Source organism: Pseudomonas sp. MF6755 (genome assembly GCF_016405635.1).
GTDB lineage: Bacteria > Pseudomonadota > Gammaproteobacteria > Pseudomonadales > Pseudomonadaceae > Aquipseudomonas > Aquipseudomonas haemolytica.
The window spans coordinates 228,258-342,275 of record NZ_JAEKDA010000004.1 but is presented as its reverse complement, the minus strand read 5'-3'; the positions used below and the strand labels follow the sequence as shown (position 1 = coordinate 342,275).

The window sequence follows — 114,018 nt, the reverse complement described above, 5'->3', positions numbered from 1 at the left end:
CAACTGGGTCTTGCCGTTTTTCGCCAGGTAGTCGCCCAGCACGTTTTCCAGGCTGCCCGGGGCGAACGCCGACGGGGCCGGGATGTTGGCGGCGTATTGGGTGAGCATGACGAACTCGACTTTCGGCTGGCGCGCGCGTTCGAAGTCTTTGAAACCGTCATCGACGAACACGTGGCTCAGCTCGCGGGCACGGTCGGCACGGAAGTTCATGAACACCACGGCGTCGCCGTCTTCGACCTTGACCGGCTCGCCGATGGTGGTGGCCTTGACGAACTCATCGCTTTCGCCACGGGCGTAGGCTGCTTCCAGGCCTTCCTGGGCGGTGGCGGCATTGAATTCGGCCTGGCCGTCGACGATCAGGTTGTAGGCCTGGGACACGCGGTCCCAACGGTTGTCGCGGTCCATGGCGAAGTAGCGGCCTACCAGGCTGGCGATGCGGCCTTTGCCGAGGGCGGCGAAAGTGGTGTCGAGCAGTTCGATGGACGATTGCGCGCTTTTCGGCGGGGTATCACGGCCGTCGAGGAAGGCATGCAGGTAGATCTTGTCGGCGCCGCGCTTGAAGGCCAGTTCGGCCATGGCCACCAGGTGGTCCTGATGACTGTGTACGCCACCGTCCGACAGCAGGCCCATGAAGTGCACGGCTTTGCCGGCCGCGACTGCTTTATCCACCGCCGCGCAAATAGTCGGGTTCTCGAAGAACTCGCCGTCGCGGATCGATTTGGTCACGCGTGTGAAGTCTTGGTATACCACTCGTCCGGCGCCGAGGTTCATGTGGCCGACTTCCGAGTTGCCCATCTGGCCGTCCGGCAGGCCCACGTCCATGCCTGAACCGGAGATCAAACCGTTGGGAACGGTGGCGGCCAGGCGGTCCAGCACTGGCTTGTTGGCCGAGTACACGGCGTTGTCGTGGTGGCTTTCACTGTGTCCGAAGCCATCGAGAATTATCAGGACCAAAGGTTTAGGCGTAGTAGTCATAGATCCTCTCGCGGCGGTAATAAAGGAAGACAATTGAAAAGGGAGTGGCAGTTTAAAGCGAAGTTCCAACCACGTCACCGCTTTACGGGGGTTGGCCCCCCCTGGCGGCTGTGTATACTTACCGCCATTTTAACGCCCTGGAACCTCCTTGATGGTTGATCACCTGATTGCATTTGCCACTGCCCACTACCTGCTTGTGGGTGCCTTCGTCATCCTGCTGGCGCTGCTGATCGCTCATGAACTGAGCCGCGGTGGTCGCAGCCTGAGCACGTCGGAGCTGACCGCGCTGGTCAACAAGGATGAGGCCGTTGTCGTCGATATTCGCCCGGTCAAGGATTATGCCGCCGGCCATATCGTTGGCGCCCTGAACATTCCCCAGGACAAGCTGATCGCGCGCTTGGCCGAGCTGGAAAAATACAAGGCCAAGACCATCATCCTGGTCGACGCCCAAGGCCAGCACTCCGGTACCCACGCCCGCGAGATGCTCAAGACCGGCTTCACCGCCGCCAAGCTGTCGGGTGGTATCAGCAGCTGGCGTGGCGATAACCTGCCGCTGGTGAAGTGATATGAGCCAGGTTGTCGTTTACTCCAGCGATTATTGCCCTTTTTGCATCCGAGCCAAGCAGTTGCTCCAGAGCAAGAAGGTGGCCTTCGAAGAAATCAAGGTCGATGGCAAGCCCCAGGTGCGCGCCGAAATGGCCAAGAAGGCTGGCCGCACGTCGGTCCCGCAGATCTGGATCGGCGCCAAGCACATCGGTGGTTGCGATGACCTGTTCGCCCTTGAGCGCGCCGGTAAACTCGACGCGCTGCTGCTCGTCTGACTCCTAAACCCTTAAAGACCCCAAGATAAAGAAGGATCTGCGATGACTGACCAACAGAACACCGAAGCAGCTCAAGACCAAGGCCCACAATTCTCGCTGCAGCGCATCTACGTGCGTGACCTGTCGTTCGAAGCGCCGAAAAGCCCGGCTATCTTCCGCCAGGAGTGGACCCCAAGCGTTGCGCTGGACCTGAACACCCGTCAAAAAGCCCTGGAAGGTGACTTCCACGAAGTCGTGCTGACCCTGTCGGTCACCGTCAAGAATGGCGACGAAGTGGCCTTCATCGCAGAAGTGCAGCAGGCTGGCATCTTCCTGATCCAGGGCCTGGACGAAGCGTCCATGAGCCACACCCTGGGCGCGTTCTGCCCGAACATCCTGTTCCCGTATGCCCGTGAGACCCTGGACAGCCTGGTCACCCGTGGCTCGTTCCCGGCGCTGATGCTGGCACCGGTGAACTTCGATGCCCTGTACGCTCAAGAGCTGCAGCGCATGCAACAGGAAGGCGCACCGACGGTTCAATAAGTCGACGCAATAAAAAATGTGGGAGGGGGCTTGCCCCCGATAGCGGTGGACCAGTCACATAAGTGTTGACTGACACTCCGCCATCGGGAGCAAACCCCCTCCCACATTTGTTTTGCGTGTTACTTGAAGCCGAGTTGGCGCCAGCCTTCATAGACGGCAACGGCTACGGTGTTCGACAGGTTCAGGCTGCGACAACCCTCGCGCATCGGCAGGCGCAGGCGATGGCCTTCCGGGAGCGCATCGAGCACTTCGGCCGGCAGGCCACGGCTTTCCGGGCCGAACAGGAAGGCATCGCCTTCGGCAAAGCTGGCATCATGAAACGGCCGCGAGCCCTTGGTGGTGAACGCAAACAAGCGTGGGTGCCCCAGGCTTTCCAGGCAGCTTGCGAGGTCTGAGTGGCGCTTGAGGGTGGCGTACTCGTGGTAGTCCAGCCCGGCGCGGCGCAGGCGCTTGTCGTCCATGTCGAACCCCAATGGCTCGATCAAATGCAGGTGGCAGCCACTGTTGGCGCACAGCCTGATAACGTTGCCGGTATTCGGCGGAATTTCTGGTTGAAAAAGGATGACGTGAAACATGCACGGCTCCGAAGGCAAAGATGCGCTGCATTCTACCCTCGAAGAGGATCCCAGGCCGAAGCTATTGCCGAGGGTTTTGGGTTCGTTGGCGATTGTCGGCTTGATGGTCGGCTTGATGATTGGTCGCCTGACCACCCCGGACCCGGTCGAACTGCTGGAGGTAATGCCTGCGGTCGACGGTGTGGTGGTGTGGTTCAACAGCGAGCCCAAGCTGCACGGCGAGCATATCGACGGCACCGTGGCGCTGTTGTTCGACGCGTTGGGCAAGCCGGCGAGTGGGCAGCTCAAGGTCAATGACAAGGATGTGAACTGGCGGGTACGAAAAACCGATGGGGGCTTGCTGCTGAACCTGGTGGCTGCGCGGCCGTTGCGCGGCGAGTGGGGCGGGGAAAAGGTCGAGGGCCGCTGGCGGCTGGAGGTCCATCTCCAAGAGCAATAAAAGAGGGAGTTCCCGGCCTGCCTGTACCAGGGCTCCCAAAAGCGTGAAGCCCAGGGGCTTCGTATAAAAGAGGGGATTCTCGGCCTGCCTGTACCAAGGTCCCCGAAACTGGGTAGTACCAGGGTTATTGCAGGGCGCGTGCCAGAGTCGTCGAGTTGTGCCAAATAATTTTTTCAGAAAGCGCAAAGCCCCGGGTTACGGGGCTTTGGTGTTTTCGGTGTGCAAGGTTTTCTGAGCTGTTCGGTTGTTTCAGCGTTGAAAGGCTTGCCCGATGCCGGTTCATGGTGCATCGAAGCGGTGCACAATCCTGGAGCCTTGTAGAGATCCAAATGTGGGAGGGGGCTTGCTCCCGATAGCAGTGGGTCAGTCATAACATCTGTAACTGATACACCGCCATCGGGAGCAAGCCCCCTCCCACATTAGATGTTCAGTGGATCAGGGATGTGTGATCAGCCCTCATCACCCTCTTCATCATCCCCGCCATCCACCTTCATCCCCAACTCCTTGATCTTGCGCGTCAGGGTATTGCGCCCCCAACCCAGCAACACCGCGGCATCGCGGCGGCGGCCGGCGGTGTGCTTCAAGGCTGTCTCGATCATGATCCGCTCGAACGTCGGCACGGCGCTGTCCAGCAGGTTGGACTGGCCGCGTGCCAGGGCCTGGTCGGCCCATTGGCGCAGGGCCTGTTCCCAGTTGGTCACCGGTGCCGAGTCTTGCGGCAGGCTCAGCAGCTCCGGCGGCAGGTCGCTGATATGCACTTCGCGCCCGGACGCCATCACGGTGATCCAGCGGCAAGTGTTCTCCAACTGACGCACGTTGCCGGGCCATGGCAGGTTCTTCAGGTATTCCTCGGTCTCGCTTTTCAGCAGTTTCGGCTCTACGGCCAGCTCCAGGGCTGCGCGGCTGAGGAAGTGGCGGGCGAGAGTCGGAATGTCTTCGCGACGGTCCGACATGCGCGGGATATGAATGCGGATCACGTTAAGGCGATGGAACAAGTCCTCACGGAATTTGCCCGCGTGCACCAGGGTTTCGAGGTTCTGGTGCGTCGCCGCGATGATGCGCACATCGACTTTGACCGGCGTGTGCCCGCCAACGCGATAAAACTCACCGTCCGCCAGCACCCGCAGCAAGCGGGTTTGGGTATCGGCCGGCATATCGCCGATTTCATCGAGGAACAGTGTGCCGCCGTCCGCCTGTTCAAAACGCCCGCGCCGCAGGTTGGCGGCGCCGGTAAACGCGCCTTTCTCGTGGCCGAACAGCTCGGACTCCATCAAGTCCTTCGGAATCGCCGCCATGTTCAGCGCGATGAACGGCGAGGCCGCCCGAGGGCTGTGGCGGTGCAGTGCATGAGCCACCAGCTCTTTGCCGGTGCCCGATTCGCCGTTGATCAGCACGGTGATGTTGGAGTGGCTCAAGCGCCCGATGGCGCGGAACACTTCCTGCATCGCCGGCGCTTCACCGATGATTTCCGGGGTGCGGGTCAGGGCAGGCGGGGCTTCCTGGTTTTGCTGTTCCTGGGCATGCTGGTTGGCACGCTTGACCAGCGCCACGGCTTCGTCCACGTCGAACGGCTTGGGCAGGTATTCAAAAGCGCCACCCTGGTAGGACGCGACAGCGCTGTCCAGGTCCGAGTGCGCGGTCATGATGATCACCGGCAAGCGCGGGTGCTGCTCGCGGATGCGTGCAAGCAAGTCCAGGCCACTGGCGCCGGGCATGCGGATGTCGGAGATGATCACGTCGGGCTGCTGGCGCGCCAAGCGGCTCATCACGCCGTCGGCGCTGTCGAAGCTTTGAGTGGTCATGCCTTCCTGTTGCAAGGCTTTCTCCAGGACCCAGCGGATAGAACGGTCGTCATCGACGATCCACACAGTTTCACTACGGCTCATGTCGATGGGGCTCCTTGTTCCAGAGGCAGAAAGATCGAGAAGGTGGTGTGGCCAGGATGGCTTTCACATTCGATCAAGCCCTGGTGCTGGCTGATGATGTTCTGGGTAATGGCCAGGCCCAGCCCGGTACCGTCCGGGCGGCCGCTGACCATGGGAAAGAAGATGGTTTCCTGTAGTTCCGCCGGAATGCCCGGGCCGTTGTCGATGATCTCGACCTTGGTCACCAGGCGATGGCGCACATGGCCGATGGTGAACTGGCGCAGGGCGCGGGTACGCAGGCTGATGCGGCCCAGGCGCAGCTCGTTCTGGCTGCTGATGGCCTGCATGGCGTTGCGCACGATATTGAGCACCGCCTGGATCATCTGCTCGCGGTCGATCAATACGTCGGGAATGCTTGGGTCGTAGTCACGTACCAGGGTGATGCAGCCCTGGCTTTCGGCCTCGACCAACTGGCACACGCGCTCGAGCACTTCGTGCACGTTAGTCATCGCCAGGGACGGCAGCTTGTTGGAGCCGAGCATACGGTCCACCAGGTTACGCAAGCGGTCGGCCTCTTCGATGATGACGTTGGTGTAGTCCTTGAGGTGCTCCTCCGGCAACTCGCGGGCCAGCAACTGCGCGGCGCCGCGAATTCCACCCAGCGGGTTCTTGATCTCATGGGCCAGGCCACGCACCAGCATCTTGCTGGTCTCTTGCTTGGACAGTTGCGCTTCTTCCTTGGTGATGCGCAGCAAGCGGTCACGCGGATGCACTTCGAGCAACAGCAGGGTGGCGCCGTTGCTCAGGATCGGGGTCACGGCGTAGTCGACCGTCAGGGTCTGGCCGGTGAGGGCGGTCAGCATCGCCTCGCGCTTGGTGAACGGGTGTGCTTGCTCCACTGCCTGGCGCAATGAGCTCAAGGCTTCGGCCGACTCGGTGAACAACTCGCTGATGAACTGCCCATGGCTGCGCTGGCCGCTGATGGCCAGGAGCATCTCCGCCGCCGGGTTCATGTACTCAAGGCGCAAGTCGGCATTAAGCAGGATGGTCGCGGTGGTCAGGTTGTCGAGTAACAAACGGTGCAGTGCATCGCTGATGGTCATCGGGACCTCTTTTGGAGCAAGGCGCGGGCTTGAGGCACACGCTGATACAAGGAAAATGCAAAAACCAAACCAAAGCTCCGAAAAGAAGCGTTCAACCTATGAAATGGGGGGTTGAGGCGCGAAACTGTGGCGTTCTGCCAGCTTCATCGGGAAGATTCGAACCAAAATGGGCTGCGCCTGCGGGGAGGGTGCAACCTATCGCACCAATATAGTGCGGTTTTGTGAAGGTTGCTCAGGAGGCTGCCAGAGATGGCCCTGAATGCATACAGTCCAAATGTGGGAGGGGGCTTGCTCCCGATAGCAGGGTGTCAGTCAGCATATTCATCAACTGAACCACCTCTATCGGGAGCAAGCCCCCTCCCACATTTAAATCGGATTTTCAGGTCTAGCCTTTGTAGATACACAGCTCGGCTGTGGCGCGGATCATGGCGAGTTGGCGGGTGGAGTCATTGAGCGGCTCATGGATGGCGGCGGCCAGCCACTGCGGGCACTGCGGGTCGCTGCGCTGCGGGGTGAAATCGGCCAATTGTTCAAGCAGGCGTTTTTGCAGTTGATCCAGTTGCGGGCGAATCTGCTTGATCAGGTCCGGGCGCGGCTCGTCAGGTGCCTTGCCCTGGAACTGCCAGTCGGACAAGTGGGTGTATTGCACCAGTTTGTTCGCCTCGATCTGCGCTGAGAAAAACTGCTCGGCGGCGGCAGGCTCCAGCTTGTACTCCGGCGCCTGGGCGATGACACTGGCGAGCACTTCTTGCTCGCGTTTCTTATCTTCTACGGGCTTTTTGCTGTCCCATTTGCTCAAGGCCACCTGGTCGGCAATGGTCAGGCGTTCGGCGATGCTGTTGAGCAGTGGCTCAAGGGCTGGTGGGGCGGCGCAAGCACCGGCGCTGACGAACAGCAGGGCGAACGCAAGTCGACGTTTCAATGGTGATCTCCTCGTGGGGGGGGCTTGCTGATGTGAGGTAGCGTAATCCCCAGGCAAAAAAAAGACCTCCCGGGGGAGGTCTTTTTCGTCACGCCACGTTGAGTAGCGCTACCGGATCAGCAGCTGTAGTACAGCTCGTATTCCAGTGGGTGTACGAAGGTGCGCACCTTGATTTCTTCTTCGCTTTTCAGCTCGATGTAGGCATCGATGAAGTCGTCGCTGAATACGCCGCCTTTGGTCAGGAACGCACGGCCCTTGTCCAGTTCTTCCAGGGCCTCTTTCAGGCTGCCGCACACTTGTGGGATCTCTTTGGCCTCTTCAGGCGGCAGGTCGTACAAGTTTTTGTCGGCGGCATCGCCTGGGTGGATCTTGTTCTGGATACCGTCCAGGCCAGCCATGACCAGGGCAGCGAAGGCCAGGTACGGGTTGGCCGCTGGATCCGGGAAGCGGGCTTCGATACGGCGAGCGCGAGGGCTGGACACGTAAGGAATACGGATCGAGGCGGAACGGTTGCGAGCCGAGTAGGCCAGCATTACCGGTGCTTCGAAACCTGGCACCAGACGCTTGTAGGAGTTGGTCGACGGGTTGGTGAAGCCGTTCAGGGCCTTACCGTGCTTGATGATACCGCCGATGAAGTACAGGGCAGTGTCGGACAGGCCGGCATAACCTTCGCCAGCGAAGGTGTTCTTGCCTTCTTTGGCGATGGACAGGTGAACGTGCATACCCGAACCGTTATCGCCATACAGCGGCTTAGGCATGAAGGTAGCGGTACGGCCGTAGGCATCAGCCACGTTGTGTACGCAGTACTTCAGGGTTTGTACTTCGTCAGCCTTGGCTACCAGGGTGTTGAACTTCACACCGATTTCGTTCTGGCCGGCAGTGGCCACTTCGTGGTGGTGAACTTCGATGACCAGGCCCATCTCTTCCATGGCGTTGCACATGGAGGTACGGATTTCGTGGTCATGGTCGAACGGCGGAACTGGGAAGTAGCCACCCTTGATACCTGGGCGGTGGCCTTTGTTGCCGCCTTCGATGTCCTGGTCGGACATCCAGGAACCCTGTTCGGAGAAGATCTTGAACATGGAGCCGGAGATGTCGGACTTGAACTTGACCGAATCAAAGATGAAGAATTCTGGCTCCGGGCCTACGAATACGGTGTCACCGATACCGGTGGACTTCAGGTATTCCTCGGCACGCTTGGCGATCGCACGTGGGTCGCGGTCGTAGCCTTGCATGGTCGAAGGCTCGATCACGTCGCAGACGATGATCAGGGTTGGGTCTTCGGTGAACGGGTCGAGCACGGCAGTGCTGTCGTCCGGCATCAGGATCATGTCGGAGGCTTCGATGCCTTTCCAGCCAGCGATGGAGGAGCCGTCGAACATTTTGCCTTCTTCGAAGAAAGCATCATCCAGCGCGTCGCGAGCCGGCATGGTCACGTGGTGCTGAGTGCCTTTTGTGTCCGTGAAGCGCAGATCAATCCATTTAACGTCATGATCTTTGATGAGTTGAACCGACTTCGACATGGTGTCCTCCGGGTGGCTTCGGGCTGGGTAGTGGAGTAGCCCTTAGAATGTGGGTGATGCCGGCGCGGATACTCCGCCATGGCAACCTGCCTCACAAGAGAGCAAATTGCATGCCAGTGCGCCAACATGGCCGTTTTGCCTCAAAATAGCCCCTATAACGGTGCAATTCGTTGAAACGGTATAAATAGCGCACTGCAATGTAGCGTTTATTTGTGTAAATGACCCGTTTTGGTGCGTTGCGTGTGCAATGCATATTAACTGGTTAAACCTTGAGCGATTTCCGCTATAATCCGCGCCCCCCTTTTTCAGCAGGCCCGGCGCGCGCTGTTTCCATGAAATTAATCGTTAAAGTCTTCCCCGAGATCACCATCAAAAGCCGACCGGTACGGACGCGTTTCATCCGTCAATTGGCCAAGAACATCCGCGCCGTGCTCCGTGACCTGGACCCGGCTGTGGTGGTGAACGGCGTGTGGGACAATCTCGAGCTGGAAACCCGCATTACCGACGCCAAAGCCTTGAAAGACATGACCGAGCGCCTGAGTTGCATGCCAGGCATCGCGCATTTCCTGCAGGTGGATGAGTACCCGCTGGGCGACTTCGACGACATCACCGAGAAGTGCAAGCAGCACTACGGCAGCTCGCTGGAAGGCAAGATTTTTTCGGTGCGCTGCAAGCGTGCCGGCAAGCATTCGTTCAGCTCCATGGACGTAGAAAAATACGTCGGCAGCAAGCTGCGTCGCGAGTGCGGCGCCGCTGGAATTTCCCTCAAAGCGCCGCAAATTGAAGTGCGCATGGAAATTCGCGACCAACGGTTGTTTGTGATCCACAGCCAGCACAACAGCATCGGCGGCTACCCATTGGGTGCCCTCGAACAGACCCTGGTATTGATGTCCGGCGGTTTCGATTCCACGGTGGCGGCCTACCAGATCATGCGCCGCGGCCTGATGAGCCACTTCTGCTTCTTCAACCTGGGCGGGCGTGCACACGAATTGGGCGTGATGGAAGTCGCGCATTACATCTGGAAGAAGTACGGCAGCTCCCAGCGCGTGCTATTTGTAAGCGTGCCGTTCGAGGAAGTGCTGGGAGAAATTCTCGGCAAAGTCGATAACGGTCATATGGGCGTCGTATTGAAGCGTATGATGTTGCGCGCTGCGTCCCGAATCGCCGATCAGTTGCAGATTGACGCGCTGGTGACCGGTGAAGCGATTTCCCAGGTGTCCAGCCAGACGCTGCCGAACCTGTCGCTGATCGACTGCGTGACCGAGAAGCTGGTGCTGCGCCCGCTGATCGCCAGCCACAAGCAGGACATCATCGACCTGGCCGAAGAAATCGGCACGGCGGACTTTGCCAAGCACATGCCTGAATATTGCGGGGTCATTTCGGTGAACCCCAAGACCCACGCCAAGCGCAATCGCGTGGAGTACGAAGAACAACAGTTCGACATGGCGATTCTGGAGCGTGCGCTCGAGAACGCCAAAATGGTCCCGATCGATCGCGTAATCGACGAATTGGGCCAAGACGTGAAAATCGAAGAAGTCAGCGAAGCCCTGGCCGGCCAGATCGTTGTCGACATCCGTCACCCGGATGCTGCTGAAGATGAGCCGCTGGAAATCGCTGGCATCGACGTGCAAACGCTGCCGTTCTATGCACTGAACGCGCGTTTCAAGGAACTGGATAACAGCCGTCAGTACCTGCTGTATTGCGACAAAGGCGTGATGAGTCGCCTGCATGCCCACCATTTGCTCAGTGAGGGGCATGCCAATGTGCGCGTTTATCGACCGAGCTAAGAGCCCGGGGCTGTTTGCCTGTGGCCTGCGTCACCGGCCCCCCGACTCTGCCGTCAAGCTGTAACGGCAAGGCCTGACTCTACTGTTAATCGCTGCCACGACCTGTCAGCACACCGAATCCTCTGATCGAGATACACAAGTGATCGAAAATCTACGTAACATCGCCATCATTGCTCACGTTGACCATGGTAAAACCACCCTGGTAGACAAACTCCTGCGTCAATCCGGCACCCTGGAGCGCAACGAGCTCAACGACGAGCGCGTGATGGACTCCAACGACCAGGAAAAAGAGCGCGGTATTACCATCCTGGCAAAAAACACCGCTATCAACTGGAACGGCTACCACATCAACATCGTGGATACCCCGGGCCACGCCGACTTCGGCGGCGAAGTAGAACGCGTAATGTCGATGGTTGACTCCGTTCTGCTGCTGGTTGACGCTCAAGACGGCCCTATGCCGCAAACCCGTTTCGTGACCAAGAAGGCTTTCGAAGCCGGCCTGCGTCCGATCGTGTGCATCAACAAGGTTGACCGTCCAGGCGCGCGTCCGGACTGGGTTCTGGACCAGATCTTCGACCTGTTCGACAACCTGGGTGCCACCGAAGAACAGCTGGACTTCCAAGTCATCTACGCTTCGGCCCTGAACGGTATTGCCGGTCTGGAACACACCGCAATGGCGGAAGACATGACCCCGCTGTACCAGGCGATCGTTGACCACGTTCCGCCGCCGAAGGTTGACCGTGACGGCCCGTTCCAGATGCAAATCTCGGCACTGGACTACAACAGCTTCCTGGGTGTTATCGGCGTTGGCCGTATCGCTCGTGGTAGCGTCAAGCCGAACACCCCGGTTGTGGCTATCGGTGCCGACGGCAAGAAGCGTAACGGTCGTATCCTGAAGCTGATGGGTCACCACGGTCTGCACCGTATCGACGTTGAAGAAGCTTTCGCAGGCGACATCGTGTGCGTGAGCGGTATGGACTCGCTGTTCATCTCCGACACCCTGTGCCAGCCGGACACTGTCGAGGCGATGAAGCCCCTGACCGTTGACGAGCCAACCGTTTCCATGACCTTCCAGGTAAACGACTCGCCGTTCTGCGGTAAAGAAGGCAAGTTCGTGACCTCCCGTAACATCAAGGAGCGTCTGGACAAGGAGCTGCTGTACAACGTTGCTCTGCGCGTTGAAGAAGGCGACTCGGCTGACAAGTTCAAGGTCTCCGGCCGTGGTGAGCTGCACCTCTCGGTACTGATCGAAACCATGCGTCGCGAAGGCTTCGAAATGGGTGTTGGTCGTCCGGAAGTGATCATCCGTCAGGTTGACGGCGTGAAGCAGGAACCGTTCGAAAACGTCACCATCGACACCCCTGAAGAATCCCAGGGCAAGGTCATGGAAGAGATGGGCCTGCGTAAGGGCGACCTGACCAACATGGTGCCGGATGGCAAAGGCCGTGTACGTCTGGAATACAACATCCCTGCGCGTGGTCTGATCGGTTTCCGTAACCAGTTCCTGACCCTGACCAACGGTGCTGGCATCCTGACCTCGATCTTCGATCGCTACGACACCATGAAGTCCGGCGACATGTCCGGCCGTCAGAACGGTGTTCTGGTATCGGTAGAAACCGGCAAGGCGCTGACCTACTCCCTGGAAACCCTCCAGGCGCGTGGCAAGCTGTTCGTTGAACACGGTCAAGAGATCTACAACGGCCAGATCGTTGGTCTGAACAGCCGTGACAACGACATGGGCGTCAACCCAACCAAAGGCAAGAAGCTCGACAACATGCGTGCTTCGGGCAAAGACGAAACCATCGCTCTGGTCCCACCTGTTCGCTTCACCCTGGAACAGGCCCTGGAATTCATCCAGGACGACGAGCTGTGCGAAGTCACGCCTAAGTCGATCCGCCTGCGTAAGAAGATCCTGGACGAAGGCGAGCGTACCCGCGCTGCCAAGAAAGCCAAGAACTGAGTTAACTCAGGCTGAATGAAAAACGCCCCCGGTCGAAAGGCCGGGGGCGTTTTTTTATGTCTGCAGGTTTTGTGGTGGCTGTACCGGCCTCATCGGGAGCAAGCCCCACAAAACCCGGATCAGAACTTATCCAGGGTCTTGAAGTTGGTTTCGCGCACCACTTCCTTGGGCTTATACGCACAATAGCCCGGCCGCGGCCCGATTTTCGGATGATTGCGGCAAGTATCCGGACGCTTGTCATAAATAGTGCAGAAGCGCGTCTTACGATCCAGGTACAGGCAGTCGTTGTTGCTCATGCGCTGCAGGGTAAAAATCTCGGATTTATTGTTGTAGCGCTCGACGATGCCTTCCTTCTGCAAGCGCTTGGCGATGTTCTTCGGTGGGTCGCCACGCTCGAACTCATCGACGATACCAATGCGGATCAGGTCCTTGATCTTCACCTCAACCGGCAGGGTGCAACAGCTGGACACACAGCCGCCGCACATGTGGGCGGAATATTTCTGCCAGGTCTCTAGACGGTCGAGTTCCGCGGCGGCGATCAGTTGAGGCTTCATCAAGGTTCCAAGGTGGGGCTGTATCCGGGCGCGGGATCATACCGGGATTGGTGGTTTTTTGAACAATATTTTGCAGGTTTCAGCTCAAAGGTTTCGATGACGCCTGATCGGGCACGACCCCTGCATCAAATTCAGCCAATGGTGAATGAGTTGAAAAACTGCCGAACCAGCACGTCCACCGTCTGTCAGACCGACTAGGCTCTAGCAACTCCTTCAATCTCGCCCGAGGTCGCACCGATGTCTCAGGAACCGCTTGCACGAGAAGCAGAGGTAGCCGCATTCCGCGATGCTGTCTTGACCAAACTTACCTACGCGGTGGGCAAGGACCCGGATCACGCCTTCGACCACGACTGGTTCGAAGCCATTGCCCTGGCCGCTCGCGACCAGATGGTCGATCACTGGATGGACCATACGCGGCGTATTTATCGCAAAGGCCAGAAGCGCGTTTATTACCTCTCGCTGGAATTTCTCATCGGCCGCTTGCTCTACGACAGCCTGAGCAATCTCGGCGTGCTGGAAATCGCGCGCGAAGCCTTGTCTGAACTGGGCGTCGACCTGGAACGCATCCGCCTGCTGGAGCCCGATGCGGCGCTCGGCAACGGTGGCCTGGGCCGCTTGGCAGCGTGCTTCATGGAAAGCATGTCGACCCTGGGCATTGCCGGCCACGGCTATGGTATCCGCTATGAACACGGCTTGTTCCGCCAGGCCATCGTCGACGGCTGGCAGCAGGAGCAGACCGAACGCTGGCTGGATTTCGGTAACCCGTGGGAATTCGAACGCGCTGAAGTGATTTACCCGATTGGCTTTGGCGGCAGCGTCGAAACCCTCGCGGACGCCTCCGGCAAGATGATCCAGGTGTGGTCGCCCAGCGAAACCGTACGCGCAGTCGCCTATGACACACCGGTAGTCGGCTGGCGCGGCGCCAGCGTCAACACCCTGCGCCTGTGGCGTGCACGGGCCGTGGAAGACTTGCACCTGGAGCGTTTCAACGCCGGTGACCACCTGGGTGCCGTCGCCGAAGTGGCCCGCGCCGAAAGCATCTCCCGAGTGCTGTACCCGGCCGACAGCACCGAAGCGGGGCAGGAACTGCGCCTGCGCCAGGAATATTTCTTCGTCTCCGCTTCGCTGCAGGATTTGCTGCGCCGCCATAAGAACATGCACGGTTCGGTGCTGAGCCTGGGCGAACACGCCGCCATTCAGCTCAACGACACCCACCCGTCCATCGCCGTGGCCGAGTTGATGCGCCAACTGGTGGACCTGCATGACATTCCGTGGGAAGCCGCATGGGACGTCACCGTCGAAACCCTCTCGTACACCAACCACACCTTGCTGCCCGAGGCGCTGGAGACCTGGCCGGTCGGCCTGATGGAACGCATGCTGCCCCGGCACATGCAGATCATCTACCTGATCAACGCCCAACACATCGACTCGCTACGCGCCAAGGGCATCCACGATTTTGACGTACTGCGCGCCGTATCACTGATCGAAGAAGACAACGGCCGCCGCGTGCGCATGGGCAACCTGGCATTCCTCGGCTCCCATAGCGTCAACGGCGTATCGGGTTTGCACACCCAGCTGATGCGCAGCACGGTGTTCTCCGAATTGCACAAGCTCTACCCCGAGCGCATCAACAACAAAACCAACGGCATCACCTTTCGCCGCTGGTTGTACCAGGCCAACCCCAAGTTGACCGAGATGCTGGTGGAAGCCTTGGGCGCGGAGATTCTCGACCAGCCCGAGCAGCGTCTGATCGAGCTGGAACCGTTTGCCGAGAAACCGGCCTTCCGTAAAGCCTTCGCTGAACAGCGCCTGCACAGTAAGCGTGCATTGGCCGAGATCATTCATGAGCGCCTGGGCATCGCGGTCAACCCGGCGGCGATGTTCGATGTGCAGGTCAAGCGCATCCACGAATACAAACGCCAACTGCTCAACCTGCTGCACACCGTGGCGCTGTACCAGGCGATCCGTGCCGAACCCGAAACCGACTGGGTGCCACGGGTGAAGATATTCGCCGGCAAGGCCGCGGCCAGTTATCACCAGGCCAAGCTGATCATCAAGCTGACCAACGACATCGCCCGCACCGTCAACAATGACCCGACCGTACGCGGCTTGCTCAAAGTGGTGTTCCTGCCCAACTACAACGTCAGCCTGGCGGAGAGCATCATTCCAGCGGCGGATTTGTCGGAACAGATTTCCACCGCCGGCTTCGAAGCGTCGGGTACCAGCAACATGAAGTTCGGGCTCAACGGCGCGCTGACCATCGGCACCATGGACGGCGCTAACGTGGAGATGCACGAGCGTGTGGGCGCCGAGCACATGTTTATCTTCGGCCTCAGTGCCCAGCAGGTGGAAGCGCGCAAGCACGCCGGCGAATTCAACGCCGGGCCGGACATCGCCGCGTCGCATCGATTGAACGATGTGCTGCAAGCGATTCGCGGCGGGGTGTTCTCGCCGGATGATCCGGGGCGTTACGTGGGCCTGATCGATGGGCTGATCGATTACGATCGCTTCCTGGTGTGCGCCGACTTTGATTCCTACTGGGACGCCCAGGCACGGGTCGAGGCGCATTGGCACGATTCCAAGGAGTGGTGGCGTTCGGCGGTGCTCAATACGGCGCGCATGGGCTGGTTCAGTTCGGACCGGACCATCCGCGAATACGCCACCGAGATCTGGAAAGCCCTCGACTAAACACCGCTGATGCAAAAATGTGGGAGCAGGCTCGCTCCCACGACGCCGAGCGTGCCGGCAAGTCGTGAACTCTATTGGAGTTAAATCCTCTGATTAGAGGAAATACGCCCCGACTCGCGTTAAACTGCGCGGGTTTTTAGCCCCCCATTCTCCGGAGCCTTCCATGTCCCGCGTTACCCTGAGTCGCTATTTGATCGAGCAGACCCGCAGCAACAACACGCCTGCTGATCTGCGCTTCCTTATCGAAGTGGTGGCGCGTGCTTGCAAGGAAATCAGCCACGCCGTGTCCAAAGGCGCCCTGGGTGGCGTGTTGGGCAGCATGGGCACTGAAAACGTCCAAGGCGAAGTGCAGAAGAAGCTCGACGTAATCTCCAACGAAATCCTGCTCGAAGCCAACGAATGGGGCGGCCACCTGGCCGGCATGGCGTCCGAAGAAATGGACAATGCCTACCAGATCCCGGGCAAATACCCGAAAGGCGCGTACCTGCTGGTATTCGACCCACTGGACGGTTCGTCCAACATCGACATCAACGCACCGGTCGGCACCATCTTTTCGGTACTGCGCTGCCCGAGCGAATACCTGAGCCAGAACGAAGCCTTGAACGAAAAGGCTTTCCTGCAGCCAGGCACTGAGCAGGTTGCGGCCGGCTACGCGATCTACGGCCCACAGACCATGCTGGTGCTGACCCTGGGCGACGGCGTCAAGGGCTTCACCCTGGACCGCGAAATGGGCAGTTTTGTGCTGACGCACGAAGATATTTCGATTCCTGCTTCTACCCAGGAATTCGCGATCAACATGTCCAACCAGCGTCACTGGGAAGAGCCGGTGAAACGTTACGTCAACGAACTGATGGAAGGCGAAGAAGGCCCGTTGAAGAAGAACTTCAACATGCGCTGGGTCGCTGCGATGGTTGCCGACGTACACCGTATCCTGACCCGTGGTGGTCTGTTTATGTACCCACGTGACAGCCGCGAGCCGTCCAAGCCGGGCAAGCTGCGCCTGATGTACGAAGCCAACCCGATGTCGTTCCTGGTCGAGCAGGCGGGCGGCGCGTCCACCGACGGCCACCAGCGCATCCTCGATATCCAGCCAGAAGGCCTGCACCAGCGCGTGGCGGTGTTCCTGGGTTCGAAGGAAGAAGTTGAGCGTGTGACCGGTTACCACAAGAAGTAAGCCCCTGTGGTGAGAGAGCATTCATGACGTGATGTTTTGAATGACAAGAAGCCCCGAAACGTTTCAGCGTTTTCGGGGCTTTTTTGTTTTCGCTCGTCGGGAACCAGACACCTCTTTTCCCTTCTAAGCTTCTGGCAGATACCCCAGCTGCTTTGTCTCTCCAGGAGCTTTTCCATGTCTTTACGCCGTCTCGCCCTGCTGGCTTTTTGTGTGCTGTTAGCCGCTTGCAGCAAGGTCAATCAAGAAAACTACCAGAAACTGTCGGCTGGCATGGCCAAGGCCGAGGTGGAGTCGTTGCTGGGTAAGCCGACCGATTGTTCCGGTGCGCTGGGTATGTCCAGCTGCACGTGGGGCGATAAAAACAGCTTTATCAGCGTGCAGTACGCCGGTGACAAAGTTCTGATGTTTTCCGGGCAAGGCCTGAAGTAAACCGGGGCGCGAGCCTGCGGGAGAAGAAGAATGATGCGTTTTGTTTTGTTCCTTTGCGCCAGCCTGTTTTTGGCGGGCTGCGCCAGCCATTCTGGCGATGATCTGCAACCCAAGACTGCCAGCAACGTCAACCTCAAGCGTTACCAGGGCACCTGGTATGAGTTGGCCCGATTGCCGATGTACTTCCAGCGCAACTGTGCGCAATCCGAAGCCCGTTATACCTTGCTGCCGGATGGTGATATGTCGGTGTTCAATCGCTGCCTGACACCTGAATGGAAGTGGCAAGAGGCTAAAGGCACGGCCACGCCGCAAGTGCCCGGCAAGACCGACAAGCTGTGGGTGGAATTCAATAACTGGTTTACGTCACTGCTGCCGGGCGTCGCCAAGGGCGATTACTGGGTGCTGTATGTGAGCGATGACTACAAGACTGCCATCGTCGGCAGCCCGAGCCGCCGCTATATGTGGATCTTGTCGCGCACGCCGACGGTGAGTGCCGATACCCGTGAAGACCTGCTCAGCAGGGCGCGGCAGCAGGGGTATGACACCACGCGGTTGATCTGGCGTACGTCGGACAAGCAGATGGCGAAGACTTCGCAGTAATTAAATGTGGGAGGGGGCTTGCTCCCGATAGCGGTGTGTCAGTATCAGATGTACTGGCTGACACACTGCAATCGGGAGCAAGCCCCCTCCCACATTGGTTATATGTTGCCTGTCAGCTCAACAAATCCCTCAGGACTTGGGTGAATGCCCGGCTGCTTTCCTCTTCACCGGCATGTCGCCCATCGCGCACCACCCACTTGCCGTTGACCAGCACATCGCGCACCTGTCGATCACCACCGGCGAACAGCCAGCGATTGAGAATCCCATCCTCATGGGCGGTCGCCAGGTACGGGTCATTACCGTCGAGCACAATCCAGTCCGCGCGCTTACCTGCTTCCAAGCGACCAATTGGCTGGCCCAGCGCTTGGGCGCCACCGTCCAGCGCGGCATCGAACAGCGTGCGGCCAACCATCGGCTGATCACTGCGATACAGGCGATTACGCCGTTGGTCGCGCAGGCGCTGGCCGTATTCCAACCAACGTAATTCCTCTACCACGCTCAGTGACACATGGCTGTCGGAACCGATACCCAAACGCCCACCCTGGGCGAGGAAATCCACCGCCGGGAAAATCCCATCGCCCAGGTTGGCCTCGGTGGTCAGGCACAAGCCGGCAATCGCGCGGCTTTTGGCCATGCGTGTCACTTCATCAGGGTCGGCATGGGTGGCGTGCACCAGGCACCAGCGCTCATCCACCTCGACATTGTCATACAACCATTGCAGCGGGCGTTTACCGCTCCAGGCCAGGCAGTCGTCGACTTCTTTCTGTTGTTCAGCGATGTGGATATGCACCGGGCAAGTCTTGTCACTGGCCGCCAGAACGTCCTGGATTTGCTGGGGTGTGACGGCGCGCAGTGAGTGGAAGCACAGGCCCAGTTGCTGCGCAGGTTGTGCCGCCAGGATTGGTTGCAAGCGGGCTTGCAGGTCGAGGTAATTCTCGGTGCTGTTGATAAAGCGTCGTTGCCCTTCATTCGGCGCCTGGCCGCCAAACCCGGAGTGGGTATACAGCACCGGCACCAATGTCAGGCCGATCCCGCTGCTGGCGGCCGCCAGGCTGATCTGGCGCGACAGCTCCGTACGGTCGGCATAGGGCTGGCCGCTGACATCGTGGTGCACGTAATGAAATTCGGCCACCGAGGTGTAGCCGGCCTTGAGCATTTCGATATACAGCTGGCGGGCGATGACCTGCAATTGATCGGGGCTGATCTTGCCGACCATGCGGTACATCAGGTCACGCCAAGTCCAGAAACTGTCATTGGGGTTGCCGGCCACTTCGGCCAGGCCCGCCATGGCGCGCTGGAACGCATGGGAGTGCAGGTTCGGCATGCCCGCCAATACCGGGCCTCTCAGTCGTTCGGCGCCGTCTGCACTGGCATTGGGCTCAACGTGGGTCAGCAGGCCATCGGCGCTGACTTCAAGACGTACATCGTTGGCCCATCCATTAGGCAGCAGCGCGCGTTCGGCAAAGAAAGCGGACATGATCAAGGCACCCCGGTCGTGTGTTTATTTGTATATACATATACAGACGTTTGCCTGCTCGGTAAACTCCGGCAATCTATGCATCTTTTCTCCTTGCAAGGATTCCCTGTGCCGACTCCGCCCGCCAAGTCTTCGCTGGCTGCCCACATGGACGAAAGTCCGGCGCCCTTGTATGCCCGCGTCAAACAAATGATCAGCCAGCAGATCCTCAACGGCAACTGGCCGCCGCATTACCGCGTGCCGTCGGAAAGCGAACTGGTCAGCCAGTTGGGTTTCAGCCGCATGACCATCAATCGCGCCCTGCGTGAGCTCACCGCCGAAGGGTTGCTGGTGCGCATGCAGGGCGTCGGCACCTTCGTAGCGGAGCCCAAGAGCCAGTCAGCGCTGTTTGAAGTACACAACATTGCCGATGAGATTGCCTCCCGCGGGCATCGGCATACTTGCCAGGTCATTACCCTGGGCGAAGAGGCCGCCGGTTCCGAGCGTGCCGTCGCCTTGGAAATGCGCGAAGGCGGGCGGGTGTTCCATTCGTTGATCGTGCATTACGAAAACGACATTCCCGTGCAAATCGAAGACCGTTTCGTCAACGCCCTGGTTGCGCCCGAATACCTGCAGCAGGATTTCACCCAGCAAACCCCTTATGCCTATTTGAACCAGGTCGCGCCGCTGACTGAGGGCGAACATGTGGTTGAAGCCATCCTTGCCGACGCCGCCGAGTGCAAGCTTTTGCAAATCGAGCCGGGCGAGCCATGCCTGTTGATCCGCCGCCGCACCTGGTCGGGTCGCCAGCCGGTGACCGCCGCGCGGTTGATCCACCCCGGTTCCCGTCACAGCCTCGAAGGACGTTTCAGTAAATGAGTAAAGTGATCGTGCGGCGCGCCACCGACTACGTGCGCATGCCGTGGAAAAACGGCGGCGGCAGTACCGAAGAAATTGCCCGTGACGCGGGCGCTGGCCTGGATGGTTTTGGCTGGCGCCTGTCGATCGCCGATATCGCTGAGTCGGGTGGTTTTTCCACCTTCGCTGGCTACCAGCGCGTGATCACGGTAATCAAGGGCGCGGGCATGGTATTGACCGTGGATGGTGAGGAGCAGCGCGGCTTGTTACCGCTGCAGCCGTTCGCGTTCCAGGGCGAAAGCCAGGTGTCATGCCGTTTGATCACGGGGCCGATCCGCGATTTCAACCTGATTTATTCGCCTGAGCGTTACCAGGCGCGTCTGCAGTGGATTGATGGTGTGCAACGTTTTTTCAGCACGGCGCAGACGGTGTTGGTGTTCAGCGTGGCGGATGAAGTGAAGGTGCTGGGCGAAAAACTCGGCCATCACGATTGCCTGCAAGTGGACGGTAACACTGGCTTGCTGGATATCTCGGTCACTGGTCGTTGCTGCATTATCGAACTGACCGCACGCGGTTAAAAAATGTGGGAGGGGGCTTGCTCCCGATAGCAGTGGGTCAGTCATTTATAGGTAACTGATACACCGCTATCGGGAGCAAGCCCCCTCCCTCAGTTGTTTTTGTATGACCCATAGATCTGTTTCCAACCCGCGCACCAATTTGTTACCGAATGCCCCAGCGTGACGCAAAGTTTCGCTGCCGTGACAAATCCTCCTCGCCGCAAAACGTCTCCTTAAGAAATTTCATATAGCCCTGAGGCCTTGATTTCAAAGGCTCGCACGTACTTCGCAAAAAAATCCAAACCGCCTCCGCATAAAGTTGGCCGCTCGATTGCATATGCTTGTACATACAAGTAAAGATGTGTGCGTAAGACTCTCCTTCGCACCATCCATGTTCGCGCATCATGCCGAGGAGTCCAGCAGTGACCGATTTTTCGAAAGCCAGGCCTACAAAATACCGTGACGTCGAAATCCGCGCCGCCCGCGGTAACACACTGACCGCCAAAAGCTGGCTGACTGAAGCGCCGTTGCGCATGCTGATGAACAACCTCGACCCGCAAGTGGCCGAGAACCCGAAAGAACTGGTGGTGTACGGCGGTATTGGCCGTGCGGCGCGCAACTGGGAGTGCTACGACCAGATCGTCGAGAGCCTCACTCACCTGAACGACGACGAAACCCTGCTGGTGCAATCGGGCAAACCGGTCGGCGTGTTCAAGACCCACAGCAACGCCCCACGCGTACTGATCGCCAACTCCAACCTGGTGCCGCACTGGGCCAGTTGGGAGCATTTCAACGAACTGGATGCCAAGGGCCTGGCCATGTACGGCCAGATGACCGCCGGCAGCTGGATCTACATTGGCAGCCAGGGCATCGTCCAGGGCACCTATGAAACCTTCGTCGAAGCCGGTCGCCAGCATTACAACAGCGACCTGACCGGCCGCTGGGTGCTCACTGCCGGCCTCGGCGGCATGGGCGGCGCCCAGCCGCTGGCGGCAACCCTGGCTGGCGCCTGCTCGCTGAACATCGAATGCCAGCAGGTCAGCATCGATTTCCGCCTGAACAGCCGCTATGTCGACGAGCAAGCCACCGACCTCGACGACGCGTTGGCACGCATCGCCAAGTACACCAAGGAAGGCAAGGCTATCTCCATCGCCCTGCTGGGTAACGCAGCAGAAATCCTGCCGGAACTGGTCAAGCGTGGCGTACGCCCGGACATGGTCACCGACCAGACCAGCGCCCACGACCCACTCAACGGCTACCTGCCAGCCGGCTGGACCTGGGACGAATACCGCGCCCGCGCCAAGACCGAGCCCGCCGCCGTGATCAAGGCCGCCAAACAGTCGATGGCCGTGCACGTCAAAGCCATGCTGGAATTCCAGAAACAAGGCATCCCGACCTTCGACTACGGCAACAACATCCGCCAGATGGCCCAGGAAGAAGGCGTGGAAAACGCCTTCGACTTCCCGGGCTTCGTACCGGCCTACATCCGCCCGCTGTTCTGCCGAGGCATCGGCCCGTTCCGTTGGGCGGCGCTGTCCGGCGACCCGCAGGACATCTACAAGACCGACGCCAAAGTCAAAGAGCTGATCCCGGACGACGCCCACCTGCACAACTGGCTGGACATGGCCCGCGAGCGCATCAGCTTCCAGGGCCTGCCGGCACGTATCTGCTGGGTTGGCCTGGGCCAGCGCGCCAAGCTCGGCCTGGCCTTCAACGAAATGGTGCGCAGCGGCGAGTTGTCCGCGCCGGTCGTGATCGGCCGTGACCACCTGGACTCCGGATCGGTCGCCAGCCCGAACCGCGAAACCGAAGCCATGCAGGACGGTTCCGACGCCGTGTCCGACTGGCCGCTGCTCAACGCCTTGCTCAACACCGCCAGCGGCGCGACCTGGGTTTCGCTGCACCACGGTGGCGGCGTGGGTATGGGCTTCTCCCAACACTCCGGCATGGTGATCGTCTGCGACGGCACCGACGAAGCGGCTGAGCGCATTGCCCGCGTACTGCATAACGACCCGGCCACCGGGGTGATGCGTCATGCCGACGCGGGTTACCAGATCGCCATCGATTGCGCCAAGGAGCAGGGCCTCAACCTTCCGATGATCAAGTAACCCATGTGGGAGGCGGCGTACCTAAGACAATCCATCAGAGGTTGAACACCATGGCTGCACATGACACCACTGCGTTGATCGAAAGGCGTTCGATCGACTACATCCCGGAAGCGGAAAGACATGGTCGTCTATTTAGCCAGTTCACCCTGTGGATGGGCGCCAACCTGCAAATCACCGCGATTGTCACCGGCGCCCTGGCCGTGGTGCTGGGCGGTGATGTGTTCTGGTCGTTGATCGGGCTGCTGGTCGGTCAACTGATCGGCGGCGGCGTCATGGCGTTGCATGCAGCGCAAGGCCCCAAGCTTGGCCTGCCGCAGATGATTTCCAGCCGGGTTCAGTTCGGTGTGTATGGCGCGGCCATCCCGATCGTTCTGGTCTGCTTGATGTACCTTGGTTTCACCGCAACCGGCACCGTACTTTCGGGTCAGGCGCTGGGCCAGTTGTTTGGGGTCAGCGACAGCGTCGGCATCCTGATCTTCGCCAGTGTCATCGTGCTGGTCACCGTGTTGGGCTACCGGGTGATCCATTTCATCGGCCGTGTCGCCAGCGTCATTGGCGTGATTGCCTTTGTCTACCTGTTCAGTCGCCTGATGAGTCAGACCGATGTTGGCGCACTCCTGCAGATCCGCCACTTCAGCTGGAGCAGTTTTCTGCTGGCCGTGTCGCTCGCGGCATCCTGGCAGATCGCCTTCGGCCCTTATGTGGCGGACTATTCACGTTACCTGCCGAGCAGTACGTCGTCGGTGAAAACCTTTCTCGCTGCCGGCGCAGGTTCGGTCGTCGGTGCACAGGTGGCGATGGTCCTTGGCGTGTTTGCCGCGGCCATGTCCAACGGGCAGTTCGCCGGTCACGAAGTGGCCTACATCGTTGGCTTGAGCGGTACGGGAGCCACGGCTGCGTTGCTGTACTTCAGCATCGCGTTCGGCAAGGTCACCATCTCTACGCTGAATTCCTACGGCAGTTTCATGTGCATTGCGACCATCGTCAGCGGCTTTCGTGGTCGCCTGGAGGTCACGCGTCTGCAGCGCCTGTTGTTCGTGCTGGCCATCGTCGGTACGGCAACATTGATCGCGTTGCTCGGCCAGCACTCGTTCCTCGGTGCGTTCAAGTCGTTCATCCTGTTCCTGCTGGCGTTCTTTACGCCCTGGAGTGCGATCAACCTGGTGGATTACTACTGCATCACCCGCGAGCGCTATGACGTGCCGGCACTGGCCGACCCGAACGGTCGCTACGGGCGCTGGAACCTGCTGGGTATCAGCGTGTATGTCTTCGGCGTGCTGGTGCAGTTGCCGTTCATCTCCACCAAGTTCTACACCGGCCCTTTGGTGGCCGCGATGGGCGACGTGGACATTTCCTGGATCATCGGCCTGGTACTGCCGGCGGCCCTGTATTACGTGTGTGCGAAAAAATGGCACGGCACGGTACCCGATCACCTGATCCTGCCAACAGAGCAGGGCGCTTTACCCATAACAACCGGGCTGGCTGCACAAGCCTGATGGGACGTGGACAGGGCAGGATGCCTACTGACTGCCGTAATCCATTTCATGATTGGGAGCGTCACAACAATGACTATGAATAAGACCTTGCTCGCCACCTTGTTCTCTGCGGGCTTGCTGGCAAGTGCCGGCGCCCAGGCGGCCGGTTGGTGCGAGTCCGGTAAACCGGTGAAATTTGCCGGCCTGAATTGGGAAAGCGGCATGTTGCTCACCGACATCCTGCAAACCGTGCTGGAAAAAGGCTACGACTGCAAAACCGACAGCCTGCCGGGCAATTCCATCACCATGGAAAACGCCCTGGGCAGTAACGACATCCAAGTATTCGCCGAAGAGTGGGTAGGCCGCAGCGAAGTCTGGAACAAGGCCGAGAAGGCCGGCAAAGTCGTCGGTGTCGGTGCCCCGGTCGTCGGTGCGGTCGAAGGCTGGTACGTGCCACGTTATGTGATCGAAGGCGACGCCAAGCGCAAGCTGGAAGCCAAGGCCCCGGACCTGAAAAACATCGCCGACCTGGCCAAATACGCCTCGGTGTTCAAGGACCAGGAAGAGCCCTCCAAGGGCCGGTTCTACAACTGCCCGGCCGGCTGGACCTGCGAGCTGGACAACAGCGAAATGCTCAAGAGCTACGGCCTGGAAAGTACCTACACCAACTTCCGCCCAGGCACCGGCCCGGCGCTGGATGCGGCGGTGCTGTCGAGCTACAAGCGCGGCGAGCCGATCCTGTTCTACTACTGGTCGCCGACGCCGCTGATGGGCCAGGTCGACCTGGTCAAGCTGGACGAGAAACCGGGTGTGGACAAGAGCGTCAGCATCAAGGTCGGCGTGTCCAAGACTTTCCATGAGCAAGCCCCGGAATTGGTGGCCGTGCTGGAAAAGGTCAACCTGCCCATCGACCTGCTCAACCAGAACCTCGCTCGCATGGCCAAGGAGCGAATCGAGTCGCCAAAACTGGCGAAAATTTTCCTCAAGGAACATCCTGAAGTCTGGCACGCCTGGGTGAGCGACGACGCAGCCAAGAAAATCGACGCGGCCTTGTAGGTCAAGTGTGCACGGCTACCCTCAGGGGCGGCCGGGCGGCTGGCCACAACCCACTGGATCGAGAGCACGATATGTTTCCTGAGAGTTTTACGTTTTCCATCGCCGACTGGGTCAACGGTTGGGTGGACTCGCTGGTCACCAACTACGGCGATGTGTTCCGGCACATCTCCGACACCCTGTTGTGGGCCATCGTCAACCTGGAAGGGTTGCTGCGCATGGCGCCGTGGTGGCTGATGCTGGCCATCGTCGGCGGCGTTGCCTGGCACGCCACGCGCAAGCTGGTGACCACGGCGGTGATCGTCGGTTTGCTGTTCCTGGTGGGCGCGGTTGGCCTGTGGGACAAGCTGATGCAGACCCTGGCACTGATGATGGTCGCCACGGTGATCTCCGTGCTGATCGGCATTCCGCTGGGCATTCTGTCGGCCCGCAGCAATCGCCTGCGTTCGGTACTGATGCCGCTGCTGGACATCATGCAAACCATGCCTAGCTTCGTGTACCTGATCCCGGTGCTGATGCTGTTTGGCCTGGGCAAGGTCCCGGCGATTTTCGCCACGGTGATCTACGCTGCGCCACCGCTGATTCGCCTGACGGACCTGGGCATTCGCCAGGTCGATGGCGAAGTCATGGAAGCCATCAACGCCTTTGGCGCCAACCGCTGGCAGCAGCTGTTCGGCGTGCAATTGCCGCTGGCACTGCCGAGCATCATGGCCGGTATCAACCAGACCACCATGATGGCGCTGTCGATGGTGGTGATCGCCTCGATGATCGGTGCCCGTGGCTTGGGTGAAGACGTGCTTGTCGGCATCCAGACCCTCAACGTCGGTCGTGGCCTTGAAGCAGGGCTGGCGATTGTGATTCTGGCAGTGGTCATCGACCGCATTACCCAGGCCTATGGTCGTCCACGGCATGAGGCGAGCAAATGACTACTGTCAGCAAAATCGAAGTCAAGAACGTCTTCAAGATATTCGGCACGCGCTCCAAGGATGCGCTGGCGATGGTCGGCCAGGGCAAGACCAAGGACCAGGTTCTCGCCGAGACCGGCTGCGTGGTCGGTGTGAACGACCTTTCGCTGAGCATCGGCACTGGTGAGATCTTCGTGATCATGGGCCTGTCGGGTTCCGGCAAGTCCACCCTGGTGCGCCACTTCAATCGCCTGATCGATCCCACCAGCGGCGCTATCCTGGTGGACGGCGAAGACATCCTGCAACTGGACATGGAAGCCCTGCGCCAATTCCGCCGGCACAAGATCAGCATGGTGTTCCAGAGCTTCGGCCTGTTGCCCCACAAGAGCGTGCTCGACAACGTTGCCTATGGCCTGAAAGTGCGTGGCGAAACCAAGCAGGTGTGTGCCGAGCGCGCCCTGCACTGGATCGAAACCGTGGGCCTGAAGGGCTACGAAAACAAATACCCGCACCAGCTTTCCGGCGGCATGCGCCAGCGCGTGGGCCTGGCTCGCGCCTTGGCCGCCGACACCGACATCATCCTGATGGACGAAGCCTTCAGCGCCCTCGACCCGCTGATCCGCGCCGAGATGCAAGACCAGTTGCTCGAGCTGCAAAAGACCCTGCACAAGACCATCGTGTTTATCACCCACGACCTCGACGAGGCCGTGCGCATTGGCAACCGCATTGCGATCCTCAAGGACGGCAAGCTGATCCAGGTCGGCACGCCGCGGGAGATCTTGCATTCGCCGGCGGATGAGTATGTGGATCGGTTTGTTCAGCGGCGGGCGGCGGTGGTCTGAGCCGGGGTTTGTGGTGAGTTGGCTGGCCTCTTCGCGAGCAAGCCCGCTCCCACCTTGGAATGCATTTCAAATGTGGGAGCGGGCTTGCTCGCGAAGAGGCCGGTAAGGCTGCACAAGAATTGAAGAAGGTATGAAGATGCCCCAGGCAACAACAAAAATAATCATCGCCGACAGCCCGATGCGCTGGCAGGACGTGACCGCCGTGGCCCGCCATGGCGCAGTGCTCGAACTCTCGGGCCAGGCCTGGGCGCGTATCGACAATGCCCAGGCCATCGTGCAACGCATCGTTGCCAGCGGCGAGCGTGCCTATGGCGTCAACACCGGCCTGGGCGCGTTGTGCAATGTGTCGCTCAAGGGCGAGCAACTCAGCCAGCTGTCGCGCAATACACTGCTGAGCCACGCGTGTGGCGTCGGCCCGGTGCTCAGCGACGAGCAGACCCGCGCGATCATCTGCGCGGCGATCATCAACTACAGCCACGGCAAGTCCGGCCTGCATCCGCAGGTGGTGCACTCGCTGCTGGCGCTGCTCAATCACGGCATCACCCCACACGTGCCGTCCCAGGGCTCGGTAGGCTACCTGACCCACATGGCCCATATCGGCGTGGCCTTGCTCGGCGTCGGCAATGTGAGCTACCGCGGTCAGATCGTGACGGCGCTAGAAGCATTACAAGCAGAAGGCTTGCAACCCGTGGTGCTCGGTGCCAAGGACGGCCTGTGCCTGGTCAACGGCACACCGTGCATGACCGGCCTGAGCTGCCTGGCCCTGGCCGATGCTCACCATCTGCTGCAATGGGCCGACGTGATCGGCGCCATGAGTTTCGAAGCCCAGCGTGGCCAGATCGACGCTTTTGACCAAGAAATCATCGCCCTCAAACCGCACCCGGGCATGCAGCAAGTCGGCATCAACTTGCGTGCCCTGCTCGACGGCAGCGAAGTGATCGCCAGCAGCAAAGGCATTCGTACCCAGGACGCCCTGAGCATTCGCTCGATCCCGCAGATCCACGGCGCGGCGCGTGACCAAGTGGAACACGCCACGCGCCAGATCGAGACCGAACTCAACAGCGCCACGGACAACCCACTGGTGCTTGGCACGCCGGACAACTACCGCGTGGTATCCCAGGCCAACCCCCACGGCCAGTCCGTGGCGTTGGCGGCGGACATGCTGGCGATTGCCATGGCCGAAATCGGCTCGGTGGCCGAGCGCCGCCTGGACCGCCTGATCAACCCGCACGTCAGCGGCTTGCCGGCCTTCCTGGTGAGTAACCCCGGGGTCAACTCCGGGATGATGATCGTGCAGTACGTCGCGGCGTCCTTGTGCGGGCAGAACCGTCAGTTGGCGCAACCTGCGGTGCTCGACAACTTCGTCACCTCCGGCTTGCAGGAAGACCACTTGAGCATGGGCACCAACGCCGCGCTCAAGCTGCACCAGGTGCTGACCAACATTACCCAGATTCTCGCCATCGAATACCTGCTGGCGGCCCAGGCGTTCGAGTTCCTCAAAGGCCAGCGCTTCGGCGCGGGCACCGAGAGTGCCTGGCGCCTGCTGCGTGAGCAGGTTGCGCCGTATGAACAGGATCGCTGGCTGGCCCCGGACATCGCCAGTGCCGCCGCGCTGCTTGAAGACCCCACTTTGCTGCACCACGTATTACCCCAATTGCACTGACTACTTATTCAAAAAACAATTCAAAGGAGCATGAATGTGACTGCGCTAAATCTGATTCCAGGCCAACTGAGCCTTGCCCAACTGCGTGCCATCTACCAGCAGCCGGTAACCCTCAGCCTGGATGACAGCGCCTCGGCCCAGATCGAAGCCAGCGTCGCCTGTGTGGAGCAGATTCTCGCCGAGAACCGCACCGCCTACGGCATCAACACTGGTTTTGGCCTGCTCGCTTCGACCCGCATCGCCAGCGAAGACCTGGAGAACCTCCAACGCTCGCTGGTGCTGTCCCATGCCGCTGGCGTGGGTGAGCCGATCAGCGATGCGCTGGTGCGGCTGGTCATGGTGCTCAAGGTCAACAGCCTGAGCCGTGGGTTTTCCGGGATTCGTCGCCAGGTGATCGACGCGCTGATCGCGCTGATCAACGCCGAGGTGTACCCGCACATTCCACTGAAAGGTTCGGTTGGTGCATCCGGTGACCTGGCGCCATTGGCGCATATGTCCCTGGTGCTGCTCGGCGAAGGCAAGGCGCGCTACAAGGGCGAATGGCTTGAAGCCACCGAAGCGCTGAAAGTCGCCGGCCTTACGCCGCTGACCCTGGCTGCCAAAGAAGGCCTGGCCCTGCTCAACGGTACTCAGGTATCCACTGCTTACGCGTTGCGCGGCCTGTTCGAAGGTGAAGACCTGTTCGCCGGCGCGCTTACCTGTGGCGGCCTCACCGTGGAAGCGGTACTGGGTTCGCGCTCGCCGTTCGATGCGCGTATTCATGCCGCTCGTGGCCAGCGTGGGCAGATCGACTCGGCTGCGGCCTATCGCGACCTGCTGGGCGAAAGCAGCCAGGTCTCGCAGTCGCACCAGAACTGCGACAAGGTGCAAGACCCGTACTCCCTGCGTTGCCAGCCACAGGTCATGGGCGCGTGCCTGACCCAGTTCCGCCAGGCTGCCGAAGTACTGGTGGTCGAAGCCAACGCGGTGTCGGATAACCCGCTGGTATTTGCCGCCGAAGGCGACGTTATTTCCGGCGGTAACTTCCACGCCGAACCGGTGGCCATGGCTGCCGACAACATGGCCCTGGCCATCGCTGAAATCGGTTCTCTGAGCGAGCGCCGCATCTCGCTGATGATGGACAAGCACATGTCGCAACTGCCGCCGTTCCTGGTGGGCAATGGCGGGGTGAACTCCGGCTTCATGATCGCCCAGGTGACGGCTGCCGCGCTCGCCAGTGAAAACAAGGCACTGGCCCATCCCCATAGCGTCGACAGCCTGCCGACCTCGGCAAACCAGGAGGACCACGTCTCCATGGCCCCGGCTGCGGGCAAGCGTCTGTGGGAAATGGCCGAGAACACCCGTGGCATCCTCGCGGTGGAATGGCTCGCAGCCTGCCAGGGCCTGGACCTGCGCGACGGCCTGAAAACCTCGCCAAAACTGGAAAAAGCCCGCGGCATTCTGCGCGACAAAGTGGCGTTCTATGACAAGGACCGCTTCTTCGCCCCGGACATCAACGCCGCCAGCGAACTGCTCGCCACCCGTTGCCTGAATGAGCTGGTGCCGGCCAAGTTGCTGCCAAGCCTCTAACACGCCGCTGCCTTCACTGTAGGAGCGAGCTTGCTCGCGAAAATCGCCAACGATTACGCGGTAAACCTGACATCCATCAGCGCTCTCAGGTTTTTCGCGAGCAAGCTCGCTCCTACAGGTGAGGTCGCGTTTTTCTCGGACAAGAATAATTAGGGAAGAGAAATGCACCAGCAAGAAAAAGGTTTGAAACGCGGGCTCAACGCCCGCCATATTCGTTTCATGGCGCTGGGTTCCGCAATCGGCACCGGGCTGTTCTATGGCTCCGCCTCCGCCATCCAGATGGCCGGCCCCGCCGTGCTGCTGGCCTACCTGATCGGCGGCGCCGCGGTGTTCATGGTGATGCGCGCCCTCGGTGAGATGGCCGTGCACAATCCGGTATCCGGCTCCTTCGGCCATTACGCCAGCACCTACCTGGGGCCCATGGCCGGGTTTATCCTCGGTTGGACCTACGCGTTTGAAATGATCATCGTCTGCCTGGCCGACGTCACCGCCTTCGGCATCTACATGGGCTTCTGGTTTCCCGAAGTCGCACGCTGGGTCTGGGTGCTGGGCATCGTGTTTCTGATCGGCGGCCTGAACCTGTGCAACGTCAAAGTGTTTGGCGAAATGGAGTTCTGGCTGTCGCTGCTCAAGGTCGGCGCCATCGTGGCGATGATCCTCGGCGGCTTCGGCATCATGCTGTTTGGCATTCACTCGGCTGGCGAAACCCAGGCCAGTGGCCTGAGCAACCTGTGGGCCCACGGCGGCTTTATGCCCAACGGCATCGGCGGGCTGATCGCCTCGTTTGCGGTGGTGATGTTCGCCTTCGGCGGTATCGAAATCATCGGCATTACTGCCGGTGAAGCCAAGGACCCGCAACGGGTGATCCCCAAGGCGATCAATGCAGTGCCACTGCGTATCCTGTTGTTCTACGTGCTGACCCTGTTCGTGTTGATGGCGATCTACCCATGGCCGCAGATCGGTAGCCAGGGCAGCCCGTTCGTGCAGATCTTCAGCAACCTGGGGATAGGCTCGGCGGCGACCATCCTCAATATCGTGGTGATCTCGGCGGCCGTGTCGGCGATCAACAGCGACATCTTTGGCGCCGGCCGCATGATGTACGGCCTGGCCCAACAAGGTCAGGCGCCCAAGGGCTTTGCCCAACTGTCCAGGCAGGGCGTGCCGTGGATGACCGTGGTGGTGATGGGCGCCGCCTTGCTCGGCGGTGTGGTGCTCAACTACCTGATCCCGGAAAACGTATTCCTGCTGATCGCCTCGATTGCCACCTTCGCCACTGTGTGGGTGTGGTTGATGATTCTGTTCACCCAGGTCGCCATGCGTCGCTCGATGACCAAGGAGCAGGTCGCCGAGCTGAAATTCCCGGTGCCGTTCTGGCCCTATGCGCCGGCAGCGGCCATTGTGTTCATGCTGTTCGTATTTGGCGTGCTCGGGTACTTCCCGGACACCCAGGCGGCCTTGATGGTCGGTGCCGTGTGGATCGTGCTGCTGATCGTCGCCTACTTGCTGTGGGTCAAGCCCGCCGCCGGGCAAACGGCCAAGGTCCATTACGACCCGGCTTTGTCTCATCGATAACTTAGGGAGGCGTTGATGAAAACGCTTTGGCAACACTGCCACGTCGCAACCATGGCCCAGGGCAAATACTCGATCATCGAGGATGCCGCCATGGTGACTGCCGGCTCGCTCATCGAGTGGATCGGCCCACAGGCCCAGGCCCCCACGGCGGATTACGCCCAGGTGCATGACCTGCAAGGCGCGTGGGTCACCCCCGGGCTGATCGACTGTCACACCCACACGGTGTTTGGCGGCAATCGCAGCAGCGAATTCGAGCAGCGCCTCGAGGGCGTCAGCTACGCCGAAATCGCGGCCAAGGGCGGCGGTATTGCCAGCACCGTGCGTGCCACCCGCGCCGCCACGGAAGATGAACTGTTTGCCAGCGCCGAAAAGCGCTTGCGCAGTTTGCTGCGTGACGGCGTGACCACGGTGGAGATCAAGTCCGGCTACGGCCTGGACCTGGCCAACGAACGCAAGATGTTGCGCGTGGCCCGGCGCTTGGGTGAAGCGCTACCGGTCAGCGTGCGCGCCACGTGCCTGGCCGCCCACGCGTTGCCACCGGAGTACAAGGACCGCGCCGACGACTACATCGAGCACATCTGCAGCCAGATGCTGCCGGCCCTGGCCGCAGAAGGCTTGGTGGATGCGGTGGACGCGTTCTGCGAATACCTGGCGTTTTCCCCGGAGCAGGTCGAGCGCGTGTTTAAAGTCGCCCAGCAACTGGGCCTGCCGGTGAAGCTGCACGCCGAGCAACTCTCGTCGCTTCACGGCTCGAGCCTGGCGGCGCGTTACCACGCGTTGTCGGCGGACCACCTGGAGTTCATGACCGAAGACGACGCCATCGCCATGGCCGCTGCCGGCACCGTGGCGGTCTTGCTGCCGGGGGCTTTCTACTTCCTGCGTGAAACCCAATTGCCGCCGATGGAGGCCTTGCGTAAACACGGCGTGAAGATCGCTATTGCCAGCGACCTCAACCCCGGTACCTCGCCGGCGCTTTCCGTTCGGTTAATGCTGAACATGGCGTGCACATTGTTTCGCATGACTCCGGAAGAAGCCCTGGCCGGCGCCACGCAGCATGCGGCCACCGCGTTGGGCATGGGCGACACCCATGGTTCGCTGGAGGCGGGCAAGGTCGCTGACTTTGTCGCTTGGCAGATTGATCGCCCGGCCGACTTGGCTTACTGGCTCGGTGGCGAGTTGGAAAAACGCGTCGTGCGCCACGGCGTCGATGTCACTGTTTAAGGAGCGCTTTTGTGGATAAGGTTCTGAACTTCAAACAAGGCCGTGTGCCGCTGCTGATCAGCATGCCCCATGCCGGCGTGCGCCTGACGCCTGCGGTAGAGGCCGGGTTGATCCCCGAGGCGCAAAGCTTGCCCGACACCGACTGGCATATTCCTGCGTTGTATGACTTTGCCGAAGCACTGGGCGCCAGCACCCTGGCCGCGGAGTACTCGCGGTTTGTCATCGACTTGAACCGGCCTTCCGATAACAAACCGCTCTATGCGGGCGCCACCACCGGCCTGTACCCGGAGACGCTGTTCGATGGCGTGCCGTTGTTCCGTGAGGGGCAAACGCCCTCCGAGGAAGAGCGTGCGACCTACCTGCAAAAAATCTGGGGCCCTTATCACCGCAAGCTGCAGGAGGAACTGGCGCGCCTGAAGGCCGAGTTTGGCTACGCGCTGCTGTTCGATGCGCACTCGATCCGCTCGGTGATCCCGCACCTGTTCGACGGCAAGCTGCCGGACTTTAACCTCGGCACTTTCAACGGCGCCGCTTGCGCCCCCGAATTGGCCCGCCAGCTCGAGGCCATCTGCGCCATGCACCCGCAGTACACCCACGTACTGAACGGGCGCTTCAAGGGCGGCCACATCACCCGACACTACGGCGACCCTGAGCAGGATATTCATGCCGTGCAACTGGAGTTGTGCCAGAGCGCGTATATGGAAGAGTTTGAGCCGTTTCGCTATCGCCCCGACTTGGCGGAACCGACCCAGGTGGTGTTGAAGCAACTGCTACAAGGTTTTTTATCTTGGGGGCAAACCCATTACCGCTGATTCAGGGTTTCTGAAGCAGCTATCGGGGGCAAGCCCCCAATAACGGGCTGACAGTCGACTCAATGCAGTTGTATGACTATCTGCTGGATTATCTGACGAGCGAACTGCTGACACAGGTCTAAGTACTCAAGGACATGCTCATTGCACAATTCGGGTTTATGATGCTAGACGGCAAAATAATAGACGTCCCCCCAGGGATGAACCCGACACCCTACGGAGCGCGCAATGCAGACTTGGTACCCGCAGATCAAACCCTACGCCCGGCATGATCTGGCAGTCGATGACACCCACACGCTGTATGTCGATGAGAGTGGCTCCCCCGAAGGCTTGCCCGTCGTATTCATCCATGGAGGCCCTGGTTCCGGTTGCGACGCGCAGAGCCGCTGCTATTTCGATCCTAACCTTTACCATATTGTGACGTTCGACCAGCGGGGCTGCGGTCGCTCCACGCCTCGCGCCAGTCTGGAAAACAACACCACCTGGGACCTGGTCGCCGACCTCGAGCGTATCCGCGAACACCTGGGTATCGACAAGTGGGTGCTGTTTGGGGGTTCCTGGGGCTCGACCCTGGCCCTGGCCTACGCGCAAACCCATCCCGAGCGTGTGCATGGCCTGATCGTGCGTGGCATCTTCCTCGCCCGCCCGCAGGATATCCACTGGTTCTATCAGGAAGGCGCGAGTCGGCTGTTCCCGGATTACTGGCAGGACTACCTGGCCCCGATCCCCGTGGAAGAGCGCCACGACATGATCGCCGCTTACCACAAGCGCCTGACCGGCAACGACCAGATCGCCCAGATGCACGCGGCCAAGGCCTGGTCCGGTTGGGAAGGGCGCATGCTCGGCCTGTGCCCGAGCCCGCAGCATGTGGAGCGCTTTTCCGAGCCGCAACGTGCGCTCTCCATCGCGCGTATCGAGTGCCATTACTTCACGAACAACTCCTTCCTTGAACCCAACCAACTGATTCGCGACATGCACAAGATCGCCCATCTGCCTGGCATCATCATTCATGGGCGCTACGATATGATCTGCCCGCTGGATAACGCCTGGGAGCTGCATCAGGCCTGGCCCAACAGTGAGTTGCAGGTGATTCGCGAGGCCGGGCATGCCGCGTCCGAGCCGGGTATCACCGACGCCTTGGTGCGTGCGACTGGCGAAATGGCACGGCGCCTGCTCGATCTGCCGCCTGAAGAAGCATGAAAGGCCTGTTGCAGCGGGTGCGTGGCGCCCGGGTCGAAGTAGCGGGTGAGGTCGTGGGCGCGATTGACCAGGGTTTGCTGGTGCTGGTCGCCGTCGAGCCTTCAGATACGCCCGAGAGCGCCGACAAGCTGTTGCATAAGCTGCTTAACTATCGGGTGTTCAGTGACGATCAGGGCAAGATGAACCTGTCGCTCAAGGAGATGGGTGGCGGTTTGCTGCTGGTGTCGCAGTTCACCTTGGCGGCGGACACAAAAAGCGGGCTGCGGCCAAGTTTCTCCACCGCGGCCCCGCCGGCCCTGGGAGCGGCGCTTTTTGATCACTTGTTGTTACAAGCGCAACAATTGCATGGCAAGGTGGCGTCAGGGCGTTTTGGCGCTGATATGCAGGTGCACTTGGTCAATGATGGCCCTGTGACCTTCCTCTTACAGACATGAATGTATTAAAAACGACTTTAATGCCTAAAAACGCAGGTTTTCGCTACAAATACTTCACTGTCCCTGATGCGTTGTCTCGCGGGCTACTAGATAATCGCGCGCTACGGGGATCAGCGTTGTTTGGTCCATTTTTGACTTAGGTAGAGACTTGTCCGATAGCCGTTGGGGAATCATTTTGCCCTAAGGGAGTCGGAACAATGCTCGCCAACCTGGCATATAGATAGCTGGCCGTTGGTTTTTTGATCTGTTTTCGGCGAGGGTTGCTCGTGATTGTTAGTCCCTGTAATGCACCAAAATTGTCTGCCAAACGGTTACGAAACGCACTGGTGACGGGTTCTGCCCTGTTTTGCCTGTTCGGCGCGGGTCAACTGTGGGCATTCAGTCTGGATGATGTGTCGGCCAAGGCAAAAGAGCTGGCCGGGCAGAAATACGAAGCTCCGCGCAGCAATCTGCCGAACGAATTCCGCGAAATGAAATTCGCTGATTACCAGAAGATTCGTTTCCGCAACGAAAAAGCCGAGTGGGCCGATCAGAACACCCCGTTCAAGCTGTCCTTCTATCACCAGGGCATGCACTTCGATACGCCGGTGAAAATCAACGAAGTCACCGCCGACAGCGTGCATGAAATCAAGTACGACCCCACTCGTTTCGATTTCGGCGACGTGAAATTTGATCCTAAAGCCACCGAGCAACTGGGTTATGCCGGCTTCCGTGTGCTTTACCCGATCAACAAGAACGACAAGCAAGACGAAATCATGACCATGCTCGGCGCCAGTTATTTCCGCGTCGTGGGCAAGGACCAGGTGTACGGCCTGTCTGCCCGTGGCATGGCCATCGATACCGCGCTGCCGTCCGGCGAGGAATTCCCGCGTTTCACCGAGTTCTGGATCGAGCGTCCAAAGCCGGGTGACAAGCACCTGGTGATCTTCGCCCTGCTGGACTCGCCGCGCGCCACCGGCGCCTATCGCCTGATCCTGCGCCCTGGCACCGACACCGTGGTCGACGTCAAGTCCCAGATGTTCCTGCGTGACAAGGTCACCAAGCTGGGCGTTGCCCCGTTGACCTCGATGTTCCTGTTCGGCGCCAACCAGCCATCCAAGGTCCTCAACTACCGTCGCGAGCTGCACGATTCCAGCGGCCTGTCGATCCATGCTGGCAATGGCGAGTGGATCTGGCGTCCGTTGAACAACCCTAAACACCTGTCGGTCAGCAACTTCAGCGTCGAGAACCCGCGTGGGTTCGGCCTGCTGCAACGTGGCCGCAACTTCAGCCACTACGAAGACCTGGATGACAACTACGACAAGCGCCCAAGCGCGTGGATCGAGCCTGAAGGCGATTGGGGCAAGGGCTCCGTCGATCTGGTAGAGATCCCGACTGCCGACGAAACCAACGACAACATCGTAGCCTTCTGGAGCCCGGCTGAACTGCCGGAAGTCGGCAAGCCACTGGACGTCTCGTACCGCCTGCACTGGACTTTGGACGACGCTGCATTCCATTCGCCCGACAGCGCCTGGGTCAAGCAGACCCTGCGTTCCACCGGTGACGTGAAGCAATCCAACCTGATCCGTCAGCCAGACGGCAGCGTGGCCTACCTGGTGGACTTCGAGGGCCCGTCCCTGAAGAAACTGCTGCCGGACGCCCCGGTGCGTAGCCAGGTGAGCGTGGGTGATAACGCTGAGCTGGTTGAAAACAGCGTGCGCTACAACGAGCACACCAAAGGCTGGCGCCTGACCCTGCGTATGAAGATCAAGGACGCAGGCAAGCCGACCGAAATGCGTGCGGCACTGGTGCAGGACATCGTGCAGCCAGCGCCGGAGCCGGTTTCGAACCATGTATTGAAGGCCGATAAGGTCCTGGCCAAGCAACACGAGAAACAGGCCAAGAAAGACGCGAAAGACAAGCAAGACCAGCAGCCAGAAGCTGCCCCAGCCACACCGGAGCCGATCAAGACCGAGCAAGTCCTGACCGAAACCTGGAGCTATCAGTTGCCTGCCGATGAGTAATTCTCAAGTAACGCCCGAGACTCTGTCCGAGTACCTGGCGCATCTGCCGATGACGGCTGAGCAGCGCGCCGAATTGGCGGGCTGCAGCTCGTTCAGCGAGTTGCACGAACGCCTGTCGTCCAAGACCTTCGACGCCCCGACCGACGCTGCCCAAGCGTCGGTTGGCCGTCGCTTGACCCTCAACAGCGCTGAAGAGCTGCAAGACGCGGAAATGCTGGCGCTCGACGCCAGCGGTCGCGTGTGCCTCAAGGCCACGCCGCCGATCCGCCGGACCAAAGTGGTGCCCGAGCCTTGGCGCACCAACATCCTGGTGCGCGGCTGGCGCCGGATAACCGGTCGCACCAACCCGCCCATGCCACCGAAAGACGAGCGGGTATTACCGGCTGCGCGCTGGCGTACCGTGGGTTCGATCCGTCGCTATATCCTGCTTGTGTTGATGCTGGGCCAGACCATCGTTGCCGGCTGGTACATGAAAGGCATCATGCCGTACCAGGGCTGGTCGTTGGTCGACTTCGACGAAATCCGTAACCAGACCCTGCTGCAAACCGCGACCCAGGTGCTGCCTTACGCCCTGCAAACCAGCATCCTGATCATGTTCGGGATTCTGTTCTGCTGGGTTTCCGCCGGTTTCTGGACCGCGTTGATGGGCTTTCTGGAACTGCTGACCGGTCACGATAAATACCGTATCTCCGGTAAAAGTGCCGGTGATGAGCCGATTCCGAAGGATGCGCGCACCGCCTTGGTGATGCCGATCTGCAACGAAGACGTGCCGCGTGTATTCGCTGGCCTGCGTGCGACGTTCGAATCGGTGGCCGCTACGGGCGATCTGGATCGCTTCGATTTCTTCGTGCTCAGCGACAGTAACGACGCCGACATCTGCATCGCCGAACAGCAAGCCTGGCTCGACGTGTGCCGCGAAGCCGGTGGCTTCGGCAAGATCTTCTATCGCCGTCGTCGTCGTCGTGTAAAACGCAAGAGCGGTAACCTCGACGACTTCTGCCGTCGCTGGGGCGGTGACTACAAGTACATGGTCGTTCTCGACGCCGACAGCGTCATGAGCGGCGAATGCCTGACCAGCCTGGTGCGCCTGATGGAAGCCACGCCGGATGCAGGGATTATCCAGACCGCGCCACGCGCGTCGGGCATGGACACCCTGTATGCGCGCATGCAGCAGTTCGCCACCCGCGTATATGGCCCGCTGTTTACCGCTGGCCTGCACTTCTGGCAGTTGGGTGAATCCCACTATTGGGGTCACAACGCAATTATCCGCATGAAGCCGTTTATCGAGCATTGCGCCCTGGCGCCGTTGCCCGGTAAAGGCGCGTTTGCTGGTGCGATCCTCTCCCACGACTTCGTTGAAGCTGCGCTGATGCGCCGTGCCGGCTGGGGCGTGTGGATTGCCTACGACCTGCCGGGCAGCTACGAAGAACTGCCGCCGAACCTGCTGGACGAACTCAAGCGTGACCGTCGCTGGTGCCACGGTAACCTGATGAACTTCCGCCTGTTCCTGGTAAAAGGCATGCATCCGGTGCACCGTGCGGTGTTCTTGACCGGCGTGATGTCCTACCTGTCGGCGCCGTTGTGGTTCTTCTTCCTGGTGTTGTCCACAGCGTTGCTGGCGGTGAACACCCTGATGGAGCCGCAGTACTTCATGGCCCCACGCCAGTTGTACCCGCTGTGGCCACAATGGCATCCGGACAAGGCGGTGGCGCTGTTCTCCACCACCATCGTGCTGTTGTTCCTGCCGAAACTGCTCAGCATCATCCTGATCTGGGCCAAGGGTGCGAAAGAGTTCGGCGGCAAGTTCAAGGTGACCTTGTCGATGCTGCTGGAGATGTTGTTCTCCATGCTGCTGGCGCCGGTGCGGATGATTTTCCACACCCGCTTCGTCCTCGCCGCGTTCCTCGGCTGGGCTGCCACCTGGAACTCTCCGCAGCGTGACGACGACTCCACCCCTTGGAGCGAAGCAGTCAAGCGACACGGGCCGCAAACCTTGCTGGGCTTCCTGTGGGCTTTGCTGGTGGTGTGGTTGAACCCAAGCTTCCTGTGGTGGCTGATCCCGATCGTCGGCTCGCTGATGCTGTCGATCCCGGTGTCGGTGATTTCCAGTCGGGTCAAGCTGGGCCTCAAGTCCCGCGACGAGAGCCTGTTCCTGATTCCTGAGGAATACAATCCGCCGCAAGCCCTGCTGTCGACCGAGAAGTACACTCACGAAAACCGCTGGCACGCCCTCAATGACGGGTTTGTGCGTTCGGTCGTCGACCCGCAGCAGAACGCCCTGGCCTGCGCCTTGGCGACCTCGCGGCACCGTGAGGCAGAGCCGATCGAGTACCTGCGCATGGAGCGTGTTCGCCACGCGTTGAAAGTCGGCCCGGCCGGCCTCAACAATAGCGAACGCCTGGCCTTGCTCAGCGATCCGGTGGCCCTGGCTCGCTTGCATGAGCAGGTCTGGAGCGAAGGTCATGCCGAGTGGCTCGGTGCCTGGCGTGCATCGATCAAGTCTGATCCGCACGCGCCGTTGCTGCCGCTGCAACCGCAGTCGCCGCAGGCCCAGCCGGCCTGATTCAGACACCCCCGAGGGCTCGCCTCGGGGGCGTTTCAAGCGTTGATCCTACAGCGTTTCCCGCCCCTTCCTTTTTTCTCTAACTCCTTGTTATTTCGAAACAAAAGACCTTTGTTCGAAGCGTATTTCCGTGCCTGTTGCTGGGGTAGGATCGCCCCCCAAATTTGACTCGCCATGGGGGTATTTATGATCAAAAGGTATTGTTCGGTATTACTGGTTAGCTTTTTCCTATTGATACAGGCCGGCTTGCTGAGTGCCGGCGCGCTGGACGACGCTGTCCGCCGTGGCGTGTTGAAAGTCGGTACAACGCCCAATTACGTGCCTTTTGAAATGCTTGATAAGCAGGGGCTCATTGTGGGTTTCGAGATCGACTTGCTGCGCGCTATGAGCCGGGCGCTGGGCGTGGAGCTCGAGCTGGTTGCTGTGCCCTATACGGAGTTACTGCCGGGGCTGACGGCGAAAAAGTTTGATCTGATTGGCAGTGGCATGACGGTCACTCAGGAGCGCAATCTGAAGCTTAACTTCAGTGACTCGTTCATCGTGGTGGGCCAGACCGTGCTGTTGCACCCCAGGCTGGCGGGTACGGTTTCCAGCATCGAAGACTTGGACGAGGCCGGTTACCGGATCGCTGTCATTGAAGGCACCACCGGAGAGGCAGCAGCGCGGCGCTTCGTGGGGGCGGCGCAACTCATCAGTTTGTCTTCCCCGGAAGAAGGCGTGCGACAGGTAGTGCAGGGCGAGGCCGACGCATTCATTCATGACGCGCCCTATAACCTGATCGCAATGAGTCGACCGCAAAACAGTGCATTGCTGACACTGGAACAACCTTTCACCTTCGAACCTCTGGCCTTCGGCGTGAAAAAAGGTGATTACGACAGCCTCAATTGGATCAATCACTTCCTCAACCAGATCGCCCAGGACGGCACCTACGATAGCCTGCATGACAAGTGGTTCACAGACACCGCCTGGTTGGCAGAGATTGAGTGATGGTCATAACTACTTACACATCAATCAATTGCCGAATGGCGGCGCGGATGTGTCTACCCCTGCGCTTGGCTGCAGCGTTGTAAGTCTTTTCCGACATACGCCGATAACATTTACCCGTGAAACCTTTGTGACGGACAACGAGTGGGTTAGGATCGCTCCCCGAAATGGCGCAGCCCTTTTGCGCGCCGACCTTATAAGAATCGTTCAGGGGACTTGATGATGAAAAAGTATCTTTCGATGCTGTTGCTCGGCGTCACCGCGATGGTCGCTGCCACTGCGGCCCAGGCCGGCGCCATCGATGATGCGGTCAAGCGCGGCACGTTGAAAGTCGGCATGGACCCGACCTATATGCCGTTCGAAATGACTGACAAGCGCGGTGAAATCATCGGCTTCGAAGTCGACATCCTCAAGGCCATGGCCAAGTCCATGGGCGTCAAGCTGGAGCTGGTCTCCACGGGTTATGACGGCATCATCCCAGCCTTCCTGACCGGCAAGTTCGACATGATCGGCAGCGGCATGACCCTGACCCAGGAGCGCAACCTGCGTCTCAACTTCAGCGAACCCTTCATCGTGGTTGGCCAGACTCTGCTGATTCGCAAGGACCTGGAAGGCACCATCAAGTCCTACAAAGACCTGAACGACGAGAAATACCGCCTGACCTCCAAGCTCGGTACTACCGGTGAAATGGTCGCCAAGAAGCTGATCTCCAAGGCCAAGTACCACGGCTACGACAACGAGCAGGAAGGTGTACTGGACGTGGTCAATGGCAAGGCCGATGCCTTTGTGTATGACGCGCCGTACAACGTGGTTGCCGAGAAGAAAGTCGGCAACGGCAAGCTGGTGTTCCTGGAAGAACCCTTCACCTTCGAGCCCTTGGCGTTCGGTTTGAAGAAAGGCGATTACGACAGCATCAACTTCATCAACAACTTCCTGCACCAGATCCGTAACGACGGTACCTACGATCGCATCCATGACAAGTGGTTCAAGAGCTCCGAGTGGCTCAAGGACATGGAATAAGGCTGGCTGAATACCGAGTCGCGCCCTTCGCGAGCAAGCCCGCTCCCACACTTGACCGAGTTCCAACATGAGAATGCGGTCAAAATGTGGGAGCGGCGGTGCGACGATTCGACTTGCTCGCGAAGGCGGCATGACAGGCGACAAAAATCCTGGAAAGTGAAATGAAACAGAAAAAAGCCCAATGGCCCTGGCACCTGCTGACCGTGGTCGTGCTGGTCGGCCTGGCTGGCGCCTTGTACTACGCCACCTCGTTGATGTCCTACGAGTGGCGCTGGAACCGTGTCCCGCAGTACTTCGCCTATCAAGCCGAAACGTCCCAGCGCGCCGCGGATATTTCCACCGTGGTCGAGTTGGTGCGCAAAGGCGATATGGCCGAAGTCACCCTGCGCAACGACGCGGGGGCCGAGCAAAAGCTCACGGTTGCCGATAACAGCCTGCAAGTGGCTCGCGGCGACGATGTGGCCGAAGGCGATGTAGTCGGCGTGACCCGCCACTGGGCGCTGGGGCCGCTGATGTGGGGCTTGTGGACCACGTTGTGGCTGTCGGTGGTGTCCGGCATCCTCGGCTTGGCGATCGGCTTGGCGACCGGGTTGTGCCGGCTCTCCAAAAACCCGACCTTGCGCGACCTGTCGACTATCTACGTTGAACTGGTGCGCGGTACGCCGCTGCTGGTGCAGATCTTCATTTTCTATTTCTTTATCGGCACGGTGCTCAACCTGTCCCGGGAGTTCGCCGGGATCGCTGCGCTGTCGTTGTTCACCGGTGCCTATGTGGCGGAAATCGTCCGCGCCGGTGTGCAGTCCATCACTCGTGGCCAGGACGAAGCGGCGCGTTCCCTGGGTTTGAGTGCCAGCCAGTCGATGCGTCATGTGGTGTTGCCGCAAGCCTTCAAGCGCGTGCTACCGCCCCTGGCCGGGCAATTTATCAGCCTGGTAAAAGACACGTCGCTGGTGTCGGTGATTGCGATTACCGAGCTGCTCAAGAGTGGTCGCGAAGTGATCACCACCTCGTTCTCGCCGTTTGAGATTCTGTTCTGTGTGGCAGGCCTGTACCTGCTGATCAACCTGCCGCTGTCGAAAATGGCCAGCCGGCTTGAGCGGAGGCTCGCCCAAAGTGATTGAAGTGCGCGATCTGGTAAAAGTCTTCGATACCCGCGGGCACGTGGTGCGCGCGGTGGATCACGTCACCACCCAAGTGGCCAAGGGCGAAGTGCTGGTGGTGATCGGCCCGTCCGGTTCCGGCAAGTCCACCTTCTTGCGCTGCCTCAATGGGCTGGAAGAGTTCGACTCGGGTTCGGTGAGCATCGACGGCCTGCAACTGGCTGACCCGAAGACCGATGTGAATGCCTATCGCCGTGAAGTCGGCATGGTGTTCCAGCATTTCAACCTGTTCCCCCATATGACCGTGCTGGAAAACCTGTGCCTGGCGCAAAAGGTCGTGCGCAAGCGCGGCAAGCAGGAGCGCGAGGCCAAGGCCCTGGCTCTGTTGGAAAAGGTCGGCATTGCACAGAAGGCCAACGAGTTTCCCTCACGGCTGTCTGGCGGCCAGCAGCAGCGGGTCGCGATTGCCCGGGCCCTGGCTATGGAACCCAAGGTGATGCTGTTTGACGAGCCCACCTCGGCCCTTGACCCGGAAATGGTCGGTGAAGTGTTGGACGTGATGAAAACCCTGGCCCTGGAAGGCATGACCATGGTCTGCGTCACCCACGAGATGGGCTTTGCCCGGGAAGTGGCGGACCGGGTACTGTTTTTCGACCACGGCAAACTGCTGGAAGATGCCGCGCCCGCCGCTTTTTTTGCCTCCCCCAAAGACCCGCGGGCACAAGCTTTCCTGCGCCAGGTGCTGTAACCGCTCAGACCTTGAACCGGCCTACCGAGCGCGCCAGGTCTGTGCCCAGGCGCGCCAGCTCAATGCTGGCCGCCGCCGTCTGCTCACTGGCGGTCGAGGTTTGTTCCGACGCATCCTTGACCTTCAGTACGCTGCGGTTGATCTCTTCGGCCACCGCGCTTTGCTCCTCGGCTGCTGCGGCAATCTGTGGGTTCATCTCCTGAATCACCGATACCGTGCGGGTGATGTTGGCAAGAGCCGCGCCTGCGCGACGCGTCAGCTCCACGCTGTTGTCGGTCAGGCTGAGGCTGTTGTCCAGGATATCGGCGGTGTGTTGCGTGCCCCGCTGCAAACCCTCGATCAACACCTCGATTTCCTCGGCTGATTGCTGGGTGCGCTGGGCCAGGGTGCGTACCTCGTCGGCCACTACGGCGAAACCGCGACCTGCCTCACCCGCGCGTGCCGCTTCGATAGCGGCGTTAAGGGCCAGCAGGTTGGTTTGCTCGGACACCGATTTGATCACCTCCAGCACGCTGCCGATCTTCTGGCTTTCCTGTTGCAAGCCTTGCATCGCCAGGCTGGAGCGGTTCATCTGCTCGGCCAGATGCTCGATATGGGTAATCGCTTCGGCCACCACCTGGTCGCCCACACCCGCTTGTTGATCGGCTTCGGTGGCGGCAATCGAGGCTTGCTCGGCATGGCGTGCGACCTCCTGGGAGGTGGCGAGCATTTCATTCATGGCGGTGGCGACTTGCTCAGTCTCCAGTTTCTGGCCATTGATCCCGGCGCGAGTTTGCTCGGTGACGGCGGACAATTGTTCGGCGGCGCTGGCGATCTGGCGGGCGCCGTCGTTGATACCGCCGATCAGGGCGCGCAGGTTGAGCGTCATCTGGCCGATGCTGCGTTGCAATTGGCCCAGTTCGTCGCGCCGCGAGGTAGTGATGTCGTGGCTCAGGTCGCCCTCGGCGATGCGGTTGGCGGTCAGCAGCGCCTGGCGCAACGGCCGCACGATCTGGCCGGCGATCAGCCAGGCGGCGAGGGCGCCGAGCAGCAGCGCTGCGCCTGTCACGTAGAGCATCATCAGGCGAGCCAAGTCTGCTTCTTTGTCGCGTTGCAGAGTCTGTTCCTCGCTCAGGCGGTCGCTTTGCGAGAGTAACTGGTCCAGCCACTGCTCCAGTTGATTCTGGGTGTTTTCAACGGTGACCTGCGCGTCCTTGACGCGGTTGAGTTGGGCACGATAGTCGAGCAGAGCGCTGTTCAGAGCGGTGCTGTCGACCGGTAAAGCCGTCACGCCAGACTGGGCACTGTCGAGGGCCTTGAGCGCGTCGTCCACGCCTTGGGTGTAGATTTGCAGTGTGTCTGCGGCCCATGCCGGTGCCTTGGCGCGGTCTTCGGCTTTTTCCATGGCCTGGCGCAGGTTTTCCACGCTATCCAGGGCTTTCTCATCGTTCTGGTCGGGCAAGTCACTGGAAAGTTGCCCAAGGATGTCGCTGGCCGCTACGGAGCTACTGGTGAGCTGCTTCTGCGCTTGCTCGCGTTGTTCCATCAAGTTAGGCAGCCCACCCAGTGCCGTCTTGAAGCGAGCGCTGAGGCGGCTGGAATCTTGAACTTGTTGCAAGTGGGCGGGGATTTTCAGGCGGTCGGCCAACCCGACCAGATAAGCATCGATTTTTTCCATGTGCCGGTTGAGCTTGTCAAAACTCGCGGGGGCACTCACGACGCGGTACACAATGCGGTCGGCACGTAATTCTTCGCCGGTCACCGCCAGCTGGGAAAGAGTGGTCAAGGTGTGTGCGCGAAACAGTGAGGTATTCAGGGCCTGCCATCCCGTCAGGGCGACGGCCATGCAGAGCACCAGTACCAGGCCGAAGCCCAGTACGAGCTTGAGGGTGACGCTGGTATTGCCTAATACGCGGGTCAGTGGTCGAAACATGATGCACCTCCATCAGCAAAGAGAGAGCGTTTCGCAATCCGGCTGACACAGGTCAGGAGGAGTGGGAACGCTAAATCTTTTCGGCACTGGGCGCGTAAGAGTTGACCTGAAAGACGTGTAGGAAATTTCACAAGTTGCAGGGGGTGACCCCAAGAAGGTCACCACCTGGAGGGCGGGTGTCAGACCCGGAAGCGGCCGACCAGCGCTTGCAGATGGGTGCCCAGGCGCGCCAACTCAGTGCTTGAGGCTGCGGTCTCTTCGCTGGCCGCCGCCGTTTGCTCGGAGATATCGCGCACATTTAGCACACTGCGGTTGATCTCTTCAGCTACGGCGCTTTGTTGTTCAGCGGCGGTAGCAATCTGCGAGTTCATCGCCTGGATGGTCGAGACGGTACGGGTGATATTACCCAGCGCGTTACCTGCCCGGCGCGTCAGTTCAACGCTGCTTTCGGTCAGCCCACGGCTGTTGTCCATGATGGTCGCCACCTGCTGGGTGCCGCTTTGCAGGCCGATGATCAACTCTTCGATCTCTTCAGTGGACTTCTGCGTGCGCTGGGCCAGGCTGCGCACTTCATCGGCCACCACGGCAAAACCACGCCCGGCCTCACCGGCACGCGCTGCTTCAATGGCTGCGTTAAGCGCCAGCAGGTTGGTTTGCTGGGCCACGGATTTGATGACGTCGAGTACGCTGCCGATCTTGTCGCTTTCGCGCTTCAGGTCGCCCATGGCCACCGTGGAATTGCCGACTTCGGTCGCCAGGCGTTCGATCTGGGCGATGGCTTCACCGACCACCTGGTCGCCTTCACGGGCCTGCTGATCGGCGGCCACGGCGGCCTCAGAAGCTTCCTCGGCATTGCGCGCCACTTCCTGCACGGTCGCAGCCATCTCGTTCATGGCGGTGGCCACCTGGTCGGTCTCGACTTTTTGGCTGTTGACCCCGGCGCTGGTCTGCTCGGTAACGGCGGACAACTGCTCGGCCGCGCTGGCGATCTGGGTGACGCCGTCGCTGATACCGCCGATCAACTCACGCAGGCCCACGGTCATGCTTTGCATGGCGCGTTGCAGTTGGCCCAATTCGTCTTGGCGGCCGGAATCCAGGTTGTGGCTCAGGTCGCCGGAGGCCACGCGCTCGGCGGCTTTGAGGGTCTGGTTCAGTGGGATGACGATTTGGCGGGTAATGGCCCAGGCGGCGACGATGCCGAAGATCAGCGCCAGCACGGTGGCGAGCAGCAACAGGTATTTGGCCTGCGCGGCATCGGTGTCACGCACGGCAGTCTGGGAGACGGTGAGTTTTTCACTGTGGCTCAGCAGGATATCGCCCTGGGCGATCATGGTTTGCAGGGCCGCAGCGCTGGCTACCTGGGCGTCGCGATACTGGCTGACCGCAGCGCGGTAGGCTTGCAGTGAGACAGCGGCTTCCTGAAGGTTGGTCTGGTATGGCGCCGGCAACTGGCCTTGCAGTTCGGTGATTTTCTTCAGGGCGTTGTCGATGGCATCCAAGGCCGGCTGTTCAGCTTCGACTTTACCGCTGTAGGTGTAGCCGCGTACCTGAAAGCGCGATTGCTGGATCAGCTTGCTCAGGTCGACCACGCTATTGAACTGGGTGACGCTGTCGCCTTGCAGCAGGTTTTTCTCAATCTCGTTGATCTTGGCGACGGCGTTGTCGGCGGTGTCGCCGAGTTTGCTGCGGGCGCCCTCACGCTTGAGGCCCGCCTGGACCATGGCGGCGAAGGCCTTTTTGTATTGGTTCAAGGCTTCCAGTTGTTGTTCGACCAGGGCTTTATCGTCAGGTTGCTCGATCAGGTCGGCGGCGGTTTTCAGGCCACTGTCCAGTTGGCCGAGCAGACCGTTGACCGCATCCGTGCCTTGTTCGCCACGGCGCATTTCAAAGTCCAGGCGCGCCAGGCGCAGGTCTTTGGTCAGGCCGCTGAGGCTGGAGATAAAGCCCAGCTTGTCGCCGCGGCTGATCACGTCGCCCAGGCCTGTCCAGCCGGTAAAGGTGATCAACAGCGTCAGGATCAACACCAACCCAAAGCCAACGCTCAGCTTGCGGTTGACGCTCACATTCCCCAGTTTCTCGGCTAACCAACGATACATGCAGCGAACTCCTCTGGAACAAGGCTTGGATTTATTCAGAGGCTATCGGCACGGGCGCAGGATTCTGTAGCGCCACATTAGGACTGCGGCGATAGGTGAGTTTTGATATCAGAACAAGCGGGCGAGCAGGGCCGTCACGGCGGTTTCAACCCGCAGGATGCGTGCGCCTAGCTGCACCGGCTGCAAACCGGCTTTGGACAGCAGGTCTACCTCATAAGGAATCCAGCCACCTTCCGGGCCAATTGCCAGCGTCACCGGTTCATCCAGCCCACGCGGGCAGGCAGGGTAATCGCCGGGATGGCCGATCAGGCCCAGGGTGCCAGCGGTCATGGCCGGCAGGCGATCTTCGACAAACGGCTTGAAGCGTTTTTCGAAAATGATCTCGGGCAGCACCGTGTCCCGCGCCTGTTCCAAACCGAGGATCAGTTGCTCGCGGACAGCCTCAGGCTCCAGGAACGGGGTTTGCCAGAAGCTTTTTTCCACCCGGTAGCTGTTGACCAGCACCACCTTCGGCACGCCCATGGCCGCTACCGTTTGCAGCACTCGGCGCAGCATTTTCGGGCGGGGCAGGGCCAGCAGCAGGGTCAAGGGCAGCTTTGGCGGCGGCGGTTGGTCGAAGCTGACTTGCAGCTCCGCTTCACCGGCGTCCAGGCGCAGCAGTTGGGCGTTGCCCATCAGCCCGCCAATACGGCCCACGCGCAGGTTGTCGCCTACGGCGGCGCGGTGGACTTCCTGCATATGCACCAGGCGCCGATCACGCAGCACCACCCGGTCGGCCGCAATAAAGTCGGCGTCTTCCAGCAGCAGCAGGTTCACGGCTGGGTCGCTGGCGGCTGGTCGTCGTCGGCAGTCTGGTCGTCCGGGTGTTCGCCACGCTTGCGGATCAAGCCGCTGAACAGGATGCCCACTTCGAACAACATCCACATCGGCACGGCGAGCAAGGTCTGGGAGAAGATATCCGGCGGCGTGAGGATCATGCCGACCACGAAGCAGCCGATGATCACGTACGGGCGGATCTTCTTCAGGTACTTGACGTCGACCACGCCGATCCACACCAGCAACACCACGGCCACCGGGATTTCGAAGGCCACGCCGAAGGCAAAGAACAACGTCATCACGAAGTCGAGGTAGCTGGTGATATCGGTCATCATCTCTACGCCGGCCGGGGTGGCGGCGGCGAAGAACTTGAAGATCAGCGGGAACACCAGGAAGTAGGCGAAGGCCATGCCGGTGTAGAACAGCAGAATGCTCGACACCAGCAACGGTACGGCGATGCGCTTCTCATGCTTGTACAGGCCCGGGGCGATAAAGCCCCAGATCTGGTGCAGGATCACCGGGATCGCCAGGAACAGCGAGACCATCATGGTCAGCTTCAACGGCGTCAGGAATGGCGACGACACATCGGTGGCGATCATCGTCGCGCCGACGGGCAGGTATTGGCGCAACGGCGTGGAAACGAAGGTGTAGATCTGCTGGGTAAAGGCGAACAGCCCGGCAAAAATGATGAAGATGGCCGCTACGCAACGCAGCAGGCGGGTACGCAGCTCGGTGAGGTGCGAGACCAGCGGCATGTGCTGGTCGTTTTCCGGTTTATCAGCGCTCATGGGGCTCGCGGCGGCAATGTAGGGTCATGGGGCGCGGGCGACGCGTCGGGCGTCGGCGCGGGCTCTGTCGGGGTGGGCTCGGCAGCAGGGGCAGGCACAGGCGCGATACTGTGCTCAACCACCGGTGGTGTAACCGGCTTGGCCGGTTCTTGCACCGGAGAAAGAATATTGCGCGCTTCTTGCTCCAACGACAGGATATGTTCGTTGTGCAATTGCCGGCGGATCTCGTCGGCGCCGATTTCCCGTTCAACTTCCTGTTTGATCGCGTTGAAACTGCGTTTCAGGCGCCCGATCCACAGGCCGGCGGTGCGTGCGGCACCGGGCAGGCGTTCCGGCCCCAGTACCAGCAGGGCCACCAGGCCGACGAGCAGCAGTTCAGAGAAGCTGATACCAAACATTAGTCAGTGCTCACGAGTCTTTGCGGGTCGGCTCTTGGACTTTTTCAGCCTGCACGTCGAAGGTGCGACGCTCGGTGATCGGCTGGGCGGCCTGCGGGTGCACAGGCTGGGCCGGTGGCACCGGATTGGCCGTCGGCTCGGTTGGCTTTTCGTCGTCGTTCATGGCCTTGCGAAAGCCCTTGATCGACTCGCCGACGTCAGTGCCGAGGTTCTTGAGTTTCTTGGTGCCGAACACCAGTACCACTACTACCAGAATGACGATCCAGTGTTTCCAGTCAAAAATGCCCATGCTGCAAATCCTCAAGTCTTAGTTATTCAGGCGGACGGGCGCGAGGCCTTCTCGGCGTGCCCGGACAAGCCGAAGCGACGGTCCAGTTCATCCAGCACGGCCTGTGGATGCTGCCCCAGTTGGGCGAGCATGACCAGGCTATGGAACCACAAGTCGGCGGTCTCATAGATTACATCGCTGCAATCACCGCTGATTTGCGCGTCCTTGGCCGCAATGATGGTCTCGACGGATTCTTCGCCGAGTTTTTCCAGAATCTTGTTCAGACCCTTGTGGTACAGGCTGGCGACGTAAGAGCTGTCGGCATCCGCGCCTTTGCGGTCTTCCAGTACCTGGGCCACACGGTTCAGGGTATCGCTCATGTTCAGTGTCCTGCCGAGTAGATAGCGTGCGGGTCTTTGAGCACCGGTTCCACGACCTTCCATTCGCCGTTCTCGAACACGCGATAAAAGCAGCTGTGGCGCCCGGTATGGCAGGCGATACCACCGATCTGTTCGACCATCAGGATCACCACGTCGGCATCGCAGTCCAGGCGCATCTCATGGAGGGTCTGCACATGCCCGGACTCTTCGCCCTTGCGCCACAGTTTGCCACGCGAACGTGACCAATAGATGGCGCGCTGCTCAGTGGCGGTGAGGCTCAGGGCCTCGCGGTTCATCCAGGCCATCATCAGCACGCGCCCGGTCTTGTAGTCCTGGGCAATGGCCGGCACCAGGCCGTCACTGTCCCACTTGATCTCGTCCAGCCAGTCTTTCATGTTCGGCTCCGGCAATTTGCGACAGTGTATAACCGGATTGGCTATCGACGCACGATCAGATAAACGCCCACGGCCACCATGATCCCGGCCGGCCAGTGGCCCAGTTGGTTCAATGGCCCGCCAATCGCTAGCATCACACCGCCCACCAGGTGCGCGGCGCCGAGCAGGCGCAGGAACCAGTCGTCCTTGCGCTTTTGCCATGGCGGCGCGGGGTCTTTGGCGTGGGGCTGGGACATGCGCTCCAGCAGGTCGCGGGTCATGTTGGCCAGGTGCGGCAATTGTTCGAACTGGCTGTGCAGGTTGCCCAGCAGGGTTTTCGGGCTGACCCGCTCGCGCATCCAGCGTTCAAGGAACGGCTGCGCGGTGTTCCACAGGTCAAGGTCCGGGTACAGCTGGCGGCCCAGGCCCTCGATGTTGAGCAGGGTTTTCTGCAGCAGTACCAACTGCGGCTGCACTTCCATGTTGAAGCGCCGCGCAGTCTGGAACAGGCGCATCAGCACCTGGCCGAATGAAATATCTTTTAACGGTTTTTCAAAGATCGGCTCGCACACGGTGCGGATCGCCGCTTCGAATTCGTTGAGCTTGGTTTCCGCCGGGACCCAGCCCGAATCGATGTGCAACTGCGCCACGCGGCGGTAGTCGCGCTTGAAGAAGGCAAACAGGTTGCGCGCCAGGTAATCCTGGTCTTCCGGGGTCAGGCTGCCGACGATGCCGCAGTCGATTGCGATGTACTGCGGGCTCCACGGGTTGACGGTGCTGACGAAGATGTTGCCCGGGTGCATGTCGGCGTGGAAGAAACTGTCGCGGAACACCTGGGTGAAGAAGATCTCCACACCGCGCTCGGCGAGCATCTTCATGTCGGTGCGCTGGTCGGCCAGGGTGGCGAGGTCGGTGACCTGCACGCCGTAGATGCGCTCCATCACCAGCACTTTGGGCCTGCACCAGTCCCAATACACTTGTGGCACATAGAGCAGCTGCGAGCCTTCGAAGTTGCGCCGCAGTTGGCTGGCGTTCGCCGCCTCGCGCAGCAGGTCGAGTTCGTCGTAGATGGTTTTTTCGTAGTCGGCGACCACGTCCACCGGGTGCAGCAGGCGCGCATCGGCGGAGAAGCGTTCGGCAGCGCGGGCGAGGATAAACAGCCATGCCAGGTCCTGGCCGATGATCGGCTTGAGGCCCGGGCGAATCACCTTCACCACCACTTCTTCGCCGGTCTTGAGCTGTGCGGCGTGTACTTGTGCGACCGAGGCCGAGGCCAGCGGCTCGACGTCGAAGCGGCTGAACACCTCGCTGATCTTCTTGCCCAATTGTGCTTCGATCAGCGCCATCGACTGTTGCGAGTCGAATGGCGGCACGCGGTCCTGCAACAGCATCAGCTCGTCGGCGATGTCTTCGGGCAGCAGGTCGCGGCGGGTCGAGAGGATCTGCCCGAACTTGATAAAAATCGGCCCCAGGTCCTGCAACGCCAGGCGCAGGCGCGCACCACGGCTCAGCTCCAGCTGCTTGCGCGGGAACCAGCGCCACGGCAGCACATAACGCACCGCCAGCAGAAACCAGGGCAGGGGCAGGGCAAACAGCAGGTCATCGAGGCGGTAGCGGATTACGACGCGCTGGATACGAAACAAACGGCGGACGGCGAGCAGCTTCATGCGTTATCGCTTGGATCAAGGGAACGGCTCAGGCGTTCGAAGCGAGCCTCGAGGCGTTCCAGGTCGATTTTGGCCTTGTCGAGTTCACGAAAGCGCGCTTGCGCTTCCCGTTGCCCGACCAGGGTGCGCGATTCTTCGCTCAGGTATTCGGCGAGGTTCTGGTTGAGGCTGGCGAAACCTTGCTGGTACCAGCGCGTGCGGCTGCGCAGGTGCCCGCTGATCAACTGGGTGGCGACGGGGCCGATCCAGCGTGACAGTTCGTACTCCCAGTCCAGCTCCAGGTCTTGCAGCACGGCGGCCAGGTCCATCAGCACCGCGCTGTCGCCTTCCAGCTCCACCTCGGGGCTGTGGAGGATAGCGGTCTTGTTGCGGCTCAGCGCCAGGTGCAACAGGCTCGAGGCCGGCGCACGCAAGGTGCAGTCGGCTTCAGCGGCCCATTGAGTAGCGAGCAGCAGGCCTTCATCGCTGGGCAGGATAAACAGCTGCACGGCGGGGCTACGGCAGTCGACGGCAATCACCTTGCCGGTCAAGTGCGCGAGCCGCGCCAGGGCGGTGCTGTCCAGGCGCAGTACACGGTTGAGGCCATGTTCGACGCTGGCGAGAAGGCCTTGCAGCAACATCAGGGCTTGATACCGCGGTGCAGGGCGACGATGCCGGAGGTCATGTTGTGGTAAGTCACGCGGTCGAAACCGGCCTCTACCATCATCGACTTCAGGGTCTCCTGATCGGGGTGCATGCGGATCGATTCGGCCAGGTAGCGGTAGCTTTCGGCGTCATTGGTGATCAGCTTGCCCATCAGCGGCATGAAGGCGAACGAGTAGGTGTCGTAGACCTTGGACATCAGTGCGTTGGTCGGCTTGGAGAACTCCAGCACCAACAGGCGGCCACCCGGCTTGAGGACGCGCAGCATCGAGCGGATCGCGTCTTCCTTGTGGGTGACGTTGCGCAGGCCGAAGGCGATGGTCACGCAGTCGAAATGGTTGTCTGGGAACGGCAGCTTCTCAGCGTCGGCCTGGACGAACTCGATATTGCCGGCCACGCCTTTATCCAGCAGGCGATCGCGGCCAACCTTGAGCATCGAACCGTTGATATCGGCCAATACCACCTGGCCGGTCGGGCCAACCAGCTTGGAGAACTTGGCGGCCAGGTCGCCCGTGCCACCGGCGATGTCCAGCACGCGGTTGCCGGTGCGTACGCCCGACAACTCGATGGTGAAGCGCTTCCACAGGCGGTGCATGCCGCCGGAGAGCACGTCGTTCATCAGGTCGTACTTGGCTGCCACGGAGTGGAACACCTCAGCGACTTTTTCCGCTTTCTGGCTTTCCGGGACGTTCTTGAAGCCGAAGTGAGTGGTGGGTTCGGCATCGCTGCCTTTGCGCTGATCAGTCATATCGCTGTCACCAAAAGAGAATGCGGGACATGATAATCCCCAAGGCCTACTTTGTCTTGGCAAGGCTGAAGGTAAGATAGGCGCTCACCGAGACCTTTTGCCGCATGGCAGGTGTTCTGAGTCGTTATAAAGAGGAGTCATTGCAATGGCCCGTATTACCGTTGAACGTGCACATTCCCTGGGCAAGGAAGGCGCCCGGGCGAAGGCCGAGAAGTTGGCGCACAAACTCAGGGAACAATATGGCCTGGAGCCTTCATGGTCGGGCGACACCCTGAACCTCAAGCGGTCGGGGGTCAAAGGCACGGTGTTAGTGGCGGATGATTCACTGCGCATTGATGTGGAACTTGGCCTGTTGATGTCGGCCATGAGTGGCACGATCAAGTCCGAAATCGAGAAAGCCCTGGATAAAGCGCTGGCCTGACGCTGGTGTTCTTAGGGTGCCGATTCTAATTTTAAACCCTACTTTGTGCCCAAGCCCTCAACTCTTGCGGGCCGTCCTCCACCCTATTTTGCGTGAGGTGCACCATGGCCAAAGTTATTTTGAAGAAAAAAATCGACATTCAGACCACCACCCTGAGTGAGGTTAAAAGCTATGCCCGCAAGATCTGGCTGGCAGGTCTTGGTGCCTATGCCAAGGTCGGCAGCGAGGGCGGCGAGTACTTCAAGGAGCTGGTAAAGAGCGGTCAACATGTTGAAAGTAAAGGTAAAAAAGTTGTAGTTGAACAACTTGATGCTGCCAACAGTCAGATTGACCAAGTAAAGAGTAACGTCTCCAGCGTCAAAGGCCTGGTTGAAGTTCAACTGGATAAAGTTGAAAAAGCTTTTGATACTCGTGTCGGCAGTGCCTTGAATCGGATCGGCATTGCGTCTAAACATGACGTGGAGACACTCTCTGCTAAGCTCGAAGAGCTGACGGCATTGCTCGAACGTGTCGCGCGTAAACACTAAGGAGACATCGGGATGGCTGTTAAAAAGACTACTCAGAAAGAAGGCAGCTCGTGGGTCGGGAAAGTTGAAGAATATTCCCGCAAAATCTGGCTCGCTGGTTTAGGCGTGTACTCGAAGATCGACAGTGACGGCAGCAAACTCTTCGAGACATTGGTTAAAGACGGCGAGAAGGCCGAGAAGTTGACCAAGAGCACGGTTGGTAAAAAAGTAGAAGCTGCCAAGGCCAGTGCGGGTTCCGCCAAGTCGAGCATTTCTGATACGTGGGGCAAGTTGGAAGAAACTTTCGACAAACGCCTCAACAGTGCTATTTCGCGACTGGGCGTGCCGAGCAAGGCTGAGTTGAAAACGCTGCACAGCAAGGTCGATACCCTGACCAAGCAAATCGAAAAACTCACTGGCGCCAAAGTGGCTCCAGCGAAGACTGCGGCAGCAAAGCCTGCTGCAAAACCAGCAGCCAAGCCCGCGGCTAAAACTGCGGCTGCAAAACCCGCTGCTAAAACGGCTGCCAAGCCTCTGGTTAAAGCTGCCGCCAAGCCGGCTGCTAAACCAGCGGCCAAGGCTCCAGCCAAGCCTGCTGCAAAACCGGCTGCCAAGCCTGCCGCTAAAACTGCTGCCGCCAAACCAGCCACCAAGCCTGCCGCTAAGCCAGTGGCCGCTAAAGCAGCCGCGAAACCTGCGGCTAAACCGGCTGCCAAGGTCGCTGCAAAACCTGCCGCTAAACCCGCTGCGGCCAAACCAGCAGCCAAGCCAGCCGCTGCGAAACCAGCAGCCAAGCCTGCAGCAAAACCTGCCGTGGCCAAAAAGCCTGCGGCGGCGAAGAAGCCAGCAACGCCAAAGCCCGCTGCAGCAGCCAAGCCAGCAACGCCGGCGGCTTCCACAGCCAACTCGGTATCCGCACCGTCGCACGCGGCTGCTGCCTCGACTGTAACGCCGGTAACCCCGACGCCATCCAGTCAGTCCTGATTTTTCGAGGACAAAAAATGCCCGACCTGCAGAGGTCGGGCTTTTTTATGGCGCCCTTATCAACACCCTAGTTCCAATGTGGGAGCGGGCTTGCTCGCGAATACGAAGTATCAGCTTGCACATGCATCAACTGACGCACCGCTTTCGCGAGCAAGCCCGCTCCCACACTTTCAATCCGGGTTATCCAGATATTTCAGTGCGAATTTCTCGGTCGCCTGCCGCGCCGTCGGCAGCAGATGCGGCGCCACCAGCATTATGATCTGGTAAACCACCACCTGCACCTCGCCCTCACGGTCGAGAATCCGCTGGTAATCCAGGGAAAACAGCAACGTCAGGGTGATCTGCTCCACCAGTTGCCCCAGCGCCTGGGTGCCACTGACCAACTGCCCCGATGCTTTCAACCGCGCAAGCAATGATGCCAGTGTTCGTTTAAGCGCCGTAAGCAGGCTTCGAATGCCCTTGGCCAGTTTCGGCAAACGCCCGGCCAGGTTCGACAGGTCCTGGAACAGAAACCGGTAGTGGGCCATGCGCTCGACAATCAGGTGCAGGAACAGCCAGTAATCTTCGGCCTCCAGTTGCGCATCGGCGGGGGGGTCGAGCAAGGGCGCCAACTCGCATTGAAAGCGCTCGAACAGCCCGAGCACCAACGGCTCCTTGCCGTGGAAGTGGTAGTAGAGGTTGCCGGGGCTGATCCCCATTTCATTGGCCACCTCCATGGTCGACACGTTCGGCTCGCCCTTGTGGTTGAACAACTGCAGGGCACATTCAAGGATACGGTCGCGCGTCTTCATCCAGTCTTCTTAATCTGATCGTTGAGCTCAACGCACTCGCACGTAAGTGCCCGGCGCTGCTTCCATCGGTGGGTAATTCTGGTTGCCCAGGGCGGTGAGGGTTTCGCGTTGTACGCCCGAGCGCTGCTGGATCCACTCCAGCCACTGCGGCCACCAACTGCCTTCGACGTGATGGGCGTCGTAGTACCAGGCGCGCGGGTCGCTGCTCAGCTTGAGGTTTTCGACGTAGTTGGCCTTGGGGTTGCCCGGCGGGTTGAGGATGCTCTGGATATGCCCGCTGTTGGACAGCACAAAGCGCCGCTCGCCGCCCAGCAGTTGGGTGGAGCGATACACCGCGTCCCACGGCGTGATGTGGTCGTTGATCCCGGCCACGCTGAAGCTGTCCACCGTGACCTTGCGCAAGTCGATAGGTGTGCCGCACACCTCCAGCCCGCCGGGGTGGCTCAGGGGGTTGTGCTTGAAGAAGTCCAGCAGGTCGCCGTGCAAGGCGGCGGGCAGGCGCGTGTTGTCGTTGTTCCAGTACAGGATGTCGAAGGCGGGCGGCTCCTTGCCCAGCAGGTAATTGTTGATCCAGTAGCTCCAGATCAGGTCGTTGGGGCGCATCCAGGCAAACACCTTGGCCATGTCGCGGCCGTCCAGCACGCCTTGCTGGTAGGAGCGGCGCTTGGCGGCCTCCAGGGTTTGCTCATCCGCGAACAAAGTAGCCGGGCTGTCGATCTGGCTGTCCAGCAGGCTTACCAGGTAACTGGCGCTGGAGATGCGCCGCAACTGGCGCTTGGCTTGCAGGTGGCCTTGCAGGGCGGCGATGGTCAGGCCACCGGCGCAGGCGCCCATCAGGTTGACCTCGCGGGCGCCGGTGATCGCCCGGCACACGTTGAGTGCTTCTTCCAGCGCCGCTACGTAGGTGGACAGGCCCCATTCACGATGGCGCACGTCCGGGTTGCGCCAACTGACCATGAACGTCTGCAGCCCGTTTTTCAGCGCGTACTGCACAAAGCTGTTAGCCGGGCTCAGGTCGAAGATGTAGTACTTGTTGATTTGCGGCGGCACCACCAGCAGCGGCTTGGCGTACTGTTTTTCGCTCATGGGCTTGTACTGGATCAACTCCAGCAGCTCGTTGCGAAACACCACCGAGCCGGGCGTGGTCGCCACCGTCTTGCCGACTTCGAAGGCGTGCTTGCTGACCTGGCGCGGCAGCCCATTGTTGTGCAACAGGTCTTCGAACAAGTTGCTCACGCCGCGCACTACGCTGTTACCGCCGGAGTTGAGCAGTTCTTTGATCGCCAGCGGGTTGAGCAGGGTGTTGGAGGGTGAGACTGCATCGTTGAGCAAGGAAAAAGCGAAGTGCGCGCGGGCCCGGTCATCGGCGTTCAGGCTACTGTCATCGATCCAGTGACGCGTCTGTTTCTGCCAGCTCAGATAGGCCTGCAAGCTGCGCCGGTACAGTGGGTTGAGCGTCCAGGTGGGGTCTGTGAAGCGACTGTCCCTGGGGTTGGGTTCATGCACGGTTTCACCCAGCAGCACGCGGCCCAGTTGGCCGCCCAGCGCCAGGGCATGACGGGCGGTATGCACAGGGTTGCGCAAACCATGGGCGGCCACGCTGCGCAGGGTCGACAGCAGATCCCGCCCCCTGAGACCGGTGATCGCATTTTGTGCATTGATGAACGCAGCAGGGGTGGGCGCCGGGTTCGTCACGGGTCTTTCTCGCATGAGCCAACACTCCTTCGTCAAGGCAACAACAGGCACGCCAATTCAGAACCATAGTCGGTTCCTGGCAAGTTGCGCGGTGGTGTGGTCCTTCACACCGCCGGGCGCGGATGTATCACGGCGCGCAGGCGCTCCTCCTCGAGAAACTTCATGATGATCGGCGCCACGGCTTCGGCCCGAGTGATCAGGAACAGGTGGCCATCATCGATGATGTGCAACTGCGCGTTGGGAATACGCCAGGCGAGCAGGCGCATGTTGATCAGCGGGATCAGCGGGTCATCGTCCCCGGCCAGCACCAGGGTGGGCTGGCGGATCTTGTGCAGCCAATGAATGCTGGTCCAGCCCACCCCGGCGAACAGCTGCCAGTAGTAACCCAGCTTGCCGGCCGAGCGTACTTTGCTCGCGTGTTCGGCGGCCAGGTTCGAATCGCGGCGAAACGAACCGCCATAAATCATCGGTGCAATGCGCACCACGTGGGATGGCTGGATATAGCGCCGGGGGCTGGCCATCAGCCACAGCACTTTCGGTTTGCCCGGCACCATAAAGGCCCCGGCAGCCGTCGCCGCCAGGATCAGCTTCTTGCAGCGTTCCGGGTAGTCATAGGCGAACTGCTGCGCCAGCGCCCCGCCCCAGGACACACCCACCGCGTTCACCTGGCCGTAGTCGAGGTAATCGAGCATGCGTGCGGTAAGTTTGGCCAGGCCAGGGAAGCGATAAGGTCGCTTAGGCGTCGATGAACCACCGACACCGGGCACGTCGAAGGCGATCACTTCCAGATCCGGGTCCAAGGCCTGGACGAACGGAAACACCAACTCAAGGTTGGCGCCAATGCCGTTGAAAATCAGCAACGGCGTCAAGTGAGGCTTGCCCGGGCGTACCGCCGTGCGGATGGTCTGGCCATCCAGGTCGATGGTACGGAAGATGAACGGTTGCGGCATGCTCAAGCCCTGTGAAGTGTTACAGGAGGAATACGCTCCAATCTACCGCTCATGTACATAGGTACCTGGCGCCGCTTCGGCTGCGGCATAGGTTTTATTGCCTAATGTCGCCGGTGCTTTTTTCAATTTGCCCGCCCGCTCCGCCTGCCACACTTGCCAATGCAACCACCATGAATCGGTGTGCTTGGTCGCATTTTCCTGCCACTCAAGCGGCTTGCCCGCCAGGCCTTCGCCGGTCTGGTAGCGCGCCTTGGGGTTGCCCGGTGGGTTGAGGATGCTCTGGATATGCCCGCTGCTGGACAGCACAAACTCCACCTTGCCGCCAAACAATTGCGCCGACTTGTAGCAGGACTGCCACGGCGTGATGTGATCGTTGGTGCCGGCCAGGGAGTAGATATCGGCGGTGACCTGCTTGAGGTCGATGGGCGTGCCGCACACTTCCAGGGCGTTGGCGCGTACCAATGGGTTGTTCTTGAACAGTTCGATCAGGTCGCCATGGAACGCTGCCGGCAAGCGTGTGGTGTCGTTGTTCCAGAACAGGATGTCGAACACCGGTGGCTCGTTGCCCAGCAGGTAATTATTGACCCAGTAGTTCCAGATCAGGTCGTTGGGGCGCATCCAGGCGAATACCTTGGCCATGTCGCGGCCCTCCAGCACGCCTGCCTGGTACGAATGGCGCTTGGCCGCTTCCAGCGTCTGCTCGTCCACAAACAGCGCCACCTGGGTATCCAGGGTAGTGTCCAGCACGCTTACCAGCAGGGTCAGGGCGTTGACCTTCTTCTCTCCCAGCGCCGCGTAGTGGCCCAGCAGCGCCGTGCAGGTGATGCCACCGGAGCAGGCAGCGAGCATATTCACGTCCTTGCTACCGGTAATCGCCGTGACCACATCGACCGCTTCCTTGAGCGCCTCGATATAGGTCGACAGCCCCCATTCGCGCTGGGCCTTGGTGGGGTTGCGCCAACTGATGATAAAAGTCTGTTGCCCATTGCGCAGGCAGAAGCGCGCCAGGCTCTTATCCGGGCACAGGTCGAATACATAGAATTTGTTGATTTGCGGTGGCACTACCAGCAGTGGGCGCTCGTGTACCTGCTCGGTGATGGGCTTGTACTGGATCAGCTCCAGCACATCGTTGCGAAACACCACCGCGCCTTCGCTGGTGCCCAGGGTCTTGCCGACTTCAAAGGCGCCCATGTTGACCTGGCTGGGCATGCCGCCGTTGTGCACCATGTCCTTGGCCAGGTGGGACAAGCCATCGAGCAGGCTTTTACCGCCGGTTTCAAAGAAGCGTTTGACCGCCGCCGGGTTGGCCGCGCTGTTGGTGGGGGCCATGGCTTCGGTCATCAGGTTGATCACGAAGTGGCCGCGGCTGATGTCGTGTGCCGACAGGTTGCTGTCGTCGATCCAGTCGTGAAGTTCCTTGCGCCACGCCAGGTAAGTCTGCAGATAACGTTTGTAGAGCGGGTTCTGGCTCCAGGCCGGGTCGTTGAAGCGACGGTCGTCGCCCTCGGGTACCAGTGGGGATTTGCCGAGCATCACATTCTTCAATTCGACGCCAAAATGGGCGACGTGCTTGACGCTGTGCAACGGTTGCTTGATGGCTTGGGTCAGCACCATCCTGGCCGAGGCCAATAAATCCTTTTTGCGTAACGCGATGATCGGGTTCAGCCCCAGGGTGTTTTCCGAGGCCTGGCGTTTCAAGTCATCGTTATTCTTGTTACTCATCTACGACGCTCCATTGTCCGAAAGACGAGTACCGGGTACCGCTGTGCACCCAATTTCGATACACAACACAAGCCTGGTACTGCGACTCGGGTGACCGTTGATACCACATCGTCAAATGCAGGGAACTTGCCAGTTCCATTGGTTACCCGAGTTTATTTTTTTTCGCAAGCGGGCCAATCATTGGCCACGCGACAGGGCATTCAAGCAGATGAAATTAGAAAATGCGTTCTAAACAGCAAGACGCCTGGGCTAGAGCATCAGCCGCACGACCGACTGACTCGGGTCGCGGGTTTTTCCGGCCGCTTTGAGCTCGGCGAGGTAGTCGGCCCACAGCGCCTCCTGACGTACGGCCAACTGGTAGAGGTAGTCCCAGGTGAACAGCCCGCTGTCATGGCCGTCGTCGAAGGTCAATTTCAGTGCGTACTGGCCGGCCGGTTCCAGCTTGATCAACCGCACGTTGAGTTTGCCGAATTGCAGAATGGGTTTGCCGTGGCCCTGGACCTCGGCGGAAGGTGAATGCACTCGCAGGAATTCGGCGGGTAGTTGATAGGTTTCGTCTGGCCCGTAGGTGAGGCCGAGGGTGTTGGAGGTTTTGTGCAGGTTTACAGCAGTAGGAAACTTGGCCATATGAGGTGCTCCTGAATAAACCGGCTTGAAAATGTGGGAGGGGGCTTGCTCCCGATAGCGGTGGATCAGTCAGCTTATCTGTAGCTGACCCACTGCAATCGGGGGCAAGCCCCCTCCCACATTTGAAGCAAAGCAGTTCTATGTGAGGCTTACAGGATATAACGAGACAGATCTTCGTTCTGCGCCAATTCACCCAGGTGACTGTTGACGTAGTCGGCATCGATCATGATCGCTTCGCCATTCTGCGCACCGGCCATGTCGCCGGCACTGAACGACACTTCCTCAAGCAGGCGCTCAAGCAAGGTGTGCAGGCGACGGGCACCGATGTTCTCGGTCTTCTCGTTGACCTGCCAGGCGATTTCCGCCAGGCGCTTGATACCGTCCGGCTGGAACTCGATGCCCAGGCCCTCGGTTTTCAGCAACTCACGGTACTGCTCGGTGAGCGATGCGTGAGGTTCGCTGAGGATGCGCTCGAAGTCGCCCGGGGTCAGCGCCTTGAGTTCCACGCGAATCGGCAGGCGGCCTTGCAGCTCGGGCACCAGGTCGCTTGGCTTGCTCAGGTGGAAGGCGCCGGAGGCGATAAACAGGATGTGGTCAGTCTTGACCATGCCCAGCTTGGTGTTGACGGTGCAGCCCTCGATCAGCGGCAGCAGGTCGCGCTGCACGCCTTCGCGGGACACATCGACGCCACCGGAGTTGCCGCGCTTGGCCACCTTGTCGATCTCGTCGATAAACACGATGCCATGCTGCTCGACTGCTTCCAGCGCCTTGGCCTTGAGTTCTTCCTCGTTGACCAGGCGCCCGGCTTCTTCGTCGCGCACCAGCTTGAGTGCTTCCTTGACCTTGAGCTTGCGGCTTTTCTTCTTGCCCTTGCCCATGTTGGCGAACAGGTTCTGCAGCTGGCTGGTCATTTCTTCCATGCCAGGCGGGGCGGAGATATCCACGCCAGACACTTCGGCCACTTCGATCTCGATTTCCTTGTCATCCAGCTGGCCTTCACGCAGGCGCTTGCGGAACAGCTGGCGAGTGTTGGAATCCGAGGCCGGTGCGGCGTCTTCGTTGAAGCCCATGCGTGCCGGTGGCAGCAGGGCGTCGAGGATACGTTCTTCTGCGGCGTCTTCGGCGCGGTGGCTGACCTTGGTCACTTCCTGTTCGCGCAGCATCTTTAGGGCGGCGTCAGCCAGGTCACGAATGATCGACTCGACGTCGCGGCCCACATAGCCGACTTCGGTGAATTTGGTCGCTTCGACCTTGATGAACGGTGCATTGGCCAACTTGGCCAGGCGCCGGGCGATTTCGGTTTTACCCACGCCGGTCGGGCCGATCATCAGGATGTTCTTTGGCGTGACTTCAACGCGCAGTTCTTCCGGCAGTTGCATCCGGCGCCAGCGGTTGCGCAGCGCGATGGCTACGGCGCGCTTGGCATCGTCCTGGCCGATGATATGGCGATTGAGTTCATGGACGATTTCGCGGGGGGTCATGGACATAGTGTCTGGCGGCCTCAAGCGGGAATAAGCCTAGGGCTTATTCGGCGAGGTCCTGCTCCTCAATGGTCTGGTTGTGGTTGGTGAACACGCAGATATCGCCGGCGATACCCAGGGCAGTCTCGACGATTTCCCGGGCCGACAGGTCGGTTTTCTTCAGCAGCGCACTGGCCGCCGCTTGGGCGTAGCCACCGCCGGAACCCATAGCGATCAGGCCATGTTCGGGCTCAACCACGTCACCGTTGCCGGTGATGATCAAAGAAGCGTCTTTGTTCGCGACGGCGAGCATGGCTTCCAGGCGGCTGAGGGAGCGGTCGGTGCGCCATTCTTTGGCAAGTTCGACAGCGGCGCGTACCAGGTGGCCCTGGTGTTTCTCAAGCTGGCCTTCAAAGCGTTCGAAGAGGGTAAAGGCGTCGGCGGTAGCACCTGCGAAGCCGGCAAGCACTTGGCCGTGGTACAGGCGGCGCACTTTTTTCGCGTTGCCTTTCATCACGGTGTTGCCAAGGGAAACCTGGCCGTCGCCGCCCATGACAACTTTGCCGTGGCGACGTACTGAAACGATGGTGGTCAAGGGGAGAGTCTCCACGCAGCGGGGCGAAAATGCCCTGATGGAAACTGATATGGGGGTGGTGCAGATGATTTCAAGCGTAGAGGGCGACGGCGGACGAGTGGTGTTTATTGGTCTGACACCTATTCAAGAACACCGTAAAACCAAATGTGGGAGGGGGCTTGCTCCCGATTGCGGACTGTCAGCCAATGAATAGGTTGACTGATACACCGCTATCGGGGGCAAGCCCCCTCCCACATTAGCCCTGCTATGCCTTCGAAATCAGCGGCTCTGGCGTTGTTGTAACAACAGGTTGCTAAACCCGGCCCCGGCCAATTGTTTCTGCGCCACGGTCAGCTGTTCACGGTTGCTGAACGGCCCTACCAGTACGCGATACCAGGTCGCTTCCTTCACAGTGCCGGACTCAACCGTCACCGCCTGGCCCAACAGGATGATCTGCGCACGCACACGATCGGCATCCGCTTGTTTCGGGAACGAGCCCGCCTGCAGGAAGAACTTGGTCACCGGCGCGGCCTTGGTGGCGGCCACTGGCGGCGCTGGCGGAGGAGTGATCCCGGCCAACGCGGCCTGGGCACGCGCCGTGTCGATTTTCGCCGCTTCCGCTGGGGTCACTGGCGTGGTCGGCACTTGTGGCGTCGGCAGGGTTTTCTCCGGCACGGCGTCAGGTGGCACGATCACTTCCGATTCCGGCAGCAAGGTATAGAAGTCGTACTTCGGCTTCACCGGTGCCGTCGGGCTCGGCGCAGTCTTGTTGGCTTCGGCCATTTTCGTGGCCTTCTGCTGCTCTTGCTTGACCCGTTTGACGTCATCGCCCTTGCCCGGGTCGAGCTTCATCAGGAACACGATAAACGCGCCGACCGTGAGGCCGATGGCCATCCACAACCACCCCGGGATAGGTTGCTTCGCCGGTGCCTGGTAGCGACTGGCGCCGCGCTTGGGTGCAGGTTTTTTCTTGGCAGCCAACTTACATACGCTCCAGAGTTTCCAGGCCCAAGAGTTCCAGGCCTTGCTTGAGGGTGCGTCCAGCCAGGGCGGCGAGGCGCAGGCGACTTTGTTTCTGGGCTTCGTCGTCGGCGGTGAGGATCGGGCAGTTCTCGTAGAAACTGGAGAACAACCCGGCCACTTCGTACAAATAGGTGCACAGGATATGCGGTGTGCCTTTCTCGCCAACGCTGTTCAGCACTTCGCCGAACTGCGCGAGCTTGGCGGCCAGTTCCTGTTCATGGGCGGCGTCCAGCACGATGTGGCCTTCCACTTCGCTGAAGTCCTTGCCCAGCTTGCGGAACACACCGGCCACGCGGGTGTAGGCGTACAACAGGTACGGCGCGGTGTTGCCTTCGAAGTTGAGCATCAGTTCGAAGTTGAAGCTGTAGTCGCTGGTGCGGTGCTTGGACAGGTCGGCGTATTTCACCGCGCCAATGCCTACCACGCGGGCGATGTTGCGCAGGTCGGCCTCGGCCAGCTCCGGGTTCTTTTCCTTCACCAGGTTGTAGGCGCGTTCCTGGGCTTCGTTCAGCAGGTCGATCAGCTTCACGGTGCCGCCGTCGCGGGTCTTGAACGGGCGGCCATCGGCGCCGTTCATGGTGCCGAAGCCCATGTGTTCCATGTGCATCGGGTGGGTGACGAAACCGGCGCGACGGGCCACTTCGAACACTTGCTGGAAGTGCAGGGCCTGGCGCTGGTCGACAAAGTACAGCGCACGGTCGGCCTTGAGCACGCCGCTGCGGTAACGCACGGCGGCCAAGTCGGTGGTGGCGTAGAGGTAACCGCCATCGGCCTTGACGATGATCACCGGCAGCGGCTCGCCGTCGGCGGTCTTGAATTCTTCGAGGAACACGCACTGCGCGCCGTTGCTTTCGACCAGCAGGCCCTTGGCCTTGAGGTCGTTGACCACGTTGATCAGGTCGTCGTTGTAGGCGCTTTCGCCCATTACGTCGGCCATGGTCAGTTTGACGTTGAGCAGCTCGTAGATTTCCTGGCAGTGGGACAGCGAGATGTCACGGAAGCGCGACCACAGCTCCAGGCATTCCTTGTCACCGGCCTGCAGCTTGACCACCAGGCCGCGGGCGCGGTCGGCGAATTCTTCGGATTCGTCGAAACGCTTCTTGGCGGCGCGGTAGAAGTTTTCCAGGTCCGACAGCTCGTTGCTGGTGATCGGGTTTTCCTGCAGGTAGGCCATCAGCATGCCGAACTGGGTGCCCCAGTCGCCTACGTGGTTCTGACGGATCACGGTGTCGCCGAGGAATTCCAGCACCCGTGCCACGCCGTCGCCGATGATGGTGGAGCGCAGGTGGCCAACGTGCATTTCCTTGGCCAGGTTCGGTGCCGACAGGTCAATGGCCACGCGCTGCAGCGGGCCGGCCTTGCGCACGCCGATCCTGGCGTCGGCCAGGGCCGCGTCCAGGCGCGACGCCAGGGCCTGGGTGTTCTGGAAGAAGTTGATGAAGCCAGGGCCGGCGATTTCGGCCTTGGTCACACTCTCGTCGGCCGGCAGCGCGGCAATGATTTTTTCCGCCAGGTCGCGCGGTTTCATCCCGGCCGGCTTGGACAGCATCATCGCGATATTGCTGGCGAAGTCGCCGTGGGTCTTGTCGCGGGTGTTCTCCACCTGGATCGCCGGCGACAGGCCTTCAGGCAACACACCTTCGTTGACGAGTTGGGTGAGGGCTTGTTGGATCAGCTGGCGAATGGTGTCTTTCATGGTGTTCTCTTTCGACCGCATGCGGCGGCGCGCGATGCGCAGGTGGAAAAACTGGGCATTATCCGTGGCGAGGGCGGGCTTGCCAACCGTTCCGGACCTGTGGAGCGTTTTAAGGTCTGTAGGGGCGAGCTTGCTCGCGAAAATCGTTAACGATAACGCGGGCTTTCTGGTTTAACGCGCAGCTCTGGAGTTTTTCGCGAGCAAGCTCGCTCCTACAGTGGCTTGTGGATCAGTACAGGTCCACCGGGTCCACATCCAACGACCATCGCACTTGCCGGCCGCTGGGCATTTGCTCCAGCTCAAGCATCCAGCTACTTAATAGTCGATGCAGCGGCGCACGCGAGGTTGCCTGCAAGAGTAGCTGAGCGCGATAACGTCCGGCGCGACGTTCCATAGGCGCGGGCACCGGGCCGAGTAGCTCGATGCCACTCAAGCCCAGTTCACCGAGCAAACGTTCGGCAACGCTGCAGGCTTCATCGAGAAACCCTTCGGCCTGGCCCGGCTTGTGGGCTTCGGCGCGCAGCAACGCGAGGTGCGCGAAGGGCGGCAGGCCAGCCGCACGGCGTTCACTCAAGGCCTGCTCGGCGAAGGCAAAGTAACCTTGTTCTGTCAGTTGAATCAGCAGCGGGTGGTCGGCCAAGTGCGTCTGGATAATCACCTTGCCCGGCTCTTCGGCCCGCCCGGCCCGGCCTGCCACCTGCACGATCAACTGCGCCATGCGTTCGCTGGCGCGGAAATCCCCGGAGAACAGCCCGCCGTCGGCATCCAGGATCGACACCAGGGTCACCCGTGGGAAGTGATGCCCCTTGGCGAGCATCTGCGTGCCCACCAGGATGCACGGCTGGCCTTTCTGGATGGTGGTAAACAGCTGGTTCATGGCGTCTTTGCGTGACGTGCTGTCGCGGTCTACCCGCAGCACCGGGTAATCCGGAAACAGAATGCCCAGGCGCTCTTCGGCGCGCTCGGTGCCGGCCCCCACCGGGCGCAGGTCCACCTTGCCGCACTGCGGGCAGTGGCGTGGCACCCGTTCTACGTGGCCGCAGTGGTGGCAACGCAGTTCGCCGTGGCGCTGGTGCACGGTCATGCGCGCATCGCAGCGCTCGCATCCGGACATCCAACCGCAGTCATGGCACAGCAGCGTCGGGGCAAAACCACGGCGATTGAGAAACACCAGGACCTGCTGGCCGGCGGCGAGGGTCTGGCCGATCGCCTGTTGCATCGGCCCGGAAATACCGCTGTCCAGCGGGCGACTTTTCACGTCCAGGCGCAAGAAGCGCGGTTGCTTGGCGCCGCCGGCGCGTTCGTTCAGTCGTAGCAGCCCGTAACGGCCGGTGTAGGCGTTGTGCAGGCTTTCCAGGGAGGGTGTTGCCGAGCCCAGCACAATCGGAATGTCTTCCTGGCGTGCGCGCACCAGCGCCAGGTCGCGTGCGTGGTAGCGCAGGCCTTCCTGCTGTTTATAGGAGCCGTCGTGCTCCTCGTCGATGATGATCAGCCCAGGGTTTTTCATCGGCGTGAACAGCGCCGAACGGGTGCCGATAATGATGTCGGCCTCGCCGTCCCGCGCCGCCAGCCACGACTCCAGGCGCTCACGGTCATTGACCGCCGAGTGCACCAGGGCGATGCGGGCGTTGAAGCGCTGCTCGAAACGCGCCAGGGTCTGTGGGCCCAGGTTGATCTCGGGGATCAGCACCAGTGCCTGCTTGCCGGCCTGCAGGGTTTCGCGGATCAATTGCAAATACACTTCGGTCTTGCCGCTGCCCGTGACCCCAGCCAGCAGGAAGGCGTGGAAACTGTCGAACCCAGCGCGGATCGCCTCGTATGCGGCGCGTTGCTCAGGGTTCAGCGGCAACTCCGGCTGGGCCAGCCAGTGTTCGTGGCGCGGGTCTGGGGCGTGCTTGCGGATTTCCACCTGCACCAGGCCCTTGGCCAGCAGCAGGTCGAGGCTGTCCTTGCTCAGCATCAGCTTGCTTAATAGCTGATGGGCGACGCCGTGGGGGTGCTGGGCCAAGGTGGCCAGGGCTTCACGCTGGCGCGGGGCGCGGGCGATACGCGGGTCGTCGAGTCGCGCGCCGGGCACCATCGACCAGAAACGTTCCTGGCGCGCTTCGGCCAGTTCACCCTGGCGCAGTAGCACCGGCAGCGCCCAGCTCAAGGTGTCGCCCAAGCTGTGCTGGTAATACTGCGCGGTCCACAGGCACAGCTTGAACAGCTCGGGCGGCAGCGGTGGCGTGGTGTCGAGGATGGCTATGGCGGGCTTGAGCTTTTCGGCGGGCACTTCGCTGTGATCGGTAACTTCCACCAGGATGCCGATCATCTCCCGCCGCCCAAATGGCACACGCACACGCATGCCCGGCTGCAACTGCGCCCGCAGCACGCCAACCGGAGCCCGGTAATCGAACAGGCGGCGCAGGGGCGAGGGCAGGGCGAGGCGCAAAATGGCGTCGGGCACGCGAGGGGTCTCATATATAAAGGCGGGCGATGGTGCAGGGGCGGGAGCCTAGCAGACGAGGGGGGGCTTGGGTATGCCTCGCTTTTCTGATGAAAGGCGCTTTTATCTTTACAAGCAAATAGTGTCGCCGCTTGCGCGTTTAAAAAGGTCTGGTAGAATCCGCGGCCTAATTACGTGCGGTATTCGACAATAGTGTCGAGTGGCGGCACGCTAGCCCGAGGAAGTGCCATGAAAGCCGATATCCATCCAGCGTACGAAACCATCGAAGTCACCTGCAGCTGCGGCAACAAGTTCGAAACTCGTTCGAACCTGTGCAAGCCACTGGGTACTGACGTATGCAACGAGTGCCACCCGTTCTACACCGGTAAGCAGAAAACTCTGGACACCGGCGGCCGTGTACAGCGCTTCGCAGATCGCTTTGGTGCTTTCGGCAAGAAGCCTGCTGCTACTCCAGCAGAGTAAGGTTCAAGAGCCTTATGGGCTTTTACCCGCTGTTGAAAAAGGCGTCCCTTGTGGGCGCCTTTTTTGTGCCTGGGATTTGGCTCGCGACTGCCCAGGCCGAAGTATTCTGCCCCGCGCCAGCATCTATGGTCGAAGTCTCGGTGCAGCGTGTGGTGGACGGCGACACCGTACGCCTCAAGGATGGCCGCAGCGTGCGCATGATCGGCCTCAATGCGCCGGAAACCGGCAAGAAGGGCCGCACTGACGAGCCGTTTGCCGTCGCCGCTCGCCAACGTTTACAGGCGTTGGTGCAGGCCAGTGGTGGGCGTGTCGGTCTGGTGCCTGGGCGCGAAGGCAAGGATCACTACGGTCGCACCCTGGCGCACCTCTACGGCGCCAACGGCGAGAATCTGGAAGTGCAATTGCTGGTCGAGGGCCTGGGTTTCCAGGTGGGCGTCGCGCCGAATGTGGACCTGGTCGCCTGCCAGCAGGCGGCCGAAAACAGTGCTCGCCAAGCGCGGCTCGGCCTATGGCGCCAATCGCCAGTGCAAACCGTGGCGCAACTGGAGCGCTCCGGGTTTGCGCTGGTCACTGGCCGGGTCAGCAAGATCGAGCGCAATCGCGGTGGAATCTGGATCGAATTGCAGGGTTCATTGGTATTACGCATTGCACCCGATCTGGTCAGTCGATTCGATGCGGCGCTGCTCGAGGGTCTGCAAGGCCGCATTATCGAAGCGCGTGGGTGGGTGCAGGATCGCTCCCGCCGCGGTGGCCTGAAAAAAGGCCAGTCACGCTGGCTGCTGCCATTGACCGATCCTGGCATGTTGAAATCGACGTCTTGAATAAAAAATTGTAGACATTTTTTATTTCGATTGTGAACAGTTGCAGCCCTTGTGTCCCGTGGCTCTTGGCCAAAAGTCGTAGCCCAGGGCCCTTGACACCTGTGACTGCCCAGTCTTGTAGGGACTTTGCGACACGCGTATCCTCGGCGGTCCGTCGACCAACAGTAAAAGCGGAATGCCGATATGTCTGATTTGAAAACTGCCGCTCTCGAATACCATGCCCATCCTCGTCCAGGAAAGCTGAGTGTAGAGCTCACCAAAGCCACTGCCACCGCTCGCGACCTGTCGCTGGCCTACAGCCCTGGTGTTGCCGAGCCCGTACGTGAAATCGCCCGTGACCCAGAGCTGGCGTACAAGTACACCGGCAAAGGCAACCTGGTTGCAGTGATTTCCGATGGCACCGCGATCCTTGGCCTGGGTAACCTCGGCCCGTTGGCTTCCAAGCCAGTCATGGAAGGTAAAGGCGTGCTGTTCAAGCGCTTTGCCGGCATCGACGTTTTCGACATCGAAGTCGACTCCGAAAGCCCGCAGGCTTTCATCGACACGGTCAAGCGCATTTCCATCACCTTCGGTGGCATCAACCTGGAAGACATCAAGGCACCTGAGTGCTTCGAGATCGAAAAGGCCCTGATCGAACAGTGCGACATTCCGGTATTCCACGATGACCAGCACGGCACCGCGATCGTTACCGCGGCCGGCATGATCAACGCTCTGGAAATCGCTGGCAAAACCTTGGGTGAGGCGAAGATCGTCTGCCTGGGCGCTGGCGCTGCGGCTATTTCCTGCATGAAGCTGATCATCAGCATGGGCGCCAAGCTGGAAAACATCTACATGGTCGACAGCAAGGGCGTGATCCAGTCCGAGCGTACCGACCTGAACCAGTACAAGGCGATGTTTGCCCATCCGTCGTCCAAGCGCACCCTGGCTGACGCCCTCGACGGTGCCGACGTGTTCGTCGGCCTGTCTGGCCCGAACCTGCTGAGCGCCGAAGGCCTGAAGTCCATGGCGCCGAATCCGATCGTATTCGCCTGCTCCAACCCGGACCCGGAAATCTCGCCGGAACTGGCTCACGCCACCCGCAGCGACGTGATCATGGCCACCGGCCGTTCGGACTACCCGAACCAGGTCAACAACGTACTGGGCTTCCCGTTCATCTTCCGTGGTGCCCTGGACGTTCGCGCCAAGCGCATCAACGAAGAAATGAAAGTGGCCGCCGCCAACGCCCTGCGTGAACTGGCCAAGCTGCCTGTTCCTCAGGATGTATGCGACGCCTACGGTGGCGCCAAGCTGGAATTCGGTCGTGAGTACATCATTCCGAAGCCAATGGATAAGCGCCTGATCACCCTGATCTCCGATGCCGTGGCCAAGGCCGCCATCGAGACCGGTGTGGCGACCCTGCCGTATCCGAAGCACTACCCGCTGCAGAGCGTGGATGATGTGTTCAACGGCTAAGCCGTTGTAGCGCATCAACAAAAAGCCCCGGCTCGGATGAGTCGGGGCTTTTTTGTGGCTTGCGATTCACTTGAGGTCTGTGAAGACCGAAATGTGGGAGGGGGTTTGCTCCCGATAGCGGTGTATCAGTCACTAGATTCATTGGCTGACAGTTCGCTATCGGGAGCAAGCCCCCTCCCACATTTAGATCTATGTAGCGTCTTGAATCAGGTCAGAACAAATCGATCGGTGCGCCTTCATCCGCCGGCAGCGGGCTGCCCGGTGCAACACCATTGCCCAGCTCATTGACCGACGGCGGCGTGTCTTCACTCTTGAACAACTCGAAGTACGCGTTCGGCGTGCTCGGCGAGGCGGCACGGCCACTGACCGGGTCGATGCGCAGGCTGAGGATGCCTTCCGGTTCCGGCTGGGTGTGCAGTGGCTTGTCCTTCAACGCTGCGCCCATATAGCTTATCCAGATTGGCAGCGAGACCGTGCCACCAAACTCGCGGCGGCCCAGGCTTTCCGGCTGGTCGTAGCCGGTCCACACGGTGGTCACGTAGTCGCCGTTATAACCGGAGAACCAGGCGTCCTTGGATTCGTTGGTGGTACCGGTCTTGCCGGCGATATCGGCGCGGCCCAGGGCCAGGGCGCGGCGGCCGGTGCCCTTCTTGATGACGTCTTGCAGGATGCTGTTGAGGATATAAGTGGTACGGCCATCCACGATGCGCTCGGCAACTGCCGGGGCTTGCGGTTCGCCCGCAGTGGGGGCGTTTGCGGCCGGCGTAGTACCTGGCGCTGGCTCGATGGTGATGCCGCCGTTGCCCGGGGCTGCGAGACCATCGGTTGCCGCCACGCCATTGACCACATCGCCGGGTACCCGTGGCGGGTTGGCGGTGAACAGGGTGTCGCCATTGCGGCTTTCGATCTTGTCGATCAGGTACGGCGTGATCTTGTAGCCGCCGTTGGCAAAGGTGCTCCAACCGGTGGCGATTTCCATTGGCGTGAGTGTTGCGGTACCCAGGGCCAGGGAAAGGTTCGGCGGCAGGTCCGACTTGGCGAAGCCAAAGCGTGTCATGTAGTCGATGGTCTTGCCCACGCCCATTGCCTGTAGCAGGCGGATCGAGACCAGGTTGCGCGATTTGTATAGCGCCTCGCGGATGCGGATCGGGCCAAGGAAGGTATTGGTGTCGTTTTTCGGCCGCCAGACCTTGTCCAGGTACTCATCAACGAACACGATCGGCGCGTCGTTGACCAGGCTGGCGGCGGTGTAGCCGTTGTCCAGCGCGGCACTGTAGACGAACGGCTTGAAGCTCGAGCCTGGCTGGCGCTTGGCTTGGGTAGCGCGGTTGTAATTGCTCTGCTCGAAGGCAAAGCCGCCGACCAGCGCACGGATCGCACCGTTCTGCGGGTCCAGCGACACCAGGGCGCCCTGTGCGACTGGCACCTGGCTGAATTTAAGGCTGTCATCTTTCTGGCGTTGTACGCGGATCAAGTCACCCACCTGGGCCACGTCGGACGGCTGCTTGGGCATCGGCCCCATGCTGTTGGTGTTCAGGAACGGGCGCGCCCATTTCATGCTGTCCCACGCCACATGGGCTTCGCCGGTGCGGGTCAGTATCTGGATGCCGTCTTTCATCACCTGGGTGACGATGGCCGGCTCCAGGCCGCTGATCGAGCGCTGCTTGCCCAATTCAGTGGTCCAGGCGCTCAGGGTCTTGCCCGGCAGGCGCGATTCGGGGCCGCGATAGCCGTGGCGCTGGTCATAGGTGATCAGTCCTTCGTGTACCGAGTGGTTGGCAATTTCCTGCAAGTTGCTCGGAACCGTGGTGGTCACGCGGAAGCCTTCGGTGTAGGCCTCGCTGCCATAACGGCCGACCATCTCGGCGCGGGCCATTTCGGCGATGTACGGTGCATTCACCTCCGGCGTTGGCACGTGGTAGCTGGCGTTCAGCGGTTCGGCCACGGCGCTTTCGTAAGCGGCTTGATCGATCTTGCCCAGCTTGTACATGCGCCCCAGGATCCAGTCGCGCCGTTCTTTACTGCGCGCCGGGTTGGCCAGTGGGTTGAAACGCGACGGCGCCTTGGGCAGGCCGGCAATCATGGCCATCTGCGCCAGGCTGGCGTCACGGATCGACTTGCCATAGTAGACCTGGGAAGCGGCCTCGATGCCGTAGGCGCGGTTGCCCAGGTAGATCTTGTTGACGTACAGCTCAAGGATTTCGTCCTTGGTCAGCTGGCGTTCGATCTGCAGCGCCAGCAGGATCTCAGTGGCTTTACGGGAAAAACTGCGCTCGCTGGTGAGGAAGAAGTTCTTCGCCACCTGCATGGTGATGGTGCTGCCGCCGGATTGAATGTGTCCGCTTTTTACCAACTGCGTGGCCGCACGCACCAGGCTGCTGGGGTCGACGCCGTAGTGGTTGGCGAAATTGTCGTCTTCGGCCGACAGCAATGCGCTGATGAAGTTGGGTGGAATGTCGGCGAAACGAATCGGTGTGCGGCGCATTTCGCCGAACTCCGCGATCAGTTTTTCATCGCTGCTGTAGACCCGCAAAGGAATCTGCAACTGGATACTTCTGAGTGCCTCTACGGAGGGCAAACCCGGACTAAGGTAGAGGTAGGCCCCGCTGAGTACGAGCAGCAGCCCGCAGACGATGGCGACAATGGAGTACCCGAAAAACTTCAGCAGACGAATCAAGGCTTTTGGATTTCCAGAGAAAAGAATGAGTTACGCGTCGGGGCATGCATGGCAAACGATGGATCGACCCGGGCAGCAGATAAAAAGCGGGAAAAAACGCTGGGCATTAAAGCATTTTTCGGCTTGGGGCGTCATTCGCGTGCCGTGAACAAGCCGACCGAATGCAGGGTGCCTGGCAGCAATCAGGCGATATGGCAGCCGGTATGACAGGGAAAGTTTTGGGGAGTTTTATGGGAAAGGGATTTTTCAGGCGAAAAGTCGACACCGTCCTGGGCGTCGACATCAATGACAGCAGCATCAAGCTGATTGAGCTGGGCCGTTCATCGGGCGGTTTCAGCGTCCAGGGGTACGTCACCCAGGCACTGCCACCCCAAGCCGTAGTCGATGGCACCTTGTTGGATCTCGAAGGCGTGGGGCGAGCATTGCAACAGGCATTATCCCGCCTGGGCACTTCAGCCAGGCACGCCGCCGTGGCCGTGGCAGGCCCTTCGGTGATTACGCGATTGATCGAAATGGACGCGGGCCTCAGCGACGAAGAAATGGCCTGGAAGATCCAGATGGAAGCCGACCAGTTCATTCCTTATCCATTGGATGAGGTGGCCATCGACTTTCAGGTCCAGGGTCCATCGACCCATGGTCCGCAATGGGTCAGCGTGATGTTGGCAGCTTGCCTGCGCGAGCAGGTCGAAGCACGGGAGGCGGTTTTGGCCCTGGCGGGGCTGGTGCCGAGGGTGGTAGATGTCGAAGGGTTTGCATTGGAGCTCGCTTGCCGTCAGGATTTTGCCAGCTTCACGCTAGGTCATCGAGTCGATGGCGCACAATGGGCCGCGGATGCCCAAGGGATGGGAGTGGCTTGCGGGTTGGCCCTGAGGAGTTTCGCTGGATGACACGAATCAATCTTTTGCCTTGGCGCCAGGCGCTGGCTGAGCGCAGGCGCAAGTATTTCCTGATGCTGTTATTGGCCTTTGCCTGCCTGGCGCTCGCGGCGGTGTGGCTGGCTGATCAAGTGATCGACCAGGCGATAGACCGGCAGGTGACGCGCAATACCCGCCTGGGTGAGAACGTCGCCGCCCAGGATTCACGGATCAGGACCATCGACGACTTGCAGGAGCGAAGCCAGCAATTGGCTGAACGCATGAAGGTTGTGCAGGACCTGCACGATGCCCGCTCTTCCGGCGCCCGGTTGTTCGATCAGTTGGCTCGCTCGGTGCCCGAGGGCGTCCATCTGCATGAAGTGGTGGCAAACGGCGACACGATCAGCATCCGCGGCAGTGCTGAAAGCAACCAGGATATCGCCCGGTTGATGCGTCGGCTGGAGGCGTCGCAGGGCGGCCACGCGACTCGGTTGCAGCGCGTTCGGGCAGAGGGTGAGCGCGGGGATAATGAATTCCAGCTGATGGTACGCCAGGGGGAAACCAGCGAGGCGCAACCATGAGCCTGCCCAGGCTCGATTTCTCCACGCTTTCCCACAACGCAGCTAAATGGCCCTTGCCGGGCAGGGTCCTGCTCGGTTGTGCGCTGGCCGGGCTGGTGCTGTTGGTGGGAGAGGTTTTGCACCTGGGGCCGTCGCGGGAGCGGTTGCATGGGGTTGTTGTGCAGGAACAGGCACTGCAACAGCAGCTAGCAGAAAAAACCGGGTTGGCCGCCAGCCTTGAGGCGCGCACCGATCAGCTCAGGGTGATGGAGGGCAAGGTTGCGGGTCTGCTGCAATCGTTACCCGGCGAGTCCGAAGTGCCTGCCTTGCTCGAAGACATCGCCCGTCTGGCGGTTGCCAATGGCGTGTGGGTCGAGGGCATCACGGTGCTGGATGAGGCGCCTCGACAGCTCTATATCGAGCAACCTATGCAGATAGGCGCCACCGGGGCCTATCACGATCTGGCGACGTTCGTCGGCGCCTTGGGTGGGTTGCTGCGGGTTATCACGGTGCAGGATGTTGCGCTTCGCCCTGAAGGTGCTCTGATGCGTCTCGACATGCTGGCCAAGACCTATCGAAGCACCATGCCAAGCGGCAAGGCCCGCCAGGCGCTTGAGCCCGGCCCGCAACTTGGCTACGAACCATTTGGCTACGAACCGTCGTCCCTGCGCGATCCGTTCCAACCGCTCGCCCTGCAGGTAGCCCGCGTGCCCGGTCGACCGGGCCTTGCGCCCGATCTCACCCGGCCACGGGGACTGCTGGAGGGCATGGCCATCGATCAGTTCGTAATGGTCGGCACGCTGTTCCGTGGCGTGCAGGCTTTCGCCTTGCTGCGTGCGGGATCACGGGTGCATCGGCTGGCGGTGGGTGATTACCTGGGGCCGGACCATGGCCAGGTCACGGCCATTCAAGACGGGTATATCGAACTGGTCGAGCTGTTCCCCGATGAGCAGGGTGCATGGTTGGAACGCCCGCGAACCCTTGTTTTGAACGTCAACTCATAACGGAATCAAACAATGAAAAGGACTTTCTCGTCCTTCGGTGTGGCGCTATGGATAGCGTTCACGGCACCGATGGCTGCTGCTGTGCCCAATCGCCTGGACCTGATCCACGTGCCGCCGCCCGACAGTGCATCACCGGCCAGCTATGCGGGGGACAGACTGACCCTCAATTTCCAGGACATTGACCTGCGGGCGGTACTGCAGCAAATCGCCGATGTGGCCGGGCTCAACCTGGTGACCAGCGACGAGGTCCAGGGCTCGATAACCCTGAGGCTCAAGGATGTGCCCTGGGACCAGGCGCTGGACCTGGTAATGCAAACCAAGGGCCTCGACAAGCGGGTCAAGGGCGGCGTGTTGCTGGTGGCGCCCGCTGATGAACTGGCCGCTCGCGAACTGCTGGCGCTGGAGTCGCGCAAGCAGATGGCTGAGCTGGCACCGTTGCGTCGGGAGTTATTGCAGGTCAATTACGCCAAGGCGGCGGACCTGGCCAAGCTGTTTCAGTCGGTGACCGGCTTTGAGGGCGCCACGGATGAGCGCGGCTCGGTGGCAGTGGATGACCGCACCAATAACATCATCGCCTACCAGACCGGCGAGCGGCTGGAAGAGCTGCGGCGAATCGTGGCGCAATTGGATATCCCCGTACGCCAGGTAATGATCGAGGCGCGTATTGTCGAGGCCAATGTCGACTACGACAAAAGCCTGGGCGTGCGCTGGGGTGGGCGGCTCAATCGTGGTAACTGGGGCGCCGGAGGTATTTCCAAGCCCCTGGCGGACGGCGCCGAGCCACCGGAAAACCCGCCCAGTTCACCCTTTGTCGACTTGGGTTCGCTGACCGGTACGTCGGGTCTGGGTATTGCCTACATCACTGATAACCTGCTGCTGGATCTTGAGCTGACCGCCATGGAAAAAACCGGCAATGGCGAAATCGTCTCGCAGCCCAAGGTGGTCACTTCCGACAAGGAGACCGCACGCATCCTCAAGGGCACCGAGATTCCCTACCAGGAATCCACCTCCCAGGGTGCTACCTCGGTGTCGTTCAAAGAGGCTTCGCTGTCGCTGGAGGTCACGCCGCAAATCACCCCCGATGATCATGTGATCATGGCGGTCAAGGTGACCAAGGATGAGCCCGACTACCTGAACAGGCTCAATGATGTGCCGCCGATCAAGAAAAACGAGGTCAACGCCAAGGTGCTGGTCAGGGACGGCGAGACCATCGTCATTGGTGGGGTTTTCTCCAACACCCAAAGCAAAGTGGTAGATAAAGTGCCATTTTTGGGCGATGTGCCGTATCTTGGCCGCCTTTTCCGGCGCGATGTGCTGGCGGAGAAAAAATCCGAGCTGCTGGTATTCCTGACTCCGCGTATTATGAATAACCAGGCGATTGCTGTGAGTCGTTGATTCTGTGCGAAATTTGATTCTTGTAGGACCGATGGGGGCTGGAAAGAGCACCATCGGCCGTTTGCTGGCCAAAGAGCTGCGCCTGCCATTCAAAGACTCCGATAAGGAAATTGAATTGCGCACGGGTGCCAATATCCCATGGATCTTCGATAAAGAAGGCGAGCTGGGTTTTCGCGACCGCGAGCAGGCGATGATTGCCGAGCTGTGTGGCTGCGATGGTGTGGTATTGGCCACCGGCGGTGGTGCAGTGATGCGCGACGAAAACCGTCGGGCGCTGCATGCCGGCGGTCGGGTGGTGTATTTGCACGCGTCGGTCGAACAGCAGGTGGGTCGCACCGCCCGTGATCGCAATCGTCCGTTGCTGCGTACCGCCGACCCGGCGAAAACCTTGCGGGACCTGCTGGCGCTGCGCGATCCGCTGTATCGGGAAATTGCCGATCTGGTGGTGGAAACCGATGAGCGGCCACCGCGAATGGTGGTGCTCGATATTCTTGAGCGCCTGCAACGGTTGCCACCCCGTTAAAGCCTGGCGCGAAATGCGCTATTCTCGGCGGCACGCCATGACCTTACGAGGTGTGGCGTAGAGCTATTAGGCGGTGTCGGATCACGGCGTTGCCGGTCGTCAATACATCTTCAACGCGGGGACACATGCAGACACTTAAGGTCGATCTAGGCGAGCGCAGCTACCCGATCCACATTGGCGAAGGTCTGTTGGACCAGCCTGAGCTGCTCGCACCGCATATTGCCGGCCGGCAGGTGGCGATCATCTCCAACGAAACGGTCGCGCCGTTGTACCTTGAGCGTCTGAGCCGCAGCCTGGCGGCGTATTCGGTGATCTCGGTGGTGTTACCTGACGGCGAAGCCCACAAGAACTGGGAAACCCTGCAACTGATCTTTGATGGCCTGCTGACCGCGCGCCATGACCGTCGAACCACCGTGGTCGCCCTGGGCGGCGGTGTGATCGGCGACATGGCCGGTTTTGCCGCGGCCTGCTACCAGCGCGGCGTGGATTTTATCCAGGTGCCGACCACCCTGTTGTCCCAGGTTGATTCGTCGGTGGGCGGCAAGACCGGTATCAACCATCCGCTGGGCAAGAACATGGTCGGTGCGTTCTACCAGCCTCAAGCCGTGCTGATCGACACCGCCACCCTCAACACCTTGCCGCCGCGCGAGCTGTCGGCAGGCCTGGCGGAAGTCATCAAGTACGGGTTGATCTGCGACGAACCTTTCCTGACCTGGCTCGAAGAACACGTGGATGCCCTGCGCGCACTCGACCAGGTGGCCCTGACCGAAGCCATTTCCCGTTCCTGCGCCGCCAAGGCGCTGGTGGTAAATGCCGACGAGCGGGAGTCCGGCGTGCGCGCCACCCTGAACCTGGGCCACACTTTCGGCCATGCGATCGAAACGCACATGGGCTATGGTGTGTGGTTGCATGGGGAAGCGGTAGCGGCTGGCACGGTGATGGCATTGGAGATGTCACAACGCCTGGGATGGATCAGTGCCCAGGAGCGTGATCGTGGTATCCGCCTGTTCCAGCGCGCCGGTTTGCCGGTCATCCCGCCGACGGAGATGACCGAGGCTGATTTCCTCGAACATATGGCAATAGACAAGAAAGTGATCGACGGTCGACTGCGACTGGTGCTGTTGCGCCACATGGGCGAAGCGGTGGTGACCGACGATTATCCGAAAGAGATTTTACAGGCCACGCTGGGAGCGGATTACCGCGCCCTGGCCCAGCTCAAAGGTTAATGAGACCCGATGACTAGTTTGCATGCCGACGAGGCGTTCCTCGGCCACTACCAGTTAAGCCACGACCCATTTGCTCCGCGGGTACCGGGCTTCAAATTCTTCCCGGCCCAGCGCAAACCCGTGCTGGGGCAACTGCACCACCTGGCACGCTACAGTCAACTGTTGCTGGTGGTCACCGGCCCGTTGGGCAGCGGCAAGACGTTGCTGCGCCAGGCACTGGTTGCCAGTACCAACAAGCAATCGGTGCAAAGCGTGGTGGTGTCGGCCCGTGGCGCCGGTGACGCGGCGGGCGTGCTGCGCCAGGTTGCCCAAGCGTTGGACGTGGCTAACGCGGAGCCGAACGCGATTCTCAAGCAGGTGGTGCAACTGGGCCTGACCGGCCAGGAAGTCTACCTGCTGGTAGATGACGCCGAGCAGCTTGACGAGTCCGCCCTGGAAGCGCTGTTGGCGCTGGCGGCGGGTACGCCGGAAGGTCGCCCCCATGTGTTCCTGTTTGGTGAGTCGTCGTTGATCGCCGACCTGGAGCAGATCAGCGGCGATCAGGAGCTGTTCCACGTCATCGAGCTGCAGCCGTACGAAGAGGAAGAAACTCGCGAATACCTGGCCCAACGTCTTGAAGGCGCCGGGGCGGGCATCGAACTTTTCACCGCTGCGCAGATCTCTGATATTCACGAAAGCTCCGATGGCTGGCCTGGCAATATCAACCAGGTCGCCCGCGATGCCATGATCGAAGCCATGATTGCCAGCCGCTCTGCGGTCAAGCGTCCAAAGATGGGGTTCACTATGCCTAAGAAGCACGTATTGGCTATTTCCGCCGTTGTCGTGGTCGCTGTAGCCGCCGCCTGGTTGATCCCGGGCCGCAACAAGGCACCGACCACCGCCGGCGCGCCAACCGAACAGGCGCAGTTGCCACTGGGCAAGCCCACGCCAAACGTCGAGTTTGCCAACTCAGGCCAACCGACCAACCTGCCGATGGTCGGCCAGCCTGTGATGCGCGGCCCGCTCGCCGAAGAAGCCGGTGGCATCTCCGAAGGCGACGACGGCGTGCCGGTGGAAGGCTCCAGCGCCACGCCGCCGACCGTGACGACTACCGCGCCACCTGCCGGTGTACCCGCTGGCACGCCAGCAACCCCAGTGGCGCCCGCCACACCGGTTGCCCCAGTCGCCAAGCCGACTCCGGCACCGACGGTTGCCACTGCCAAACCCGCAGCACCAGTGGCCAAGCCGACTCCAGCACCGGCCCCAGCCGCCAAGCCGGCTGAAAAACCTGCGGCCACGGTCGCCAAGGCCGGCGCCGCTGGCAGCAGCTGGTACAGCAGCCAACCTACCGGCAACTTCGTGGTGCAGATCCTCGGCACCAGCTCCGAAGCCAATGCCCAGGCGTTTGTCAAAGAGCAGGGCGGCCAGTACCGTTATTTCAAGAAAGTGCTCAACGGCAAGCCTCTCTACGTGATCACCTACGGCAGCTTCCCAAGCCGCGCCGCAGCTGATTCTGCCATCAAGGCCTTGCCAGCGAAGGTTCAGGCTGGTAAACCTTGGCCTCGCACTGTTGCCAGCGTTCAACAAGAACTGGCAGCAACTCGCTGAAGATCCGGCGGCCTTACCCAGGTCGCCCTCCCGGCACCTCAAAAATAATCGCAAGGCGTGCAGCTTCCTGGAAGCCGCGCGCTTTGTGGTGTCTGCGTCATAGTAGCTTTTGAGTCGTAGCGGTCAGAATTAAAAAAGTTTTGACTAGCACAGCATATCGCTTTAAACCTTTCATAAATGCGACATAGATTTGCGACATTTCGTCGCTAAATTTGTGAGCGTCTGTGTCGGTGTGTACAATGACCTCCCTTTTGCCCCCGCTAAGCCGGCGTACGTTCGGCGTGGAAGGTAACCGGTTGAATTGAAAAGAAATTTGCCTCGATATAAGAGGCAGCCTGGTGAGAAAGTGTCTATGAAAGCAGGTCTGTACCAACCCGATGAATTCAAGGATAACTGTGGTTTCGGCCTGATAGCCCATATGCAGGGCGAGCCCAGTCATACCCTTCTGCAAACGGCCATCGAGGCCCTGACCTGCATGACCCACCGCGGTGGGATCAACGCCGACGGCAAGACCGGTGACGGTTGTGGCTTGCTGATTCAAAAGCCTGACCAGTTCCTGCGCGCTGTCGCCAAAGAGCATTTTGCGGCCGACCTGCCCAAGCAATACGCCGTGGGCATGGTGTTCTTCAACCAAGACCCGGTAAAAGCCGAAGCCGCTCGCGAGAACATGAACCGCGAGATCGTCGCCGCCGGCCTGCAACTGGTGGGCTGGCGCAAAGTGCCAATCGACACCAGCGTACTCGGCCGCCTGGCCCTGGAGCGCTTGCCGCAGATCGAACAAGTGTTCATCGCAGGCGACGGCCTGAGCGACCAGGACATGGCGATCAAGCTGTTCACCTCCCGTCGCCGTTCGTCGGTGTCCAACGCCGCCGACACCGACCACTACATCTGCAGCTTTTCCCACAAGACCATCATTTATAAAGGCCTGATGATGCCGGCGGACCTCACCGCCTTCTATCCAGACCTGAGCGATGAGCGCCTGCAAACAGCGATCTGCGTGTTCCACCAGCGCTTTTCCACCAATACCTTGCCGAAATGGCCGCTGGCCCAGCCATTCCGCTTTCTCGCCCACAACGGCGAGATCAACACCATCACCGGCAACCGTAACTGGGCCGTGGCCCGTCGTACCAAGTTCGCCAACGATCTGATGGACCTGGAAGAACTCGGCCCGCTGGTCAACCGCGTGGGTTCCGACTCCTCCAGCATGGACAACATGCTCGAACTGATGGTCACCGGCGGCATCGACCTGTTCCGTGGCGTGCGCATGATTATTCCGCCAGCGTGGCAGAACGTCGAAACCATGGACCCGGATCTGCGGGCGTTCTACGAATACAACTCGATGCACATGGAACCGTGGGACGGCCCGGCTGGCGTGGTCATGACCGATGGTCGCTACGCGGTGTGCCTGCTCGACCGTAACGGTCTGCGCCCGGCGCGTTGGGTCACCACCACCAACGGTTTCATCACCCTGGCGTCGGAAATCGGCGTGTGGAACTACAAGCCGGAAGACGTGATCGCCAAGGGCCGCGTGGGCCCTGGCCAGATTTTGGCCGTGGACACCGAAACCGGGCAGATCCTCGACACCGACGCCATCGACAACCGTTTGAAGTCCCGCCACCCATACAAGCAATGGCTGCGCAAGAATGCCCTGCGCATCCAGGCGACCATGGAAGACAACGACCACGGTTCGGCTTTCTACGACGTTGACCAACTCAAGCAGTACATGAAGATGTACCAGGTCACCTTCGAAGAGCGCGACCAGGTGCTGCGTCCGCTCGGCGAGCAAGGCTACGAGGCGGTCGGCTCCATGGGCGACGACACGCCCATGGCCGTGCTGTCCCAGCGCGTGCGTACGCCGTACGACTATTTCCGCCAGCAGTTCGCCCAGGTCACCAACCCGCCGATCGACCCGCTGCGTGAAGCCATCGTGATGTCTCTGGAAGTGTGCCTCGGTGCCGAGCGCAACATATTCCAGGAGTCGCCTGAGCATGCGTCCCGCGTGATCCTCAGCTCGCCGGTCATCTCTCCGGCCAAGTGGCGCTCACTGATGACCCTGGAGCGTCCAGGCTTCGACCGTCAGATCATCGACCTGAACTACGACGAGAGCCTCGGCCTTGAAGCTGCTGTGCGTAACGTCGCCGACCAGGCCGAAGAAGCCGTGCGCGCCGGTCGTACCCAGATCGTGCTGACCGACCGCCATATCGCGCCGGGCAAGCTGCCTATCCATGCTTCGCTGGCCACGGGTGCGGTGCACCACCGCCTGACTGAAAAGGGCCTGCGTTGCGATTCCAACATCCTCGTTGAAACCGCTACCGCCCGTGACCCGCATCACTTTGCGGTGCTGATCGGCTTTGGCGCTTCGGCTGTTTATCCGTTCCTCGCGTACGAAGTGCTGGGTGACCTGATCCGTACCGGTGAAGTCCTGGGCGATCTCTATGAGGTGTTCAAGAACTACCGCAAAGGCATCACCAAGGGCCTGCTGAAGATCCTGTCGAAGATGGGTATCTCCACTGTCACCTCGTACCGTGGTGCCCAGTTGTTCGAAGCCATCGGCCTGTCGGAAGAGGTCTGCGAGATGAGCTTCCGTGGCGTGCCGAGCCGCATCAAGGGCGCGCGTTTCGTCGATATCGAAGCCGAGCAGAAAGCCCTGGCGGCCGAAGCCTGGAGCGCGCGCAAGCCGATCCAGCAAGGCGGCCTGCTCAAGTTCGTGCACGGTGGTGAATACCACGCCTACAACCCGGACGTGGTCAGCACCCTGCAAGCCGCTGTGCAGCAGGGCGACTACGCCAAGTTCAAGGAATACACGAGCCTGGTGGATAACCGCCCGGTGTCGATGATCCGCGACCTGTTCAAGGTCAAGACCCTGGACACGCCGATGGACATCGCCGAAGTCGAGCCGCTGGAGTCAATCCTCAAGCGCTTTGACTCCGCCGGTATTTCCCTGGGTGCCTTGTCCCCCGAGGCCCACGAAGCCCTGGCCGAAGCCATGAACCGCCTGGGTGCGCGTTCTAACTCCGGCGAAGGCGGCGAAGACCCGGCGCGCTACGGCACCATCAAGAGCTCGAAAATCAAGCAAGTGGCAACCGGCCGTTTCGGGGTCACCCCGGAATACCTGGTCAACGCCGAAGTGCTGCAGATCAAAGTTGCCCAAGGCGCCAAGCCCGGTGAAGGCGGCCAGTTGCCAGGCGGCAAGGTCAATGGCCTGATTGCCAAGCTGCGTTATGCCGTGCCGGGTGTGACCCTGATTTCGCCACCGCCGCACCACGACATCTACTCGATTGAAGACTTGTCGCAGCTGATCTTCGACCTGAAGCAGGTTAACCCGCAGGCCCTGGTCTCGGTGAAACTGGTAGCGGAAGCCGGTGTAGGCACCATCGCCGCTGGCGTGGCCAAGGCCTATGCCGACCTGATCACCATCTCCGGCTACGACGGTGGTACCGGCGCATCGCCGCTGACCTCGATCAAGTACGCCGGTGCACCGTGGGAACTCGGCCTGGCCGAAACCCACCAGACCCTGCGCGGCAACGACCTGCGCGGCAAAGTGCGGGTGCAGACCGACGGCGGCCTGAAAACCGGCCTCGATGTGATCAAGGCCGCGATCCTCGGCGCCGAGAGCTTTGGCTTCGGCACCGCGCCGATGATCGCCCTGGGCTGCAAGTACCTGCGCATCTGCCACTTGAACAACTGCGCCACTGGCGTTGCGACTCAAAACGAGAAGCTGCGTAAGGATCACTACATCGGCACCGTCGACATGGTGGTGAACTTCTTCACCTACGTCGCCGAAGAGACCCGTGAGTGGCTGGCCAAGCTGGGTGTGCGTTCGCTGGAAGAGCTGATCGGGCGTACCGATCTGCTGGATATCCTCGAAGGCCAGACCGCCAAGCAGCAGCATCTGGACCTGACGCCGCTGTTGGGCAGCGACCATATCCCGGCAGACAAGCCACAGTTCTGCCAGGTCGACCGCAACCCGCCGTTCGACAAAGGCCTGCTGGCCGAGAAGATGGTCGAGATGGCCGGTTCCTCGATCAACGACGCCAGCGGTGGCGAATTTACCCTGGATATCTGCAACTGCGACCGTTCTATCGGCGCACGCATCTCCGGCGAAATCGCACGCAAGCACGGCAACCAGGGCATGGCGAAAGCGCCGATCACTTTCCGCTTCAAGGGCACCGCAGGCCAAAGCTTCGGCGTATGGAACGCCGGCGGCCTGCACATGTACCTGGAAGGCGACGCCAACGACTACGTGGGCAAGGGCATGACCGGCGGCAAGCTGGTGATCGTTGCGCCTAAAGGCAGCGTCTACAAGAGCCAGGACAGTGCCATCATCGGCAACACCTGCTTGTACGGCGCCACCGGTGGCAAGCTGTTCGCCGCCGGGACCGCCGGTGAGCGTTTCGCTGTGCGTAACTCCGGTGCCCACACCGTGGTGGAAGGTACGGGCGATCACTGCTGCGAGTACATGACCGGAGGCTTTGTCGCGGTACTGGGCAAGACCGGTTACAACTTCGGTTCGGGCATGACCGGCGGTTTCGCCTACGTGCTCGACCAGGACAACACCTTCGTCGACAAGGTCAACCACGAGTTGGTCGAGATCCAGCGGATCAGCGGTGAAGCCATGGAGTCCTACCGGAACCACTTGCAGCACGTGCTGGACGAGTACGTCGAGGAAACCGGCAGCGAATGGGGTCGTAACCTCGCCGAGAACCTCGATGATTACCTGCGTCGTTTCTGGCTGGTCAAGCCCAAGGCTGCCAACCTGAAATCGTTGCTTTCCAGCATCCGTGCCAACCCGCAGTGATATGCGCCTGAACAGTTTGATGAGGTTTTAACATGGCTGAACGTCTGAATAACGACTTCCAGTTCATCGATGTCGGGCGCAAAGATCCGAAGAAGAAACTGTTGCGTCAACGCAAGAAAGAGTTCGTGGAGATCTACGAACCCTTCAAACCCCAGCACTCGGCCGACCAGGCCCACCGCTGCCTGGGGTGCGGTAACCCGTATTGCGAATGGAAGTGCCCGGTGCACAACTTCATTCCCAACTGGCTCAAGCTGGTGGCCGAGGGCAACATCCTCGCCGCCGCCGAGTTGTCGCACCAGACCAATACCCTGCCGGAAGTCTGCGGCCGGGTGTGCCCACAGGACCGTCTGTGCGAGGGTGCCTGCACCCTCAACGACGGTTTCGGCGCGGTGACCATCGGCTCGGTGGAGAAGTACATCACCGACACTGCGTTCGCCATGGGTTGGCGCCCGGACATGTCCAAGGTCAAACCGACCGGCAAGCGCGTCGCGATCATCGGCGCCGGCCCGGCTGGCCTGGGTTGTGCCGACGTATTGGTGCGGGGTGGCGTGACCCCGGTGGTGTTCGACAAGAACCCTGAAATCGGTGGCCTGCTGACCTTCGGCATTCCCGAGTTCAAGCTGGAAAAAACCGTACTGAGTCACCGTCGTGAAGTCTTCACCGGCATGGGTATCGAGTTCCGTCTCAATACCGAAATCGGCAAGGACATCACCATGGAGCAACTGCTCGCCGAATACGATGCGGTATTCATGGGCATGGGCACCTACACCTACATGAAGGGCGGCTTTGCCGGCGAGGACCTGCCGGGCGTGTACGACGCGCTCGACTTCCTGATCGCCAACGTCAACCGCAACCTGGGCTTTGAAAAGTCGCCGGAAGATTTCGTCGACATGAAGGGCAAGAAGGTCGTGGTACTGGGCGGTGGCGACACGGCGATGGACTGCAACCGTACGTCAATTCGCCAGGGCGCCAAGTCGGTGACCTGTGCGTATCGTCGTGACGAAGCCAACATGCCCGGCTCGCGCAAAGAGGTGAAGAACGCCAAGGAAGAAGGCGTGAAATTCCTCTACAACCGCCAGCCGATTGCCATCGTCGGTGAAGACCGTGTCGAAGGTGTGAAGGTAGTCGAGACGCGTCTCGGCGAGCCGGATGCCCGTGGCCGTCGCAGCCCCGAGCCGATCCCGGGCTCCGAAGAAATCATCCCGGCCGACGCCGTGGTCATCGCCTTCGGCTTCCGCCCAAGCCCGGCGCCGTGGTTCGAGCAGTTCGAAATCCAGACCGACAGCCAGGGCCGTGTAGTGGCCCCGGAACAAGGCCAGTACAAGCACCAGACCAGCAACCCGAAAATCTTCGCCGGTGGCGATATGGTGCGCGGGTCTGACCTGGTAGTGACCGCGATCTTCGAAGGCCGCAACGCCGCCGAAGGGATCCTGGATTACCTGCAAGTCTGACCCTCATCCCGAGTTGGAATGGGATCAAAATGTGGGAGGGGGCTTGCCCCCGATAGCGGTGGTTCAGTGACAGATACTGAGACTGACACACCGCAATCGGGGGCAAGCCCCCTCCCACATTTGTTTTGTGCTGTGTTCAAGCTACCGCGACAAATTGACCCGATAGACAAAAGGCACGGCGCATTCCGTGCCTTTTGCGTCTGGCTCTGAGAAAATGCCCGCACTTTTTTTGCGGATGCCGACATGACTGCCCTCAAGAACGACCGTTTCCTTCGTGCCCTGCTCAAGCAACCTGTAGACGTCACCCCCGTGTGGATGATGCGTCAAGCCGGTCGCTACCTGCCGGAATACCGCGCCAGTCGCGCCAATGCCGGCGACTTCATGAGCCTGTGCATGAACCCGGAGTTCGCCTGCGAAGTCACGATGCAGCCGCTGGACCGCTACCCACAACTGGACGCGGCCATCCTCTTCTCCGACATCCTCACCATCCCCGACGCCATGGGCCAAGGCCTGTACTTCGAGACCGGCGAAGGCCCGCGCTTCAAGAAAGTCGTCAGCACCCTGGCCGATATCGAAGCCCTGCCGATTCCTGATCCGCACAAAGACCTTGGCTATGTGATGGATGCGGTCAGCACCATTCGCCGCGAGCTCAATGGCCGCGTGCCGTTGATCGGCTTCTCCGGCAGCCCGTGGACCCTCGCCACCTACATGGTCGAAGGCGGCTCGTCGAAAGACTTCCGCAAGACCAAGGCCATGCTCTACGACAACCCGCAAGCCATGCACCTGCTGCTGGACAAGCTGGCGCAGTCGGTCACCTCGTACCTCAACGGCCAGATCATGGCCGGCGCCCAAGCCGTGCAGATCTTCGACACCTGGGGCGGCAACCTGTCGTCGGCGGCGTACCAGGAATTCTCCCTGGCCTACATGCGCAAGATCGTCAGCGGCCTGATCCGCGAACACGAAGGCCGCAAAGTCCCCGTCATCATGTTCACCAAGGGCGGCGGCCTGTGGCTGGAAAGCATCGCCGACGCCGGCGCCGATGCACTGGGCCTGGACTGGACCTGCGACCTCGGCGAAGCCCGCCGTCGCGTTGGTAACCAGGTCGCGCTGCAAGGCAACATGGACCCGACCGTGCTCTACGCCAAGCCGGAAGCGATCCGCACAGAAGTCGGCCGCATCCTCGCCAGCTATGGCAAGGGCTCCGGGCATGTGTTCAACCTCGGCCATGGCATCACCCCGGAAGTGAACCCGGAGCATGCTGGGGCGTTCCTGCGTGCAGTGCATGAGCTGTCGGCGCAGTACCACGAGTAAAACGCAAAAAATGTGGGAGGGGGCTTGCTCCCGATAGCGGTGTGTCAGTCTCAGTATCCTTAACTGAACCACCGCCATCGGGAGCAAGCCCCCTCCCACATTTTAAAAACCGGAGAGCCTCAGGCCCTCGCTCGGCCCAACGGCGGCAACTTCGCCAGCTTCAGCGCCACCAGCAACGCACCCATCAACAACGCGACGATAAACCCGCCAATCCCGTTCCACCCGGCAAAGTGCCAGAAGAACCCGCCCGCCGTACCGGCAATGCTCGACCCCACGTAATAGCAGAACAGATACAGCGACGACGCTTGTCCCTTGGCCTTGACCGCGCGACGGCCGATCCAACTGCTGGCCACCGAATGCGCGCCGAAGAAGCCGAAAGTGAACACCAGCATGCCCGGCACTACCAGCCACAGCGGCGTGAACAGCGTCAGTAACATCCCCGATAGCATCAAGACGATAGTGCCCCACAGCACACGACGGCGGCCAAGGCGGTCGGCCAACGAGCCTATTTTCGCCGAGCTGTAGATACCCGACAGGTACACCAGCGACAGCAGGCCCACCACTGCCTGGCTCAGCTCATACGGTGAGGCCAGCAGGCGATAGCCGATGTAGTTGAACATCGTCACGAAGGCGCCCATCAGCAGGAATGCTTCAAGGAACAGCCACGGCAGGCCCGCATCCTTGAAGTGCATGACAAAGCCATCCACCAGGCTGCGCGGCTTGAGGCTGCTGGCGCGGAAGTTGCGCGATTCGGGGAGGATCTTCCAGAACACCGTGGCGGCGATCAGGGCCAGGGCGCCGATGATCAGCATTGCGGTGTGCCAGCTGACGAAGTCGATCAACACGCCGATGATCAGTCGGCCGCTCATGCCGCCAATCGCGTTACCGCCAATGTACAGGCCCATGGCCAGGCCGATGTGCTGAGGGTGGATCTCTTCGCTGAGATAAGTCATGGCTACGGCGGCCAAGCCGCTCAGGGACAGGCCCACCAGCGCCCGCATCAGCAGAATCCCCTCCCAGGTCGGCATCAGACCGCTGGCGATGGTGGCCAGCGCCGCACAGAACAACGCGGCGACCATCACCGGCTTGCGCCCCAGCCTGTCGGATATCGGCCCGGTGATCAGCAAGCCGCAGGCGAGCATCGCGGTCGCAACCGAAAGAATCAGGCTGCTTTGCGCCGCATTGATGGAAAACTCATGGGACAGCGCCGGCATCATCGGCTGTACGCAATACAACAGGGCAAAGGTGGCAAACCCGCCGGAGAACAGCGCCAACACCGTGCGCATGAACATCGGCGTGCCTTTTTCGATGTACTCGTCATTGAGCTGCGCCACCACTTCATCGAGGGCGCTGGGCGACGTTTCTTGGGCGAGTGGAGCAACAGCAGGGTTCACAGGGACCTCGGGGAGGAAAGACTGCCAGGACCGACAATGCAAAAAAGAATATAGCTGCCTAATGATTCTTTCCAATATATTGTTCGACCTGTTTGATAGGTTCTACGACCTAATGAGGTGTGCATGGAATTACGTCACCTGCGGTACTTCATCGCCGTCGCTGAAGAACTGCACTTTGGCCGCGCCGCGCAGGTGCTGGGCATCTCACAACCGCCCTTGAGCCAGCAGATCCAGGCACTGGAGCAAGAGGTGGGCGCGCGGTTATTTGAGCGTACCAATCGTCGGGTCGAGCTGAGCGAGGCCGGGCGCCTGTTCCTGCAAGAGGCGCGGCTGGTGCTGGCCCAGGTCGACAAGGCGGCGGATGTGGCGCGCAGGGCGCAGTTGGGCGAACTCGGCGAACTGAAGATCGGCTTCACATCTTCCGCGCCGTTCAATTCCAGTATTCCCCAGGCGATCTTTGCGTTTCGCCAGGCTTTCCCGGCGGTGCACCTCAACCTGCAAGAGATGAGCAGCACCCAGGTGGCCGAGTCGCTGGTGGATGAGTCGATCCAGGTCGGGCTGATGCGGCCTTTGCCGTTGCCTGATTCGCTGAGCGTGATCGAGCTGATGCGCGAGCCCCTGGTTGCCGTATTGAGCGCTGGCCATCCGTTGGTGGAAGGCAGCGAGCGCGGCCTGCACCTGGCGCAACTGGCGCAGGAACCCTTTGTATTTTTCCCACGCACCTACGGCAGCGGTCTGTACGCCCAACTGCTCAGCCTGGCTCGCGACGCCGGGTTCAGCCCGCACTTTGCCCAGGAAGCGGGGGAGGCGATGACTATCATCGGCCTGGTGGCGGCGGGGTTGGGCGTGTCGGTGTTGCCGGCGTCTTACCAGCGCATCCGCATCGATGGGGTGGTCTATCGCACCTTGCTGGACCCGGAGGCGATGACAGCGGTGTGGCTGGTACAGCGAAAGGGCGTACAAACGCCGATGGCGAAGGCGTTTGTGGAGTTGTTGACGCACAGGGCTTCTGAATAACACCCTTGAGAACAAGGCATATCTCATGTGGGAGGGGGCTTGCTCCCGATAGCAGTGTGTCAGTCTCAGCATCTCTAACTGAACCACCGCTATCGGGAGCAAGCCCCCTCCCACATTTGGCCTTACTGTATTCCAGCCGAGCGCAACCCCGCCAAAATATCCCGGTCCAGCATGCTCACCCAGCGGTTGTAGTTGCGATGGATCTTGCCGTCCTTGTAGCCCAGGTCGCGGCTGTCGCGGTAGGTGATGGCGTAGCTGTTGCGGCTGTAGCGGATATCGATTGCTGCATAGAACTGGCCGCGCACGGTGATCTCGGCCTGCACCAGTTGCGGGCTCAGGCGTTGCACCGTCCACTCGCGTTTCTGCAAGGCGGCGACGATCACCTGTTTCATTTTTTCTTCGCTGACCTGGCTCGTGGCCGGCAACTCATGTTGGGTGTTGAGCACCGGTTTGTTGGTGCAGCCGGCGGTGGTCAGCAAGGCCAGGGTGATCAGGGTAGCGCGTAGCAAGGAAGACATTCCGTTTTCTCCAATCGATTTAATGTCAGGACCAGCGGCGGAAGATCAGCGAAGTGTTGACGCCGCCAAAGGCAAAGTTGTTGTTCATCACGTAGTCGTGGTGCATCTGGCGAAAGCCCCCTTGCAGGTAATCCAGTTCGCCGCATTGCGGGTCGACGGAATCCAGGTTGAAGGTGTGCACGTATTGGTCACGGTTCATCATCTCGATGCTGAACCACGACTCCAGAGCGCCGCAGGCACCCAGGGTGTGGCCGAGGAAGCTCTTCTGCGAGCTGATCGGCATGCGGCTGCCGAACAGGCTGCTGGTGGCCAGGGTTTCGGCGATGTCGCCCTGGTCGGTGGCAGTACCATGGCCGTTCACGTAGCCGATGGCAGACGGCTCAAGGCCTGCATCTTCCAGGGCCAACTCCATGGCACGGCGCATGGTTTTCTGTTCCGGGCGGGTGGTGTGCTGGCCGTCGGCGTTGCTGCCGAAACCGACCAGCTCAGCGTGGATATGCGCACCCCGGGCCAGGGCATGCTCCAATTCTTCGAGCACCAGCATGCCACCGCCTTCGCCGATCACCAGGCCATCGCGGCCGCTGTCGTAGGGGCGTGGGCTTGTTTGCGGTGCATCGTTTTTCAAGCTGGTGGCGTAGAGCGCATCGAACACCATGGCTTCAGTGGGGCACAGTTCTTCGGCGCCGCCAGCGAGCATCAACGGCAAGCGCCCGAACTTGATTGCCTCGTAGGCGTAACCGATACCCTGACTGCCGCTGGTGCAGGCGCTGGAGGTGGGGATCAAACGCCCGGTCAGGCCAAAGAAGATGCTGATATTCGCCGCCGTGGTGTGGGGCATCATGCGTACATAGGAGTTGGCGTTGAGCCCCTCGGCCACCGAGTTGAGCAGCATGTTGCCGAACGCCTTGATCTCATCGGTGCTGCCGGTGGACGAGCCACAGGCCACGCCCATGCGTCCGTCCTTGATCGACTCGTCGCCGAGCAGGCCGGCGTCCTGCAACGCCTGTTCCGCCGCCCACACCGCCAGGCGCGAGACGCGGCCCATGCTGCGCAGTTGCTTGCGCGTCCAGTGCGAGGGCACGACGAAGTCGTCGATGGGCCCGGCCAGGCGCGTGTTCAGTTCGGTGAAGCGATCCCACTCATCCATGCGCCGGATGCCGCTGCGGTTGGCGCGAAAGTTGGCGGCGATGGTCTCCCAGTCGCTGCCCAGGGAGGTCATGCCGGCCATGCCGGTGACGACGACGCGCTTCATCAGCACAAGCCTCCGTTCACAGCCAGCACCTGGCGCGTGATATAGCCGGCTTCGGCCGACATCAGGAAATTCACCGCGCCGGCAACTTCTTCCGGCGTACCCATGCGCTGCGCCGGGATCATTTTCATCAACTCTTCTACCGGTACGTTTTCATCCAGCATCGCCGTGTCGATCAGGCCAGGCGCCACGCAGTTGACGGTGATCTTGCGCTTGCCCAGCTCGATCGCCAACGCCTTGGCTGCGCCGATCAAGCCAGCTTTGGACGCGCTGTAGTTAACCTGGCCGCGGTTGCCGATCAACCCCGAAACCGAAGTGATACACACAATACGCCCGGCGGCGCGACGGCGAATCATCGGCATCATCACCGGGTGCAGCACGTTGTAGAAACCGTCGAGGTTGGTACGCATCACCACGTCCCAGTCGTCTTCCGACAAGGCCGGGAACGCGCCGTCGCGGGTCAGGCCGGCATTGAGCACCACGCCGTAGTAGGCACCATATTCCTCCACATCAGCCTCCAGGATGGCCTTGCAACTGGCGCGGTCGCAAACGTCGAATTGCAGCACCCGCGCCTTGCGCCCCAGGGCCTCGATCTCGACCTGCACCGCGTCGGCTTCAGCCCGGCCACTGCGGCAATGCAGCACGATGTCATGGCCGGCCTGGGCCAGGCGCAGGGCAATGGCGCGGCCGATGCCACGGCTGGAGCCGGTGACCAGTACGGATTCAGTCATGGCGTTTCGTCCTTCGATTCATCTAAATAGTTGGCCGCCTGGGGCGGTCGAAATACGTTCAAGCGGGCGCTGGCCTGGATGCCGTCGCCGGTGAGGTGGCATTCGAACACACCCATGCCGTTGTCGTCTTCCAGGGAGCGCAGGCCGTGGATATTCAGCTCGGCGCCGGCGGGAAAGTGCTCCACGTTGCATTCGAATTTACGTGTGCCCAACAGGAAACCCAGTTCCACCGCCTGGCCTCGCTGGCGCGCACGGCAACCGGCATAAGCGGCGACGCTTTGCGCCATCAATTCCAGGCCGACCCAGGCCGGCAGGCTGCCGTCAGGGCGGTTGAACAGGCCGCCGGGCTTGACGGTGACGCGGGCGCGGATCTGCTCTTCATCGAACGACAGCACCTGGTCGATCAGGATCATGTCGCCCGCGTGGGGCAGTAGTTCGGCAAGTGGCCAATCGATCATGGGGCCTCTGCGATTATCAGGCTGACGTTGTTACCGCCGAAGGCAAACGAGTTGCTCATCAGGCAGGTTTTTTTCAGGGTGTCGCCGCTGCGCGTCCACTGCAAGGCCGGCAGCGCCGGGTCGGCGTGGCCGTCCCAAACGTGGGGTGGCAGCAGGCCGTGGGTCAGGCTCAGCCAGCAGAACGCCGCTTCCAAGGCACCGGCGGCGCCCAGGGTGTGGCCGGTCATGGGCTTGGTCGACGAGCAGGCTACGCCGCCTTGGAACAAGCTGGCGACCGCCAGGCTTTCCATGGCGTCGTTGTGTTGGGTGGCGGTGCCGTGCAGGTTCAGGTAGCCGATCTGCTCGGGGGCCAGTTTCGCGTTGGCCAACGCCTTGCGCATCGCCTGCAGCGCGCCTTTGCCACTGGGCTCGGGCGCGGAGATATGGTGCGCGTCACAACTGGCGCCGCTGCCCAGTAAGGCAATGGGTGCCGGCTCGCGGCTCATCAAGAACAGCACCGCCGCTTCACCGATATTGATGCCGTTGCGGTTTACCGAAAACGGGTTGCAGCGCGCGCTGGATACCGCCTCCAGTGAAGTAAAACCGTTGAGTGTCAGCTTGCACAGGCTGTCGACGCCACCACAGATCACCGCATCGCACACCCCCAGGTCCAACAGGCGCTGGGCACTCATCAGCGCACGCGCGCTGGACGTGCAGGCGGTGGAAATTACATAGGCCGGGCCGCTCAATTGCAGCCAGTCGGCGAGGAAGTTCGCCGGGGCGCTGAGTTCCTGTTGCTGGTAGTCGTAGTCGCCGGGGAACTGCTTGTCGCGCAGGTAGTGGGCAATGCCACGGCTGGCTTCGTCGATGCCTGAAGTGCTGGTGCCGAGCACGATGCCGACCCGGCCAGGGCCATGGATTTGGATCGCCTGGCGGATCTCATCTTCGATCTGCAACGCCGCTTCCAGCAGCAACTGGTTATTGCGGCTGCTCTGCTGACGTAATTGCTCCGGCAGGGGCACCAGTTCGCCGTGCACGGCCGCCACTGGCACCACGCGCTCCGGCACCCAACCGCTTTCGGCGCGCATGCCTGAGCAGTCGCCGGCAAACAGGTGGCGGCTGACTTCGGCCTGGCCGCGGCCAAGGGCGCAGATCACACCGAGGGCATTCAGGTAAGCGGTCATCGGCCTGCCCCCAGCGGGGTGATGCGATAACGCAATGGCTGGCCCGCCAGGTTTACGCTGAACACTTCGGAGGACTGATAGACGATCTGCCAATGGCCCGGCAGCGTGCGCGTCAGGTCCATCGCCTGGGCGTTCGGGTACAGCGCCGGCACCTCACCGGCCGAGGTCAGGGCAAACAGCAGTGCGGCAAACAGCTCGCGAGCCTGGGGATTGGGCGGCAGCAAGCCGTCGGCCTGCCATTGCCCATCGAGCAGTTTCTGCCGGGCCAGGGGAATGCCCAATGGGTCCATCATCGACCAGCGAATCGCGTTGCCTTCGTGCTGGATCACCAGCAGCCAGTCCTGGCTCTGGCCGTCCGCCAGTCGCTGCACATGCAGTTGCATCGGCAAGGCCAGGGCCGGGTTTTTTTCTGGCAGCGGCGCCTGGCTGGCGCAGGCGCTCAGCAGCAACAGGCAACCTATCAGCAGCAGGCGAATCATGAGGCTGCGCTCTCCAGCGGTTTACGCGCCACGCAGTTGACCAGGGTTTCCTCACGCTGGCCCACTGGCGGCGCCTTGCGCAGGCCCCAGCGTTCCAGCAGGCCGAAGTCGCTGGAGCGGCTCCACCACAGGTACGGGTACGAGACATTCTGCGAGTCGAATTCAAAGCCCTGCTCGTGGAGCATCTCCAGGTACTGTTCGGCGCTTTTCTGCACATGCATCGGGTGACGGAACAGCCAGCGAATCACCCAGGTGTCGATATAGGCTTCGGTGGATTCGGCAAACAGTAAATAACCTCCGGGTTTGAGTACCCGATAAAACTCCTTGAGCGCGCGATGTTGCTCGACCAGATGGTGGAAGGTCTGGTGGCAGAACAGGATATCGACGCTGGCGTCCGGCACATCAAGGGTGGCGCAGTCACTGCCGATCAGCTCGACAGCCAGGCCCTGGCGCGCCGCTTCTGCGCGGCTCAGTTCCAGGCTGTGGGGGTCGGCATCCAGGCCGATCAGGCGTGAGGGCGCAAACGCCTGGTGCAGCAGTTGGAAGGATTTGCCCTGGCCGCAACCGGCGTCCAGCAACACCGGCGCCACCGGCAGTGGCTCGCTGAACAGGCTGCGCAAGTCATTGATCGCCACGCGCAACACGTGATGTTGCCAGGTGTGGCTGCGCAGGAACCAGAAGCCGAACCTGGTTTCCTCGACGTAATTTTTACTCAGGTAGTTTTTTTCAACAGCAGGGCTGCTCATACCACTTCACTCGCACAAATATCCGACAACATTCGCAACCGCCGTTTCGGCTCGCTGACAAACGGGTTGCGCTCATCCCAGGCGTAACCGGCCAGGATCGAACTGATCATGCGGCGGATCTCCGGTGAGCTGCCAGGATGGAAAATCACGTCCTGGAACGTGCCGGCATACCAGCCTTCGACGTAGCAGCGGAAGGTGTCGACCCCGCGCTTCAAGGGCTCGGCAAATTCGCTTTGCCAGTCGACGGTTTCGCCGTTGAGCTGACGATGCAGAACGGCGGTGGCCATGCTCGCCGAGCGCATGGCGATGGTCACGCCCGAAGAGAACACCGGGTCGAGGAATTCCGCCGCGTTGCCCAGCAGCGCAAAGCCCGGGCCGTGCAGGGTTTTGACGTTGGCCGCGTAGCCGCCGATGCTGCGCGCCGGGGTGTCCCACACGGCATTTTTGAGCACGCCGGCCAGGCTTGGGGTTTCATCGATGAAGCTGCGCAGGCAGGCGTCGAGGTCGCTGTTGCGGCCGTCGAAATGCTCCTTGGCCGCCACCACGCCCACCGAGCAACGGCCGTTACTGAACGGGATAGTCCAGAACCAGATATCGCGCTGGGTCGGGTGAGTGGTCACCAGGATTTTGGTGCGGTCAAAGCCTGGGTGTTCGATGCGGTCTTCGACGTGGGTAAACACGGCCTGGCGCAGCGGGAAGTTCGACGGCGCCTCAAGGTCCAGCAGGCGCGGCAGCACACGGCCATAACCGCTGGCATCGAGCACGAATTTAGCCTTGATGTGGTACGCGCTGCCATTCTCCCGACGCACATGCAGGTAGCGGCACTCGCCGGAGAAATCCACCCCGGCAATGGTCTGGCCATAGCGAATTTCTACGCCTTGCAACGCCGCCTGATCGGCCAGCAACTTATCGAACTCGCCGCGCTGCACCTGGAAGGTGGTGGGCTTGCCGTTGCTGAACGTGTCGCCAAAATCAAACGCACTGTAGCGTTCGCCCCAGGCGAATGCGGCGCCGGTTTTTACCTGGAAGCCCGCCGCTTGTACGGCGTCGAGCATGCCGGCTTCTTCGATAAAGTCGATGCAGTGCGACAGCAGGCTTTCGCCAATCGAGAAGCGTGGGAAATGCTCGCGCTCGATGATCAATACATCATGCCCTTTGCGCTTTAGCAGCGCGGCCGCGATGGCACCGGAAGGCCCGGCACCGATCACCACCACCTGGCGACGTTCCATTTCAACTATAGGCACGAGGGCTCCTTGCCGCATGGGCGATAATCACATTCATAAGGCGTGCTTCTGTTGGCCGGCCCAGGGCGCCAGCATAAAGCTGAACGCCAGGCCCAGGCTGACCGACAAGCCGAAATTGCTCACTGCTGGTGTACTGGACACCGCCAGCAGGCCGAACGACAGCCAGGTTGTCAGCGCCGCCAGCAGCGTCCCCAACAGGCTGACGGCAGGGCCGCCGATTTGCTCGCGCATCAAAATGGCGTAGTCAACGCTGATGGCCGTCACCAGCAACAGGCCAAACAGGCTGAATAAGGTCAGCGGCTGGCCCAGCCAACCGAGGCTGGCCAGGCTGCATAGTGCGGCCAGCAGCGGCAGGGCGACGATACGCAAGGCGCCGCCAAAGCCGAAGGGCGCAATCAGCAACAGCACGATCAGCACGCAAGACATCAACTTCAACTCGGCGGCGCTGATTTGCGTGTCGGCAAACACCCGGTTCAAGTCACCCAGGCGGTCGACCAATTGCACGCCGGGCAAGTCCAGGGCCTGCACCCGCAGCAGCGCCGGGTTGTTCAAGCCTTGCAGGCTGACCATGGCCGCCACGCCGCCGTCGACCGGGCCGAGCCACAGTGTGCGCCAGGGCTCGGCCAGCGGGCCTTGCAGTGCTGCGTCGATGTCGGCGGTGGGCAGCGCCTGCAACTGCGCGACTTCGGCTTGCAGGGCGCTGGCGGGTACGCCGAGGTCCAGCAGCGGTTGCCAGTGTTGCGCGAGGTTGTTCAGTGCCTCGCGTAGTTGTTGCTGTTCGTCGGGGAGACTGACCAGTTGGTTGAGCGCCAGGTACCCCTGGAGCTTGTCCATGTTCACCAACTGATCCAAGCGTTTGCCCAGGGCGCCCTGGCGCTCCAGCAGTTGCTGCTGATTGTCGGCCCGTACCAGGAAAAACTGGCTGGTGGGTTGGTAGCCGGTGATGCGCGCCACGGCCTGGGCTTCCTGCAGCAATTGCGGCGGCGCGCCGATCCACTGGCGGATATCGTTTTTGCTGTTCAACTGCCACAGGCCTGCGGCGCAGAACAACAGCACCCACACCAGCAGGACTGAACTGGGTATGTGCTTGATCAGCGCCGTACGCATCTGCCACAGACGCTCGGCGATGCGCAGCGGCCATTGCGCCGGGCGCAGTTCCACACCCTTGAGCAGCGCCGGCAACAGGCACACGGCGCACAAATAAGCACCGACCAGCCCGGCGGCGGAGAACACCGCGATCTGTGTCAGTGCCGGGAACGGTGTCCAGGCCAGCGCCAGGTAGCCGATACAGCTGGTGGCCAGGCTCAGGCTCAGCCCCGGCAGGGTCAGGCGCAACGCCGGCCAACTGCGCCACGGCTGCAGGCTCCAGCTTTTCGACAGGTAGTGCAGTGGGTAATCCACCGCCACGCCGATCAGGCTGGAGCCCAGCACCAGGGTCATCACATGCATATGCCCGAACAGCGCCACACAGGCCACCGCGCCAAACAGCATGCCCACCAGCACCGGCACAAACGCCAGCAACACGCGCCAGCGCCGGAAGGCCAGCAACAGCAACAGCAGGATGCCGACGGTCGCGCCGCCGCCGACCCAGGTGATTTCCCGAGTGGCCTGCTGTTGGCCGTTGGCCGCGTAGAGCAAGCCGCTGGCGGCGAGCAATTGCGCGCCGTGCTCGCTGGCTTGCTCGCGGCTGGCCTGGAGCAGATCCGCCACGTGCAGCGGCAATTTCATGTCGAAGGCATTGCCGGTGGTGCGCGCCCGCAGCAATACCCAGCGCTTGCCATCGGCATCGGCGATCAGCGCACCGCTGCCGATGTCCAGCTGCACCGAGCCGTGTTGCGGCTGGCTGTTCTGGATGCGCCCGGTCAGGCCCAGCCAGTCGTCCTGGCTCGGCACCAGGCTGAAGCCGGTGAACGGGTCGAACAGCGCTTGCACCCGTTGCTGGATGAAGGCATCGGGTTGCTCGATCAGTTGCTCGCGGTCCTTGGCCGAAAGCATCGACAAGCGCCCGCGCAGCAGTTGCTCACGCAGCGCCGGCAAGTCAGCTTGCAGGTTCCACTGCACCTTTTCAAACAGGCCGCTGGCCTGCCAACGTTCGCCCAATTGCTGCGCCACAGCCACGGCTTGCTGGCGGTCGGCGTGCCCCACCAGCACCAGCAATTCGCGGTTGAGCGGTTCCTGCATGCGCTGTTCGGCTTGCTGTTCCAGGGCGTTCGGTGTACTGCCCGGCACCAGCTCCATCAGGTTGGCCGACAACGGCGCGCCATGGCGCCACTGCCAGCCGGCCAGGGCCAGCACGGCCACCAGCAGGATCAGGAACAGCCGTGGCAGCAAACGCTCACTGGGCAAAGTCGTGTTGCTCCGCATCGCTCAAGGGCTGGCTTGCCGTGCTGTCCTGCATGCGCAGCACGGTGCTGTCGCCTTGGGTTTCCAGCAGTTCGATGGTTTGCACAAGCTCGCCGCCGTCGATATTGATCTGGGTGAACACTTGCTTGAGCAGCAGCGAGCGCGGGATCAGCGTGAGTTTCCACTGCTGGGCCTGGCCTTGCAGTTGCAGGTCGAAGTCACGCTGCAAGCCGCTGCTGTCGCCCTGGAGTACGGCGAGGAACAGGCGATTCTGCTCGGCACCGGCGCTCTTGTGCGGCAGCGGTTGCCAGCCGTTGGCGTCACGCCGGGCGATGCCCTGGGCGCTGATGCGGTAGTCCTGTTGCAGCGGGGTTTTCAACAGCCACAGCAGGCCGTGGTCCTTGGCGAGCACGAAGGTGCCTTTGCTGACCAACGGCTGGGGCAGGGCACGCAGGTGTTTTTCCTGGGTGAAGTTGCCGTGGATCACGGAGGGTTTTGCAAGTTGGTCGCTGAGCTGTTGCAAATCAAACGCCTGCGCCAAGCCTGGGAAACTCAACAACAGGGTGAGCACAATCCCTGTGGGAGCGGGCTTGCTCGCGAAGGACTTAAGGACGCCGCGCAGTATCAGGCGAACCGCGTTATCGTTGACGATCTTCGCGAGCAAGCCCGCTCCCACAGGGGTCAGCATTTCAAAGCCCTTTCTACGGCGTCGGTAAATATTTTGGGGGAGGCCAACTGCATTTCGCGGCTGGCGATTTCCACCGCTACTTGCACGGTGCTGGCGCGGGTCAGGCGCTCGCCGCTGGCAAGGTCAGTGATCAGGTAGTTCACCTTCAAACGGTTCTCCCACTCCACCAGGCTGGCGCGCACATTAAGGGTCTGGCCAAAGGTAGCGCCACGCACATAGCGTAGCTGCATGTCGATCACCGGCCAGGCGTAGCCGGACTCGAGCATTGCCGTGTAGTTATGGCCAATCTTGTCCAGCAACGCACAGCGCGCCACTTCCAGGTACTTCACGTAATGCCCGTGCCACACCACGTTCATGGTGTCGATATCGAAAAACGGCACGAGGATTTCAGTGTCGCTGTGCAATACGCCGGGGCTACGCATGCAGCCTCCAGTGTTGCGCGGCGATGCGTTGCAGGCACAGGCGCAGTTCGCCTTCCAGGGCACGGTCTTCGATGACGGGCGGGAAGTCCTGGGCCAGTTCTGCGTGCATCGCGGCCAATGCCGGTGGCAGCGGCCGTGCATCCTCGGCCTGGGCGCGCAGCCACACACCTTGGTTGGCGGCGAGCAGGGTAGCGGCGGCCACCTGTTCGGTCAGCTCCAGCACACGGATCGCATCGCGAGCGGCAATGGTGCCCATGCTCACCTTGTCCTGGTTGTGGCACTCGGTGGAGCGCGAAAACACGCTGGCCGGCATGGTGTTTTTCAGGGCTTCGGCGGTCCAGGCACTGGTGCCGATCTGCACCGCCTTGAAGCCGTGGTTGATCATCGCGCGGTCGGCCGGGGCGCCCGACAGGTTGCTCGGCAGGCCGTGGTTGTAACGCACGTCCACCAGCAGCGCGAGTTGGCGGTCGAGCAGGTCGGCAACGTTGGCTACCAGAGTCTTGAGGCTGTCCATGGCGAAGGCGATATGCCCGCCGTAGAAGTGCCCGCCGTGCAGCACGCGTTCTTCCTCTGCGTCGATGATCGGGTTGTCATTGGCACTGTTGAGCTCGATCTCGATAAACGAACGCAGCCAGTTCAGGCTGTCAGCCAGCACACCGAGTACGTGGGGTGCACAGCGCAGCGAATAGCGATCCTGCAGGCGATGCAGCGGCGCGGTGGGTGCATCAATCGCCAGGTCGTTGCGCAGCCATGCGGCGACCTGCATCTGCCCCGGGTGTGGCTTGGCGGCAAACAGGCGCTCGTCGAAGTGCTCCGGGTTGCCTTGCAGCGCCACCACATTGAGCGCGGTGATGCGCGTGGCCAGGTGCAGCAGGTAGTCGGCGCGGGCGAAGGCCAGGCAGGCAATGCCAGTCATCACTGCAGTGCCGTTCATCAACGCCAGGGCTTCTTTGGGGCGCAGTACCAGCGGTTCCCAACCCAGCTCGCGGTGCACGTCGGCAGCCTGACGACGTTCGCCACGAAACAGCACTTCGCGCTCGCCGGACAAGGTCGCAGCCACATAGGACAACGGCGTCAGATCACCGCTGGCGCCCACCGAACCTTCCTCCGGAATCAGCGGCAGTACGTCGTGTTCGAGGAACCCATGCAGGCGCTCCAGCAGCTCCACACGCACACCGGACACGCCGTGGCACAGCGACTGCAAACGCGCCGCCAGCACCGCTCGGGTCGCCTGGGCATCCAGCAACTTGCCCAACCCGCACCCGTGAAAGGTGTACAGGTGACGCGGCAGCGCCTCGACGTGCTCCAGCGGCACCGCCACCACGCAGGAGTCGCCGTAGCCGGTGGTCACGCCGTAGATCACGCCTTCCTTGTCCAGCAGCGAGTCGAGGAACTGCGCGCCCTTGGCAATGCGCTGGCGATAGGCCGCGTCATCCTGCAACTGCGTGGGCGCCTGACGGTTGGCCAGGGCCAGCACGTCTTCGATGCGCAAAGGGCGCTCGCCAAAGGTTACCGGCTCAAGATGCGTTGTCATCGGTCTTCCAGAAAGGGTAAAAGTTGAACCATTGTTGTGGCGCCTGCAGGCAGAACTGGCCCAGGCGAGCGGCGTAGCGTGCGGCCCACTCGGCAATGACTTGCTCGCGGGTGCTGCGCTTCCATTCGATCAATGGCGCGAAAGGCTCGATGGTCAGGCGATAGCGGCCTTGGTGTTTCAGGCACATCAGCAGGTTCACCGGGCATTTGAGCAGGCCGGCCAACAGCCACGGGCCTTGGGGGAAGGCGGCATCGTGGCCGAGGAAATCCACGCGCACCCGGCGCCCGCCGTGCAGCGGTACGCGGTCGCCGGCAATCGCCAGCCACTCGCCGTCGTCCAGGCGTTGGCTGAGCAGCAGCATGGTGGCCGGGTCCAGCTCGCTGACCTGGATCAGGCGCAAATGGGTGGCCCCGGCTTCACCGAGCAGACGGTTGAAGCGCTCGGCGTGTTTGGTGTGCACCAGCACGTTCATGGTGACTTGCTCACCGATCTCTGCGAGGGCGCGGCACACTTCGAGGTTGCCCAGGTGCGCGCCCACCAGCATCTGCCCGCGCTCGCCACGCAGTTGCCCGCGCAATTGCGCCGGGTCGTTGATTTCGATCTGCTCCAGGCGCAGCTTGCCGTTCCACACGTCGAGCTTGTCCAGCAGCGAGTCGGCGAAGGCCATGAACTGGCCGAAGACTTTCCTGTGGGTGGGCCTCAGCTCATCGCGCCCGCTCCATTGGGCCAGGCGCAGTTGGTATTGCCAGGCGCTCTGGCGTGCGGTGCGGCCGAACAGGAAAAAGTAGAACACGATGCTGTAGAGCAACGGGCTCAACAGGCGACGGCCGAGGACTTTTGCGGCGACCGCGGTGAATTTCATCAGCCAGAAGCTGCCGCGCTCCTCGCGGTCGGCCCAGTGCTTGGTGCTGTCGCTCATGCCTGCCACCGTCGCCACAGGATCATCGGCGCACGCACCAACATGCCGAAGAACAACCGTGTGTGCATCGCGCTGATGCGTACGTTGTCGCGGAACAAGCGAAAGTGCGACAGGCCGTCGGCCGGGTAGTGCACCTGGGTCGGTAGCCAGCGCATTGGTTGGTTGCGCCAGGCCAGGCGCACCAGGATGTCCGAGTCGAAATCCATGTGCGTGCCGATGTAGGCCGAGTCCATCAGGGCCAGGGTCGGCGCCAGCGGGTATACGCGAAAGCCGCACATCGAATCGCGAATCTGCAGTGACAGGGTGTTGATCCATACCCATACGTGGGTCAGGTAGCGTGCATACAAGCGGCCTTTGGGCACGCTGTCGTCGTACTCGGGGTAGCCGCAGATGATCGCGTTGGGGTGGCGGCGGGAAGTGTCGATAAAGGTTTCGACTTCGCGCAGGTCATGCTGGCCGTCGGCGTCCACTTGCAGGGCATGGGTGTAGCCCAGGCGCGCCGCCTCACGGAAGCCGGCCATGACCGCGCCGCCCTTGCCCTGGTTGCTGGGCAGGGTCAGCAGGGTGACGTTTTCCAGCGTCGCCAGTTGCGCTAACACCGCCGCGCAGGCCGGGCTGCTGCCGTCATCCACCAACAGGCAGGGCAGGCCAGTGTTGAGCAGGCTGCGGACCACGGCGGGTACGGCGGCTTCATGGTTGTACACCGGGATGAGTGCGCAAGGGTTATGCATGGGTGGCTTCCAGCTGTATGCGGCCACTGGAACAGGCGGCGACGCCGTTGCGGTAGGCGAAATACAGCTTGCTGCGCTCCCGATCAAAGCGCAGGTGCAGTTCGACACGGTCGCCTGGGCGCACCAGTTGCTGGAACTTGAGCACTTCCATACCGGCAAAGCTCGCCGGCAGGTCGAGCAGTTGCTGGCCGAGGTTGAACGCCCATTCCACTTGCACCACGCCGGGCAGCACGGGGGTAACCGGAAAGTGCCCGCTGAAATAGGCCAGGTCTGGCGGGATGCTCAGTTGCACGGTCCATTCGCCATTGGCTTCGACCTGCTCCAAAACCTCCGGGGCTTTCGGCCGAGGCGCTAACAGCAAGGCTTCGACCTCGGCCTGGGGCAGCTTACCCTGGCTGTTCAGCGGCAGTTGGCGCAGCAAGCGCCAGCGCCGGGGCAGGGCCAGGGCTTCGCAATGCTGGCTAAGATGCTGGCGCAGGGTTTGGGTGACTGTGCGTCGGCCCTGGTTGCGCAGGGCATGCAGGCCATCAGCGCTGAGCACCACCAGGGCACCGAGGGTGGCGCGGTTTTCCTGCACCACGCCCAGGCGCGTTTCAGCAACCCAGGGGTGAGCCATCAAGGCTTGTTCGAGCATCGGCAGGGAGATGCGTTTTTCTTCCAGTTTGACGATGCGGTCCAGGCGGCCCAGCAACTCGAAACGGCCATCGGAATGGATGCGTACGGCGTCGGCGGTCTGTTCGATATGCCCCTCAGGCAGGTAGGGCGATGCGATGCGTAGTGCACCGTCCGCATCCTGGCTCAGTTGCACGTCGGCGAACGGCTGCCAGGGTTGCGCGCCCTGGCGCCAGGCGATGCCGCCGGTCTCCGAGCTGCCGAGGATTTCCGTCGGCCATTGCTGCAAGCGGTCGTACAGGCTGCCGGCGGCTTCAACAGGCAACGCGCCACCGGAGGAAAACACCCGCGCCACTTGGCTCAGCGCTGGCCAGTCGAGGTTGTCGCCCATGCGCTTGAGCAGCGCCGGGCTGGCCACCCACGCAAATTGTGCGTGCTCACGGCTGGCGCGTTGCATGTCCTCGGGGAATGCCAGTTGCTTGCGCGCAAAAGGGCGGCCGGCGCACAGCGGCCACAGCACGCGGAACAGCAAACCGTAGATGTGCTGGGTGGCGACGCTGCCGATGATGCACGCGTCTTTGAGCTCCGCTCCCCAGAGCGCTTCCAGGGCCTGCACTTCGTTAGCCAGTTGGCGCAGGGTTTTGTCGATGCGCTTGGGTTCGCCGCTGGAGCCGGAAGTGCACAGGCTCAGTTGGCAGGTGTCGAGGTCGAGGGCGGCAGGGCTCAACGGCGCTTGATACAGCGCGTCCAGATCGGTGGCTTCAACCAGCCAGGCATCTACGGCATCAGCCCAGCGTTGGCGGGTCTGGGGTTGCAGGTCGGCGGGCAACAGCACGCTTGCACCGGCACGCCAGGCGCCCAGCAGCGCAATCGCCAGCACCCCGGCGTCTTCCAGATGCACGGCCAGGCGTCGAATACCCCGCGCTTGCAGGCCCGCCGCCAGGCTCAGCGAGCGCTCCCACAACTGCGCGTGATTCATTTCAGGCTCGGCGGTTACCCAGCGATCTTGCAGCGGCTCAAGCAGCATGTGCTCAAGTTTCAACCCGTTCATACGCGGCCTCGAACCCTTTGTCGTACCAGCCATTCCACGGCAAACAACAAGCCCATCAGCCCGTAGGCGATCAGGCCGTTGTACAACGTCCACCAGCTCAACGGCGCCCACAGGGTGAGCGCGGCGGCGAGCAGGCCATTACAGAGAAAAAACACACTCCACACCACAGTCACCTGGCGGGTATACACCACCGCGTGGGGCGCAAGGTGTGGGTCGGTCATGCGCGCCAGGCGCTCGACCATCGGCGGGCCGTATTTCAGGCTCAGGCCGAACAGCGTCAGCATGAACGCGCTGACCAGGCTCGGGTACCAGCGCAGCCACTGCGGGTTATCGAACCAGGCCAGCAGCAGGCAGAACACGATTATTGTCGCCGCCATCCAACGGCTGCCGGGGCGCTGCGTAGCGGTCAGTGCACGCAGCAGCCACAAGCTGCCCAGTAGCAGGCCGAATTGCCACGGCGCAAAGTGCTCGGTGCCGTAATACACCGCGAAGGGGTACAGCAGCCCCGCCAATAACAGGCCAAGGCCGATCAGCCGGCTCATGCGGCGGGCTGGACCAGACGGTACACCGCCTCAACCACGTCGTTCACAGTGCGCACGGCCTTGAACTCTTCGGCGGCGATCTTCTTGCCGGTCTGGCGCTTGATATGGTCGATCAGGTCCACGGCGTCGATGCTGTCGATTTCCAGGTCCTGGTACAGGTTGGCGTCGGGGGTCACGCGCTCCGGGGGCAGTTCAAACAGTTCCACCAAGGCATCGCGCAGGGTGTTGAAAATATCGTCACGAGTTTGCATGGTACGGTCTCAAGCTGCCTGTCGGGCCGTGACGAACGCCGCAAGGCTGGCCACGTTAGTGAAGTGATTGCGGGTGTCCTTGGCGTCGGCATCGATCTTGATGCCGTAGGTTTTCTGGATCGCCAGGCCCAACTCCAGGGCGTCGACCGAATCCAGGCCCAGGCCTTCGCCGAACAGGGTCTGTTCGCTGCCAATGTCGTCGGCGCTGATGTCCTCCAGGCCCAGGGCCTCGATGATCAGCGTCTTTATGTCGTGCTCAAGGCGGTGTTGGTCGCTCATCTTCGGCGAGCTCCTTAATGAAATAGTGATGCAGGTAATCGTTGAGCTTGCGTGATGCCTGGGGCGCGGGGCCGACTGCGGCAAACGCTTGTGGTTCTATATCGGCACCCACGCGCAAACTGAAGTGGAATCGACGTTTGGGAATGCGATACCAGGGTTCAGCCTTGGTCAGGGTGGTGGGGCTGACCTTGATCACCACAGGGGTGATGATTGTCGCACCCCGCAGGGCAATCGCCGCGCCGCCGCGATGAAAGGCGGGTGCGGCGCCGGGCGTGGTGCGGGTGCCTTCGGGAAAGATGATCAGGGTCTGGCCGGCGCGCAGGGCGTCGGCCGCCGCATCGAGCATGTCGGCGCTGCCGTCGTTGCTGATATAGCCGGCATCGCGCACCGGGCCGCGGGTGAACGGGTTTTGAAACAGGCTCTGCTTGACCACGCAGTTGGTCTGGCGCATCAGGCCGATCAGGAACACCACATCGATCAGCGACGGGTGGTTGGCAACGATCATCTGCCCGGGGCGCCCGAGCTTCTCGGCGCCTTCCACGCTGTAGGTCAGCACGCCGCCACGCTGCATCAGCTGGATAAAGAACCAGAACAGCCGGCTGATAGTGTGGCGGGCGCGGCGCTGGTGCTGTTCGGCGCTGCCCGGCAGGCAACTGAGCAACGGGAACACCAGCAAACGCAGGCACAGCCCACCCACGCCGAACACGAAAAAGCTCGCGGCGGTGGCGAACAGGCGCCAGTAGTAGGCGTCCCGTGGCTTGTCGGTCAGGGCTTGCGTTGCCAGTTCCATACTCGGTTCTTCCAGGCATGTTGGCAGGCGCCCTGTTCGGTCAACAGGGTGCGCAGCAGGTTCAGGGCATGGGGCCACTGGGCGGTGGTGGAGGGTTGGACAGCGCCGCTGGTGAGTTCCAGTTGCCACTCGTCGCCGGGCGTCAGCAGCAGGCCGAGGGCGTAGGGGAATGGGACGTCATGGATCCAGCCGGCGTAGGCTTCGGGCGGCTGTTCTTCAGTGATCACCAGCAGCACCGCCGGGGCGCCTTCGTTGAGCAATGCCGCGGCTTCGAGCAGGCCGTGTTCCAGGCCATCGCCGGCGGCGGCGAGGGCGGTCATTTCGCTGGTTTCATTGCGCAGGATCGACCACAGGCCAATCACTGCGTTGTGCACCGACAGGCTGAACTGGGTTGGCGACAGCGGCTGGTCATTGGCCAGGTCGCTGAGAATATCCAGGGTGCGTGGGGTTTCGCCGTGCCGGGAGATAAACACCAGGGGCAAATCCTGCAAGCCCTCGGCCAGTGGCCAGCCCACACTGAAGGCCATGCGCGCCAGGCGGCTCAGGCGGCGGCGTTGCATAGCTGGCAAAAATGACACATCTGGCGACGCATCACTGACAGGCAGCAACACCGGGGCCCGGCACCAGGCGTGCCAGTCATCGGCAGTCTCCAGGCCAGGAGCCCAGGCGCGCCATTGGGCGATGTCGAAGTTGATCACTGAGAAGTTATCCCGCCCCTGCGGGCTTCCATGTGCGGCCGGTAGCCCCGAATACCGGGACAGGGAGCGATGGCCGAATGGCGCGCATTATCCCGGTGCCGTGGGGTTCTAGCAAACTTTGGTAAAGAATTGTTCAAGTGTGATTACAAATTAGTGGGGAGGAATTACCGATTGTCCTTTACCGGGGAGCTCCTTGGATTGTCGGACCATTCCTATTCATTTGTGCGTGACTTACTACGGCACGCCGGTAATGCAGTAGTGCATGGATGAACGAGGTAGCTAACAGGCACTTTTGCCCTCTACACTCGGACATTCATTGATACACGGAGGTTTTTCCATGCGGCGCGTGGTGTTCAATCAAAAAGGCGGCGTTGGCAAGTCCAGCATCGCCTGTAACCTGGCGGCGGTCAGCGCCAGTGAAGGCTATCGAACCCTGTTGGTAGACCTCGATGCTCAAGCCAACTCGACCCAGTACCTCACCGGGCTGACCGGCGATGATATCCCCATGGGGATTGCCGAATTCTTCAAGCAAACCCTGTCCACCGGGCCATTTTCGAAGAAAAACCGCGTGGATATCTACGAAACACCGTTCGACAACCTGCACGTGATCACGGCCACCGCAGAGCTTGCAGACCTGCAGCCCAAGCTTGAGGCCAAGCACAAGATCAACAAGCTGCGAAAGCTGCTGGATGAGTTGAGCGAAGATTACGACCGGATTTACCTCGACACCCCACCCGCCTTGAATTTTTATGCGGTTTCGGCGCTGATTGCCGCTGATCGTGTATTGATCCCCTTCGATTGCGACAGCTTCTCGCGCCAGGCGTTGTACGGCTTGCTGAGGGAAATCGAAGAACTGAAGGACGACCACAACGAAGGCCTGGAAGTGGAAGGCATTGTGGTCAACCAGTTCCAGGCCAGGGCGAGCCTGCCGCAGCAGATGTTGGATGAGTTGATTGCTGAGGGCCTGCCAGTGCTGCCGGTGTACTTGGCCAGTTCGGTGCGCATGCGCGAGTCGCACCAGGAAAGCAAGCCGCTGATCCACCTGGATCCCAGGCACAAGCTGACCCAGCAGTTTGTGGAATTGCATAACTTGCTGGAAAACGCTTGAGCCAAATGTGGGAGGGGGCTTGCTCCCGATGGCGGTGTGTCAGTCAATCCATGTGGTGACTGACCCACTGCCATCGGGAGCAAGCCCCCTTGCATTTCAGTCGGGGATTGGATTTGTCCCACAGAGGCTGTAGGACCGGTCTGGCATTGGGGTTTGTGCCTTGTAACCTTGCCTACAGGTACGACAGAATCCGCCGGCTTGTGCGTCTGGATGGGCGTCTCTAAGGTTTGCCGGTCGCTGAATGTTCAGTGATCGGGTTTAGTAGCCCGTGGTGAGACGTACGGCAATTCGTCGATCAGGAGCGTCCTGAAATTGATGGTGGCTGTACGGAGGGCGCTTTCGAGCGCGCCGGTTGCGTCTCCCCGGTCTACTAACCTGCGTACAGCTGCCACCCTCCGTTTAGTAGCGGTAGGTTGCGGCTCCCTTACTCGGAGACGATCCATGGTTAACCTTTATACCGTTACACCCAACCTCCCCACCGAAGCCCTCGTGCTCAACAGCTACGAAACCTTCTCCTCTGTCCGAACCCTGCTGCTTAACCTATCCAACGACCTCACCGGCGAACACCGGGATGTGGCCCTGGCGATCCACCAGTTAAGCGAACTGGGCGTGATGCTGGTCGGCCAGATCATGGACCGCGAAGCACCGCTGGCCCGAGGCTGAAACACAGTCAAATTGTGGGAGGGGGCTTGCTCCCGATGGCGGTGTGTCAGTCAATCCATGTGGTGACTGACCCACCGCCATCGGGAGCAAGCCCCCTCCCACACTGTCCAGCATTGTTCTGAAGGTCGGTTACACCCCCTGACTACGCAACCAGCTCATCAACTGCGGTAACGGAAACGCCCCGCTCTGGCGCGCCACTTCGCGACCGTTCTTGAACAGAATCAAACTGGGAATAGAACGAATCCCCAGCTGTGCCGACAGCTGCTGATTAGCCTCGCTGTCCAGCTTCGCCAACCGGCACTTACCCTCAAGCTGCCCGGCAGCCTGCTCGAATACCGGCGCAAACGACTTGCACGGCCCACACCAGGCGGCCCACACATCCACCAGCAACGGCAGGTCTCCCTTGATCTGGCTGGCGTAGTCGCCCTGTTTCAGCTCAAACGGTTTGTTCAGTAACACCGGCTGCTTGCAACGCCCGCATTTGGGTGCGTCACCCAGGCGTTCGCCGGGGATACGGTTGAGGCCATTGCAATGGGGGCAGGGGATTACAAGAGGTTCGGACATCGGGGGCTCCTTGGGCGCGGCTATTTGCTTCAATCTGGTGTCGGCGACGCGGTTTATCAACATCCGATAAAAAGGACAAAGCATGAACGACGATCTGAAATTGGCCATAGAGCATTGGCCTTACGTTGCAACACTGCTGCGCAAACCCCAAACCGAAGATGATTATGGCTTGCTAGTAGAGGCGATTGATGAGCTGCTCGATATAACAGGGGAAGATGAAGACCATCCAATGAATGGGCTACTGGACATCATTGCTGACTGGGTGGAGGCCTACGATCTTGAACATCAGCGCATGCCTCAGATGGATGATTAACCCGATGCAAGACGAGCTTTTTGTGATGAGCCTACTCACCACAAAATAATCCAGCTGTCTTAAAGCGCTTATGACGAACAACTGATCTCCAAATGCTTGCCCCAATCCGGCGGCCGCTGGGCGTATTGCTCCATGCCCGCTTGTTCCTCGAACGGTTTGGAAAGCACCTCATGCAGCCGTCGCACTTCGCTGTAGTCCCCGGCCTCGGCGGCGGTGATGGCGTTTTGGGCGAGGTAGTTGCGCAGGATGTACAACGGGTTAGCCGCATGCATCCGCTCACGGCGCTGTTCTTCACTGTAATCCCCATCCCGCGCAACCCGGTCTTTATACAATTGGGCCCAGGCGTCGAACCCGGCCAGGTCGACAAAGTCATCGCGCAACCGTGTCACCGCAAGCTCTGCGGACTCATCGCCCAGGCGCCGGAAGAACAGCGTGTAGTCCACGCCACTGTTCTGCATCAGCTTAAGCAAGCCCTCCACCAGCTTCTGGTCATCGTCTTCGGCAGTGGTCAGGCCCAGGCGGCGGCGCATCAGGTCCAGGTAGTGGGCCTGGTAGAACGGCAGGTACAGGCCAAGCGCTTCTTTCAAGGCGTCAACGCTGATAAACGGCGTGAGGGCCTGAGCCAGTGCACTGAGGTTCCACTGCCCGATCGGCACTTGGTTGCTGAAGGAGTAACGCCCTTCATGGTCCGAATGGTTGCAGATGAAGTGAGCATCAAAGTCGTCGAGGAAGGCAAACGGCCCGAAGTCGAAGGTGATGCCCAGGATCGACATGTTGTCGGTGTTCATTACGCCGTGGCAGAAGCCATAGGCTTGCCATTTGGCGATCATTTCGGCATTGCGCTCGACGATTTCACGGAACATCGCCAGGTACGGCTCAGGCTGCTCGCGGCACTCGGGGTAGTGCAGGTTCAATACGTGTTCGGCCAGCTCGGCCTGCTGTTCGGGCTTCTTGGTGTAGTAGAAGTATTCGAAATGCCCGAAGCGGACATGGCTGGGGGCCAGGCGCAAAACCATCGCCCCACGTTCCTGCTTCTCCCGCCAAACCGGGGTACTGGAGCCGATCACGCACAGGGCGCGGCTGCTGGGAATGCCCAGCGCGTGCAGGGCTTCCGAGGCGAGAAATTCACGAATAGAAGAGCGTAACACCGCACGCCCGTCGCCCATGCGTGAGTAAGGCGTCATGCCGGCGCCCTTGAGATGCAAATCCCAGTGCTCGCCGGCCTGGTTATACACCTCGCCCAGCAACAACCCGCGGCCATCGCCCAACTGCGGGGTGTAGCCGCCGAACTGATGCCCGGAATAGACCATCGCCCGTGGCTCTGCCTCGGCCCACAGTTTGTGGCCGCCAAACAGTTCGGCAAATACCGGTGTTTCGGCCACCGCCGGGTCGAGGTCAAGCAGGGCCATGGCGGCGTTGCTTGCCACCACCAGGCGCGGTTCGTCGAGGGGTTCGGGTAATACGTGAGTTGAGAACGCATCGCCCAGGCGTGCGAAGCGGTTGTCGAAGGTCAGTTCGTCGAGGGCTTTCACCGGCCATCTCCAGCAGAATGTCCGAGCATTCTGCTGGGGATAGGGCGTTTAGTCGAGTTTGCTCGGTGGCGGTTCCGGCGCATCCACCACTTTGCCGGCGGGTGGCTCTGGTGCGTCAGGCTTGTCGACGGGTTCGACGATGGTCTTGCGCTCATCCTCGGCCGGCACCAGTTTGTATTCCTGGCCGTGGAGGTTTTTCAGGTAGATCTCCATCTGCCTGAACGAGATGTTGATGTGCTGTTTCTTGAACTCACGGTTGATAAAGCGGTTGACCTCGTCGAGCACCGGGTTGCGGTCGCCGAGGTCGCGCACATGCATGCGCAGCTCGTGGTCCAGGGTGCTTTCGCCGAAGTTGAGGAAGTACACATGGGGTTCGGGCTCTTTCAGTACCCGTGGGTTTTCCCGTGCGGCCTTCAGTAACAATTCCTTCACCAGGTCCAGATCAGAGCCGTAGTCCACACCGAGTTTCAGGGTCACGCGGGTGATGGTGTCGGTCAGCGACCAGTTGATCAGTTGCCCGGTAATGAAGGTCTTGTTCGGGACGATGATGTCTTTGTTGTCGAAATCGGTGATCGTGGTAGCACGAATGCGGATCTTGCTTACCGTGCCTGATAGGTTGCCGATGGTGATGGTGTCGCCGATCCGCACCGGGCGTTCGAACAGGATCATGATGCCGGAGATGAAGTTGGCGAAGATCTCCTGCATGCCGAAGCCCAGGCCCACCGACAGCGCGGCGACCAGCCATTGCAGCTTGTCCCAGCTCACCCCGAGGGTGGACAGTGTAGATACGAAGC

Annotated in this window: 104 protein-coding genes and 2 pseudogenes (2 of these 106 running past the window's edge); 51 read left to right on the top strand and 55 right to left on the bottom strand. The window is 60.9% G+C overall.

Features of this window, described 5'->3' with window-relative positions:
* A protein-coding gene (gene gpmI, locus JFT66_RS07125) for a 2,3-bisphosphoglycerate-independent phosphoglycerate mutase (protein WP_034117288.1) crosses the window boundary here: on the bottom strand, window positions 1-975 show its 5' portion. The gene continues 552 nt to the left of window position 1, outside the view; the window shows 975 of its 1,527 coding nt (coding positions 1-975); it begins with the start codon at window positions 973-975; its stop codon lies beyond the left edge, outside the window.
* 151 nt (window positions 976-1,126) lie between these two features.
* On the opposite strand from gpmI, the gene JFT66_RS07120 reads away from it, so the two are divergent.
* From JFT66_RS07120 to secB, 3 genes are read left to right on the top strand one after another with little or no spacing between them, the layout of a single operon-like run.
* On the top strand, window positions 1,127-1,540 hold the full coding sequence (locus JFT66_RS07120; protein WP_034117289.1) for a rhodanese-like domain-containing protein: 414 nt from the start codon (window positions 1,127-1,129) through the stop codon (window positions 1,538-1,540).
* A gap of 1 nt (window position 1,541) precedes the next feature.
* Window positions 1,542-1,796 (top strand): glutaredoxin 3, encoded by a 255-nt coding sequence (gene grxC, locus JFT66_RS07115; RefSeq protein WP_034117290.1) that lies wholly within the window; start codon window positions 1,542-1,544, stop codon window positions 1,794-1,796.
* A 42-nt stretch (window positions 1,797-1,838) separates the two neighbouring features.
* Window positions 1,839-2,318: a protein-export chaperone SecB gene (secB, locus tag JFT66_RS07110; protein ID WP_034117291.1), complete on the top strand. Its 480-nt coding sequence runs from the start codon at window positions 1,839-1,841 to the stop codon at window positions 2,316-2,318.
* Between the two features lie 119 nt (window positions 2,319-2,437).
* On the opposite strand, the gene JFT66_RS07105 is transcribed toward secB, so the two are convergent.
* Entirely contained in the window at window positions 2,438-2,893 is a 456-nt protein-coding gene (locus JFT66_RS07105) for a tRNA (cytidine(34)-2'-O)-methyltransferase (RefSeq protein ID WP_153838658.1), read from the bottom strand.
* Between JFT66_RS07105 and JFT66_RS07100 the strand changes: the two genes are divergently transcribed.
* Window positions 2,892-3,332: a hypothetical protein gene (locus JFT66_RS07100; RefSeq protein ID WP_034117293.1), complete on the top strand. Its 441-nt coding sequence runs from the start codon at window positions 2,892-2,894 to the stop codon at window positions 3,330-3,332. The genes JFT66_RS07105 and JFT66_RS07100 overlap by 2 nt on opposite strands.
* A gap of 449 nt (window positions 3,333-3,781) precedes the next feature.
* Here the strand turns inward: JFT66_RS07100 and ntrC are convergent, their stop codons facing one another.
* The 4 genes from ntrC to glnA form a co-directional block, all read right to left on the bottom strand.
* On the bottom strand, window positions 3,782-5,218 hold the full coding sequence (gene ntrC / locus JFT66_RS07095) for a nitrogen regulation protein NR(I) (RefSeq protein WP_153838660.1): 1,437 nt from the start codon (window positions 5,216-5,218) through the stop codon (window positions 3,782-3,784).
* Window positions 5,215-6,300: a nitrogen regulation protein NR(II) gene (glnL, locus tag JFT66_RS07090; protein WP_034117295.1), complete on the bottom strand. Its 1,086-nt coding sequence runs from the start codon at window positions 6,298-6,300 to the stop codon at window positions 5,215-5,217. The genes ntrC and glnL overlap by 4 nt, the downstream gene beginning before the upstream one ends.
* 385 nt (window positions 6,301-6,685) lie before the next feature.
* Window positions 6,686-7,222, bottom strand: a complete 537-nt coding sequence (locus JFT66_RS07085; protein WP_153838661.1) for a chorismate mutase — start codon at window positions 7,220-7,222, stop codon at window positions 6,686-6,688.
* Window positions 7,223-7,338: 116 nt separating this feature from the next.
* Window positions 7,339-8,745, bottom strand: coding sequence for a glutamate--ammonia ligase (gene glnA / locus JFT66_RS07080; protein WP_034117297.1), 1,407 nt, complete (start codon window positions 8,743-8,745; stop codon window positions 7,339-7,341).
* A gap of 332 nt (window positions 8,746-9,077) precedes the next feature.
* Between glnA and thiI the strand changes: the two genes are divergently transcribed.
* Window positions 9,078-10,532, top strand: coding sequence for a tRNA uracil 4-sulfurtransferase ThiI (gene thiI, locus JFT66_RS07075; RefSeq protein WP_034117298.1), 1,455 nt, complete (start codon window positions 9,078-9,080; stop codon window positions 10,530-10,532).
* A gap of 139 nt (window positions 10,533-10,671) precedes the next feature.
* Window positions 10,672-12,492: a translational GTPase TypA gene (gene typA, locus JFT66_RS07070; protein WP_034117299.1), complete on the top strand. Its 1,821-nt coding sequence runs from the start codon at window positions 10,672-10,674 to the stop codon at window positions 12,490-12,492.
* Window positions 12,493-12,611: 119 nt separating this feature from the next.
* Here typA and JFT66_RS07065 read toward each other — a convergent pair whose 3' ends face one another.
* Window positions 12,612-13,046, bottom strand: coding sequence for a YkgJ family cysteine cluster protein (locus JFT66_RS07065; RefSeq protein ID WP_003187815.1), 435 nt, complete (start codon window positions 13,044-13,046; stop codon window positions 12,612-12,614).
* Between the two features lie 237 nt (window positions 13,047-13,283).
* On the opposite strand from JFT66_RS07065, the gene JFT66_RS07060 reads away from it, so the two are divergent.
* The 4 genes from JFT66_RS07060 to JFT66_RS07045 all read left to right on the top strand — a co-directional run bounded on the left by JFT66_RS07060 (window position 13,284) and on the right by JFT66_RS07045 (window position 17,937).
* Complete coding sequence (locus JFT66_RS07060) at window positions 13,284-15,734, top strand: glycogen/starch/alpha-glucan phosphorylase (protein ID WP_034117300.1); 2,451 nt, start codon at window positions 13,284-13,286, stop codon at window positions 15,732-15,734.
* Between the two features lie 163 nt (window positions 15,735-15,897).
* Complete coding sequence (locus JFT66_RS07055; protein ID WP_034117301.1) at window positions 15,898-16,908, top strand: class 1 fructose-bisphosphatase; 1,011 nt, start codon at window positions 15,898-15,900, stop codon at window positions 16,906-16,908.
* A 174-nt stretch (window positions 16,909-17,082) separates the two neighbouring features.
* Window positions 17,083-17,337 carry a lipoprotein gene (locus tag JFT66_RS07050; RefSeq protein ID WP_033897714.1) on the top strand — a complete coding sequence of 85 codons (255 nt, stop codon included), beginning with the start codon at window positions 17,083-17,085 and terminating at the stop codon, window positions 17,335-17,337.
* A gap of 30 nt (window positions 17,338-17,367) precedes the next feature.
* A complete protein-coding gene (locus JFT66_RS07045) occupies window positions 17,368-17,937 on the top strand; it encodes a lipocalin family protein (RefSeq protein WP_034117302.1) in 570 nt (189 codons plus the stop codon).
* A 112-nt stretch (window positions 17,938-18,049) separates the two neighbouring features.
* On the opposite strand, the gene JFT66_RS07040 is transcribed toward JFT66_RS07045, so the two are convergent.
* The gene (locus tag JFT66_RS07040) at window positions 18,050-19,414 is read right to left on the bottom strand and encodes a formimidoylglutamate deiminase (RefSeq protein ID WP_198859030.1); all 1,365 of its coding nucleotides are present in this window, start codon (window positions 19,412-19,414) and stop codon (window positions 18,050-18,052) included.
* A gap of 147 nt (window positions 19,415-19,561) precedes the next feature.
* Between JFT66_RS07040 and hutC the strand changes: the two genes are divergently transcribed.
* The 21 genes and pseudogenes from hutC (at window position 19,562) to JFT66_RS06940 (ending at window position 44,077) form a co-directional block, all read left to right on the top strand.
* The gene (gene hutC / locus JFT66_RS07035) at window positions 19,562-20,272 is read left to right on the top strand and encodes a histidine utilization repressor (protein WP_233094216.1); all 711 of its coding nucleotides are present in this window, start codon (window positions 19,562-19,564) and stop codon (window positions 20,270-20,272) included.
* The gene (locus tag JFT66_RS07030) at window positions 20,269-20,829 is read left to right on the top strand and encodes a HutD/Ves family protein (protein WP_198859029.1); all 561 of its coding nucleotides are present in this window, start codon (window positions 20,269-20,271) and stop codon (window positions 20,827-20,829) included. The genes hutC and JFT66_RS07030 overlap by 4 nt, the downstream gene beginning before the upstream one ends.
* Before the next feature lie 401 nt (window positions 20,830-21,230).
* Entirely contained in the window at window positions 21,231-22,916 is a 1,686-nt protein-coding gene (hutU, locus tag JFT66_RS07025) for a urocanate hydratase (protein ID WP_332875113.1), read from the top strand.
* Between the two features lie 50 nt (window positions 22,917-22,966).
* Window positions 22,967-24,412, top strand: a complete 1,446-nt coding sequence (locus JFT66_RS07020) for a purine-cytosine permease family protein (protein WP_034117307.1) — start codon at window positions 22,967-22,969, stop codon at window positions 24,410-24,412.
* A 69-nt stretch (window positions 24,413-24,481) separates the two neighbouring features.
* A complete protein-coding gene (locus JFT66_RS07015; RefSeq protein WP_034117308.1) occupies window positions 24,482-25,447 on the top strand; it encodes an ABC transporter substrate-binding protein in 966 nt (321 codons plus the stop codon).
* 71 nt (window positions 25,448-25,518) lie between these two features.
* Complete coding sequence (locus JFT66_RS07010; RefSeq protein WP_034108788.1) at window positions 25,519-26,370, top strand: ABC transporter permease; 852 nt, start codon at window positions 25,519-25,521, stop codon at window positions 26,368-26,370.
* Window positions 26,367-27,191 carry a quaternary amine ABC transporter ATP-binding protein gene (locus tag JFT66_RS07005; RefSeq protein ID WP_056847172.1) on the top strand — a complete coding sequence of 275 codons (825 nt, stop codon included), beginning with the start codon at window positions 26,367-26,369 and terminating at the stop codon, window positions 27,189-27,191. Before JFT66_RS07010 ends, JFT66_RS07005 begins: the two co-directional genes overlap by 4 nt.
* Before the next feature lie 136 nt (window positions 27,192-27,327).
* The gene (gene hutH, locus JFT66_RS07000; protein ID WP_198859036.1) at window positions 27,328-28,854 is read left to right on the top strand and encodes a histidine ammonia-lyase; all 1,527 of its coding nucleotides are present in this window, start codon (window positions 27,328-27,330) and stop codon (window positions 28,852-28,854) included.
* A gap of 30 nt (window positions 28,855-28,884) precedes the next feature.
* Complete coding sequence (hutH, locus tag JFT66_RS06995) at window positions 28,885-30,423, top strand: histidine ammonia-lyase (RefSeq protein ID WP_152612301.1); 1,539 nt, start codon at window positions 28,885-28,887, stop codon at window positions 30,421-30,423.
* 30 nt (window positions 30,424-30,453) lie between these two features.
* Window positions 30,454-30,540: pseudogene (locus JFT66_RS29730) on the top strand (outer membrane lipoprotein carrier protein LolA); the annotation flags it as partial.
* Between the two features lie 45 nt (window positions 30,541-30,585).
* Window positions 30,586-31,995, top strand: coding sequence for an amino acid permease (locus JFT66_RS06990; protein ID WP_198859028.1), 1,410 nt, complete (start codon window positions 30,586-30,588; stop codon window positions 31,993-31,995).
* 15 nt (window positions 31,996-32,010) lie between these two features.
* Window positions 32,011-33,216, top strand: coding sequence for an imidazolonepropionase (gene hutI / locus JFT66_RS06985; protein WP_198859027.1), 1,206 nt, complete (start codon window positions 32,011-32,013; stop codon window positions 33,214-33,216).
* 11 nt (window positions 33,217-33,227) lie between these two features.
* Window positions 33,228-34,028, top strand: a complete 801-nt coding sequence (gene hutG, locus JFT66_RS06980) for an N-formylglutamate deformylase (protein WP_034117311.1) — start codon at window positions 33,228-33,230, stop codon at window positions 34,026-34,028.
* Between the two features lie 225 nt (window positions 34,029-34,253).
* Window positions 34,254-35,225, top strand: coding sequence for a prolyl aminopeptidase (gene pip, locus JFT66_RS06975; protein WP_153838670.1), 972 nt, complete (start codon window positions 34,254-34,256; stop codon window positions 35,223-35,225).
* The gene (gene dtd / locus JFT66_RS06970; protein ID WP_034117313.1) at window positions 35,222-35,659 is read left to right on the top strand and encodes a D-aminoacyl-tRNA deacylase; all 438 of its coding nucleotides are present in this window, start codon (window positions 35,222-35,224) and stop codon (window positions 35,657-35,659) included. The genes pip and dtd overlap by 4 nt, the downstream gene beginning before the upstream one ends.
* Before the next feature lie 266 nt (window positions 35,660-35,925).
* Window positions 35,926-37,662 carry a glucan biosynthesis protein gene (locus JFT66_RS06965; RefSeq protein WP_034117908.1) on the top strand — a complete coding sequence of 579 codons (1,737 nt, stop codon included), beginning with the start codon at window positions 35,926-35,928 and terminating at the stop codon, window positions 37,660-37,662.
* Window positions 37,655-40,225, top strand: coding sequence for a glucans biosynthesis glucosyltransferase MdoH (gene mdoH, locus JFT66_RS06960; RefSeq protein WP_034117314.1), 2,571 nt, complete (start codon window positions 37,655-37,657; stop codon window positions 40,223-40,225). The genes JFT66_RS06965 and mdoH overlap by 8 nt, the downstream gene beginning before the upstream one ends.
* A 186-nt stretch (window positions 40,226-40,411) precedes the next feature.
* Window positions 40,412-41,212: a transporter substrate-binding domain-containing protein gene (locus tag JFT66_RS06955; protein WP_034117315.1), complete on the top strand. Its 801-nt coding sequence runs from the start codon at window positions 40,412-40,414 to the stop codon at window positions 41,210-41,212.
* A 219-nt stretch (window positions 41,213-41,431) separates the two neighbouring features.
* Window positions 41,432-42,229, top strand: a complete 798-nt coding sequence (locus JFT66_RS06950) for a transporter substrate-binding domain-containing protein (protein ID WP_034117316.1) — start codon at window positions 41,432-41,434, stop codon at window positions 42,227-42,229.
* Between the two features lie 161 nt (window positions 42,230-42,390).
* Window positions 42,391-43,350, top strand: coding sequence for an amino acid ABC transporter permease (locus JFT66_RS06945; RefSeq protein ID WP_034117317.1), 960 nt, complete (start codon window positions 42,391-42,393; stop codon window positions 43,348-43,350).
* Window positions 43,343-44,077, top strand: a complete 735-nt coding sequence (locus JFT66_RS06940) for an ATP-binding cassette domain-containing protein (protein WP_034117318.1) — start codon at window positions 43,343-43,345, stop codon at window positions 44,075-44,077. The genes JFT66_RS06945 and JFT66_RS06940 overlap by 8 nt, the downstream gene beginning before the upstream one ends.
* A gap of 4 nt (window positions 44,078-44,081) precedes the next feature.
* Here the strand turns inward: JFT66_RS06940 and JFT66_RS06935 are convergent, their stop codons facing one another.
* The 12 genes and pseudogenes from JFT66_RS06935 to ubiE form a co-directional block, all read right to left on the bottom strand.
* Complete coding sequence (locus JFT66_RS06935) at window positions 44,082-45,989, bottom strand: methyl-accepting chemotaxis protein (protein ID WP_198859025.1); 1,908 nt, start codon at window positions 45,987-45,989, stop codon at window positions 44,082-44,084.
* A gap of 179 nt (window positions 45,990-46,168) precedes the next feature.
* Window positions 46,169-46,882, bottom strand: a complete 714-nt coding sequence (locus JFT66_RS30160) for a methyl-accepting chemotaxis protein (RefSeq protein ID WP_411829018.1) — start codon at window positions 46,880-46,882, stop codon at window positions 46,169-46,171.
* Between the two features lie 144 nt (window positions 46,883-47,026).
* Window positions 47,027-48,085 (bottom strand): annotated as a pseudogene (locus JFT66_RS30155) (methyl-accepting chemotaxis protein); the annotation flags it as partial.
* Between the two features lie 108 nt (window positions 48,086-48,193).
* Window positions 48,194-48,901: a 16S rRNA (uracil(1498)-N(3))-methyltransferase gene (locus JFT66_RS06925; protein ID WP_198859023.1), complete on the bottom strand. Its 708-nt coding sequence runs from the start codon at window positions 48,899-48,901 to the stop codon at window positions 48,194-48,196.
* Window positions 48,898-49,689, bottom strand: a complete 792-nt coding sequence (gene tatC, locus JFT66_RS06920; protein ID WP_034117322.1) for a twin-arginine translocase subunit TatC — start codon at window positions 49,687-49,689, stop codon at window positions 48,898-48,900. The genes JFT66_RS06925 and tatC overlap by 4 nt, the downstream gene beginning before the upstream one ends.
* Window positions 49,686-50,087 (bottom strand): Sec-independent protein translocase protein TatB, encoded by a 402-nt coding sequence (gene tatB, locus JFT66_RS06915; RefSeq protein WP_034117323.1) that lies wholly within the window; start codon window positions 50,085-50,087, stop codon window positions 49,686-49,688. Before tatB ends, tatC begins: the two co-directional genes overlap by 4 nt.
* A 10-nt stretch (window positions 50,088-50,097) precedes the next feature.
* On the bottom strand, window positions 50,098-50,376 hold the full coding sequence (locus JFT66_RS06910) for a twin-arginine translocase TatA/TatE family subunit (RefSeq protein ID WP_034117324.1): 279 nt from the start codon (window positions 50,374-50,376) through the stop codon (window positions 50,098-50,100).
* Between the two features lie 26 nt (window positions 50,377-50,402).
* On the bottom strand, window positions 50,403-50,735 hold the full coding sequence (locus JFT66_RS06905) for a phosphoribosyl-ATP diphosphatase (protein WP_003209299.1): 333 nt from the start codon (window positions 50,733-50,735) through the stop codon (window positions 50,403-50,405).
* A gap of 2 nt (window positions 50,736-50,737) precedes the next feature.
* Window positions 50,738-51,130, bottom strand: coding sequence for a phosphoribosyl-AMP cyclohydrolase (gene hisI, locus JFT66_RS06900; protein ID WP_034117325.1), 393 nt, complete (start codon window positions 51,128-51,130; stop codon window positions 50,738-50,740).
* Window positions 51,131-51,171: 41 nt separating this feature from the next.
* On the bottom strand, window positions 51,172-52,776 hold the full coding sequence (gene ubiB, locus JFT66_RS06895; protein ID WP_153838675.1) for a ubiquinone biosynthesis regulatory protein kinase UbiB: 1,605 nt from the start codon (window positions 52,774-52,776) through the stop codon (window positions 51,172-51,174).
* Complete coding sequence (locus JFT66_RS06890; protein ID WP_034117327.1) at window positions 52,773-53,396, bottom strand: ubiquinone biosynthesis accessory factor UbiJ; 624 nt, start codon at window positions 53,394-53,396, stop codon at window positions 52,773-52,775. Before JFT66_RS06890 ends, ubiB begins: the two co-directional genes overlap by 4 nt.
* Window positions 53,396-54,166: a bifunctional demethylmenaquinone methyltransferase/2-methoxy-6-polyprenyl-1,4-benzoquinol methylase UbiE gene (gene ubiE / locus JFT66_RS06885; RefSeq protein WP_003171186.1), complete on the bottom strand. Its 771-nt coding sequence runs from the start codon at window positions 54,164-54,166 to the stop codon at window positions 53,396-53,398. The genes JFT66_RS06890 and ubiE overlap by 1 nt, the downstream gene beginning before the upstream one ends.
* A gap of 145 nt (window positions 54,167-54,311) precedes the next feature.
* Here ubiE and JFT66_RS06880 point away from each other — a divergent pair, with 145 nt between their 5' ends.
* The 3 genes from JFT66_RS06880 to JFT66_RS06870 all read left to right on the top strand — a co-directional run bounded on the left by JFT66_RS06880 (window position 54,312) and on the right by JFT66_RS06870 (window position 56,077).
* Entirely contained in the window at window positions 54,312-54,587 is a 276-nt protein-coding gene (locus tag JFT66_RS06880) for a polyhydroxyalkanoic acid system family protein (RefSeq protein WP_034117328.1), read from the top strand.
* A gap of 104 nt (window positions 54,588-54,691) precedes the next feature.
* On the top strand, window positions 54,692-55,114 hold the full coding sequence (locus JFT66_RS06875; RefSeq protein WP_034117329.1) for a phasin family protein: 423 nt from the start codon (window positions 54,692-54,694) through the stop codon (window positions 55,112-55,114).
* A gap of 12 nt (window positions 55,115-55,126) precedes the next feature.
* Window positions 55,127-56,077, top strand: a complete 951-nt coding sequence (locus JFT66_RS06870) for a phasin family protein (protein ID WP_034117331.1) — start codon at window positions 55,127-55,129, stop codon at window positions 56,075-56,077.
* Between the two features lie 170 nt (window positions 56,078-56,247).
* Here the strand turns inward: JFT66_RS06870 and JFT66_RS06865 are convergent, their stop codons facing one another.
* The 10 genes from JFT66_RS06865 to JFT66_RS06820 form a co-directional block, all read right to left on the bottom strand.
* Complete coding sequence (locus JFT66_RS06865) at window positions 56,248-56,868, bottom strand: TetR/AcrR family transcriptional regulator (protein ID WP_034117332.1); 621 nt, start codon at window positions 56,866-56,868, stop codon at window positions 56,248-56,250.
* A gap of 27 nt (window positions 56,869-56,895) precedes the next feature.
* Complete coding sequence (phaC, locus tag JFT66_RS06860; RefSeq protein WP_034117333.1) at window positions 56,896-58,578, bottom strand: class II poly(R)-hydroxyalkanoic acid synthase; 1,683 nt, start codon at window positions 58,576-58,578, stop codon at window positions 56,896-56,898.
* Window positions 58,579-58,667: 89 nt separating this feature from the next.
* Window positions 58,668-59,513, bottom strand: a complete 846-nt coding sequence (phaZ, locus tag JFT66_RS06855) for a poly(3-hydroxyalkanoate) depolymerase (RefSeq protein WP_034117334.1) — start codon at window positions 59,511-59,513, stop codon at window positions 58,668-58,670.
* A 42-nt stretch (window positions 59,514-59,555) separates the two neighbouring features.
* The gene (gene phaC, locus JFT66_RS06850; RefSeq protein WP_153838678.1) at window positions 59,556-61,235 is read right to left on the bottom strand and encodes a class II poly(R)-hydroxyalkanoic acid synthase; all 1,680 of its coding nucleotides are present in this window, start codon (window positions 61,233-61,235) and stop codon (window positions 59,556-59,558) included.
* 249 nt (window positions 61,236-61,484) lie between these two features.
* On the bottom strand, window positions 61,485-61,862 hold the full coding sequence (locus JFT66_RS06845; protein ID WP_034117336.1) for a gamma-butyrobetaine hydroxylase-like domain-containing protein: 378 nt from the start codon (window positions 61,860-61,862) through the stop codon (window positions 61,485-61,487).
* Between the two features lie 149 nt (window positions 61,863-62,011).
* Entirely contained in the window at window positions 62,012-63,349 is a 1,338-nt protein-coding gene (gene hslU / locus JFT66_RS06840) for an ATP-dependent protease ATPase subunit HslU (protein ID WP_034117337.1), read from the bottom strand.
* A gap of 37 nt (window positions 63,350-63,386) precedes the next feature.
* Window positions 63,387-63,917 carry an ATP-dependent protease subunit HslV gene (hslV, locus tag JFT66_RS06835; RefSeq protein WP_003171209.1) on the bottom strand — a complete coding sequence of 177 codons (531 nt, stop codon included), beginning with the start codon at window positions 63,915-63,917 and terminating at the stop codon, window positions 63,387-63,389.
* A 258-nt stretch (window positions 63,918-64,175) separates the two neighbouring features.
* Window positions 64,176-64,877 carry an SPOR domain-containing protein gene (locus JFT66_RS06830; RefSeq protein ID WP_034117338.1) on the bottom strand — a complete coding sequence of 234 codons (702 nt, stop codon included), beginning with the start codon at window positions 64,875-64,877 and terminating at the stop codon, window positions 64,176-64,178.
* A gap of 1 nt (window position 64,878) precedes the next feature.
* Window positions 64,879-66,615, bottom strand: coding sequence for an arginine--tRNA ligase (gene argS / locus JFT66_RS06825; RefSeq protein ID WP_153838679.1), 1,737 nt, complete (start codon window positions 66,613-66,615; stop codon window positions 64,879-64,881).
* A gap of 229 nt (window positions 66,616-66,844) precedes the next feature.
* Window positions 66,845-69,064, bottom strand: coding sequence for a primosomal protein N' (locus tag JFT66_RS06820; protein WP_162524890.1), 2,220 nt, complete (start codon window positions 69,062-69,064; stop codon window positions 66,845-66,847).
* A gap of 228 nt (window positions 69,065-69,292) precedes the next feature.
* Here JFT66_RS06820 and rpmE point away from each other — a divergent pair, with 228 nt between their 5' ends.
* The 3 genes from rpmE (at window position 69,293) to JFT66_RS06805 (ending at window position 71,799) form a co-directional block, all read left to right on the top strand.
* Entirely contained in the window at window positions 69,293-69,526 is a 234-nt protein-coding gene (rpmE, locus tag JFT66_RS06815) for a 50S ribosomal protein L31 (protein ID WP_005784030.1), read from the top strand.
* 14 nt (window positions 69,527-69,540) lie between these two features.
* Window positions 69,541-70,347 carry a thermonuclease family protein gene (locus JFT66_RS06810; protein ID WP_198859022.1) on the top strand — a complete coding sequence of 269 codons (807 nt, stop codon included), beginning with the start codon at window positions 69,541-69,543 and terminating at the stop codon, window positions 70,345-70,347.
* 183 nt (window positions 70,348-70,530) lie between these two features.
* Window positions 70,531-71,799, top strand: coding sequence for a malic enzyme-like NAD(P)-binding protein (locus tag JFT66_RS06805; RefSeq protein WP_034117342.1), 1,269 nt, complete (start codon window positions 70,531-70,533; stop codon window positions 71,797-71,799).
* 211 nt (window positions 71,800-72,010) lie between these two features.
* On the opposite strand, the gene JFT66_RS06800 is transcribed toward JFT66_RS06805, so the two are convergent.
* Window positions 72,011-74,473: a penicillin-binding protein 1A gene (locus JFT66_RS06800; protein WP_442963599.1), complete on the bottom strand. Its 2,463-nt coding sequence runs from the start codon at window positions 74,471-74,473 to the stop codon at window positions 72,011-72,013.
* A gap of 233 nt (window positions 74,474-74,706) precedes the next feature.
* Here JFT66_RS06800 and pilM point away from each other — a divergent pair, with 233 nt between their 5' ends.
* The 10 genes from pilM to hemE all read left to right on the top strand — a co-directional run bounded on the left by pilM (window position 74,707) and on the right by hemE (window position 89,185).
* Window positions 74,707-75,363 (top strand): type IV pilus assembly protein PilM, encoded by a 657-nt coding sequence (gene pilM / locus JFT66_RS06795; RefSeq protein WP_198859021.1) that lies wholly within the window; start codon window positions 74,707-74,709, stop codon window positions 75,361-75,363.
* Complete coding sequence (locus tag JFT66_RS06790; protein ID WP_034117344.1) at window positions 75,360-75,911, top strand: PilN domain-containing protein; 552 nt, start codon at window positions 75,360-75,362, stop codon at window positions 75,909-75,911. Before pilM ends, JFT66_RS06790 begins: the two co-directional genes overlap by 4 nt.
* Window positions 75,908-76,894, top strand: coding sequence for a pilus assembly protein PilP (locus JFT66_RS06785; RefSeq protein WP_034117345.1), 987 nt, complete (start codon window positions 75,908-75,910; stop codon window positions 76,892-76,894). The genes JFT66_RS06790 and JFT66_RS06785 overlap by 4 nt, the downstream gene beginning before the upstream one ends.
* A 69-nt stretch (window positions 76,895-76,963) precedes the next feature.
* The gene (locus tag JFT66_RS06780; protein WP_034117346.1) at window positions 76,964-78,289 is read left to right on the top strand and encodes a type IV pilus secretin PilQ; all 1,326 of its coding nucleotides are present in this window, start codon (window positions 76,964-76,966) and stop codon (window positions 78,287-78,289) included.
* A 4-nt stretch (window positions 78,290-78,293) separates the two neighbouring features.
* Window positions 78,294-78,812, top strand: coding sequence for a shikimate kinase AroK (gene aroK, locus JFT66_RS06775; RefSeq protein WP_003187914.1), 519 nt, complete (start codon window positions 78,294-78,296; stop codon window positions 78,810-78,812).
* Window positions 78,813-78,937: 125 nt separating this feature from the next.
* A complete protein-coding gene (aroB, locus tag JFT66_RS06770; RefSeq protein ID WP_024072965.1) occupies window positions 78,938-80,038 on the top strand; it encodes a 3-dehydroquinate synthase in 1,101 nt (366 codons plus the stop codon).
* A gap of 9 nt (window positions 80,039-80,047) precedes the next feature.
* Window positions 80,048-81,625, top strand: a complete 1,578-nt coding sequence (locus JFT66_RS06765) for an SPOR domain-containing protein (protein ID WP_034117347.1) — start codon at window positions 80,048-80,050, stop codon at window positions 81,623-81,625.
* Window positions 81,626-81,977: 352 nt separating this feature from the next.
* Window positions 81,978-86,423, top strand: a complete 4,446-nt coding sequence (gltB, locus tag JFT66_RS06760) for a glutamate synthase large subunit (protein ID WP_034117348.1) — start codon at window positions 81,978-81,980, stop codon at window positions 86,421-86,423.
* A 32-nt stretch (window positions 86,424-86,455) separates the two neighbouring features.
* Complete coding sequence (locus JFT66_RS06755; RefSeq protein ID WP_003187920.1) at window positions 86,456-87,874, top strand: FAD-dependent oxidoreductase; 1,419 nt, start codon at window positions 86,456-86,458, stop codon at window positions 87,872-87,874.
* A gap of 243 nt (window positions 87,875-88,117) precedes the next feature.
* On the top strand, window positions 88,118-89,185 hold the full coding sequence (hemE, locus tag JFT66_RS06750) for a uroporphyrinogen decarboxylase (protein ID WP_034117349.1): 1,068 nt from the start codon (window positions 88,118-88,120) through the stop codon (window positions 89,183-89,185).
* A 119-nt stretch (window positions 89,186-89,304) separates the two neighbouring features.
* Here hemE and JFT66_RS06745 read toward each other — a convergent pair whose 3' ends face one another.
* A complete protein-coding gene (locus tag JFT66_RS06745; protein WP_442963598.1) occupies window positions 89,305-90,522 on the bottom strand; it encodes an MFS transporter in 1,218 nt (405 codons plus the stop codon).
* 180 nt (window positions 90,523-90,702) lie between these two features.
* Between JFT66_RS06745 and JFT66_RS06740 the strand changes: the two genes are divergently transcribed.
* Window positions 90,703-91,596: a LysR family transcriptional regulator gene (locus JFT66_RS06740; RefSeq protein ID WP_198859019.1), complete on the top strand. Its 894-nt coding sequence runs from the start codon at window positions 90,703-90,705 to the stop codon at window positions 91,594-91,596.
* Between the two features lie 122 nt (window positions 91,597-91,718).
* On the opposite strand, the gene JFT66_RS06735 is transcribed toward JFT66_RS06740, so the two are convergent.
* Genes JFT66_RS06735 through JFT66_RS06640 form a run of 20 tightly spaced genes read right to left on the bottom strand, consistent with a single transcriptional unit; the run spans window position 91,719 to window position 109,044 of the window.
* Window positions 91,719-92,114 (bottom strand): hypothetical protein, encoded by a 396-nt coding sequence (locus tag JFT66_RS06735; RefSeq protein ID WP_034117352.1) that lies wholly within the window; start codon window positions 92,112-92,114, stop codon window positions 91,719-91,721.
* 25 nt (window positions 92,115-92,139) lie between these two features.
* Window positions 92,140-93,366: a beta-ketoacyl-ACP synthase gene (locus JFT66_RS06730; RefSeq protein ID WP_034117353.1), complete on the bottom strand. Its 1,227-nt coding sequence runs from the start codon at window positions 93,364-93,366 to the stop codon at window positions 92,140-92,142.
* Window positions 93,366-94,094: a 3-oxoacyl-ACP reductase FabG gene (gene fabG, locus JFT66_RS06725; RefSeq protein ID WP_153871572.1), complete on the bottom strand. Its 729-nt coding sequence runs from the start codon at window positions 94,092-94,094 to the stop codon at window positions 93,366-93,368. Before fabG ends, JFT66_RS06730 begins: the two co-directional genes overlap by 1 nt.
* Window positions 94,091-94,552 (bottom strand): ApeP family dehydratase, encoded by a 462-nt coding sequence (locus JFT66_RS06720; RefSeq protein ID WP_198859018.1) that lies wholly within the window; start codon window positions 94,550-94,552, stop codon window positions 94,091-94,093. The genes fabG and JFT66_RS06720 overlap by 4 nt, the downstream gene beginning before the upstream one ends.
* A complete protein-coding gene (locus JFT66_RS06715; RefSeq protein WP_198859017.1) occupies window positions 94,549-95,715 on the bottom strand; it encodes a beta-ketoacyl-[acyl-carrier-protein] synthase family protein in 1,167 nt (388 codons plus the stop codon). Before JFT66_RS06715 ends, JFT66_RS06720 begins: the two co-directional genes overlap by 4 nt.
* Entirely contained in the window at window positions 95,712-96,194 is a 483-nt protein-coding gene (locus JFT66_RS06710; protein WP_198859016.1) for a hypothetical protein, read from the bottom strand. The genes JFT66_RS06715 and JFT66_RS06710 overlap by 4 nt, the downstream gene beginning before the upstream one ends.
* The gene (locus tag JFT66_RS06705) at window positions 96,191-96,940 is read right to left on the bottom strand and encodes a class I SAM-dependent methyltransferase (RefSeq protein ID WP_198859015.1); all 750 of its coding nucleotides are present in this window, start codon (window positions 96,938-96,940) and stop codon (window positions 96,191-96,193) included. Before JFT66_RS06705 ends, JFT66_RS06710 begins: the two co-directional genes overlap by 4 nt.
* The gene (locus JFT66_RS06700; protein ID WP_198859014.1) at window positions 96,937-98,184 is read right to left on the bottom strand and encodes an NAD(P)/FAD-dependent oxidoreductase; all 1,248 of its coding nucleotides are present in this window, start codon (window positions 98,182-98,184) and stop codon (window positions 96,937-96,939) included. Before JFT66_RS06700 ends, JFT66_RS06705 begins: the two co-directional genes overlap by 4 nt.
* A 33-nt stretch (window positions 98,185-98,217) precedes the next feature.
* Window positions 98,218-100,548 carry an MMPL family transporter gene (locus JFT66_RS06695; RefSeq protein ID WP_198859013.1) on the bottom strand — a complete coding sequence of 777 codons (2,331 nt, stop codon included), beginning with the start codon at window positions 100,546-100,548 and terminating at the stop codon, window positions 98,218-98,220.
* Window positions 100,520-101,215 (bottom strand): outer membrane lipoprotein carrier protein LolA, encoded by a 696-nt coding sequence (locus JFT66_RS06690; protein ID WP_034117361.1) that lies wholly within the window; start codon window positions 101,213-101,215, stop codon window positions 100,520-100,522. Before JFT66_RS06690 ends, JFT66_RS06695 begins: the two co-directional genes overlap by 29 nt.
* Window positions 101,209-101,637: an acyl-CoA thioesterase gene (locus JFT66_RS06685; RefSeq protein ID WP_034117362.1), complete on the bottom strand. Its 429-nt coding sequence runs from the start codon at window positions 101,635-101,637 to the stop codon at window positions 101,209-101,211. The genes JFT66_RS06690 and JFT66_RS06685 overlap by 7 nt, the downstream gene beginning before the upstream one ends.
* Window positions 101,630-103,171, bottom strand: coding sequence for an HAL/PAL/TAL family ammonia-lyase (locus tag JFT66_RS06680; protein WP_034117363.1), 1,542 nt, complete (start codon window positions 103,169-103,171; stop codon window positions 101,630-101,632). Before JFT66_RS06680 ends, JFT66_RS06685 begins: the two co-directional genes overlap by 8 nt.
* On the bottom strand, window positions 103,155-104,090 hold the full coding sequence (locus JFT66_RS06675) for an LpxL/LpxP family acyltransferase (protein WP_198859012.1): 936 nt from the start codon (window positions 104,088-104,090) through the stop codon (window positions 103,155-103,157). The genes JFT66_RS06680 and JFT66_RS06675 overlap by 17 nt, the downstream gene beginning before the upstream one ends.
* Window positions 104,087-104,821: a glycosyltransferase family 2 protein gene (locus JFT66_RS06670; protein WP_034117365.1), complete on the bottom strand. Its 735-nt coding sequence runs from the start codon at window positions 104,819-104,821 to the stop codon at window positions 104,087-104,089. The genes JFT66_RS06675 and JFT66_RS06670 overlap by 4 nt, the downstream gene beginning before the upstream one ends.
* The gene (locus JFT66_RS06665; RefSeq protein WP_198859011.1) at window positions 104,814-106,484 is read right to left on the bottom strand and encodes an ApeI family dehydratase; all 1,671 of its coding nucleotides are present in this window, start codon (window positions 106,482-106,484) and stop codon (window positions 104,814-104,816) included. The genes JFT66_RS06670 and JFT66_RS06665 overlap by 8 nt, the downstream gene beginning before the upstream one ends.
* Window positions 106,481-107,026: a membrane protein gene (locus tag JFT66_RS06660; protein ID WP_034117367.1), complete on the bottom strand. Its 546-nt coding sequence runs from the start codon at window positions 107,024-107,026 to the stop codon at window positions 106,481-106,483. The genes JFT66_RS06665 and JFT66_RS06660 overlap by 4 nt, the downstream gene beginning before the upstream one ends.
* Window positions 107,023-107,277 carry an acyl carrier protein gene (locus JFT66_RS06655; protein WP_034117368.1) on the bottom strand — a complete coding sequence of 85 codons (255 nt, stop codon included), beginning with the start codon at window positions 107,275-107,277 and terminating at the stop codon, window positions 107,023-107,025. The genes JFT66_RS06660 and JFT66_RS06655 overlap by 4 nt, the downstream gene beginning before the upstream one ends.
* Window positions 107,278-107,286: 9 nt before the next feature.
* On the bottom strand, window positions 107,287-107,556 hold the full coding sequence (locus JFT66_RS06650; protein WP_034117369.1) for a phosphopantetheine-binding protein: 270 nt from the start codon (window positions 107,554-107,556) through the stop codon (window positions 107,287-107,289).
* On the bottom strand, window positions 107,534-108,346 hold the full coding sequence (locus JFT66_RS06645) for a lysophospholipid acyltransferase family protein (protein ID WP_153838696.1): 813 nt from the start codon (window positions 108,344-108,346) through the stop codon (window positions 107,534-107,536). The genes JFT66_RS06650 and JFT66_RS06645 overlap by 23 nt, the downstream gene beginning before the upstream one ends.
* Window positions 108,322-109,044 carry a beta-ketoacyl synthase chain length factor gene (locus JFT66_RS06640; protein WP_198859010.1) on the bottom strand — a complete coding sequence of 241 codons (723 nt, stop codon included), beginning with the start codon at window positions 109,042-109,044 and terminating at the stop codon, window positions 108,322-108,324. Before JFT66_RS06640 ends, JFT66_RS06645 begins: the two co-directional genes overlap by 25 nt.
* Window positions 109,045-109,381: 337 nt before the next feature.
* On the opposite strand from JFT66_RS06640, the gene JFT66_RS06635 reads away from it, so the two are divergent.
* On the top strand, window positions 109,382-110,152 hold the full coding sequence (locus JFT66_RS06635; protein WP_034117372.1) for a ParA family protein: 771 nt from the start codon (window positions 109,382-109,384) through the stop codon (window positions 110,150-110,152).
* A 441-nt stretch (window positions 110,153-110,593) separates the two neighbouring features.
* Window positions 110,594-110,815, top strand: a complete 222-nt coding sequence (locus JFT66_RS06630) for a DUF6124 family protein (RefSeq protein ID WP_153838697.1) — start codon at window positions 110,594-110,596, stop codon at window positions 110,813-110,815.
* A 129-nt stretch (window positions 110,816-110,944) separates the two neighbouring features.
* On the opposite strand, the gene trxC is transcribed toward JFT66_RS06630, so the two are convergent.
* Window positions 110,945-111,379, bottom strand: a complete 435-nt coding sequence (trxC, locus tag JFT66_RS06625; RefSeq protein WP_124375979.1) for a thioredoxin TrxC — start codon at window positions 111,377-111,379, stop codon at window positions 110,945-110,947.
* A gap of 82 nt (window positions 111,380-111,461) precedes the next feature.
* Here trxC and JFT66_RS06620 point away from each other — a divergent pair, with 82 nt between their 5' ends.
* The gene (locus JFT66_RS06620; RefSeq protein ID WP_198859009.1) at window positions 111,462-111,692 is read left to right on the top strand and encodes a hypothetical protein; all 231 of its coding nucleotides are present in this window, start codon (window positions 111,462-111,464) and stop codon (window positions 111,690-111,692) included.
* A gap of 68 nt (window positions 111,693-111,760) precedes the next feature.
* On the opposite strand, the gene selO is transcribed toward JFT66_RS06620, so the two are convergent.
* Together selO and mscK are read right to left on the bottom strand one after the other, a co-directional pair.
* Complete coding sequence (selO, locus tag JFT66_RS06615; RefSeq protein WP_198859008.1) at window positions 111,761-113,224, bottom strand: protein adenylyltransferase SelO; 1,464 nt, start codon at window positions 113,222-113,224, stop codon at window positions 111,761-111,763.
* Between the two features lie 48 nt (window positions 113,225-113,272).
* Window positions 113,273-114,018, bottom strand: partial view of a mechanosensitive channel MscK gene (gene mscK, locus JFT66_RS06610; protein ID WP_198859007.1) — the final stretch only. Its footprint extends 2,638 nt past the window's final position; the window shows 746 of its 3,384 coding nt (coding positions 2,639-3,384); its start codon lies beyond the right edge, outside the window — the gene reads right to left on this strand; its stop codon occupies window positions 113,273-113,275.

What these genes read in the sequence shown, in the direction of transcription:
- JFT66_RS07120 (WP_034117289.1), top strand. Translation starts at nt 1,127, where the DNA reads ATGGTTGATCACCTGATTGCATTTGCCACTGCCCACTACCTGCTTGTG.
- grxC (WP_034117290.1), top strand. Translation starts at nt 1,542, where the DNA reads ATGAGCCAGGTTGTCGTTTACTCCAGCGATTATTGCCCTTTTTGCATC.
- secB (WP_034117291.1), top strand. Translation starts at nt 1,839, where the DNA reads ATGACTGACCAACAGAACACCGAAGCAGCTCAAGACCAAGGCCCACAA.
- JFT66_RS07100 (WP_034117293.1), top strand. Translation starts at nt 2,892, where the DNA reads ATGCACGGCTCCGAAGGCAAAGATGCGCTGCATTCTACCCTCGAAGAG.
- JFT66_RS07105 (WP_153838658.1), bottom strand. Translation starts at nt 2,893, where the DNA reads ATGTTTCACGTCATCCTTTTTCAACCAGAAATTCCGCCGAATACCGGC.
- ntrC (WP_153838660.1), bottom strand. Translation starts at nt 5,218, where the DNA reads ATGAGCCGTAGTGAAACTGTGTGGATCGTCGATGACGACCGTTCTATC.
- glnL (WP_034117295.1), bottom strand. Translation starts at nt 6,300, where the DNA reads ATGACCATCAGCGATGCACTGCACCGTTTGTTACTCGACAACCTGACC.
- glnA (WP_034117297.1), bottom strand. Translation starts at nt 8,745, where the DNA reads ATGTCGAAGTCGGTTCAACTCATCAAAGATCATGACGTTAAATGGATT.
- thiI (WP_034117298.1), top strand. Translation starts at nt 9,078, where the DNA reads ATGAAATTAATCGTTAAAGTCTTCCCCGAGATCACCATCAAAAGCCGA.
- JFT66_RS07065 (WP_003187815.1), bottom strand. Translation starts at nt 13,046, where the DNA reads ATGAAGCCTCAACTGATCGCCGCCGCGGAACTCGACCGTCTAGAGACC.
- JFT66_RS07060 (WP_034117300.1), top strand. Translation starts at nt 13,284, where the DNA reads ATGTCTCAGGAACCGCTTGCACGAGAAGCAGAGGTAGCCGCATTCCGC.
- JFT66_RS07055 (WP_034117301.1), top strand. Translation starts at nt 15,898, where the DNA reads ATGTCCCGCGTTACCCTGAGTCGCTATTTGATCGAGCAGACCCGCAGC.
- JFT66_RS07050 (WP_033897714.1), top strand. Translation starts at nt 17,083, where the DNA reads ATGTCTTTACGCCGTCTCGCCCTGCTGGCTTTTTGTGTGCTGTTAGCC.
- JFT66_RS07045 (WP_034117302.1), top strand. Translation starts at nt 17,368, where the DNA reads ATGATGCGTTTTGTTTTGTTCCTTTGCGCCAGCCTGTTTTTGGCGGGC.
- JFT66_RS07040 (WP_198859030.1), bottom strand. Translation starts at nt 19,414, where the DNA reads ATGTCCGCTTTCTTTGCCGAACGCGCGCTGCTGCCTAATGGATGGGCC.
- hutC (WP_233094216.1), top strand. Translation starts at nt 19,562, where the DNA reads ATGGACGAAAGTCCGGCGCCCTTGTATGCCCGCGTCAAACAAATGATC.
- JFT66_RS07030 (WP_198859029.1), top strand. Translation starts at nt 20,269, where the DNA reads ATGAGTAAAGTGATCGTGCGGCGCGCCACCGACTACGTGCGCATGCCG.
- JFT66_RS07020 (WP_034117307.1), top strand. Translation starts at nt 22,967, where the DNA reads ATGGCTGCACATGACACCACTGCGTTGATCGAAAGGCGTTCGATCGAC.
- JFT66_RS07015 (WP_034117308.1), top strand. Translation starts at nt 24,482, where the DNA reads ATGACTATGAATAAGACCTTGCTCGCCACCTTGTTCTCTGCGGGCTTG.
- JFT66_RS07010 (WP_034108788.1), top strand. Translation starts at nt 25,519, where the DNA reads ATGTTTCCTGAGAGTTTTACGTTTTCCATCGCCGACTGGGTCAACGGT.
- JFT66_RS07005 (WP_056847172.1), top strand. Translation starts at nt 26,367, where the DNA reads ATGACTACTGTCAGCAAAATCGAAGTCAAGAACGTCTTCAAGATATTC.
- hutH (WP_198859036.1), top strand. Translation starts at nt 27,328, where the DNA reads ATGCCCCAGGCAACAACAAAAATAATCATCGCCGACAGCCCGATGCGC.
- hutH (WP_152612301.1), top strand. Translation starts at nt 28,885, where the DNA reads ATGAATGTGACTGCGCTAAATCTGATTCCAGGCCAACTGAGCCTTGCC.
- JFT66_RS06990 (WP_198859028.1), top strand. Translation starts at nt 30,586, where the DNA reads ATGCACCAGCAAGAAAAAGGTTTGAAACGCGGGCTCAACGCCCGCCAT.
- hutI (WP_198859027.1), top strand. Translation starts at nt 32,011, where the DNA reads ATGAAAACGCTTTGGCAACACTGCCACGTCGCAACCATGGCCCAGGGC.
- pip (WP_153838670.1), top strand. Translation starts at nt 34,254, where the DNA reads ATGCAGACTTGGTACCCGCAGATCAAACCCTACGCCCGGCATGATCTG.
- dtd (WP_034117313.1), top strand. Translation starts at nt 35,222, where the DNA reads ATGAAAGGCCTGTTGCAGCGGGTGCGTGGCGCCCGGGTCGAAGTAGCG.
- mdoH (WP_034117314.1), top strand. Translation starts at nt 37,655, where the DNA reads ATGAGTAATTCTCAAGTAACGCCCGAGACTCTGTCCGAGTACCTGGCG.
- JFT66_RS06955 (WP_034117315.1), top strand. Translation starts at nt 40,412, where the DNA reads ATGATCAAAAGGTATTGTTCGGTATTACTGGTTAGCTTTTTCCTATTG.
- JFT66_RS06950 (WP_034117316.1), top strand. Translation starts at nt 41,432, where the DNA reads ATGAAAAAGTATCTTTCGATGCTGTTGCTCGGCGTCACCGCGATGGTC.
- JFT66_RS06945 (WP_034117317.1), top strand. Translation starts at nt 42,391, where the DNA reads ATGAAACAGAAAAAAGCCCAATGGCCCTGGCACCTGCTGACCGTGGTC.
- JFT66_RS06935 (WP_198859025.1), bottom strand. Translation starts at nt 45,989, where the DNA reads ATGTTTCGACCACTGACCCGCGTATTAGGCAATACCAGCGTCACCCTC.
- JFT66_RS30160 (WP_411829018.1), bottom strand. Translation starts at nt 46,882, where the DNA reads ATGAACGAGATGGCTGCGACCGTGCAGGAAGTGGCGCGCAATGCCGAG.
- tatC (WP_034117322.1), bottom strand. Translation starts at nt 49,689, where the DNA reads ATGAGCGCTGATAAACCGGAAAACGACCAGCACATGCCGCTGGTCTCG.
- tatB (WP_034117323.1), bottom strand. Translation starts at nt 50,087, where the DNA reads ATGTTTGGTATCAGCTTCTCTGAACTGCTGCTCGTCGGCCTGGTGGCC.
- JFT66_RS06910 (WP_034117324.1), bottom strand. Translation starts at nt 50,376, where the DNA reads ATGGGCATTTTTGACTGGAAACACTGGATCGTCATTCTGGTAGTAGTG.
- JFT66_RS06905 (WP_003209299.1), bottom strand. Translation starts at nt 50,735, where the DNA reads ATGAGCGATACCCTGAACCGTGTGGCCCAGGTACTGGAAGACCGCAAA.
- hisI (WP_034117325.1), bottom strand. Translation starts at nt 51,130, where the DNA reads ATGAAAGACTGGCTGGACGAGATCAAGTGGGACAGTGACGGCCTGGTG.
- ubiB (WP_153838675.1), bottom strand. Translation starts at nt 52,776, where the DNA reads ATGAAGCTGCTCGCCGTCCGCCGTTTGTTTCGTATCCAGCGCGTCGTA.
- JFT66_RS06890 (WP_034117327.1), bottom strand. Translation starts at nt 53,396, where the DNA reads ATGTTGCTGCAAGGCCTTCTCGCCAGCGTCGAACATGGCCTCAACCGT.
- ubiE (WP_003171186.1), bottom strand. Translation starts at nt 54,166, where the DNA reads ATGACTGATCAGCGCAAAGGCAGCGATGCCGAACCCACCACTCACTTC.
- JFT66_RS06880 (WP_034117328.1), top strand. Translation starts at nt 54,312, where the DNA reads ATGGCCCGTATTACCGTTGAACGTGCACATTCCCTGGGCAAGGAAGGC.
- JFT66_RS06875 (WP_034117329.1), top strand. Translation starts at nt 54,692, where the DNA reads ATGGCCAAAGTTATTTTGAAGAAAAAAATCGACATTCAGACCACCACC.
- JFT66_RS06870 (WP_034117331.1), top strand. Translation starts at nt 55,127, where the DNA reads ATGGCTGTTAAAAAGACTACTCAGAAAGAAGGCAGCTCGTGGGTCGGG.
- JFT66_RS06865 (WP_034117332.1), bottom strand. Translation starts at nt 56,868, where the DNA reads ATGAAGACGCGCGACCGTATCCTTGAATGTGCCCTGCAGTTGTTCAAC.
- phaC (WP_034117333.1), bottom strand. Translation starts at nt 58,578, where the DNA reads ATGCGAGAAAGACCCGTGACGAACCCGGCGCCCACCCCTGCTGCGTTC.
- phaZ (WP_034117334.1), bottom strand. Translation starts at nt 59,513, where the DNA reads ATGCCGCAACCGTTCATCTTCCGTACCATCGACCTGGATGGCCAGACC.
- phaC (WP_153838678.1), bottom strand. Translation starts at nt 61,235, where the DNA reads ATGAGTAACAAGAATAACGATGACTTGAAACGCCAGGCCTCGGAAAAC.
- JFT66_RS06845 (WP_034117336.1), bottom strand. Translation starts at nt 61,862, where the DNA reads ATGGCCAAGTTTCCTACTGCTGTAAACCTGCACAAAACCTCCAACACC.
- hslU (WP_034117337.1), bottom strand. Translation starts at nt 63,349, where the DNA reads ATGTCCATGACCCCCCGCGAAATCGTCCATGAACTCAATCGCCATATC.
- argS (WP_153838679.1), bottom strand. Translation starts at nt 66,615, where the DNA reads ATGAAAGACACCATTCGCCAGCTGATCCAACAAGCCCTCACCCAACTC.
- rpmE (WP_005784030.1), top strand. Translation starts at nt 69,293, where the DNA reads ATGAAAGCCGATATCCATCCAGCGTACGAAACCATCGAAGTCACCTGC.
- JFT66_RS06810 (WP_198859022.1), top strand. Translation starts at nt 69,541, where the DNA reads ATGGGCTTTTACCCGCTGTTGAAAAAGGCGTCCCTTGTGGGCGCCTTT.
- JFT66_RS06805 (WP_034117342.1), top strand. Translation starts at nt 70,531, where the DNA reads ATGTCTGATTTGAAAACTGCCGCTCTCGAATACCATGCCCATCCTCGT.
- pilM (WP_198859021.1), top strand. Translation starts at nt 74,707, where the DNA reads ATGGGAAAGGGATTTTTCAGGCGAAAAGTCGACACCGTCCTGGGCGTC.
- JFT66_RS06790 (WP_034117344.1), top strand. Translation starts at nt 75,360, where the DNA reads ATGACACGAATCAATCTTTTGCCTTGGCGCCAGGCGCTGGCTGAGCGC.
- JFT66_RS06785 (WP_034117345.1), top strand. Translation starts at nt 75,908, where the DNA reads ATGAGCCTGCCCAGGCTCGATTTCTCCACGCTTTCCCACAACGCAGCT.
- JFT66_RS06780 (WP_034117346.1), top strand. Translation starts at nt 76,964, where the DNA reads ATGGCTGCTGCTGTGCCCAATCGCCTGGACCTGATCCACGTGCCGCCG.
- aroB (WP_024072965.1), top strand. Translation starts at nt 78,938, where the DNA reads ATGCAGACACTTAAGGTCGATCTAGGCGAGCGCAGCTACCCGATCCAC.
- JFT66_RS06765 (WP_034117347.1), top strand. Translation starts at nt 80,048, where the DNA reads ATGACTAGTTTGCATGCCGACGAGGCGTTCCTCGGCCACTACCAGTTA.
- gltB (WP_034117348.1), top strand. Translation starts at nt 81,978, where the DNA reads ATGAAAGCAGGTCTGTACCAACCCGATGAATTCAAGGATAACTGTGGT.
- JFT66_RS06755 (WP_003187920.1), top strand. Translation starts at nt 86,456, where the DNA reads ATGGCTGAACGTCTGAATAACGACTTCCAGTTCATCGATGTCGGGCGC.
- hemE (WP_034117349.1), top strand. Translation starts at nt 88,118, where the DNA reads ATGACTGCCCTCAAGAACGACCGTTTCCTTCGTGCCCTGCTCAAGCAA.
- JFT66_RS06740 (WP_198859019.1), top strand. Translation starts at nt 90,703, where the DNA reads ATGGAATTACGTCACCTGCGGTACTTCATCGCCGTCGCTGAAGAACTG.
- JFT66_RS06735 (WP_034117352.1), bottom strand. Translation starts at nt 92,114, where the DNA reads ATGTCTTCCTTGCTACGCGCTACCCTGATCACCCTGGCCTTGCTGACC.
- JFT66_RS06730 (WP_034117353.1), bottom strand. Translation starts at nt 93,366, where the DNA reads ATGAAGCGCGTCGTCGTCACCGGCATGGCCGGCATGACCTCCCTGGGC.
- fabG (WP_153871572.1), bottom strand. Translation starts at nt 94,094, where the DNA reads ATGACTGAATCCGTACTGGTCACCGGCTCCAGCCGTGGCATCGGCCGC.
- JFT66_RS06720 (WP_198859018.1), bottom strand. Translation starts at nt 94,552, where the DNA reads ATGATCGATTGGCCACTTGCCGAACTACTGCCCCACGCGGGCGACATG.
- JFT66_RS06715 (WP_198859017.1), bottom strand. Translation starts at nt 95,715, where the DNA reads ATGACCGCTTACCTGAATGCCCTCGGTGTGATCTGCGCCCTTGGCCGC.
- JFT66_RS06710 (WP_198859016.1), bottom strand. Translation starts at nt 96,194, where the DNA reads ATGATTCGCCTGCTGCTGATAGGTTGCCTGTTGCTGCTGAGCGCCTGC.
- JFT66_RS06705 (WP_198859015.1), bottom strand. Translation starts at nt 96,940, where the DNA reads ATGAGCAGCCCTGCTGTTGAAAAAAACTACCTGAGTAAAAATTACGTC.
- JFT66_RS06695 (WP_198859013.1), bottom strand. Translation starts at nt 100,548, where the DNA reads ATGCGGAGCAACACGACTTTGCCCAGTGAGCGTTTGCTGCCACGGCTG.
- JFT66_RS06690 (WP_034117361.1), bottom strand. Translation starts at nt 101,215, where the DNA reads ATGCTGACCCCTGTGGGAGCGGGCTTGCTCGCGAAGATCGTCAACGAT.
- JFT66_RS06685 (WP_034117362.1), bottom strand. Translation starts at nt 101,637, where the DNA reads ATGCGTAGCCCCGGCGTATTGCACAGCGACACTGAAATCCTCGTGCCG.
- JFT66_RS06680 (WP_034117363.1), bottom strand. Translation starts at nt 103,171, where the DNA reads ATGACAACGCATCTTGAGCCGGTAACCTTTGGCGAGCGCCCTTTGCGC.
- JFT66_RS06675 (WP_198859012.1), bottom strand. Translation starts at nt 104,090, where the DNA reads ATGAGCGACAGCACCAAGCACTGGGCCGACCGCGAGGAGCGCGGCAGC.
- JFT66_RS06670 (WP_034117365.1), bottom strand. Translation starts at nt 104,821, where the DNA reads ATGCATAACCCTTGCGCACTCATCCCGGTGTACAACCATGAAGCCGCC.
- JFT66_RS06665 (WP_198859011.1), bottom strand. Translation starts at nt 106,484, where the DNA reads ATGAACGGGTTGAAACTTGAGCACATGCTGCTTGAGCCGCTGCAAGAT.
- JFT66_RS06660 (WP_034117367.1), bottom strand. Translation starts at nt 107,026, where the DNA reads ATGAGCCGGCTGATCGGCCTTGGCCTGTTATTGGCGGGGCTGCTGTAC.
- JFT66_RS06655 (WP_034117368.1), bottom strand. Translation starts at nt 107,277, where the DNA reads ATGCAAACTCGTGACGATATTTTCAACACCCTGCGCGATGCCTTGGTG.
- JFT66_RS06650 (WP_034117369.1), bottom strand. Translation starts at nt 107,556, where the DNA reads ATGAGCGACCAACACCGCCTTGAGCACGACATAAAGACGCTGATCATC.
- JFT66_RS06645 (WP_153838696.1), bottom strand. Translation starts at nt 108,346, where the DNA reads ATGGAACTGGCAACGCAAGCCCTGACCGACAAGCCACGGGACGCCTAC.
- JFT66_RS06635 (WP_034117372.1), top strand. Translation starts at nt 109,382, where the DNA reads ATGCGGCGCGTGGTGTTCAATCAAAAAGGCGGCGTTGGCAAGTCCAGC.
- JFT66_RS06630 (WP_153838697.1), top strand. Translation starts at nt 110,594, where the DNA reads ATGGTTAACCTTTATACCGTTACACCCAACCTCCCCACCGAAGCCCTC.
- trxC (WP_124375979.1), bottom strand. Translation starts at nt 111,379, where the DNA reads ATGTCCGAACCTCTTGTAATCCCCTGCCCCCATTGCAATGGCCTCAAC.
- JFT66_RS06620 (WP_198859009.1), top strand. Translation starts at nt 111,462, where the DNA reads ATGAACGACGATCTGAAATTGGCCATAGAGCATTGGCCTTACGTTGCA.